Below are 115343 nucleotides of genomic sequence, written 5' to 3'. Positions count from 1 at the left end.
ATCCCCGTTCGCGAACCTGGGGGCGACCCTCGACTCGGGAGGCCACGCGCTGTTCTTCGAGCGACTGGGTGCCCACCGCACCCTCGATCTGATCTACACGGCCGAGTTGATGTCCGGAAGTGAGGCAGTAGCGCTCGGGCTGTTCAGCCGAGTGGTGCCGGAGGCGGAGGTCGTCGAGTTCGCTCGGGAGCGCGCGCACCGCGCGGCCGTCGGCGCGACCGGCGCATTCCTTGCGAGCAAGCGACTCGTTCACCGCCTGCGCGACGAACGGATCGGGCTATGGGCGTCTGTCGATGACGAAAACGCCGCCCAGGGCGAGCTGTGTGCCAGCGATGACTACCGCGAAGGCTTCGCCGCCTTCCAACAGAAACGCAAGCCCGTGTTCGGCGGCAGCAACGCCTAACCGGGCAACGCGACGCTCAGATGCGGGAAAACAGGGACGCCGGTGACTCCATGGCGTCGACGACCGACCTGAGGAAACCGGCCGCATAGCCACCATCGCAGACACGGTGGTCGAACACCATGGCCAGCTGCACGATGCGGCGCGGAACTATTGCTCCACCGACAACCCAGGGGCGCTCGATCATCCTGCCGACGCCGAGCATGGCCACTTCCGGGTAGTTGATGATCCCGGCTGAACCGTCGACCCCAAAGCCGCCGTAGTTGTTGAGGGTGAAGGTCGAGCCCGATAGCTCCGCGGGGGCAAGTCGCCCCTCGCGGGCGTCGTCGGCGAGACGGCGAATGCCCGTGTCGAGCGCAGCGATGCTGTCGCGCTCGGCGTGCCGCAGCACCGGGACCATGAGGCCGCGGGGCGTATTGACGGCAACGCCCAGATTGACGCCGTCGAACTCGACAATCTCGGAGCCGTCCGCGCTCAGCCGACCGGCGAGCACCGGGTACTCCCCCAGGGCGATGAGCACGAACTTCGAGATGATGGCGGTGAACGACGGGCGGCTGTCGCCCATCGCCTGCCGCAACTCCCACAGCGCGGTCGCGTCGACGTCGACCCAGATCGTGGCCTCGGGAATCTCGGTGCGACTGCGGGTCAGCCTCTCGCTGACGGCCTTGCGCAGCATCCCCATCGGTTCTCGGCGCACCACCTGAAGCTCGGCCGGCGCCGATTCCGGGGGGCCGGTCGTGTCAGCAGCGGCCTTCAACACGTCCGAACGGCGGATGACGCCATCCGGAGCTGTCGGCTCGATCGTGAGCAGGTCGACGCCTGAACTCCGTGCGAGCCTGCGCACGATGGGTGAGCGCACGGCTACCGGGCCGCTGCTGGCTGACATTGGCTCTGCGGATGCCGCGGCCGGCACGAGCGCGGCGCCGTTCGCCCTGCGGCGAGTGCGGCCACTCGCCTGGCGCTCTTTCGTGCCGTAGCCGATGAGCACGTTTCCGGAGCCGGTGGCGCCGTCATCCACTTCGAGAAGCGGCGCGCCCACAGCGAGCACTTCCCCTTCCTCACCATGACGTGCCGACACCGTGCCGGCGTATGGGCTCGGAACTTCGACGATGCTCTTTGCCGTCTCGACCTCGGCGATCGCCTGGTCGACGGCGACGGTATCTCCGACCTCGACGATCCAGCGCACCAGGGCAGCCTCGGTGAGGCCCTCACCAAGGTCGGGCAGACGGAACACGTTGACGCCCATCAGTCCTCCCAATAGAGCGAATCGACGGCATCCAGAACACGGTCGACGTCGGGCAGATAGAAGTGTTCGAGCTTGGGCGGCGCATAGGGGATGTCAAAGCCTGTCACCCGGCGCACCGGGGCCTCAAGCCACGAGAAGCAACGCTCCGAGATGCGGGCGGCGACTTCGGATGCCATGCTCGCGAAGCCTGGTGCCTCGGCGATCACCACGGCTCGGCCGGTGGAGCGCACGGCGGCATCGACCGTGGCATCGTCGAACGGAGACAGCGTCCGAAGGTCGACGACCTGAAGGCTGCGCCCCTCGGCCGCGGCAGCGTCGGCCGCCTCCAGCGCGATAGGCACCGAGGTGCCGTAGGCGATGAGGGTGGCATCCGTTCCCTCGCGGACCACTTGTGCCGAGCCGATGGTGGCGGTGCTGCTGACATCGACACTGCCCTTCGCCCAGTAGAGCTTTTTCGGCTCAAGGAAGATGACGGGATCGGGGAAGCGGATCGCTTCGCGGAGGAGGCTGTAGGCGTCCTGCGGATTCGAGGGCGCCACGACGGTGAGGCCGGGGGTGTGCACGTAGTAGGCCTCCGAGGAGTCGCAGTGGTGCTCCACCCCGCCGATGCCGCCCGCGTAGGGAATCCGGATGACGATGGGAAGTCGCACGGCGCCACGAGTACGGTTGCCCATCTTCGCGACGTGGCTCACGACCTGCTCGAACGCCGGGTATGCGAAGGCGTCGAACTGCATCTCGACTACGGGCCGCAGGCCGTTCATCGCCATCCCCACCGCGCTGCCCACGATCCCCGCCTCAGCGATCGGAGTGTCGAAGCAGCGCTTCTCGCCGAACCTGGCGGTGAGGCCATCCGTGATGCGGAAGACGCCACCCAGCGCCCCGATGTCTTCGCCGAACACCACGACCCGGTCGTCGGCCGCCAGTTCATCGGCGAGCGCCCGATTCAGGGCCGCAGCCATCGACAGAGTTTCCACCCCGGCGCCGACCTGCGGCTGATCCTCTCTCAGCATGGTCACGGTGTCGTCCCCTCCGCTGATCGCTCGAGTTCACCCTGAAGTGAGGCCCACTGTTCTTCAAGTTGCGGCGTGCTGGTGGCGTAGACGTGACGGAACAGCTCGGCGGCATCCGGTGCGATGTCGGCATTGAGTGCCGTTCGCAGCGTCGCAGCGACCTCGTCGGCCTCCGCGGCGAACGCGGCTTCTGTCGTGTCATCGAGCGCGTCCTTGCCGCGGAGGTACGACCGCAACCGTACGAGGGGATCGCGGGCGACCCACTCCTGAACCTCCGCGCTGTCACGGTAGCGCGTGTCGTCGTCGGCGTTGGTGTGTGCCTGCATCCGGTACGTGTGGGCCTCCACGAGGGACGGGCCGCCGCCGGCGCGGGCGCGATCCACCGCCGAACCCAACACCGCGAGCAGTGCGGCGAGGTCGTTTCCGTCGACCTGCTCACCGGGCATCCCGTACCCCACAGCTTTGTGCGCGAGCGATTCGGCGGCGCTCTGGCGGGAGAGCGGCACGGAGATGGCGAACCGGTTGTTCTGCACGAAGAAGACGACCGGCAGGTGAAAAACGGCGGCGAAGTTCATGGCCTCGTGGAAGTCACCCTCGCTTGTTGCGCCCTCGCCGCACAGGGCCACGACGACCGTGGGCTCACCCTTCAGCACGGCCGCGTGGGCGAAGCCGACCGCGTGAAGGAGCTGCGTTGCCAGCGGAGTCGATTGCGGCGCCACCCTGAACTCGTGCGGGTTGTAGCCGCAGTGCCAGTCGCCCTTCAGCAGCGTCATCGCGTCCGCCGGCGCGACCCCACGCAGCATCACCGCGACCGAATCCCGGTAGGTCGGGAACAGCCAGTCCCCGTCGTCAAGCACAGACACCGCGGCCACCTGGCAGGCTTCCTGACCCTGTGACGATGGATAGACGGCGAGTCGCCCCTGTCGCACCAGGGAATAGCACTGGTCGTTAACCCGCCTCGAGATCACAAGCGAGCGGTAACCCTCCGTGAGTACCGCCGGGCTCGCGGTGGGGTAGACCTCATCCGGGTGCTCTGTTCCAGCGGCATCGATCAACTGAACCGGAACATTTCGCGGCAGCAGTGTGCGGTCGGGCATGGCGATCTCCGTTGGTCGACACCTACGTCTTGTGGACGCTTTGAACATTAAGCATCGCCCTGCACGCCATAGCGTCGCAATGAATGCGCGTGGTATTGGACGAAAAGAGCTCCGTCGAGCTAAATTGAGCAAATAGTTCTGCGCAACCAGCCAGCGACCGAGGGGATTCACCTGTGGACTTGGACGAAGTCGATTTTCGGGTCCTTGCCGAACTGCGCAAAGACGGCCGAGCGTCGGTGAGCGCGGTTGCGCAGGCAACCCACATCTCTCGGGCGAATGCCTATGCGCGAGTCAAGCGCCTCATCGAATCCGGCGTCATTATCGGTTTTGGGGCGCGAGTCGACCCCGTTCTTGCCGGCCAACACTCCTCGGCCTATGTGACCCTGACAGTCGAACAGGCCTCATGGCAGGAGATACGAGCGCGCCTCTCCCAGATACCCGAGGTGGTGCACGTCGCGCTCGTCGGCGGCGACTACGACGTGATGATTCTCGTGCGAGCGCGCGACAACGGCGACCTGCGGCGGGTCGTCCTCGAAGAACTGCAGGCGATTCCGGCCGTGCGGGCCACGAAGACGGCCCTCATCTTCGAGGACTTCGAGACCACTCACGCGTGACGCGGGCGCGGCCCCCGGCTGATCAGGATGGACTGATCCCCCGGGATGCCAACCCGGCACTGATTCGCGCGGCAACGTCATCCACCGATCCGAGGGCATCGATCTCGATGACGATGCCCCGCTCGCGGTAGTGGTCGATCACTGCGGCCGTCTCGTGCATGAACACCTCCTGGCGATGCCGGATGGCAGTCTCTGAGTCGTCCGCCCGTCCTTGCTCACTGGACCGCTGTTGCAGGCGGCGCACGACCTCGTCGGTGTCTACGATCAGCAGGATGACCGCCTCCAGGTCCTGGCCGCGTCGCGCCAGAAGCTCATCGAGGAACGTGACCTGGTCGATGGTTCTCGGATAGCCGTCGAGCAGAAATCCGTCGAGAGCATCATCCTCGTGCAGGCGTTCATCGACGAGAGCGTTGGTCAGTTCGTCGGGGACATAGTCGCCGGCTGCCACAACCTCCTTGACCCGAAGGCCGAGATCGGTGCCCTCGCGAATGTTGGATCGGAAGATATCTCCGGTCGCGATCGCAGGCACGCCGTACTGATCCGCGATGGCAGCCGCCTGGGTGCCTTTCCCGGAGCCGGGCGGCCCAACGATGAGTAGCCGGATCACGTCACACCTTCGACAATCTGGTCCAGGTCTCCACGACCGTGTCGGGATTCAGCGACATCGATTCGATCCCCTGGCCGAGGAGCCATTCCGCGAGATCGGGATGATCCGACGGCCCCTGGCCGCAGATGCCCACATACTTACCCCGGCGCAGGCAGGCCTCGATCGCCATGGATAGCAGCTTCAATACCGCTGGGTCTCGTTCATCGAACGTCGCCGCGACGAGTGAGGAATCGCGGTCCAGACCCAGCGTCAATTGGGTCATGTCATTGGAACCGATGGAGAACCCGTCGAAGTGGTCGAGGAATTCATCGGCCAGCAGGGCGTTGGACGGGATCTCGCACATCATCACGACCTCGAGGCCGTTTTCTCCGCGTCGCAGGCCATTTTCGGCCAGCAGCTGGATGGTCGCTTCGGCCTCCGCGACGGTGCGGACGAACGGGATCATGATGCGAACGTTCGTCAGCCCCATCTCGTCGCGCACCCACTTCAACGCCTCACATTCCATGTCGAAGCATTCGCGGAAGTCCGGCGAGATGTACCTCGAGGCCCCACGCCACCCGAGCATCGGGTTCTCCTCGTGGGGCTCGTAGAGGTCGCCGCCGATGAGGTTGGCGTATTCGTTGGATTTGAAGTCGGACATCCGAACGATCACCGGCTCCGGAGCGAAGGCGGCCGCGAGCATCGAGACTCCTTCGGCGACGCGCTGCACGAAGAATTCACGCGCGGACGGGTATGCGGCGATCCGGTCGGCGATCTGCTGCTTCACGTCTCCCTCAAGCGTGTCGAAATCGAGCAGCGCGCGGGGGTGGATGCCGATCTGCCGGTTGATGATGAACTCGAGCCGGGCCAGTCCGATACCGCGGTTGGGAAGTTTCGAGAACGAGAACGCCTGGTCGGGGGTTCCGACATTCATCATGATCTTGACGGGGATGTCGGGCATCTCATCGAGCCGGGTCAGCTCCTCCCTGAACTCGAGCACGCCTTCGTACACCTGTCCGTCGTCGCCCTCCGCACACGAGACCGTGACCTCCTGACCATCGGCCAGGATCTCGGTCGCGTCGCCGGTGCCGACGACCGCGGGGATGCCCAGTTCCCTGGCGATGATCGCCGCGTGACAGGTGCGCCCTCCGCGATTGGTCACGATCGCTGAGGCGCGCTTCATGATCGGCTCCCAGTCGGGATCGGTCATGTCGGCGACGAGCACATTGCCGGGAACGAAATGCTCCATCTGGTCGATGCTGCTGAGCACGGTGACCGCGCCCGCTCCGATCTTTTGCCCGATCGCGCGCCCGGTGGCGAGGATGGATGCGCCGTTGGTGCTCAGGACGAAACGGCGAATGACGTTTCCCTCTTCGCGTGACACGACGGTCTCGGGGCGAGCCTGCAGGATGTACAACTGCCCGTCGATGCCGTCTTTACCCCACTCGATGTCCATGGGCCGGCCGTAGTGCTTCTCGATCGTGACGGCCTGCCGAGCAAGCTGCTCGACCTCATCATCGGTGATGCTCAACAGTGTGCGATCGGATACCGGTACGTCTTCAAAGACAGTGGAGCCGCCCGCGTTCTGGCCGTCGCCGTACCGCATCGCAATGGCCTTTTCGCCGACTGTGCGCTTCAGGATGGCGGGGCGTCCGGCCTCGAGGGCTGGTTTGTAGACGTAGAACTCGTCGGGGTTGACCGCGCCCTGAACCACGGCTTCGCCGAGGCCGTAGGAGCTGGTGATAAACACCGCCTTGTCGAAACCTGATTCGGTGTCGATGGTGAACATCACACCCGATGAGGCGATGTCGGAGCGAACCATCCGTTGCACGCCGGCGGAGAGTGCGACGTCGTGGTGGTCGAATCCGTGATGCACTCGGTACGAGATCGCTCGATCGTTGTAGAGCGATGAGAACACGATCTTCACAGCGTGAAGGATATTGTCGATTCCGCCGATGTTGAGGAAGGTCTCTTGCTGCCCGGCGAAGGATGCGTCGGGGAGGTCCTCGGCCGTGGCGCTGGAGCGCACAGCCCAAGTCACCGAACTCGGATCGGGATCATTCGCAATCAACTGCTCATACCCAGATCGGATGCCCGCTTCGAGATCCTCGGGGAACGGCTGGTCCTCGATCCATTGCCGTATCGTTGCGCCGACGTTGGCGAGGGTCACGACATCGTCGACGTCGAAGGAATTGACGAGCTCGCGGATCCGGTCTTCCAGTCCGTCCTTCGCGAGAAAACTTCGGTACGCATCCGACGTGGTCGCGAAGCCCCCTGGCACGTGAACTCCGGCCGACGACAGGTTCGACACCATCTCGCCGAGCGACGCGTTCTTACCTCCCACCTGGGGGAGGTCGTTCATGCCGATTTCGTTGAACCACATGATGCTCGTCATGGCGCGCCTTTCTTGATGGTTTACAGTGCGTACTCGCGAAGTTGCAGGGCCTGCATGATGACCGCCGACATCTCTTCGACGCTCTTGGTGGAGGAGTTGACGTACGGGATGTTGTTGCGGCGGTAGAGGTCTTCCGCTCGGCGCACTTCGATCGTCGATTGCGCCAGGCTGGAGTATCGGGAGTTGGGTTTGCGTTCGTGCCGCACCTGGCTCAGCCGCAGCGGGGTCGTCGTCAGCCCGAAACAGCGCGCGCCGTACAGCGCGACCTTCCCGGGGAGATTTTCCGTCGGAAAGTCGTCGTCGGTCAGCGGATAGTTGGCGACGAGGAGTCCGTGTTGCAACGCGAGGTACATGGTCGTCGGCGTTTTGCCGCACCTCGACGGCGCGATGATGATGACGTCCGCTACATCCAGCGCCCGGGAGCTCTGTCCATCGTCATGTTCGATGGCGTACTCGACCGCTCGCATGCGCTGCAGGTAATCGTTCATGTTGCCCACACCGTGGTACGGACCCAACTGGTCTGACGCGGTCGTTCCGAGTGCTTCTTCGACCTCAGGCAGGTGACCGGCCAGAAGATCGATCAGTGGCGCCTCGCAGTGCGCCAACGCCGTGCGCAACGACGGCTGTTTGACAGTGGAGAAGACCAGCGGCCCTTCGCCTGCAGCAACGGATCGACCGACCTCGGCGTTGAATTTCTCCACTTGCGCGAGGGAATCGACAAAGGGAACAGTGTGACGCTTGAAACTGATGCCGGGAAAATTCGCCAGCAGTGCGTTGCCGAGAGTTTCAGCGGTGATTCCCGTTCCCCCCGAAACGAAATACGCGGACCGGCGCGGCAACCGCATCGATCCGGTGTCTGCCATGACGCATCCCCTCTCCCTGTTCGCGCAACTTTGCGCGTGGTGAGTGCCCTCAGTCTGCTCGGTGCTCCACCGATAGGCAAGCGCGAGAGCCGCCTCAGTTCAGACCGAGGGGCCCCTCGTGCACTCGAGGATCAGCTCGGAGTTTCGGCGATGAAGTCCAATTCCTGAAACTTCACCACCTCAGTCGCCCACCTAGTGCCCACAAATTTCTGGTGGTCGGGATGCTCGTTGTAGGCCCGGTACGCATCATCGTCAACGAACTGCATCGACAATTGCCAGCGGAAATCACTCTGTGCGCTGATCTGTCGCGCGACCCTGAAGTGCTCGACCCCCTGGATTGGAGCCAGGTCGGTGACCGCCGCCTGCAAAAACTCTTTCTCTTCGGCACTCCCTGCGTCGTGCAGGAGCGAGAAGCAGACTGTGTGTTCGATCATCGGGGTCTTCTTTCTGGTGAGGATTCCAAGTGGCGAAAAAAGTTATGGGCGCGGAGCCGTCGAGCCTCTGACCACCAGATGCGTGGCGAGTTCGATCCGTCTGGTGGGCGGAGGTTGCCCCGCGGCGAGCCCCATGACCATGGCGACAGCAGCCTGCCCGATCTCACGGATGGGCTGGTGAACTGTTGTGAGAGGCGGCGGCGACATCGACGTGAAAGGGATGTCGTCGAACCCGACGATGCTCAATTGGTCTGGCACCGAGACCCCGAGCTTTCGGGCCGCATCCAAGGCGCCAAGGGCTGTCACATCGCTGGAGGTGAAGATCGCGGTAGGTGGGTTGCGCTGGGAAAGCAGGGCGGCAGTGATCGCCCCTCCCTCGTCAAAGCTCCTGGAACCGTCAACGACGAGGCTCGGGTCGTAGGGCAGACCATATTCCTCGAGCGCCGTGGCGTAACCTTGCCGGCGCGCGAGGTCACACGCCGCCCCCGTCGCACCGCCGATGAACGCAATCCTCCGGTGCCCCAACGCGGCAAGATGACGCGTCGCGTCAACGCCACCAGCCCAATTGGTGGCGCCGACGCTGTACACCGCGACCCGTGGCACATCGAGAGGATCGATGAAGACGGCGGGCAGGCCGACGGCACGCAGCGCGGCCTCCCGGGCGGTAGAAAACCTCGACGTAACCTCGACCACTCCGACCCGACCGCTTCGTGCGATGCGCTCGGCCCAACGCACGGGGTCTTCCCGAGCGGGAGTTGTCAGCCGCCCTGTGGCGATGGTCACCCCGGATGTCTCGGCAGCGGTCGTCGCCCCAGCGATGATCATCAGCGAGTATGGGTTTTCGAAGGAATCGATAATCAACTCAACGAGCGGATCCCGTTGCCTCCGGATCGGTCGTTCCGTTTCGCTTATGCCGACATATCCGAGCTCATCGACCAGCTTCTCGATAGCTTCGCGGGTTGCGGCTCCCACTCCGACCCGGCCGTTCATCACCTTCGACACCGTCGCCGGCGAAACACCGGCTCGCTCAGCCACCTGATTCAGGGTTACCCGACCGCGGACCATGATCCTCTTTCGCGAAATTATTTCGCTGGTTTGCCGTTGAACTACTGAACAACTAGGAGCATTCTATTCATGCGCGCAGGTACGGCACGAAATTATTTTGTTGGCTCGAGAACGGCGGCGAGACCGCAGGGCGGGCGATGCAGGGGGCGGACGAATGACGACGTGGTTCCGAACACCGCACCCCGTCACTACGAATGTCGATATCTCAAGCATCGATTCTGGTCGCAGCCTTTCGAAGCGAGAGTTGCCGCTTTTGCGCGGTTTCCGGTTCGCATCACCGGTGGTCAGATTCGCGCGGACCGCGACGGACGATGTCGCCCAAGTCGAGGTCAAGTCGATGCTTCGCGAGGTCTTCACCCTGCCCCTAGGCCTCACGTTCGGTGAGTCGCAGTACGGGCTCGGCGAGTCCTTCCACTCAGTAGCCAGCCTGCCGGCTCGGCACCCACGTTGATCCACTCACCCAGAAAATTCCCACCCCAACATTGGAGAACTCATGATTGACCTCGGCGACAACTGGAATCGCACCCTCGGCTCGACCGGAGTTTCCACCACGGCCGTCACCATCGGCGGCGGACCGCTTGGCAGCCAACCTCAGCTATTCGGCTACGAAACCCCGCAAGCGCAGGCGGTCGAGCTCGTCGAGGCTGTGCTCGACAGCTTGATCCGCTCCATCGACACCGCCAACGGTTATTCCGACGGCGCGAGCGAAACGCGAATTGGTCTGGGCTTGGCCGCGCACGGCGGCAAGCCCGATGACTTCCTCGTGGTTACGAAGGTCGACGCGAAAGACAACGACTACTCGGGCGAGCGCGTACGGCAGTCCGTCGCAGAGAGCAAGAAGCGTCTGGGCCTGGAAACACTGCCGGTTGTTCACCTGCACGACCCCGAGAACTTCGCTTTCGAAGAGATGAGCGCCCCCGGCGGAGCCGTTGAAGCTCTCATGGCGCTGCGCGATGAGGGTGCGATCGGTCACATTGGCCTCGCGGGTGGACCCTCGCAAGAGATGAGCCGTTACCTTGATCTCGGCATCTTCGAGGTGCTCCTCGTGCACAACCGCTGGACTCTTCTCGACCGCAGCGCGGGCGATCTGTTGAAGCAGGCGCGCGACGCAGGAATGGGCGTCTTCAACGCCGCAATCTACGGCGGAGGCATCCTCGCAGCACCCCGTTCGGGTAAGACCATGTACGGCTACGGGCAAGCATCCAAAGACACCCTGGCCGCCGTGTCCGCAATGGCTGACCTGTGCGATGAGTACGGCACCGACCTGGCCACGGCGGCCCTGCAGTTCTCGCTGCGTCAGCCCCTGGTCGACACCACCATCGTCGGTATCAGCAAGCCCGCACGCCTCGACGGCCTCCTGGCATCAGCCGGGGCAGTACTCCCCGACGAATTCTGGGATCGGATCGAGGAGCTCCTGCCGTCATCCGAGAACTGGCTCGACTCGCCTCGCTGACAGCCACCTCAAACTCGACACAACTCGAAGGATCTGTTTCATGAAACCTCTCACTATCGGCCTGCTCGGCGCATCCGGCATCGCCCAACGTTCCGTCATCGATCCGGCCCACCGTCGCGACGATGTCAGGGTCACTGCCGTCGCCGGGCGAAAAGACCCGTCCGCCTACGCCGCTGAGCACAAAATCCCGACCGCGTATACGGGCTATGACGCCCTCTTGAGCGACGACTCAATCGATCTCGTTTATGTGGCTTTGCCACCGTCGGAGCATGCGCGCTGGACCATCGCCGCGCTCGAGGCCGGTAAAGATGTGCTGTGCGAGAAGCCCATCACGATGAACGCCGCCGAGGCTATCGCGGTGCGCGATGCCGCCGAACGTACCGGGCACCGCGTCATCGAGGCCTTCCACGATTACTACCACCCTCTGCAGGGATGGCTCAGGGAGTTCGTTGAATCAGGGCAGCTCGGCACGATCACCGAGGTCACTGCCGAATTCAATGCAACCAACACGTTCGATCCCGCCTCGCTGCGTCACGACCCCGCGCTCGGTGGCGGTGCACTCATGGACTTGGGCTGCTATCCCGTGCACTGGGTAAGAAGCCTCTTCGGTGAGCCGACGAGCACCGTCGCGACCGCAGAATTGAACCCGCTCGGCGCCGACCGGTCCACTGAGGCAACGCTGACCTTCGCCGGCGGCATCACGTGTCACCTGCGAACGAACGCCGGTGAGGATGCAACATTTCAATCGTTTATTCACATCACCGGCAGCGCAGGGACCGTGCACGTCGAGAATATGGTGTTTCCCTCAGCGGGCCATTCGATCGAGATCGATCGGCAGGGACTTTCATTCGTGTCGACGGTTGCCGGAGATACAACGTACGACCACCAGCTTTCGGCAGTTATCGACTCACTGCGCGCAGGCACAACACTGCCGACAGAAGGAGGCGACTACGTGAACAATATGAAGGTCATCGACGGCATCTACACAGCAGCGGGCGTGCGATGACGGCCGCGGCATCGGGGCGTCAGCTCGAGCCGGGACAACGCTCTGAGGTCTATGTCTATTCGCGTTCCACGAGAGAATCTCGTCTCGTTTACGCGACAGATCACACCCTGCTCGAGGCACCAAACTGCCGAAGCGGCTGGCATATCCGTACCACCAGCATTTATCATGCACACAAGCTTCGATCACGACGCGGCCGAACGCGCTGCCAGTGTGCTGCTGAATCGCGAGGACCGCCCCACCGCCATCGTCGCATCGAGCGATGCGCAGGCAATGGGTGTGCTGGAAGCCGCCCGCCAACTAGGCATTCGCGTGCCTGAGCACCTGAGCCTTGTCGGATATGACGACACATACGTCGCGTCCTGGGCAAACCCCCCACTCACGAGTGTGTATCAGCCCTTGCAGGACATCGGCAGGGTCGCCCTCCGCACGATCCAGCAGCTGCATGCCGGCGATCAGCTCGACTCCCACCACATTGAACTCGCCACCCGGCTCATCGTCCGCGAATCGACGGCGCCGCCTTCAGACAGGAACCGACCGTGACCACACTTCCCCTCACCTCCATCCGCGCTGCAGCATGGCATGATGTGTCGCTATCCGACGAGCAGCGCGCAACCGCCGCGCTCTCGGAGATGACGCTGCAAGAGAAAGTCGCTCAGCTCGTCGGCTATTGGTTCGATAAGCGCGGCGCGGGCGAAGTCGTCGCGCCGATGCAGGACACACTCGGCGCCGCTCGACCGCCGTTCGATGAAGTCGCCCCCTTCGGCCTCGGCCATTTCACACGGGTAATCGGCACGGAGCCTGGGACGGTGTCCGAGGTCACGGAACGGCTGAGCGAGAAACAGCAGATGGTCGTCGATGCCTCACGACTCGGCATCCCCGCCATTGCACATGAGGAGTGTCTAACCGGCGTCAATTCGTTGGGCGCAACCGTTTATCCCGCGCCGCTCGCATGGGGCGCGACGTTTGACCCCACCCTCGCCAGGAGGGTCGGCGAGGCAATCGGGGCGGACCTTCGGGCCCTCGGTGTGCATCAAGGGCTTTCACCGGTTTTGGATGTCGTTCGGGACTACCGTTGGGGCCGCGTCGAGGAGACGATCGGCGAAGACCCTGTACTCGTCGCTGCTGTCGGTTGCGCATACACGAGCGGTCTCGAGGCCAGTGGCCTGATCGCAACGTTGAAACACTTCGTGGGGTACTCCGCATCCGTGTCTGGGCGCAACCACGCACCGGTCGCGGCGGGTCCGCGTGACATGGCGGATGTGATGTTGGTTCCGTTTGAGTTGGCTGTGCGCGAAAGCGGCGTGCGCTCGGTGATGAACTCGTACAGCGATATCGATGGCGTACCGGTTGCCGCCGACCGAGCGTTGCTCACCGAACTTCTTCGCGACGAATGGGGTTTCACCGGAACGGTCGTCTCCGACTACTGGGCTATCGCCTTCCTGGCCACAGCTCATGGTGTTGCCCCGGACGCAGCGGCGGCGGGCGCACTGTCACTCGCCGCCGGCATGGATGTTGAGCTGCCCAACGGTATGTGTTTCCCACCACTCGTCGACGCGGTGCGCGCTGGCCAGATCGATGAAGCGCTGATCGATCGCGCGGTTCATCGCGTGCTTGTGCAAAAGTCTCAGCTCGGGCTGCTGGACGAGAATCCCGGAACAGGCGGTCGCGTAGTAGACCTCGACTCGTCAGAAAACCGTTCCCTCGCTCGCGCCGTGGCCGAAGCATCCATCGTGTTGCTACGCAACGATGAAGAACTATTGCCACTCTCTCCTAACTTCTCTGGACGCGTTGCAGTGCTCGGCCCCATGGCCTCCGAACCGCGCTCGCTTCTTGGTTGCTATTCCTATCCCGTACACGTGCTACCGCGATACCCGGAATTTGGACTCGGCATTGCTGTGCCCTCGTTTCTCGAGGCGTTCCGCTCGGAGTTCCCCCACGCGATCGTGACTCACGAGACGGGGGCAAGCTTTCTGGGGGCAGAGACGGGCAACCTCGAACGAGCGGTCGAACTAGCCAGAGACGCCGATCTGGTCGTTCTGACCGTGGGCGATCTGCCCGGGATGTTCGGCCGCGGCACCTCTGGCGAGGGGTGCGACGCAGCCGACCTCACACTGCCGGGCTCCCAGTCTGAACTCGTCAATGCCGTGCTCGACACCGGAACTTCCGTCATCCTGGTGACCAACAGCGGGCGACCATACGCATTCACGTACGGCGACCGGATACTCACTGCAGTGCAGACATTCATCCCAGGCGAAGAGGGCGCGGGCGCCCTCGCCGGGGTCCTCAGTGGACGAGTCAATCCCGGCGGGAAACTTCCCGTACAGATCCCACACACCTCGGGTGGTGGACAGCATCTTTATCTCGGGGCACCTCTCACCCGCACGATCGACAAGATCTCAAACCAGTCCACGTCACCGGTGTTCGCGTTCGGCCACGGACTCAGTTACACGACGTTCACGCTTTCGCCGGCCGCCCTTGCTGACGACTCGATCGATGTCGACGGGACGACCACGCTTTCGGTCGACGTGATAAATACTGGTGCCGTCGGCGGATCTGAAACAGTGCAGGTCTATCTCTCCGATCCGGTGGCCAGCGTGGCTCGTCCCGTGCAAAAGCTCGTGGGTTTCGCACGCGTCACTCTCGAGCCAGGCGAATCGGCGCAGGTATCGTTCACGATCAGCCCCGATCTCAGCGCGTACACGGGCATCGACTTGCGGCGTATCGTCGATCCCGGCGAGCTCGTTCTTAGCGTCGGCACCTCGAGCCGCAACCTAATCTGTGCGTTACCGCTAACGGTCACCGGTGAGTCGCGGCCTTCCGGACATAATCGAATGATCATCTCGCCCGTTGCCGTAAATGGAGTGTCGCTTGCGTGAGTAATAGCCCTCCAGACTCCGCGGTCGTAGAGCTGCGCAGCGTGTCGTTCCGACGCGGCGACCGCACAATTCTCGACGCAGTCGACCTCTCTGTGCGTGCTGGCGAGCACTGGGCGCTTATCGGGCCCAACGGCGCTGGGAAGAGCACCGTTCTCGGCTTCGCCGGCGCCCTGACTCACCCGTCCTCCGGTTCCGTTCATGTCCTGGGCCAACGCCTCGGCCGGGTCGAGTTACAGGCGCTCCGCCGTTCCATCGGACACGTCAACCCCCGTCACCCGCTGGGGTCGCCTCTCACCATCCGGGAGGTGGTCCTCACCGGCTTGACTGGCTCCATCGAACTCCAACCACGCTGGGAACCCTCCTCCAAGCAAGTGCGACTCGCGCGAGAGCTCATCGACCAGATCGGGCTGACAGGCAAAGACGAGGACCGGTGGCCGACGCTTTCTCAAGGAGAGCGCGGCAGGGCCCTGATCGCGCGCGCGCTGATCGCAGAACCAGACCTTCTCCTCCTCGACGAACCCACCACCGGACTCGACGTCGCTGCACGCGAACAACTCCTGGAAACAATCGATGCGCTGGATCACGACTTCCCGCGACTTGCCTCGATCATCGTTACCCATCACCTCGAGGAGCTTCCGTCCACCACGTCTCATGCCGCGCTGATCGCGGAAGGCCGGATCGTCGAGACAGGTCTGGCGGAACAGGTCTTGACCACCGAGAACGTTTCCGCAGCGTTCAAGTACCCCATCCGCGTCGGACAGCACGATGGCCGATGGTTCGCGCTGCCAGGCCGTCAATACGCCGTCGTGCGGGGTGGCTAGGGAATCCCCTGACGCGACGGGCACGCTCAAACCCGGAAAAGCAAAAAGGCCCTGAAATTCAGGACCTTTCGCGTGTGTCACAGAGCGGAGACGGAGGGATTTGAACCCTCGGTACCCGTTAGGGTACTCCACCTTAGCAGGGTGGTGCACTAGGCCGAACTATGCGACGTCTCCAGTGTTCGTCAGCAATCATAGCCAATACCGGGCGCATGCCCGAATCGGCTCAATACGTGTTCGTGACGGTGCAGGTGTATTGGTCGGCCCGCTGCCCCGGCACATCCACCACGGGGGCTTCCTCAGTGGCCGTGCCTGGATCGACCGGCGCCTCGGTCGACACTGGCGCATTGGGGTCTACCGTCGAACCGCGATCGTCACCGACGGAGGCGAGGTTGAACGGCTGGTCGTTGCGGATGTACTCCATCATCGGATCGGCCAGGTAGTCGTTGGGCTTGACCTTGCCCGCGTAGATGCCCTCCGTGGCGCCGGTGGTTCCGGGATACTGCACGAAGGTGACCTTTTCCAGCGGCACATTCTTCAGGGCGAGAGCAATCGAAACCATGGTGTTGGCACTGTTGAGGCTCGACGAGACCGTCAGGTTGCTGAGCGCGGCGTTGGCGAGAGCGTAGACCTTAGAGAAGTCGCTGAGCGTCTCCTGGCTCTTCAACTTCCTCACGAGAGACGAGAGGTACACCTGCTGCGAGCTGATGCGTGTCAGGTCGCTGCCGTCACCCACTGACGCGCGGGAGCGCAGGAAGGCCAAGGCATCGACACCGCCGAGGTTGTAGGTTCCCGCCTCGGGGAGGTTCATGCCGGTCTCAGAGTCGATCATGGGACCGTCGACGCAGATATCCACCCCGCCGATAGCATCCGCCATATTGATGACGCCAGTGAAGGTAATAAGGCCTGCGTACTGAACGGGCAGCCCGGTCAGCTCGGTCACTGTCTGCGCCACGCAGCCAAGGCCGCCATAGGACAGTGCGACGTTGATCGGTTCGCTCGAATATGGCTTGGTGTAGCCGTCGCTGTCGGTGCAGTCGGGGATGCGCACAACCATGTCACGCGGGAAGCTGATGGCCACCGCGTTCGTCTGGTCTTGCGACACGTGAAGCAACATCGTGACGTCGTTCAGTTCACCGCTGTCGTCTTCGACTGTGCCGCCGATTCCGCCCTGACCTGCACGGGTGTCGCTTCCGGCGATCAGTACGTTGAAGCCGCCCTCGATGGCGCCCACTTCAGGAAGGGCAGCGCCGTCGCCCTGTGTGCTCGGGATATCCACCACGGTTGCCTTGGACGTGAGGCTCGTAACGGCGAGCGCTCCGATGGAGACGCCACTGACGAGAACGACCGCGAGCACGGCGGCGAGGAGCTTAAAAACCGTCGAAACCGGGCTGGACTTGGGGAGGCGCCCGTGGCGAGCGATGCCCGGGAGGGTGGCTGCGGCGCTGCGCGTGCGCAGCTCAGAGCGCGAGCGCGAGCGCACATCCGACCTCGGAGTCAATTCACTCATGACCAAACCCTTTCGTCAGCCCATGGACGGGCACGATCACGCGGCATGGAACGTAGATGGGAACCATGTGCGAACGATTCCGAAGGGACAGTCGAATCGATGCCCCCCAGCTTCGCGGCGCGATCAAAGCCGCGTGACGGGCACCACGATATCAAAAGTAACCTGTGAATAGGGTAAATCTTGCGGAGGGCGCGAGATTCGAACTCGCGAGACATTTCTGCCCACCAGTTTTCAAGACTGGCTCCATCGGCCGCTCGGACAGCCCTCCTGGTACAACTTCAGAGTTTAGCCGACAGATGGCCCGCCCTCGCCAACCACCACCATTCGGCCGGTCTAGAACGCGTCGAGGAGCGCCGCCACACCGTTGTCGATGTCGCTGGCCGTGCGTTCGTTACCGGCGATGATCACGTCGTCCGGGGCCTGGCCCATGGTGACTCCACGGCCCTCAACCGACGCCCACTCGAGCATGTCGATGTCATTACGACCGTCACCGACCGCCATCACGCGGGAGCGCGGAATATCGAGCAAGCGGCGCACGCGCTCCAAGGCCGTTGCCTTGTTGACCCCATCGGGGGCGATGTCGAGCCAAGCGGTCCAGCCGACGTTGTAGCTGACCTTGTGGAGCCCCATCTTCTCCACCACGGTGAGAAAGTCTTCGACCTTGTGACCCGGAGAGATGACGACAACCCGGGTGGCGCGCACGGTCAGCAGCTCGTCGAACGGCACCTTCTCGCTGGCGGCGCCGAGGGCCCCGTCAGGAAAATGTCCCGTGAACTTGTAGAACCCGTCCTCGTCCTCGACCGCGTAATTCGCAGCCTCGAGGTTGGAGCGGACGGTCGTCAGAACGTCGCTCGGATCGAAAGTTTCGACGTGGCACTGCGTGTATCCCGAGGGTGCGTCAGCGTCGCGGCGCAGGGTGATCGCCCCGTTGGAGCACACCACGTACTCGGGTGCAATTGACAACCTGCCCAGGATGGGCAGCGTCATGGCCACGGAGCGACCCGTCGCGAGCATGACCTCGTGGCCCGCATCCCGAACCTTTGCCACAGCATCGGTCACGGGCTCGTTGATGATGCCATCTTCGAGCAACACAGTGCCGTCGATGTCGAGGGCGATGAGCCAGCGTTCGTTGGTGGAGCTCATGCGATCGGCTCGAAGATCTCGAGGCCGCCGAGGTACCCGCGCAGGGCATCCGGAACCACCACCGAACCGTCGGCCTGCTGGTGGGTCTCGAGGATGGCGACGAGCCAGCGGGTGGTCGCAAGAGTGCCGTTGAGAGTCGCGACCGGAGCGGTCTTGCCCGATTCTGTGCGGTGACGAATGTCGAGGCGCCTCGCCTGATATGTCGTGCAGTTACTCGTGCTGGTGAGCTCACGGTACGCGCCCTGGGTCGGCACCCAGGCCTCGACATCGAACTTGCGCGCTGCGCTGGAACCGAGATCGCCAGCCGCTACGTCGATGACCCGATAGCTGAGGCCGCATGCCTGCAGCATCGACTCCTGATAGGCGAGAAGCCGCTCGTGCTCGGCCTCGGCCTCATCCGGAAGCACGTAGCTGAACATCTCCAGCTTGTTGAACTGGTGCACGCGCAGGATGCCACGGTTGTCGCGGCCAGCGGAGCCGGCCTCGCGGCGATAACAGGTCGACCAGCCCGCATAGCGGAGGGGCCCGCCCGAGAGGTCGAGGATCTCGTCCGAGTGGTAGCCGGCGAGCGCCACCTCACTCGTTCCCGTCAGGTAGAGGTCGTCGGCGGGCAGGTAGTAGATCTCGTCGGCGTGCTCGCCGAGGAATCCGGTGCCCGCCATGATCTCGGGTCGAACCAGCGTTGGCGTGATGAGAGGCACGAAGCCCTCGGTGATCGCCTTGTCGAGCGCCATGTTCATGAGCGCAAGCTCGAGTCGCGCACCGACGCCCTTGAGGAAGTAGAACCGGCTGCCAGACACCTTCACTCCGCGGGCGATGTCGATCGCTCCGAGCAGTTCGCCGAGGTCGGCATGGTCACGAGGCTCGAAGTCGAAGGTCGCGGGCGTGCCCACCTCGCGAACGAGGTTCCAATCCTCCTCGCCGCCGCCGGGAACACCGTCGATCGTGACGTTGCCGATGGCTCCGACGAATTTGACGAACTCGGCTTCGGCCTCGACCGACTTCTGCTGCGCGTCTTTCACCTGGGCGGCGAGCGCCTGAGCCTGCAGCACAAGGGCTCTCTTGGCATCCTTCGGCGCAGTCGCCACGGTGCGCCCGAACGCGTTCTGTTCCGCGCGGAGCTTCTCGAACTGCTGAATGGTGGTTCTGCGATTCGCGTCGGCCGCAATCGCATCATCGACGAGGGTCACAGATGAGCCTCGCAACTGTTGCGAGTGTCGAATGGAGTCCGGATTTTCGCGAAGAAGCTGGGGGTCAATCACCTGTATAGCCTACCCAGCCCGTGCCGTAGCGTTGCAGGAGTGAACAATGCCCTCCGCAAGCGCAAAAAGCGGGCTGCGGTGGTCTTCAATCCCATCAAGGTCGACATCAGGAAGCTGAGAGCCTCCGTCGACGCGGCCGAAGAGGCTCACGGCTGGGCGAAGACAGCGTGGTTCGAGACGTCGCTTCAGGATGCCGGCCAGGGTGCCACAGCCAGCGCCATCCGGCGGGGCGCGAGCGTTGTGCTTGCCGCCGGCGGCGACGGTACTGTCCGCGCTGTCGCCGAGGGCCTTCGCGGCTCGGGGATCGCTCTCGCGCTGCTTCCCTCCGGAACCGGCAACCTGCTGGCGCGAAACCTCGAGCTGCCCCTGTCGGATCTTGGCGCGAGTGTGGCGACTGCCTTCGGCGGCGAAGACCGCGTGATCGACGTCGGGATGGCGAGAATTGTGCGCGACGATGGCCACTCGGAGGAACACGCGTTTATGGTCATGGCGGGGCTCGGCCTCGACGCGAAGATGATCAAAAACACCAGCACCGCGCTGAAGAAGGCCGTTGGCTGGCTGGCCTACGTCGACGGAATCGCGCGCTCATTGCCCGAACTGAAGCCGGTGAAGCTCACGTATCGGATCGACGACGACCCCGAGAAATCCATCAAGGCGCACTCGATCATGATCGGCAATTGCGGCCTGCTGCCGGGCGGTCTGCTGCTCATGCCGGAGGCGAAACCCGACGACGGCATCCTCGACGTCGCCGCCCTGCGCCCCCGGGGACCTTTTGGCTGGGCGATGGTCTGGCGCAAGATCGCGTGGGAAAACGGCGTGCTGCGAAAGTCTGCCATCGGCCGAAAAATCATCGACCTGTCGGTGGACGTGCGGGATGTGACCTACGTCACGGGCAAGTCCCTGCAGATGACGGTGGAGACTCCGCAGGAGTTCCAGCTCGACGGCGACGAGTTTGGCGAGGCCAAGAGCGTGCACGCGTGGGTCGACCACCGCGCCCTCACGGTTCGCGTGCCCGCGGCCTGAGCGCCGAGACCTCCACTTCTGCTGTCTCCACGAGCGTCCAGGCCACAAAAGTGGAGGTCTCGATTGCGGTGTGGATGATTCGGCCGACAGTGTCGCTCGATGCGGGATCATCGGCCGATGCATCCTGCGCCGCTTCCTCCCCACCTCGCTGGGCGGCCGTTCGCCGTCGCCGGATCGGGACTGTCGCCGGCACGCCTCCGCGCGAGCGATCTCGACCGCACGGTGTGGGGTATTCGGCGCGGCGGCCCCTCGACCCTGCTTGACCGGTGCGCGATGTTCGCCGTCCGGCTCGCTCCCGAGCTGTATTTCAGCCATGCCACGGCTGCCCTGATCCTCGGCGCCCCGTTGCCGCTGGCGCTCGAGCACCGACCTGAGCTGGATGTCTCGGCACCACATCCGAGCCGCGCGCCCCACGCTGCGGGGATTCTCGGCCATCGGACCGTTATCGCGCCCGCCGACATCACCTCGCGGGGAGCGGTCAGGCATACGACCGCCGCGCGCACGTGGATCGACCTCAGCACCCAGCTGGCGCTCGAGGACCTCGTTGCCGTCGGCGACTATTTCATCCATTGGCGTACTCCACTGTGCTCACTGGAGGATCTGCGTGAGCGCACCCTCCAGCGGCGGGGCTGCCGCGGTTTTCGCACCGCAACCCAGGCCGTCGACCTGCTGGACGCTCGCGCCGAGTCGCGGCAGGAGTCGCACCTCCGGGTCATCCTGACGCTCGCCGGCATCCGGGATTTCGCGGTCAATTACGTCGTCGTCTCCACCGAAACCGGGCGCAATGTGCGGCTGGATCTCGCGTTCCCCGAAAAAAAGGTGGTGCTGGAGTACCAGGGCGACTACCACCGGACGGCGCGTCAATGGCGCAAGGACATGACCCGACGCTCGCAGCTCGAAGCCGCCGGTTGGTACGTGATGGAGATAAACGTGGACGACCTCCGGAACCCGACCGAGCTGGTCGCCCGCATCCAGCGGGTGCTCTCGGGGCGGTGAGCATCGAGACCTCCACTTCTGCTGCCTGCACGCTGCTGGACCCAGCAGAAGTGGAGGTCTCGGCGGAGGTGGTGGGAGCGCGGCGGCGCGGCGCGGCGGCAGGAGCGGCGGCGGCGCGGCGGGAGTGCGGCGGCGCGGCGCGGCTACTCCCCCGCGATGAGCCCGCGCAGCCAGTCCCGGGCGTCCACGAAGGCGTCGTTGTCGTAGCGCGGGCTGACCTGGATCGGCATCTTGTCTGCGCGAGGGTAGCTGCCGAGGAACGTGACACGGGGGCTGAATCGCTTGAGCCCGAGCAGGGCATCCGCGACCCTCTCATCGAGGATGTGACCGTCGAGGTCGATGACGAACCTGTAGCGGCCGAGGGCGTCGCCGATGGGGCGCGACTCCAGCAGGCTCATGTTCACGCCGCGGGTGGCGAACTGCTCGAGCATGTCGAGGAGGCGGCCGGCCGTGTCATCCGGAAGCTCCGCGATGATCGAGGTCTTGTCGCTGCCGGTCGGCTCCGGAAGCTCGGCGATGCGCGACACCAGCACGAACCGGGTGACCGCGTTCGGGTTGTCGCCGATCCCCTCGGCGAGCACGACCAGGTCGTGATGGTCGGTGATGCCGGGAGGCGCCACCGCCGCGTCGGCGAGGTCATTCTGCAGCAGGGATGCCGCGGCGGCGACGTTCGAGGTGGACGGGATGTGCCCGTGGCTCGGAAGGTTGGCATCGAGCCAGAGGTGCGTCTGGGCGTAGGCGACAGGATGCGCGTTGACCACCTTCACGTCGGCGAGCGCCGTTCCCGGCCGGGCGACGAGCACGAAATTGACGGGCACGAGATATTCGCCGATGATCCGCAGGTGCGGGATGCTCGCCAGGGCGTCCTGCGTGGCACTCACGCCACCCTCGATGGAGTTCTCCATCGCGATCATGGCGGCCACGGAACGCCCGGTGACCACGTCGTCCAGCGCCTCGCCCACGTTGTTCACGGAGTGCCACGACTTACCGACGGCGGCGGGCACCTGTTTGAGCGCCGCCTCGGTAAAGGTGCCTGCCGGGCCCAGGTAGCTGTACGTCTCCGGGGCGGCAGTCATGGGGTTGGCACTATCTGGCATGAACATGAGTGTATCGGCGGGGCGAGTGCCAGACTGAGGGCATGAATGATCGCGCAGGCACCGCCGCCCAGCCATCCGACCTCATCAACGTGCACGATCTGGTGCAGGCCTATTTCAAACTTGTTCCGGATGTCTCGATCCCCGAGCAGCGCGTCGTGTTCGGCACGAGCGGGCATCGCGGCTCGTCGCTCGACACCGCGTTCAACGAGGTGCACATCGCCGCCATCACCCAGGCGATCGTCGAGTACCGCGCGTCGCAGGGGACCACGGGGCCGCTGTTTGTCGGCCGCGACACCCACGGCCTCTCGCGACCTGCAGAGACGACGGCGCTTGAGGTGCTCGAGGCGAACGGTGTCCGGGCCCTCGTCGACGAGTTCGACGACTACGTACCCACTCCCGCCCTCAGCCACGCGATCATCAAGTACAACGCTGAGGGTCACGGCGACCTGGCCGACGGCATCATCATCACGCCGAGCCACAACCCACCCCGCGATGGCGGCTTCAAGTACAACCCCCCGCACGGCGGGCCAGCAGACAGCGACGCGACAGGCTGGATTGCCGATCGCGCGAACGCGATCATCGCCGAGGGCAGCCACGATGTGAAGCGCGCCGAGCCGAGTGCGGTGGAGACCTACGACTTCCGCGGCAACTACGTCGACGACCTCGAAAACATCATCGACGTCGACGCCATCCGTGGGGCTGGCATTCGCATCGGGGCAGACCCGCTCGGTGGCGCCAGCGTGAACTACTGGAAGGCGATCGCCGAGAAGTACGACCTGAACCTGACGGTCGTGAACCCGCTGGTCGATCCGGCCTGGTCGTTCATGACACTCGACTGGGATGGCAAGATCCGCATGGATCCGTCGTCCAAATCGGCCATGGCCTCCGTCGTCGCCCGACGCAACGAGTACGACATCCTCACCGGCAACGACGCAGACGCCGACCGCCACGGCATCGTCACCCCCGATGGCGGCCTGATGAATCCCAACCACTACCTGGCCGTGGCCATCCGGTACCTGTACACCCACCGCGACGGCTGGCGTCAGGATGCCGCGATCGGCAAGACCCTCGTCTCGAGCTCCATGATCGACAGGGTGGCCGCGTCGCTCGGCCGTGAGCTGTGGGAGGTCCCGGTCGGCTTCAAGTGGTTCGTTACCGGCCTCATCGACGGCTCGGTGGGGTTCGGCGGCGAGGAGAGCGCCGGCGCGAGCTTCCTGCGCAAAGACGGCACGGCCTGGACGACCGACAAAGACGGCATCCTGCTGGCGCTGCTCGCGAGCGAGATCCTCGCGGTGACGGGCAAGACTCCGTCGCAGCTCTACGCGGAGCTGGTCGAAGAGTTCGGCGACCCCGCCTATGAGCGAGTGGATGCCGCGGCATCCAAGGAGCAGAAGGCCAGGCTCGGCAAGCTGAGTGGTGCCGCGATCACGGCCACCGAGCTCGCTGGCGACCCGATCACGGCCAGACTTTCGGAAGCACCGGGCAACGGCGCAGCGGTCGGCGGCGTGAAGGTGACGACCGAGTTCGCCTGGTTCGCCGCCCGCCCGAGCGGCACCGAGGACGTGTACAAGATCTACGCGGAATCGTTCAAGGGCCCAGAGCACCTCCTGCAGGTGCAGGCCGAGGCGAAGTCGATCGTGGATACAGCACTCGCGGGATGAGTCGCCGCACCCTGGTGCTGCTCGTCGCACTGCCCGCGGTGGCGTGCGCCTTCGTGGGCCTCACCCACCCCGGGCACCTCACGGCGGCGAGCGCGGAACACTGGCGCAACATGCACCTCATCCTGATTCCGATCTTTCCGCTGATCGGCCTCGCGCGCTGGCTGATCGCGCGCAAGGCCGGCGTGTGGTGGGCTCGGATTGCGGCGCTGTTCGGCTACGGTTTCGCCATCTTCTACACGGCCCTCGACATCCTCGCCGGGGTCGCGGGCGGTGCGCTGGTGCTCGCCGGCCACTCCGACGTCACCGGCTCGGTTTTCGCGATCGCTCGCGCTCTGGGCAGCATCGGCGTGGTGAGCCTGGTCGCCGGATGCGTCGTCGCCGGAGCTGCGGCGTTCCGCGTCGCGGGTGTCGTGGCGCTGCCGGGCGCGATCCTCGCCTCGGTTGGGGCGATCCTCGTGCAGCAGGGCCACATCTATCCTGGTCTCGGCACGGTGGCGATGGTCCTCCTCGCGGCAGGCTTCGCGCTCATGGCCGTGGCCGTGACGCGGTCAGCGGTGCGGAGCAGTGCCGTCGCTCAGCCGGCGTAATCGGGGGCAGGCGGAAGGCCGAAGAACTCCTCGAGGGTCTGCACACCGGTGTTGCGCAGTTCGGTGGCGAGCTCGACTCCGACGTAGCGCATGTGCCACGGCTCGTATTCGTAGCCGGTGACGTCGGTCTTGGTGTTCGGGTACCGCACCACGAACCCAAATCGCCAGGCTTCGGAGGCCAGCCACTGGCCCTGCGGGGTGTCCCCAAGGCACTGCTCAAGAGTGCAATAGGCGGGCCGGGCGCTGACGTCGATTGACAGCCCGGTCTGGTGCTCCGAATGGCCGGGCCGAGCGCTGGTCAGGTCGGCGCCCGCCTGTCCGAGACTCGACACCCATCCCGCATAGACCCGCTGCTGGCTGTAGTAGCTGCGATACGCGCTCTGCGACTGCATTTGCAGCCCCCCGCTCTCGGCGGTGAAGGCCGCAAACATCGCGACCACGGCATCCGATGCAACCTGGCGCATGAACGGCTGGTTGGCGTAGGCGACGGGCACCTCGACGAGGTCTGGGGGCTCCCAGTCGACCGGGTTGAGCGGACGCAACTTGTCGGCGACCACCCAGTAGCTGTTCGGGTCGTCGATGGATTGCGCGGTCGAGTCGAACGTCGGAGTCGGAGTCGGAGTCGGGGTGGGCGTCGGAGTCGGCGTCGGCGTCGGCGTCGGCGTCGGGGTGGCGGATGCCGTGGGCCTGGCCGTCGCCACCGGGGTCGGCGGCGCGGGCTGCAGTGCCACGAAGGTGACCACGCCAACGATCACTGCGAGCAGTGCTGCAACGCCCGCGATCACCGCGCCGACGACTTTTTTGCGCCGGCGATCCATCGCTCTCGAGGAGCTTCGGCTGTCGGATTCGGTCACGAACCGATCCTAGGCGGCCACGGTCAGCTCGCTAAGGAATGCTCCAGAAGTGTCCGGTCGCGCCGGGGTGGTCAACCGTGATGGTCTCGTCAAGGTCGCGGTAGTTCGTGTCGAGGTTGTGACCGACCATCTCGATCTTGATCACTCCATCCACTGTCGTCACCGAGGAGACAACCTGAATGTGGTCGAGGTAGTCGTTGTCATTCCAGTCGAAGACGGCGAGGTCGCCGACCTTCACCTGCGACCGCTCGTCCAGGGTCAACACAGTGGCACCGAGTTGGGGGTTCGCCGTGAGCCAGTTCTCGAAGCTCGGTACGTATCCCCACGCACCGCTCCAGTCGGCTCCCGCGTCGTAGTTGTACCAGTCGTCAGTCATGGTCCAGCCGCGCTCCAGCAGGGATTGGCTCGCGAAATTGGCGCAGTCTCCGCCAACCGAGTTCAGATCGCCGAAGTCGGCAACGTTGTAGTCGTCCCAGTGCGCCATGAGGTACTGCATCTGGCGATCCACCGCGGTGGAGGCTTCGTAGGTGTACTCGAGGGTGGTCGCAGACGGTACCGCCGTGGAATCCGCGATGACTTCGACGGCAACGGTGGCCGCCTGATAGTCGGTGCTCGCCGGCACTGTCACGGTAAGGCTTCCACTGTCCAGCACGGTGACGGCGGCCGCTGGCACGCCGCCGAACGTTACATCCGATACGGCGTCCAGCGCAGTGCCGGCGATGACGATCGATTCTCCGCCGGAGAGAGATCCTGCCAAGGCACTGACCGAGCTGATTCCAGGCACCGCGGCGACTGCTGCGGAGACCTCTTCCGGCTGGTCCGATGACGGGGATGATGCCAGGGGCGACAGGATAACCACGAGCGCAGTCACGCCGGCCACGACGCCGAGCACGGCGGCAGAGAGGCCCAAACGTCGAGCGGCGTATGGGGAAGTCATGGTGCCATGGTGCCACGGTGCCGTCGGGGGCCATCCCGAAATCGGCTCTCCCGAGGGCCACTCATGGCAGATCCATAAGTTGTCGCGGTCTCGATTTCCGACTTGCGAGAATCATGCATCAGGTATAACTTTGCAGTCTGCGCAATTATTCTGGAGAGATCGTGGAGCGTGTGTGCGCCGCGGATCCTCCGTTTACTCTCCCCGCAGCTTCTGACTGTCTGCACGACTACACCTGAACGAGGATCAATGACACGCGTCGAATCAAAGGGCAAACAGCAGGCCCGAGCCATAGCGGACGCTGGCGGAGTGATGACCCACCGGCAGATCCTGTTCGTCATCTTCGGCCTCATGGCGGGGATGTTCCTGTCTGCGCTCGACCAGACAATCGTCGGCACCTCCATGCGTACCATCGCCGACGACCTCGACGGGCTGGCACTGCAGGCCTGGGTCACCACCGCGTACCTGATCACCTCGACGATCGCCACGCCGATCTACGGCAAGCTCAGCGACATCTTCGGCCGCCGGCCGCTGTTCATCATCGCCATCGTCATCTTCCTCATCGGTTCGGTTGCTGCGGGCTTTGCTGACTCGATGTACCAGCTCGCCATCTTCCGCGCCCTTCAGGGACTCGGCGCCGGTGGACTCATGGCGCTCCCGTTGGCCATCATGGGTGACATCCTCGCTCCGCGTGAACGCGCCAAATACCAGGGGTACTTCCTCGCCGTCTTCGGAATCTCCAGTGTCATCGGCCCGCTCATCGGTGGCCTGCTGGCTGGCACCCCCGAAATCCTCTTCGTCACGGGATGGCGATGGGTGTTCCTCATCAACCTTCCCATCGGGCTCGTCGCGCTGGCGATCGTCATGCGTTTCCTGCACATCCCGCACACCCGTCACGCGGTGCGCATCGACTGGTGGGGCGCCGCGACCGTCGTCATCGCGCTGGTTCCGCTGCTGCTCGTCGCCGAGAAGGGCCGCGAGTGGGGCTGGGACTCCACCCCCGCCATCCTGAGCTATGTCATCGGTGGACTCGGTATCGCCGCGTTCATCCTGAGCGAGAAACTCATGGGCGACGACGCGCTGATCCCGCTCAAACTGTTCAAGAACGCGACCTTCCGCATGGCCACCATCATCGGTGTGCTGGTCGGTTTCGGTATGTTCGGCGCGATGATGACCATCCCGCTGTATCTGCAGCTTGTCGAGGGCGCGACCCCCACCGAGAGCGGCTTCCTGATGCTGCCGATGATCCTGGGACTCATGATCTCGTCGATCGTGAGCGGCCAGCTGATCGCGCGCACCGGAAAGTACGGAATGTTCCCGAAGACCGGCACCGCGTTCATGGTGATCGGGTTCTTCTGGCTCACCTTCCTCACCGCTGACAAGCCACTCATCTGGATCATGATCGGCATGTTCTTCATCGGTCTCGGCCTCGGCCAGCTCATGCAGACGCTGACCATCGCGTCACAGAATGCCGTCGGCCCGCGCGATATCGGTGTGGCGACAAGCTCGTCGACCTTCTTCCGCCAGATCGGTGGAACGCTGGGTGTGGCCGTGCTGTTCTCGGTGCTGTTCTCACGCATCCCTGAGACGATCGCCGCCGCCTTCTCGAGCAAGTCGGTGCAGGATGGGATCGCCGCAGCGACGGCCGATCCGGAGGTGCTGAGCGACAGCTCGAACACGCAAATCCTCGGGCTGCTCCAGGATCCGAGCGGCCTCGGAAGCGCACTCGACGGTGACACGTCCTTCCTCAACGGCTCGGACCCGCGGCTCGCGGCCCCGTTCCTCGAGGGGTTCAGCAATGCGACAGTGACCATCTACTGGGTTGCGTTGATTGTGGTCGTTGTGGCGTTCATCCTGAGCTTCTTCCTCAAGGCGACCCCGCTGCGCGCGAAGTCGGCCCTGCAGGAGAACGCGGACAACGAGGCAGCCCTGCTCGCCCAGAACGCCGCGGACACGGCCGGCGCGCTGGTGACACCGGGCGCTGCTGCCGACGTGGATGCTCCCGACGCACCGGACAAGCCCGCCAACTAGAGAGTCCCGAAGCGGATCCGGCTCAGCCCCACGGGCGGGCCGGATCCGTTTTTCGTTGCCCGCCGGCCGCGCTCCGGCACTCAGCGCCGCGCTCCCTTTCCCCCCCAAATGAAGGAGATTTCGGCGGGCAGGGGCATCCTGCCGCGTAATCACCCCGCGAAACTGCATTTCTCCTTCATTTGGGCGGAGGGGACGGGCGGACGGGACGCGGTGGGCGGAGGGAGCGAGCGGATGCACCGCGCGCGGGGGTGGCTGCCGGCATCCTGCGCAGAAATCTTTTCGAGACGGATGTCGCGGAGGGAACCCGCGCAATGGCGGGCGTCCTGGGCGGCGCAAGCGCTTGCGACAGGGCCCGCCGCGTGAGAGCGCTCCCAAACAGTTCTTGACACCCGGCTTACGGCCTGTTTACTCTGAGCTTCAGCCCGTGAGAGCGCTCCCATCGCAGTCGATGAGGCGCTCGGACATCCCGGGCCCATCCAGCACATCCGTAGAACCCACCCACGCACAAAGGAGTGACCGTGAGAACATCACGACGCACAATTGCCGCAGTAGTCGCCGGCGCAGCAGCCATCACACTCGTAGCCACCGGCTGCGCATCATCCGGTGACGGCGCTGCTGCCGATCCCAACGAGAAGATCACCCTCACACTCGCGACCTTCAACGACTTCGGATATTCGGACGAGATGCTCGCCCAGTACACCGAGACTCACCCGAACATCACGATCGTTCACAACAAGGCGGCGACCTCCAACGACGCACGCGACAACTTCTTCACGAAGCTCGGCGCGGGTTCGGGTCTCGCCGACGTCGAGGCCATCGAGGTCGACTGGCTCGCCGAGATCATGCAGTACTCGGACAAGCTCACCGACCTGTCGAGCCCCGAGGTCGACGGGCGCTGGGTCGAATGGAAGACCGCCTCCGCGACTGACCCCGACGGTCGTCTTGTCGGCTACGGCACCGACATCGGCCCCGAGGCCGTGTGCTACCGCGCCGACCTGCTGAAGGCGGCCGGGCTGCCAAGCGAGCCCGCCGAGGTTGCCGCCCTTCTCGATGGCGACTGGGACAACTACTACTCGGTCGGCCAGCAGTACGTGGATGCCACGGGCAACCCGTGGTTCGACTCGGCGGGCGCCACATACCAGGGCGTCATCAACCAGGTGGAGAACGCCTACGAGGAGAATGACGGAACCGTCATCGCCACCGAAAACCCCGAGGTGGAGGAAGCCTTCACGTCGGTGCTCGAGGCGAGCAGCACCCTCTCGGCACACCTCGGCCAGTGGAGCGATGACTGGAGCGCTGGACTCGCGAACGGCTCGTTCGCCACAATGCTCTGCCCAGGTTGGATGCTCGGCGTCATCTCCGGCAACGCACCGGAGATCGCTGACTGGAACATCGCCAACGTCTTCCCCGGCGGCGGCGGAAACTGGGGCGGCTCGTACCTGACCGTTCCGGCGCAGGGCAAGCACCCCAAGGAAGCTCAGGAGTTCGCAGCATGGCTGACCGCCCCTGAGCAGCAGCTGCAGGCGTTCACGGCCGCGGGAACCTTCCCGAGCCAGGTCGCGACCTACAGCGATCCCGCCCTGCTGGAGTCCACCGACGAGTTCTTCAACAACGCACCTGTCGGCCAGATCTTCTCCGACCGTTCAGAGGCCATCACCGTCACGCCCTTCAAGAGCGTGAAGTACTTCCCCATCAACGACGCGCTGCAGAAGTCACTCACGAGGGTCGACGTAGACAAGTCCCAGTCGATCTCCGACTCGTGGGCCCAGTTCGTCGCCGATGTGAAGGCGCTCGGCTAGCCACAGGACCAGGGCCGCGCGGTTCCACCACGGCCGCGCGGCCCATCCTGAATCTGCACCACCAAGCGCAACGGAATCGACATCATGACCACCGCACTCGACGATGAGCGCCGCATCAGGCGGATCGCGTTCTCCCAGAAGCTCTCGCACTGGGACGTGAAAATCTCCCCCTACCTCTACGTCTCGCCCTTCTTCATCCTCTTCGCCATCACGGGCCTGTTCCCGCTGCTTTACACGGCGTTTGTGTCAGTGCACGAATGGCACCTGATCGGCGGCCAGGGCGACTTCGTCGGCCTCGACAATTTCGCGTTCGTGCTGCAGCAGCCCCAGTTCTGGATAGCGCTGCGCAACACCTTCAGCATCTTCCTGTTCTCGATGGTTCCGCAGGTGGCGTTCGCCCTCCTCATCGCGGCCGTGCTCAACGAGAACCTTCGCGCAAAAACCTTCTGGCGCATGGGCGTGCTACTGCCGTACATCGTCGCGCCGGTCGCCGTCACCCTCATCTTCAGCAACATGTTTGGCGACCAGTACGGCCTCGTGAACAACATGCTCGGCCAGCTGGGCATCCCGCCCGTGCAGTGGCACTCGCAGGAGCTGCCGAGTCATCTCGCCATCGCCACCATGGTCAACTTCCGCTGGACCGGCTACACCGCCCTGATCCTGCTCGCGGGGATGCAGGCGATCCCCCGCGACCTGTACGAAGCGGCATCAATCGATGGAGCCTCAAAGCCCCGCCAGTTCTTCTCCATCACGATCCCGCAGCTTCGCCCGACCCTCATCTTCGTGATCGTCACCTCGACCATCGGCGGCCTGCAGATCTTCGACGAGCCTCGCCTCTACGACCAGTACGGCCAGGGCGGCGCCAACAGCCAGTGGATGACCATCACCATCTATCTCTACAACCTCGGCTGGGGCCAGCTGAACTTCGGTCGGGCTTCCGCCGTCGCCTGGCTGCTGTTCCTGATCATCGTGCTCATCGGGCTGCTGAACCTTGCCATCACCAGGAGGATCGCGGCCTCCAGCGACATCACCGCCGCGGCGCGGACGACGAAGCCGGCACAACCTCGCAGGCAGAAGGTAACGGTATGACCGCCCAGCTCACTCCCGACCGCGTGGAGAACCACGTTGGATCCGCTCCGTTCGAACGCGACCGCGCGATTCGTCGCCGCCCGAACCGGCTCGCCAACCGCCAGCGCCCCGGCTTCCTGACCTACGGGTTTCTCGCGGCCGTCATCCTCGGATCCGTGTTCCCGCTGTACTGGTCGTTCCTGATCGGGAGCGGCGACGCCTCCACCATCACTAAGCAGGACATTGTGTGGTGGCCGGGCGGCAACTTCCTCGTCAACGCGGCCTCGGTGCTCGAGAACCAGAGCGTCAACTTCTGGCGCGCCATCGGCAACAGCATCATCGTGTCGACGGTGGTTGCGGCCAGCGTCGTGTTCTTCTCGACCCTGTCTGGCTACGCGTTCGCGAAACTGCGCTTCCGCGGCAAGACCGGCATGCTGGTGTTCGTCATCGCGACCATGGCCGTGCCGACCCAGCTGGGCATCGTCCCGCTGTTCATCGTGATGTCGCAGTTGCAGCTCGCTGGCACGCTGTCGGCGGTCATCCTGCCCGCCATCGTGTCGGCCTTCGGTGTGTTCTGGATGACGCAATACTTCAGCCAGGCGCTGCCGTACGAACTGATCGAGGCGGCACGGGTGGATGGGGCATCCATGATCCGCACCTTCTGGCACATCGCCCTGCCGGCGGCGAGGCCCGCGGCTGCGATGCTCGGGTTGTTCATCTTCATCTCGACGTGGACGAACTTCTTCTGGCCGTTCATCGTGCTCGACCGGCAGAACCCCACCCTGCCGGTGGCCCTCGCGCTGCTCCAGAGCAACTACTTCGTGGACTACTCGGTGGTGCTCGCCGGCGTGATCCTGTCGACGATCCCGCTGCTGATCCTGTTTATTGTGGCCGGCCGGCAGCTCGTCTCCGGCATTATGCAAGGCGCCGTAAAGGGCTGATGAAAGAATGAGTTTTATGCCCGACGCCACCTCCCCCCGATCGTTCCCGCCCACCTTTTTCTTCGGTGCGGCCACGGCCGCGTTCCAGATCGAGGGCGCCGCACACGAGGATGGGCGCACCGATTCCATCTGGGACGCCTTTTGTCGGGTGCCCGGCGCGGTCGTGAATGCCGACAACGGTGACGTTGCGTGCGACCACTACCATCGCTATCGCGACGATGTCTCGATGATGAAAGACCTCGGGCTCGAGGCGTACAGGTTCTCGACGTCGTGGTCGCGGGTGCAGCCAGACGGCGGTGCGTTCAACCCGAAGGGTCTCGATTTCTACTCGCGACTCGTCGACGAGCTCCTCGATAAAGGGATCGCCCCGTGGCTGACGCTGTATCACTGGGATCTTCCGCAGGCCCTTCAGGAGCTCGGAGGCTGGGCGAACCGCGATACGGCGTTCCGATTCCGGGACTACGCGCTGGGGGTGCACGACGCCCTCGGCGACCGGGTCACCTCGTGGACCACCCTCAACGAACCGTGGTGCGCGTCATTCCTGAGCTACATCGGCGGGGAGCACGCGCCCGGCATCCAGGATCCGGCGACCGGACTCGCTGCGGGCCACCACCTGCTGCTCGCGCACGGGCTGACGGTGAAAGACCTCGCCGCGCGTGACGACAGCCTGCAGCTCGGCATCACGCTGAACCTCACGGTGGCGGACGCCGTCGACCCCACCGACGCTGGCGATCTCGATGCCGCACGCCGCATCGACGGCCAGTTCAACAGGTTCTTCCTCGATCCGATCTTCCGCGGGTCGTACCCGGCCGACGTGATGCAGGATGTCGCACACCTCGGTTTCGAGCAGCACGTGCAGCCCGGCGATCTCGAGATCATCAGCTCACCCATCCACTCGCTCGGAGTGAACTACTACCACGGCGACGCCGTCAGCTCGCGGCCCACCGACGCCGCGATGACGACGGCAGCGCCCTCCGTGCGGCCGAAGCGCTCGCCGTTCCCGGCCGCCGACGACGTGTACTGGCACCTGCGTGACCTCCCGACGACCGGCATGGGCTGGGAGGTGCAGCCCGAGGGGCTCACCCGACTGCTGAAGCGGGTGCACGACGAGTACACAGGACCGGCAGGCATCGCCCTCGCCGTCACCGAAAACGGAGCGGCCTACGACGACGAGCTGGTCGACGGCGCGGTGCACGACACCGAGCGGGTCAGCTTCCTGGAAGCTCACCTGCGGGCCATTCTGGACGCGATCGACGACGGCGTGCCCGTGACCGGATACTTCTATTGGTCGCTGATGGACAACTTCGAGTGGGCGTGGGGTTACGACAAGCGGTTTGGCATCGTTCGGGTCGACTATGAGACGCAGGAGCGCACGCCGAAAGACAGCGCAATCGCTTACACCCGCGTGATCTCGGGCCGTTCACTCTGACCTAGACTTCACCCCATGACGCTCGAACAACCCGGCAGACGCAGTGCGCCAACGCTGGAGGCCGTCGCGACCGAGGCCGGGGTGTCTCGCTCGACGGTGTCGCGGGTCGTCAACGGGTCGAGCCAGGTGCGACCGGATGTGGTCACCGCCGTCAACGCGGCCATCGCCCACCTCAACTACATCCCGAACCGCGCGGCGCGATCCCTCGCGAACAGCCAAACGATGGCTATCGCGCTCGTGGTGCCGGAGGATACGACCAGATTCTTCGGCGACCCCTTCTTCGCCCAGATCGTGCAGGGAATCGCACAGGGTCTTGAGGAGAGCGACTACGTTCTCAACCTGCAGCTCGCGAGCGCCTCAAGCCCGTCTGCCAAAACCATCCGCTACCTGCTCGGCGGCAACGTCGATGGTGCGATCGTCGTGTCGCACCATTCGGGCGATGACTTCTTTACGACGCTGGATGCCACCCTCCCCGTCGTGTTCGGCGGCCGGCCCTACTATCCGGAACTGCACACCAACAACTACGTGGATGTTGACAACGCGGCCGGTGCCGCGATGGCGACGAACTACCTCGTCGGGCTGGGTCGCAAACGCATCGCGACGATCGCCGGACCGGCCAACATGCAGGCCGCGCTCGACCGGTCCGAGGGCTGGAGTCGCGCCCTGCGCGACGCCGGGATGAGCGACGATCTTCGCGCCCAGGGAGATTTCACGGTAGCGAGTGGCGCATCCGCGATGAGGGAGTTGCTCGACGAGGCACCCGACATCGACGCGGTATTCGTCGCGAGCGACCTCATGGCAACAGGGGCGATCGCGGTACTGCGCGATCGAGGGCTGGCCGTGCCCGGAGACGTGGCAATCGTCGGGTTCGACGACAGCTCGGCGGCCACCGGCGGCAACATCGGCATCACCACTGTGCATCAGCCCTCACTCGAGATGGGTGTCGAAATGGCCAGGATGATGCTGTCCCTGTTGCGCGGGGAGCCCACGGAGCGCGAGTGCATCATGCCGACGAGAATGGTCATCCGCGACAGCGCGTAGGCTTGAAGCATGACCACCGAGGTGCAGCAGGACACGAACATGAACCGTTTCGAACTGCTCCTGGACGGCGCCAGCGTGGGCGAGTCTGACTACCGGATTCAGGACAACTCGATCGTGATAACCCACACCGAGATCGATCCGTCGCAGCGCGGCAAAGGTCTCGCTGGGGAGCTGGTGCGCGGAGCACTCAACCTGATCCGGGCAGATACCGACTACCGCGTCGTTCCGAGTTGCCCGTTCACCGCTGACTGGATCTCGAAGCATCCGGAGTACGAAGACCTGCTCAGTCGCTAGCCGCGGGGCCCTCGTCGTCGTCCTTGTAGTGCTTGCCGCGCTGCGAGAGGTCGATTTTGAGCTGGCCGTCGTAGATGCCGAAATCGCCATCCCCCGGTAGCGGAGCGGGCGCTGGCAGGATCGACTGGCGATCCATCTCGATCTGGGCCTCGTGACGAGTGGGGTTGAACACCTCGTCACCGATTCCGGCGATGCCACCGCCACTGCCACCCGGCGACTTGCTTTTGTCGGTGAGATCGATGAGTCCGACATGCTGTGCGATGTAGAAAACGACACCGACGCCAACGATGATGAGTATGACGATCCAGGGCTCCACCATCACAGCTTACGGTGGAGCGGCTCGTGCCGGGTCAGTTACATAGTCGTTCGCGGAGCCAGTCGGCCGCGTCGGCCGTTGCCAGGTCACCTCTCAACAGTGCGCGCGCAAACTCCACGGCGAGGTCGGTTAACTTGCCGTCGGGCGATGACGGGGCATCGCGCCCCACCACGATCGACAGCCACCGGGTGAGCGTGGGTCCTACCCGCGCTGCCGAGGTCGCGATGCCGGCGAAATGGCGAGCCTGGCCGTCGGAGTCGTCATCGAATTCGCTGGCCATCCCTCGCCCGGGGAAGTGATTGCGGCCGCCGCGTGCGAGGTCGATGAGTGCGAGCGGTCCCGTGCGGATGCCCGCCGCGGCAGTTCCCAGCGCAACAAGTGCCCGGCGGGGGTCGCTCGTCTCGATGGCAATCAGCTCGACAACCCTCACCAGCTTCGCGCACGCATCCATCACTCCACGCTAGGCGATGCGCGGATCAGGGGCCGACGATCCGGCGTGCCGCCTGCCGCACCGATGCGCGCTGGGCCTCACGGTCTGCGTCAAAGCCTGCTGGATCGATGGTGCGCAATTCGGCTGGCGCACGATTCCAGTTCGTGGCCACGGCAAGCAGAATGGCGAGCAGCTCCTCCGGTCGCCAGCTCTGATCGGCGAGCCCGCGTTGCTGTGCATCCCGAATGACGTCGAGCTTGTGGAGGTACCCGAGCGTTCGGTCGCTCGAGAAGGCACCCGCGGTGGCCGTGTCGTGTAGCCACGCCCACGTCGCGATCCGCTGCACGCTCTCGTCGCGCGCGAAGTAGTCGTGGAGCATCACGGTGTACTCGACGAGGTCGACCTCGATGGGGACGGCGTCGGCGAGGCGGTCGAGGCCCTGCTGCATCACGTGCCCGAAGAGGGAGTCTTTGTCTCCGAACCACGCGTAGATGCGTTCCTTGCTGGCTCTCGCGGTGTCTGCGATGCGGTTGATCCGGGCGCCGGCGACACCATATTCGGCAAACTCCGCCGTCGCTGCCTCGATCACCCGCTGCTTCGTTTCGCGACCGCGAAGCTGATCGCGCGGTGCTGTGGGTTCCATGCCGCGCCACCTCCCTTACCGTACCGACTGGTTTGACTAAGGCTACAGGGAAGCATACGATCGAACCAAACGGTTTGATAAAGGAGCACAGTCTTGACCACCACAATCAGCACGAACACCAGCACCAGCACCCAATGGCAACTCGTCTCCCGCCCCAAGGGCGAGCCGACCGCCGACAACGTTGCCAAGGTCGAGGTGGAGCTGCCTGACCTCAGCGCCGGCGAGGTTCGCGTGCGCAACACCTACTTCTCGGTCGACCCATACATGCGCGGCCGCATGAACGAGGGCCGCTCGTACGTCGCGCCGTTTGCTCTCAACGAGACCATGGAGGGCGCCGCGGTCGGCGAAGTCATCGAGTCACAGGATGACTCGCTGCCCATCGGCACGCTCGTGCAGCACCAGCTCGGCTGGCGTGACATCGCACAGGGGCCAGCGGCGCAGTTCCGACCCCTGCCGAGCATCCCCGGAGTGTCACCCTCGCTGTTCCTCAGCGTATTGGGCATCACCGGAATCACGGCCTGGGTCGGACTGACCCAGATCGCCGGCATCAAGGAAGGCGACACCGTCTTCGTGTCAGGCGCGGCCGGCGGAGTCGGCACGATGGTGGGACAGATCGCGAGACTGCTGGGCGCATCCCGCGTCATCGGCAGCGCCGGAACCGCAGAAAAGGTCACGACTCTCACCGAGAAGTACGGCTACGACGCGGCCTTCAACTACCGCGACGGCGACCTCTCGGAGCAGCTGGCCTCGGCCGCCCCCGATGGCATCGATGTGTACTTCGACAACGTCGGCGGTGACCACCTCACCGCAGCTCTGGGCGCCTTCAACGACGGAGGACGCGCAGCGATCTGCGGCGCGATCTCGCTCTACAACGCCAACGGCGACATCGGGGTGCGCAACATGTCGAACATCGTCACCCGCGGCCTCACCCTCAAGGGCTTCACCATGGGCAATTACTTCCAGTTCGCCCCGCAGTTTGGCGAGGCCATGCGCGGCTGGCTCGGCGACGGCAAGATCGCCTACGACGAGACCATCTCCGAGGGAATCGACAGCGCGTTCGACGCGTTCACCGGAATGATGAACGGCGCCAACACCGGCAAGGCGATCGTTCGCCTGTAGCGCTCACGATCGCGGCCGCGGCGAGTTGCGCGGCTGCGTCATCGAGACCTCCACTTCTGCTGGGTCTGCGGCGCCAGAGGCAGCAAAAGTGGAGGTCTCGGCGCGGGGAGGTCTCGCGCGGGCGGGTCTACTCCGAGACGGGCGCGATCACGCCGATGGGCTCGCGCTTCTCGGCCTGGAAACGATCTTCGGTGCGGCCGAAGGCCCAGTATCCGGAGAGCGACAACTGGTCGCGGGTGATTCCCCGGTCGCGGAACAGATCTCGCAGTGCTTTCATGGCCGAGCGCTCACCGTGGGCGAAGATCTCCGCGCGGCCGTCGGGCCACTGGGCGGCGGCCACGGCGTCAGCGAGAGCGGTGGATGCCCCGACAACCCCGGTGCCGGATACAAGCCACCGCACGGCGACGCCGGCTGGCGCATCCAGCTCAAGAATTTCGTCGGGGCTGGCGACCTCGATGAAGGCCAGGCCAACCGCCGTGGATGCGAGCACCTCGAGTGACGCGGCGATCGCCGGCAGCGCGGACTGGTCGCCGACGAAGAGGTGCCAGTCGGCAGCGGGGTCTGGCGAGTAGCCGCCCCCGCCGGGCGTCGTGATGGTTATGAGGTCGCCGGGCCGAGCCCGGTCTGCCCATGGGCCAGCGATCCCGTAGTCGCCATGCACCACGAAGTCGATGCTCAGGGTGCGGGCGACGGGGTCGACGGCACGCACGGTATAGGTGCGGGTCACCGGCACGCCATCCGGCGCGAAGAAGATCTTCACGTATCTGTCTGAGAAGTCGTTCGGCTCGACGTCGTCGAATCCGTCACCGCCGGCAACGATTCGTACGAGATGTGGGCTCAGCTGCTCGCGGCGCAGCACGCTCAGGGTGACCTGCTTGCTTGCGGGCCTCACGGAACCCGCCGCAGCCAGTCCTCGGTGCCGAACTTCTCGGCGACCAGCTGCTCGGCTTTCGCCAGCTCGTCCGGTGTGATCTCGCTCGCGGTCGCACCGTACAGTCCGGTGAAGGTGGCCGTCATCCTGTCAATGATCTCGGCGCGACTCAGGCCGGTCTGGCTGCGCAAGGGGTCGACGCGCTTGTTGGCGCTCTTGGTGCCCTTGTCGCTCATCTTCTCGCGCCCGATGCGCAGCACCTCGACCATCTTGTCGCCGTCCATGTCGTAGCTCATGGTGACGTGGTGCAGCACTGCACCACTGCCGAGCCGCTTTTGCGCGGCTCCACCGATCTTGCCCGTGGGACTCGTGATGTCGTTGAGGGGAACGTACGACGCATCGATGCCGAGCGACTTCAGAGCGACAATGACCCACTCGTCGAGGAACGCGTACGAATCGGCGAAGCTCATGCCCTGCACCAGCTCTGAGGGAGCGTAGATCGAATAGGTGATGACCGAGCCGGCCTCCATGAACATCGCGCCTCCGCCCGAGATGCGGCGCACGATCTCGAAACCGTGCTTCGCGGCGTTGGCCTCATCGACCTCGTTCTTCACAGACTGGAAGCTGCCGAGCACCACGGCCGGCCTGTCCCATTCCCAGATACGCAGGGTGGGCTTCCGGATGCCGGCACCGACCTCCTCGGAGAGCACCTGATCGAGCGCCATCTGCAGCACCGGGGCGATGGCGGGGCCCTGGATGACCTGCCATTCGTAGTCGCGCCATCCCGTCGCCTTCTGCAGTGCCCGGCGAATGGTGGTCGCGACAGCTTCTGGCGAGAACCCGAGGAGCAGCGCCCCCTCGGGTAGCGCTGCGGCGATCGACTTCGCGAAGGCCGCGGCCTCGGCGTTTGCCGGCATGCCGTTGACGGCCGAGTTGATCGAGTCGAGCGCGCTGTCCGGCTCGAGGAAGAAGTCACCCGCGAGACGGAATTCCGCGATCTTGCCGTCGACGACCTCGAGGTCAACGACGACGAGCTTTCCCCCTGGAACCTTGAACTCACCGTGCATCAGTGACCGCCTCTCGAAACGTACCAAGCAAGGCTAACCCGCGGGCGGCGGCGGGGTTGCGGTGTGCAGGCGTGCGTCGAGCCAGACGATCAGGTCGTGGATGACCTCGTCCCGGTTGATCTCGTTGAACACCTCGTGGCGCGCATCCGGGTAGATGACAGCCATCACATCGGTGAGCTGCGAGCGGCGGTGATAGGCCTCAGCGAGCTTCTCGACGCTCCTCTCACCTCCGAGCGAGTCGTCGCTTCCGATCATGATGAGCAGCGGGATGTCGCGCTCGAGGTTCTTCGCCGGGCTGCCGTAGAGCCGCAATCCGTCGGCGACCCCGAATAACTTGAGCACCTTCGCGTCGAACGTGAGCGGGTCATCCACGAAGGCCTGCAGGATTGCAGGATCGCGCGAAAGCCAGTCGTATCCGGTCGGGCCGAGGTGACGGTGCTTCGCGGCCAGATCGCCGCCGTTCATGAACCTGGGCGAGCGGTGTGCCGTGCCGGTGAGTACCACCGCGTCGTATTCGGCCGAGTGCTCGTTGAAGATCTTCTGCACCATGAGCGAGCCCCAGGAGTGCCCGAGCAGAACCAGCGGGATGTCCGGGTTTTCGCCGCGCGCGATGCCGGAGAGCTGGCGCACGCCCTCGATCGTGGCACGGAGGCCGCCGACCCCGAGGCGCCCGAGGCGGGAGACGTCGTTGTTGTACTGCTGCATGCCGGTCGCGCCGTGGCCGCGATGGTCGTCGGCGTAGACCGTGTACCCGGCGGTGACGAGAGCCTGGGCGAGGTATTCGTAGCGCAGCGCGTGCTCGCCAATGCCGTGCGCGAGCTGCACCACTCCCTTGGGCGTGGCCGACTTCCACACGTAATAGTGGACGGTAACGCCCTGGGCATCAGTGAAGGTCTGATGATCGCGAATCACAGTGAAATTGGGCACGGAGCCTCCTCGCTCACTGTCATCGTACGGGCATCCGGCTCAGGCACTTCCGCAATGAACGGGAATGCGCGACTTTAGTACGAGGCCCGTTCGGAGCCGTCGGCTGCCGGTGACCAGCGCTGCGCGAAGGCCTCGGATCCCCGCGCCAGGAGGGATACGTCTGCTCCGACGGCGATGAAGTCGGCGTTGGCGTCGACATAGGTCTGCGCCACGGCGGGATCGAAGGCGTTCACGCCGACCGGGACGCCGGCGGCGTGCGCGGCCTCGAAGGTGCGCACAACGGCGGCGATGACATCCGGATGCGACTGCTGCCCGAGCAGGCCCATGGATGCCGCGAGGTCGGATGGTCCGACGAATATTGCGTCGATGCCGTCGACAGCCGCGATCTCGGCGGCAGCCTCCACGGCGGCCGCAGTCTCGATCTGCACGGTCAACGAGACATGAGTATCGGCGGATGCCAGGTAGTCGTCGACGCGGTTCCAGCGTGCCGACCGGGACAGCGCACTGCCCACCCCTCGCAGTCCGCGGGGCGGGTAGCGCACGGCTTCGACGACGGCGCGCGCCTGCTCGGCGGACGACACCATCGGCACGAGAAGGTTCTGGGCGCCGATATCGAGAATCTGCTTGATGATGACGACGTCTGCGGTGGGAACCCGCACGACCGGTGTGGACGGGTAGGCGGCAACCGCCTGGAGCTGAACGAGGGTCGATTCCAGCGAGTTCGCGGAGTGCTCCATGTCGATGAGGAGCCAGTCCAGTCCCCCGCCCGCACAGATCTCGGCCACGAGCGGACTGCCCGAACACACCCACATGCCCGCGAGGGGTCTGGATGCCTGCTGCAGCCGATCGCGAAAGGTGTCAGCTAGACGAAGCGGCATGTGATGGTCCCCAGCTCTCGATAGTCGGCAAACACTGTGTCGCCAGGATGCACCCACATCGGGCGCGTGAAGGAACCTGCGAGCACGATTTCGCCCGCTTCGAGTCGATCGCCGTGCTGGGCGAGCTTGTTGGCGAGCCACCCGACACCGGCCGCGGGGTGGTTGAGCACGGCGGCGGCCACCCCGGATTCCTCGATCACCTCGTTGCGGTAGAGCAAGGCCGAAACCCATCTCAGGTCGACCTCTCCCACCTTCACAGGATTTCCGCCGTAGACCATCCCACCCAGGGCAGCATTGTCGCTGATCGTGTCGACGATCGTGCGACCCTCCATCTCGATGCGCGAGCTGAGGATCTCAAGTGCCGGAACCACGTATTCCGTCGCACGCAGCACGTCGAAGATAGTGACATTCGGGCCTTCCAGCGGCTCGGCGAGCACAAAGGCGAGTTCGACCTCCACTCGCACGTTGGAAAATCGCGCATGCTCGATGACCGACCCGTTTTCGTACACCTGATCGGCGAAGATCATCCCGTAGTCGGGTTCTGAGATGCCGGTCGCGACCTGCATGACCTTGCTGGTCAGCCCGATCTTGCGGCCAACAGGCCGACGGCCTGATTCGATCGAGCGTCGGCGCCACTCGTTCTGCACCGCGTATGAGTCCTCGACGGTCATGCCTGCATGTCGCGCGGAGAGCAGCGGAACCATGGATCGGTTCTTCTCGGCCTCGGCCAGCTCGTCGGCGATGGCGGTGATGGTGCCGGTGGGTAGCATCAGAGCTGGTTTCCGAGCTTGTACTCGCCCTGCTTGTAGTCGGGCATGGGCTGGTCGTCGTCCTTGCGGGTGTACGAGAACCCGTCGGCGCCGATGGTCACATCGATCTCGGACGGATCGGTGCGCTCGATGATCGGCTGCGGGTTTCCGTCGAGGTCGAGCACGGGCGACGCGTCGCGGTACCAGCTGGGCACCACGGGGTTTCCCCACCAGTCGCGCCGCTGGTTGTCGTGCACGTCCCACGTGACCACCGGGTTGTCGGGGTCACCCGTGTAGTAGTCCTGTGTGTAGATCTCGACGCGGTGGCCGTCGGGATCCCGCAGGTAAAGGTAGAAGGCATTCGAGACACCGTGACGACCGGGGCCGCGCTCGATCGCATCCGATCGACGCAGCGCGCCGAGCTTGTCGCAGATCGCGAGGATGTTGTGCTTCTCGTGGGTGGAGAACGCGACGTGGTGCATCCGCGGGCCGGCTCCCCCGGTCATCGCGGTGTCGTGAACCGTGGACTTGCGGCGCATCCAGGCCGCGTACGTCGTGCCCGCCTCATCCTGAATGTCTTCGGTTACGCGGAATCCGAGATCCTCCATGTACTTCACCGCGCGGGGAACATCGGGGGTTACCTGGTTGAAGTGGTCGAGTCGAACCAGCGAACCTGGCGTGTAGAGGTCGTAGCGCCACGCGAGGCGCTCGACATGCTCGACATCGTGGAAGAACTCGTACGGGAAGCCGAGGGGATCTTCGACGCGCACCGAGTCGCCGATGCCTTTCGTGAAGCCGTCGGCGCGGCGCTCGACGCGGCATCCGAGTTCCTCATAGAAGGCAACAGCCTTGTCGAGATCTTCGGGGGCCCGCACGCGGTATGAGAACGCGGCGACCGCAGCAACCGGGCCCTGACGCAACACCAAGTTGTGGTGGATGAACTCCTCCATCGACCGCAGGTAGACGGTGTTCTCGTCCTCCTCGGTGACGGTCAGGTCGAGCACGTCGACGTAGAACTCGCGTGATGCGGCGAGGTCGGTGACGACCAGCTCCATGTACGCGCAGCGCAGGATGTCTGGGGCGGGTGATTGTGGCGTGGGGATGGGGGTACTCATGTCAGCGTCCTTGCGTGTTGAGAGGTGATGGCGGTTAGCGGGGGTCTGGGTTATCGAGTGAGGGCTCGACCGTCTCGGATTTGCCGAAGGTGGGGTTGTGCACAGCGCCCAAAGTGATGTGCACCGCCTGCTGGTCGGTGTAGAAGTCGATGGACCGGTAGCCGCCCTCGTGCCCGAGGCCCGAAGCCTTCACGCCGCCGAACGGGGTGCGCAGGTCGCGAACGTTGTTGGAGTTGAGCCAGACCATCCCCGCCTCGATCGCCTGCGAAAAGTTGTGCGCGCGCGTCAGGTCATTCGTCCAGAGGTAGGCAGCGAGGCCGTATTTCACGCCATTCGCGAGCGCCAAAGCTTCCTCGTCGCTGTCGAACGGTGTGATGGCGACCACCGGGCCGAAGATCTCCTCCTGGAAGATCCGGGCGTCCGGCGCGACGTCGGCGAACACCGTCGGCTGCACGAAGTTGCCGGCATCGAATCCGTCTGCGCGGCCCCCTCCGGCCACGAGTCGGCCCTCGGTTTTGCCGATCTCGATGTAGCTCATCACCTTGTCGTAATGTTCGGGATGCACGAGCGCTCCCACCTCGGTGCGAGGGTCGTGCGGGTAGCCGACGATGACGCGCTTGGCCTGCGCCGCATAGCGCTCGACGAAGTCGTCGTAGATCGACCGTTCGACGAGGATCCGGCTGCCCGCGGTGCACCGCTCGCCATTGAGCGAGAAGACGCCGAAGATCGTCGCGTCGATCGCCGCGTCGAGGTCCGCGTCGGCGAAGACGATTGCGGGCGACTTGCCGCCCAGCTCCATCGACAGTCCTTTGAGGAAGGGCGCGGCATTGCCGAAGATCAGCTGGCCGGTGCTGCTTTCTCCGGTGAACGAGATCAGCGGAACGCCGGGATGCTTCACGAGGGCGTCGCCGGCATCCTCACCGAGCCCGTTGACGAGGTTGAAGACGCCCTTGGGCAGGCCGGCCTCCTCGAAAATTCCCGCCCACAGTGAGGCTGAGAGCGGAGTGAACTCGGCTGGCTTGAGCACGACAGTGTTGCCGGTTGCGAGCGCCGGGGCCAGCTTCCACGACTCGAGCATGAAGGGGGTGTTCCAGGGAGTGATCAGCCCGGCCACGCCGATCGGCTTGCGGTTGACGTAGTTGATCTGGCGTCCGGGCACCTTATAGGTGTCGTCCGACTGGGCGACGATCAGATCAGCGAAGAAGCGAAAGTTCTCGGCGGCCCGTCGGGCCTGGCCGAGCGCCTGGGTGATCGGCAGTCCCGAATCGAAGCTCTCGAGTTCCGCGAGCCGTGCGTCTCTGGATTCGACGATGTTCGCGATGTTGTGAAGGATGCGGGATCGCTCACGCGGCAGCATCCGGGGCCATGGTCCGTCGGTGAAAGCACGGGTGGCGGCAGCAACCGCGAGGTCGATGTCGGCCTTCTTGCCGGCAGCGGCCTTCAGGTAGGTCTCGTTCGATACCGGGTCGAGCACATCGAACGTGTCGCCGTCGGTCGAGTCGACGAACTCGCCGTCGATGTAGTGCTGGATGCGGTCAGGAAGGTCGGCGGGAACGTAGCGTGCCGCGGTGCTGGTGTCGGTCATGTGAACCTCCGGGTTCGTCGGGGTCAGGTTGTGGTCGCGGGGTGACACGTCGTTCAGAACGCGGGCATGTTGAGCGCCGCATCCGGATGTTCGTGAATCATGTATGCGTCGAGGGTTGCCGCGCGGTGGCGTCGGGCGATCTGCTCGATCGCTCCGAGCGGTTCACCGGAGGCGATGCACGCGAGGATCTCCTCGTGCTCGCGCACGGATTCGGCCGCACGCCCCGGAACGAAGCTGAAGGTCGACTCACGGAGATGTCCGAGCCGGGCCCATTCCGCGTTGACGAGTTCGAGCATGCGGGGATTCGCGCAGCGGGCGAACAGAATTGCGTGGAATTGCTGGTTCAGCGTGGTGAAAGCTCGGGGATCGAAGTCGTCGAGTTGCTTGATCATCTCGTCGTTGATGTCTCGCGCTGCGCGAAGATCTTCCGTCGTCAGCGCCCGCGCTGCCAGCGCGGTTGCCGCCCCCTCGAGGATGCTGAGTGACTGCATGCTGAAGCGGTATTGAGCGTCATCCACCATCGCGACATGCGCGCCGACATTGCGCTCGAAGGTGACCAGTCCCGCCGCTTCGAGCTGACGGATCGCCTCGCGGACCGGCACGACACTCATATCGAGTTCGGCCGCAATGGAACCGAGCACCAGCCGGTGGCCGGGGGCTAAATCTCCCGCCGCAATGCGCTCTTTGATCCACTCGTGTGCGCGCTGCGACTTGCTCTGCGCAGTCTGGCCCGGCTCCGTGGGGGTGGTTACCTCGCTGGTCATCGTCCACTCCGTTCGGCGTCGAAGCGTGCTCGCCATTCGGCGTTCATGGGAAAGAGCCCCTCGATCGGATGTCCCGCTGCGACCTGCCCGGCAACCCAGGCGTCCTCGTCCTCCTGGGCGAGTGCGGCATCCACCACCTCTTCAACGAGCCCTGGCGGGATCACGATCACCCCGTCGTTGTCGCCGACGATGATGTCACCGGGCTGCACGGTGGTGCCGCCGCATCCAATGGTCACGTCGCCTTCCCAGGGCACATGCCGGCGACCCAGAACTGCAGGGTGGGCACCGTTCGAGTACACGGGGATGCCGACAGCTCCGACGGCGTCGTAGTCACGCACGCCGCCATCGGTCACGATTGCTGCCGCGTTGCGCGCATGAGCACGAATGGCGAGGATGTCGCCGAGGGTGCCGGAACTGGCATCGCCCCGAGCTTCAATGACGATGATCTCGCCGGCGCGGACCGTATCGAACACCCGCTTCTGCGCGTTGTAACCGCCGCCATGAGTGCCAAACAGGTCTTCGCGGTTGGGCACGAATCGAAGCGTCTTCGCGGTGCCGACGATCTTGACCCCGGGATGCATCGGACGCACCCCGTCGATGGTGACGTTATTGAGCCCGCGTTTGCGCAGCTGGCCGGAGAGCGCGGCCACCGGCACGGCCGCCAGCTTTCGGCGAAGTTCGTCTCCGAGCGTGCCTCCGGCCTCGGCGGAGGGCAGCCCCGCCAGCTCGGCAGAGCCCCAGGCCTCGGCGCGTTGGGTGTCGTCGACCGCCGGCATCGAGCCGAGCTGGGGATCGAATGGCGCGGTTCCCTGAGATACCGTGGTCACCAGCCGGCCAGACGTCGGGGCGCCAGGAGCATCAGGTGCGTCGACCTCCACTTCGACGACATCGCCGGGGGTCACGACGGATGATCCGGCCGGAGTTCCGGTGAGGATCACATCTCCGGTCTCGAGAGTGAAATGCTGCGAGAGGTCGGCGACCAGCCGGGGAAGCGAGAAGATGAGCCCGGCGGTGGTGTCATCCTGAACCAGTTCGCCGTTCACCCAGGTGCGGACTCTGAGGGCCGAGGGGTCGATCGAGCTCGCCTCAATGAGGGCCGGACCGATGGGCGTGAAGCCGTCTCCACCCTTCGATCGCACGTTTGACCCTTTGTCGTTGGCTCGCAGGTCGTAGAGCCCGAAGTCGTTGGACGCGGTGACCGCCGCCACGTGCGACCAGGCGTCCGCGACGGATACTCGTCTCGCCGCCGCGCCGATCACGAGTGCGATCTCGCCCTCGAAGGCGAGCAGTTCCGTGCCATGCGGGCGCTCGATTTCCGAGCCGGATGCGGCGACCGAGCTGGAGGGTTTGAAGAAGTACGACGGGTCGTTCGGGCGCCGACCACGCTGCTGTGCGCGCGAGTCGTAGCTGAGGTGGATGGCGATGATCTTGCCCGGGCGGCCAGCGAGCGCGCGGAACCGTGGGTCAGCGGCATCCGGAGTTGTCTCGGCGTCTGCGGTGATGTCGGTCATGGGCTTCCCTACCTGAGTGGTGGTGAAGATCGTATACGATCTATCCGGGGTTGCGCAATGATCGTTCAAAAACCCACTCCCCCACGCGGGACAACGCGGGACAACGCGGCGTCTCGCTAGCCGAGGGCCTGCTGAATCCGTGCCGCCGACGTGGCGAGTACGCGGGCGATCTCGTCCGGAGCGTGCTCACTTGCGACGTACACGACCGCCAGGGCCGCGGGATTGCGTCCACGCAGGGTGATCGGAACTGCTACCGACCGAAGGCTGGGGATGACCTCGTCGTGGCTCGTCGCAAAACCCTGCGCCGCAGCATCCACGAGTTCCGAATGCAGCTGAGGCGAAGCAGACTCGGGCCAGCGAGCATGGGGAAGAACGGAGAGGATCGCCTTGCCGGGGGCGCCGACGTGAACGGGATGCCGCGTGCCCGGCCGCTGCGCGACCGATGCCACGGCATGTCGAGGCTCAATGCTGGTCAGCGTCACGCACTCGTCGTGGTCGAGAACAACGACGAAACTGGTCATCCCGAGCTGGTTCGCGATGGTGGTGAGCTCCGGGAGGGCCTCGGCCTGAAGGTCGTGCGCGACACCGGCCGCGAGCGCAGCCATGCGCGCTCCGAGTGACACCAGGCCCGAGCCGTCGCGGGTGACGAGCCGGTGGACTTCGAGCGTCTGCAGAAGCCGATAGGCGATCGATCGGTGCACTGCAAGCGCGTCTGCGATCTGCGCGATCGAGAGCGGGCCGCTGGAGTCGGCAAGGATTTCGAGGATGCGGATTCCGCGGCTGAGCGTCTGCGAGGCGGGTGCCACTGGCGTGTCGGTGATTGCCCTTGCTCCTTAGTTCTTCGTCCTGCGCGGAACGCGGCCTTGTGCGCCACAATTGCTTCGTATACGATTCAGGCCAATAGTAGAACTGCCTGTTCGAATATAGAACAAGCGCGGCAATTGTGCCAAACGACATTATGACGAGGGAGTCATTCTCAATGTCCACATCTCCACTGAACCGCACGGAGCCGACGACCCCCGGACGTATCGCCACTCCGCTCGATCGACGACGGGTCGTCTTCGCGACCGTGATCGGAACTTCGGTCGAATGGTACGACTTCTTCATCTACGCCTTCGCTGCCGGCCTGGTCTTCAGCCAGCTCTTCTTCGAGCCCGCGGGGGCGCAGCTGGCGATCCTGCTGTCGTTCGCGACTGTGGGTGTCAGCTTCCTGTTCCGCCCCCTCGGCGCGTTCCTGGCCGGACACCTGGGCGACATCTTTGGACGTCGGATCATCCTCGTCAGCACCCTGGTCCTGATGGGCTCGGCTACCGCCCTCGTCGGCCTGCTGCCCACGTACTCCCAGATCGGCGTGCTTGCCCCGATCCTGCTGGTGTTCCTGCGGATCCTGCAGGGCATTTCGGCCGGCGGCGAATGGGGCGGCGCCGTTCTGATGGCCGTCGAACACGCGACGCCCGAACGCCGGGGACTTTTCGGCGCATCACCGCAGATCGGCGTGCCGATCGGACTTCTCATGGCCTCGGGCGCTCTCGCCCTCATGTCGATCATCGCTCCGGGCGATGCGTTCATCGAGTGGGGCTGGCGCGTGCCCTTCCTGCTCAGCGTGGTACTGATCGCCATCGGCTACTGGGTTCGTCGCCGGGTGGAAGAGAGCCCCGTGTTCCTGGAGATCGCAGCCCGAAAGGAAAAGACGAAGACGCCGATTGTGCAACTCTTCAAGAAGCACTCGCTTCTCGTACTCATCGCCGCCCTCGTCTTCGCCGGAAACAACGCGGTCGGCTACATGACCACCGGTGGTTACATCCAGAATTACGCCACCAACCCCGACGGCCCGGTCGGAATCGAGCGCGGACCCGTGCTGTGGGCAGTCGCCGGATCCGCCGTCGTGTGGCTGGCATCGACATGGTTCGCAGGGTGGCTGTCAGACAAATTTGGCCGACGCAACACCTACATCCTTGGCTGGATCCTGCAGCTCGGCGGCGTCTTCACCCTGTTCCCCCTCGTAAACACCGGCCAGATCGTGCCGCTGTTCCTCGCGCTGGCGATTCTCACCGTTGGGCTCGGCTTCACCTACGGCCCGCAGGCGGCTCTGTACTCGGAGCTCTTCCCGGCATCCGTGCGGTTCTCGGGGGTATCTATCTCTTACGCCCTCGGTGCGATCATCGGTGGCGCCTTCGCGCCAACGATCGCCACCGCTCTCGTGCAGGCCACGGGGACAACGTGGTCGGTCACCCTGTATCTCGCGGGAATGACGCTCATCGGTCTCATTGCCACTCTCCTGCTGCGTGATCGTACGGGCATCCCGCTCGGTCCGGACCACGAGGCCGAGCAGGCCGTGAGCCCCATCTACGGTCGAGCCACCGCCTGATTGTCCGATAGTCGACCGCGCGAAGAGCTGAGGAGCCCCCATGCAGTTTCATCATCACGGCTATGTGTCGGGCGACCCGCGCATCATCCCCGCCGCTGGCACCGGGATTGACCGGCCCCAGGAGCTTCCCGACGAGGTCGACGTGCTTATCGTCGGCAGCGGTCCCGCGGGCATGCTGCTTGCCGCACAGATGTCTCAGTTCCCGGATGTCACGACCCGCATCATCGAGCGACGCGAAGGTCGACTCGCTCTCGGTCAGGCAGACGGCATCCAACCGCGCAGCGTCGAGACGTTCCAGGCCTTCGGATTCGCGCCCCAGATCGTGGCCGAGGCCTACAACATCGCGCACATGAACTTCTGGAGCCCGGATCCGGAGAATCCCGGCAACATCGTCCGAACGTCACGCACCCAGGACTACGCGCAGTTCATCAGCGAGTTCCCGCACCTGATCGTCAACCAGGCGCGGGTGCTCGACTACTTCGCCGAGGCCGCACACCATGGCCCTGGCCGGATCGGTGTCGACTACGGCCTGGAGTTCCGCGGTCTCACCGTGAACGAGACTGGCGATCATCCCGTGACTGTGACGCTGCGTCACGCCGGTGGCGACGGGGCTGAGCGGTCTGTGCGGTCTGTGCGGGCAAAGTATGTGGTGGGATGCGACGGCGCACGCAGTCTCGTGCGTGAGTCGATCGGACGAAAGCATGTGGGTGCCGCGTCGCTGCATGCCTGGGGTGTCATGGATGTGCTGGTCAACACCGACTTCCCGGACTGGCGCATCAAATGTGCGATCAACTCCGAGGCCGGCAACATCCTTCACATTCCTCGCGAGGGCGGCTATCTGAGCCGCATGTACATCGACCTCGGTGAGGTGGCCGAGGATGACAAGCACCGCGTGCGCGAGACCTCGGTCGATGCGATCATCGCGCGGGCGAACCAGATCCTGCACCCGTACACACTGGACGTGAAGAGTGTCGCCTGGCACAGCGTGTACGAGGTCGGGCATCGAGTCACCGACAAGTTCGACGATGTACCGGCTGACTCCGATCGCACCCCGCGGGTGTTCCTGACCGGAGACGCCTGCCACACCCACAGCGCCAAAGCCGGTCAGGGCATGAACGTGTCGATGCAGGATGGCTTCAACCTCGGATGGAAGCTGGGTCACGTGCTCACCGGTCGCAGCCCCGAATCGTTGCTGTCAACGTTCTCGGCCGAGCGTCAACCGGTGGCACAACAGCTCATCGACTTCGACCGGGAGTGGTCGACCCTGATGGCTCGCAAACCGGAAGATATCTCCGACCCTGGCGAGCTGGCGGACTACTACCTGAAGACCTCGGACTTTCCGTCGGGCTTCATGACCCAGTACACGCCATCGATGATCGTGGGCAACGCGGAGCATCAGGGACTGGCGGAGGGGTTCCCGATCGGCAAGCGATTCAAGTCATCGCCGGTGACCCGGGTTTCTGACGGCAACAGCCAGCACCTCGGACACCATGCGAGGGCTGACGGCCGTTGGCGCATCTACGCGTTCGCCGACGCTCCGGCCTCGGGCGAAGACTCCGCGCTCTCCGACTGGGCTCGATGGCTGTCGACCTCACCCGATTCTCCTGTGGTGCGCCACACCCCGCACGGCACTGACGTCGACAGTGTCCTCGACGTCAAGGTGGTCTACCAGCAGAGCTTCGACAATGTCGACATTGCACGGGTGCCCGGGACGTTCCTGCCGAAGACCGGGCCGCTCGAGTTGACCGACTGGGAAAAGGCCTATGCGGTCGACCCGACCGACGACATCTTCGATGCTCGGGCGATCTCGCGAGCTGGCGCCGTCGTGGTCGTGCGCCCGGACCAATACGTTGCGCACGTCTTGCCGCTCACAGCGACCGGCGAGCTCACCGCTTTCTTTGCGCAGAACCTGACGCCGGCGAATTCACGCGAATGATCTCTTCCTGATACGGCGCGACCACGTCACCGGAGATCCGAAGATCGAGCAGGAGGAAGCGCCGCTCCGAAGCCGGGATCGTCACCCATTCTGCCAATCGATCCAGGTCGGCCAACTCCCGCACGATGACACCCTCCGCGCCGACGGCCTCGGCGAGACCGGCGAAGTTCACCTCGGGAATGAGCATCGGCGCTTCGGCCAATCCCTTGCGCCCATAGAGGTGCACCTCGGCGCTGTAGGCGGCGTCGTTCCAGACGACCGCAAGCCCTCTTCCGCCGGCAGCCCTGACCGCCGACTCGAGATCGGCGAGGGCCATGAGACCGCCGCCATCGCCGGTGGTCAGCACGACCGTCGACTCCGGCCTGGCCAGAGCCGCGCCTGGCACTGAAGCAAATCCGAGCCCGATCGACTGGAACGCGGTTCCGACCATGATCATTCGGTCGGGCGCCGCAACTGTCCAATACATGTTCGCCCAGCCGATGAAGTGCCCGCCGTCCGACACGACGACCCGGTCATCCGGCAGAAGCTCACCGATGCGGACCGCGACCGAACGGGGATCGAGTCGGCCGTCCGGGGCGCTGTCGTCTCCGCGCGGATACGACCTCGCGGCAGCTACGTTGACCGAGTCTCGCCATCCCGCCGCCGCCGTACCGATTTCGCGCAGCTCACTCAGCAGCTCCCGCGCGACCACCCTGGCGTCGCCACGAATATAGGTACCCACGTGCGGGTGCGTGGCGGCCGGCGCGGTGTCGACCTGCACCACGCGCGTACCCGGCGCGAAGAGGTCGCCGAAGCGCATGGTGAATTGATTGAGGGATGCCCCGAACACGACCGCCACGTCGGCGTCACGCACGAGTTGCATTGCGCCGTCGGCACCGAAACCACCTGTCACGCCGAGATCGTGCCCGTCGTCCGGGAAGACGCCACGACCGAGAGCCGTGCCGGCCGTCAGTGCGCCGGTTGCGTCGGCCAGCTCCCCCAGTGCGCCTCCCGCGTCGGCAAGCCACGCGCCGCGACCGGCCAGCAGAAACGGCCGTTGAGCCTGCGATAGCGCCACGGCAAGCTCACGTATGGACGCGGCGGTGAAGGGTCCATGGGGTTGAAGAGGTTCGGGCAGCCGGGGCTCGGTGGTCTCCGGCACCGGCCCGGCTTCGAGCGCAGCGACGTCGTACGGAATCGCGAGGACGGCGGGGATGCGGTACGCCAGGGCGTGCTCGATCGCGATGAGCGTGGTGGCAGCGGCATCCGCTCGCCCGACCGTGTAGGTGCGCGCACCGATCGCTGACGCCAGGGCGATCTGATCGACATCCCACGCCCGTGGGCCGGAGGTGGGCTCGTCACCCACGACGAGCACGAGGGGAATGTGCGCCTGCACCGCCTCCGCGAGCGCCGTCAGGGTGTTCGTGAAGCCGGCACCGTACGTCGAGGTCGCTGCGGCGATACCTCCACCCGCCCTGAAGTAGGCGTCGGCAGAGACGACCCCACCGGCCTCGTGGCGCACTGCGGTAAAGGTCACGGAGGACTGCTTCTCGAGCGCGTCGAGGAAGTAGGCGTTGCCGTTGCCCATCACCCCGAAGACATCACTGATGTGGCGGGCGAGGGTGGAGGCAACGTGGGCTGAGACTGTCGACATGGCAGAGGCCTTTCGAGACGACGACGGATGGATGATTCCGTGTGTGTCTCGCGCGTCCCCCGCAGTTATGACGGGGACGGCTGCGTGCTCCTTTTTCGAGCACCGACGGTATGCGTGCGCCGGACACGAGCAGTCTACGACCCAGCGGTGCAGAACGGTTCGCCCAGAGTCATCGACGGCGCGCTGTGCAACAACCCGCCCGGCGCCGTTCAACGCAGACTGGCAGCAGGCTGGCGCAAATAGTGCCTCCACAGAACCAATGAAGGAGACACTGATGTCCGATTCCACTCAGGTGCTCGACGAGACCGCGCTCCTTGACCGCATCCAGGCCGCGGAGGGCGCCGGTCGCGACATCCTCGACGCCGCCACTCGCGAGGTTATCGGGCGTGCTCCCGTGCAGGACATTTCGGATGTCGATGCTGCCGTCGCCCGCGCGAAAGCCGCGCAGCCCGGGTGGGAGGCTCGCGGGCATGACGAGCGCATTGCGCTGCTGATGAAGACGGCAGACGCCATCGACGCGAACGCTGAGGCTCTCGCGCGACTGCTTTCGCGCGAACAGGGCAAACCGCTCAACGGCCCCAACGCTCGATTCGAGGTGGGGGCGTGTTCGGGGTGGCTCCGTGCCACTGCGGCGACCGTGCTGGAACCGCAGGTGGTTGTTGACGATGGCGAGGTCCACGCCGAAATGCATTACCGCGCAGTTGGCGTCGTGGGCGCGATCGGGCCGTGGAACTGGCCGATGATGATCGGGATCTGGCAGATCGCCCCTGCCCTGCGCATGGGCAACACTGTGGTCGTCAAGCCGAGCGAAAACACTCCACTGAGCGTGCTGGCCATGCTGTCGGTCATGAACGATGTGCTTCCGGCCGATGTTCTCATCGGGGTCTCGGGTGACCGGGAAGTGGGGGCACGGCTTGCCGCCCACCCGAATATCGACAAGGTGATGTTCACGGGGTCCACTGCGACGGGCCGCAAGATCATCGAAAGTTCCGCTGGCAACCTCGCCCGCCTCACTCTCGAACTCGGCGGGAATGACGCGGGAATCGTACTGCCAGGCGCTGATCCCAAAGCCATCGCCCAGGATCTCTTCTGGGGCGCGTTTATCAACACCGGCCAGACCTGTGCGGCGCTCAAACGCCTCTATGTGCACGACTCGATCTACAACGAGGTCGTGGACGCACTGAAAGACGTCGTGGAACAGACCCCGATGGGTAACGGACTCGACGAGAAGAACGTGCTCGGGCCCCTGCAGAACAAGGCACAGTTCGACATCGTCGCGAGGCTCGTGGATGACGCCAGGGCGAACGGCGGTCGGATCGTCACCGGAGGCGCACCGGCTTCCGAGCTGGGCGAACTGTTCTACCAGCCCACCCTGGTCGCCGATGTCGCGGATGGCGTCGCACTTGTCGATGAGGAGCAGTTCGGGCCCGTGCTTCCGATCATCCGATACTCCGATGTGGAGGAGGCGATCGCCAGCGCGAACCAACTCGAGTTCGGTCTTGGCGCATCGGTGTGGGGTGACCGGGACGAAGCGCGCAAGATCGCGACGCGCATCCAATCCGGCACCGTGTGGATCAATTCGCACGGCGGAGTGCACCCGATGATCCCGTTTGGCGGGGTCAAAGGCTCCGGGTACGGGCTCGAGTTTGGTGTTGAGGGACTGAAGTCCGTCGCCGTCCCCCAGATCATCAACGGCTGAGGCACTACGCCCTCGCGATGAATCGCGAGAGCCAGAAAGACCTCCTGGGTGTGTGACAACTCACCACCCAGGAGGTCTTTTCAGTTCACGACCCAGAACGGGTCACCAACCTGTCAGCGCTCGAGCGGCCTTGAAGGGTCGTACTCGACCGGATGGACGGTGTTGGACAGCAGCCGCCCGTGGGCGCCGAAGGTGAAGTGCGTCGGAGCTGCTCCGTTCTCGCCTTCGCCGAACAGTACGCCGTGCGACCGTATCGACTTCTGGTCGCGGTGGTCGGCGATCGTCACCGAACCGCACGGGATGACCTTCTCCCGCCAGGTGAACACGTAGATGCCCGGTCGAATCATCCACACTGAGTTCTCGTCGGTGTCGGCGAGACCCTGCTCGGGGCCAGCCAGACACTGCCACGTGTACCAGTGGGGTGACAGGTACAGGTGCTCGTAGGCGTGCTCGCTTGAGTAGACCCAGAGCACGCGGCGACCCACCAGCTCCATCGTCGGCGCTGGAGCTTCGCCACTCTGACCCAGCTCTTCGAGACGACCGGGGGTGAACACGTGCTGCACAGCGACCTGCGCAGTGGTCTTCTCCCCAAGAACGCTGATGATCGAAAGGGAACGCCCACTGCGTAGGTCGAGAATCAGCGAGACGGCCTCGGTGGGTCGATATTCGTGGTGAAACTGTGCGTAGAACAGGTCGTCGTCGACCTCAATGACCTCGCACGTGTCGGTGTGCGAAGCGGCCTCGATATCGTCACCTTCACCTGGTCGGTAGTTCCACGAGACGGTGCCAGGGCCGAACGTGTGCGTTACCCGAGTACCACGGTCATCGACGGTGGTGAATGTCTTGCCCTCGAGCGCGGTACTCAACTCGGCTTTGCTCGCATCGAACCCTGGGGCCAGGCCGTCCAGCGGAAGCCAGGTTGTGGTGTCTGACAGGTTGAGACCGTTGGTCATGAAATGCTCCTTCTCTATTTTCTGGTTCACAGTGAATTAGCGCGTTCAGCTGAGTCAGCTGGAACATGCGCATTGAACTTCTCAATGTCGGTCGCTAGACCTTCGTAGACGGCCGGCTTGGACCTCTTCAGGTAGACCCCGTAGACGATGCCGCCTATTAGGGCCAGCACCAGCAACAGCGGCATGAGCAGGATGAGAGGTTCGCTGGAACCGGCGACGACATCGAAATTCAGGACAGCAAGGATGATGATCATCGAAAGCCCGAGGAAACCGATTCCCGGTGCGATGAACGTGCTCCACCAGCGCGGATCGTTCGCTCGGCGAAAGTGCACGACAATCGCGAGTGCGGCAAGACCTTGCAGGACAAGAATGGCCAGGGTTCCGAAGCCCAGCATGGCGGGAACCAGGTTGACGATCGGATCCAGCCCGGCAATGAGGAAGAAGAGGGCGACAACCGCAGCGAACGAGCCCTGAACGATGCCGGCCAGCTGCGGCGCTCCGTTGGAACGTGTCCTGGCCAACGCGTGAGGAAGCACTCGAGCGCGGCCCAATGAGTAGAGGTAGCGCGTCGCGGAGTTGTGAAACGCGAGCATTGCCGCGAAGAGGCTCACGAGGAGCAGAATTTCCATGATCGTGGTCGTCACCGGGCCGAGGTAGGTCGCGGAGAGGGTGAAGATAAGATCACCGGTGGGAAGGTGCTCGAGCGCGACATCCTGCGCCTGAGCGACTCCCGTTGCGCTGACGACAGCCCACGTGGTGACACCGAGGATGATGCCGATCGCGATGATCGCCGTATACGTGGCGCGCGGAATCGTCTTCAGCGGATTCCGCGCCTCCTCACTGAAGAGTGCTGTTGCCTCGAAACCCAGGAAGCCGGTGGCCGCGAGCAATAGACCGATCGGAAGCGACCCCGAGAAGATCGCCTCAGGGCTGAACGATGACACGTCATAACCGGTTTGCACCAGCACGGCGACATCGAAGACCACCAGAATGGCGACCTCGAGGATGAGAGAGACCCCCAGCACCTTCGAGCTGAAGTCCACCCCCGTGCGCGCCATGAGGAACGCGATGATGATGGACAACAGGCCCCAGATGTACCAGTTCATATCGAATCCGGTGAGCTCGGCGACGATGATCTGCATGAAGAAGCCGCTCGTGCCGATGGTGCCGACGACGAAGAAGTTGTAGCCGAGCGTCGCAATGAAGCCTGCGACGAGCCCCCCGGTGCGTCCCAGTCCCTTAACGACGAACGCATAGAATCCGCCGGAATTGGCCAGTTGCTTCGACATTTGCGCATAGCCGATCGCGAAGAACAGCAGAATAATCGCGACGATGAAGAACGATGCCGGCGTGCCGCCGCCGTTACCCAGTGCGATGGCTATCGAAGCCACGACGACGATGCCGGTCAGCGGTGCCACCGCTGCTAGAACAAGAAAAACGATCCCGGCGACTCCGAGGGCATTTTTCCGAAGGGTGGTGTTGACATTCGGGTTGGTCACGTCGGCTCCTTTGCGCGAGGCGTGGTGCGGCGGTCGTATGACCGTCGAATCCGATTGTGCTCGGCGGAAGGACTTAGCAGTTGATTCACAGCGCACAGCGGTGCTCCTGAAGCGCAGGGACGCCGCACGACCACAGCGGACTGTGGATGATTGCGAGGAAGCAGTCACTCACCACGAAAGCGGGACGACAATGGAACTCGGGCTAGCAGGTCGCACGGCGATCGTCACTGGCGGCGCCGGGGGCATCGGCGCAGCCGTCGTCGCAGCGCTGGTGCGGGAGGGCGTGCGGGTGGCAGTGCTCGACAGGGATTCCCGGGCGCTCACCGGCATGTGGGACACCACAGATGCCGTCTATCCCGTCGCGGCGGACGTAACCGACGAAGCCAGTGTCGCGGATGCCGTCGCTCGCGCCACGGATAACCTGGGTAGCCTCGATTTTCTGGTCGGCTGTGCCGGAATATCGGGCCCCGTCGGCAGATCGCTCATCGACACCACGCTCGCCGAGTGGAACGAGGTGTTCGCGGTCAATGTGGCGGGAAATTTTCTCGCGCTGAAGCACGCACTGCCCGCGCTCACGACTTCTTCCGCGGCATCCATTGTTCTGGTCGCCAGCGATTCGGCACTGGTCGCTGCTAGTGGGATGGTGCCGTATTGCGCCTCGAAGGCTGCCGTCGTGCAATTGGCGCGAGCGCTCGCCGTTGAGGTGGCCGACCAGGGCATCCGTGTGAACGCGCTGTGCCCCTCGATCGTGGATACCGGGATGAGCAGAGACGATCTCGATCTTCCCGAGGGATTCAGCCGCATGGGCTACCCCGTGCACACGGCGGCCGAGGTCGCCGACCAGATCCTGTTCCTGCTTTCACCGCGGTCCCGCGCGGTGAATGCGACGGCGGTCATCAGTGACTTTGGGTACAGCGCCCGATCGAATTTTCCAGCGTAGAAAGCGAGACGGATCACCATGACGACATCAGGATCGACGCTCACCGGCAAGGTAGTCGTGATCACCGGCGGTGGAACGGGAATCGGAGCGGCGATCGCCGAGCGCTTTTCCGCAGAGGGAGCGCACGTTGTGGTGATCGGGCGCCGTCGCGAACCACTGGAACGGATCGCGACGTCGCTGGGCGCGATGGCGGTCGTCGCCGACGCGGCCGACGGTGAAGCCGCACGAGGTGCGGTGCAGTCGATCCTGGCGAAGTTCGGCCGCCTCGATGTCTTCGTCGCCAACGCTGGTGGACATGGGTTCAGTCCCGTCGGTGACACCGACGACGCAGCGTGGGAGGCGGCGTTACGAGCCAATCTGACGACGGCTTTCACGATGGCACGGGAATGCCTTCCATCGCTCGTCGAAGCGAAGGGGCAGATCGTCATCATTTCGTCCCTGGCGGGACTATTCGCTGGCCCGTCGGTCGCCGGCTACACCGTAGGGAAGCACGCACTCATCGGACTCACGAAGACACTGGCCCGTGACTACGGGCGCTCAGGCGTCCGGGTCAACGCGATCTGCCCGGGCTGGGTACAAACCCCGATGGCCGACGACGAAATGGATGAGTTCGCATCGCACGCGGGCCTCGACTCGCGCGAGAAGGCCTACGAGACGGTCACCGCCGACGTTCCGCTGCGGCGCCCAGCCCAGCCCTCGGAAATCGCCTCGGTGGCCCGGTTTCTCGGATCTGCCGAATCGTCATACATGACCGGCGCAGTGCTCGTGGTGGATGGCGGGGCGCATATCGTCGATGTTCCGACCCTCGCGTTCGATCACGCCGGAATGTAGGCGCGAGCCAAGCGCAGAAAGCGTGGATCAGTGGGTTGAACGGTACTCGCTGGGCGCCACGTCATAAACCGTTTTGAAGGCACGACTGAAGTGCGCTGCGTCGACAAAGCCCCATCGTGCCGCTACCGCGGCCACAGGTCGGTCGGCGAATGCGGGATCGACGAGATCGCGTCGGCACCGTTCGAGCCGTCGTGAGCGGATCCAGGTGGAGACCGTCATCCCCTGCTCCTGAAAGAGCACGTGCAGGTGGCGCGTTGAGATGTAATGAGCGGCTGCGATGGATGAGGGGCTGAGGTCTGTCGACGCGAGATGGTTGTCGATGTAGCCCCGAATGCGGTGCACGAGTGTTCGATGGGGGTCGGCGGATGCGTCGTCAAGGCCGAGCTCGCGGGTGAACACGGCCGTGACGAGATCGAGGGCGCTGTGCGTAAGGCTTGCCCCGGTCGCACCGGAGATCTGATCCAGATTCGCCGCCAGTTGCGTGAGGTAGGGCGCGACCACGGCTCCGAGACCCTCGGATCCCGAGATGCGCACCGCGGTGAGCTCCCCCACAACCGCTGGCGGAAGGTTGATGAGGTGCTGTGGGAACATCACGACCATGGTGCGAAAGTTCTCATCGAAGACGAGTGAGTAAGGGCGGCTGGTGTCGTAGACGGCCAGATCGCCCACCTGCAGCACCGCCTCCCGATTGTCCTGGATCAGGAGTCCGGTGCCGGCAAGCATGAGGCTCACCTTAAAGAAGGCACGATCGTCACGGGCAATCAGCTCGGGGGTGCGCTCGACCGTGTGATCGGTAGCACGGACATCCGTAACGTGGATGTCATCGCTGCCCGCGCCCCTGAGCACTGCCCGAAAGTGGTCGGCGTGGTTGCTGGTGATGTGCAGAGGAACGAACGACTCGTTGACGGCTGACCGAAACTCGCTGATGCTTCGTGCGAGCGTCGTGGAGACGACATCAGGCCTGGAACTTGTCAGCACGTTCATCACCTCGATCTCAGATCGCAACAACACCGTATACGATCGTGAAGCCGATCATACGCCGCGTCGTGACGATAACAACAGGATGCTGCCGTCAGTGGTTGAGAGACCGGAACTCGGCGATCAGGCCCCGCGCCGTGGTGATGCCGCTCTCAATGGCACCATCCACTACAACGCCATTCCATCCGTTGGCCCAGTCGGCTCCGGCGAAGCGCAGCCTTGACCCAGCGCCACGAAAGAGGTTCCACCCTTCGAGGAATTGCCCGGATCGGGGCGTCGCCCACGTTTGGCCCGACCACTTGTCGGCCACCCAGTCATGACCCGTCGACTCGATGACCTCGAGGTCAGGGCGCCATCGCCGCACAATTTCCTGCACAGCATCGGCGTCATTCAGGTCGATTGTGGCGTGGTCGGGACCGAACCCGACGATGATGGTCGTGTCGTCGTCGAGGAAGTATTCCGAACGAATCAGCGCGAGCGGGTTGCCGGTCGGCGCGTAGGCAATGATCGACTGATGGCCGGCAACCTTCATCCAGATCTTGAATCCCGTGCAGTTGAAGCCTTCGTCAATAACCTTCTGCTGTTGAGCGCTGAGGGCTGGACTGAACTCGAGGTGACGCAGCGCACCGAGAGGCGAAGTGACGATCACGGCATCGCTCTCGATCGTGCGCCCGTCCTGAAGAGTGATGCTCGCTGAGCCGGCACCGTGCTCGACCGACACCACCGGACAATTCAGCTCGACTTCCGTGCGGAGGTCTGCCGCAATGCCCTCGTAGATTCCGCGCATTCCGTTGGTGAGCTTGAACCGCAGCGTCTGTTCGTCGAGCAGCGAGAGGCGATGATCGCTCAGCGCTGCCCAGTGCTTGGCCATGAGGGGCGAGGCGGTCGCGGTGTGTCCGTTGTAGCCAGCTGACCAGTAGGCGTCTGCCAGGTCGATCTGCTCCTGCGTGAAGTCGCCCCCGCGCAGCGCGTCGAGCACGCTTCCCTCATCGGCTGCACGGAACGCGTCGCGCACGCCTTCGGGGGCGTCGTGTTCGAAGATGTGCAGCGGGTCGTGCGGGTAGGGGAACATGTCGCGAGATCCCTCAAAGATCTTCGCCTGAGGCGCCACGAGCTTCTCGTCGAGCTCAGCTTCGGTGCCCTCGTGCACCTGACCGTCGCTGAGCCAGTATGCGCGGTCTGCGACGGGGCTGGGATAGATGGTTTGACCGTACCGGGCGATTTCAGTCCAGATGAAGGGCTGCATCCAGTGCACCCAGGTCGCCCCCATTTCCAGGGTGTGGCCCAGGCCCGGCGCGGTCCAGGCTCGCCCCCCGATTCGATCGCGGGCTTCGAAGATCGACACCGTGACTCCGGCCGCTTCCAGCTCTCGCGCCGCAATGAGGCCGGCAAAACCGGCGCCGACGATCGAAACTGTGGGGGAATTATCGCGAGATGCCATTCTGAACCGCCTTTGGTTGTCAGGTGCGGTCAGGCTAACACTATCCAAATGGATAGCCAAAACTTTTTTCCGGCTCAGCCTCGCGCTGGAGCCTCATCGATGATCAGTTTTCGGATGCGCGCCATGACCCGGTTGCCCTCGTCGGCGTCCGGATTGATGAGGCCCTTGAAGACCAATCCGTCGAGACAAAACCAAATCATGTCGACGACCGATTGGTCGGTCACACCAAGATCGCTGAGGCGAGCTGCCGCTGCGTCGCGGTACGCAGAGTAGTAGCGCTGAACCAGGGGCTGAAACTCGGGACGGCTACGAGACGCGAGCAGCAACTCGTATTGGAAGGCCTGCAGCGTGGCATCGCGCACCGCAAGGTCATCAATGCCCTCGCCGAAAGTCGACGCATCCGACAGCGGAGCCAACATGTTGGATTCGCTCAGGCTCTCGTTGACGGCGAACTCGAGCGCTTCGGACAGCAGCGCGTCGCGCGTGCCGAAATGATGTCTCACCAATCCGTGCGAAACGCCAGCTTCGGACGCAACGGACCGATAGGTCAGCTCCGGCAGTCCACCACGGGCGACGACGGTGATGGTCGCACGAAGGAGGGCTTCCCTTCCCGTTGGGGTCGACATTCGTCCACCCTAGCCCCGCCCCGCCGCCCCACGCTCCCGTGCATCAGGACAATCCCGCGTATGACTTCTCTTCACGGTCGTGATCGTATACGATCCAACGGAGGCGGCGTGCTGCAGTCTCGATCGCTGCCGGAGGAGACGCATGAACGAGAACCAGGAAGCCAGCCTTCTGGCACAGGTGCCACACGGTCTGTTTATCGGAGGCGAGTGGCGAGCCGCGTCCAGCGGGAGAACGCTCGACGTGACAGACCCCTCAACCGGGCGAACGATCAAGACCATTGCCGATGCCACCCCCGCCGACGGCATGGCGGCCCTCGATGCGGCGGATGCGGCCTTCCCGGCGTGGTCCCGCACTCCCGCCCGGGAGCGCGCCGAAATGCTGCGACGCACCTACGACCTCCTGATGGAGCGCGAAGAAGAATTCGCTCTTCTCATGACGATGGAGATGGGAAAACCGCTGGCAGAGGCACGCCGCGAGGTCGCGTACGGCGGGGAGTTCCTTCGCTGGTTCAGCGAAGAAACTGTGCGCGTGCAGGGGCGCTACGGATCGAACCCCGAGGGAACCGGCCGCATGATCGTCACGCAACATCCGGTCGGACCGTGCTTTCTCATCACCCCCTGGAACTTTCCCCTCGCGATGGCTACGCGCAAGGTCGGCCCCGCGCTTGCCGCCGGGTGCACTGTGGTCATCAAACCTGCGGCACTGACGCCGCTATCCACGATGTTCTTTGTGAAACTTCTCGAGGAGGCGGGCCTGCCGAAAGGTGTCGTCAACGTCGTCACCACCAGCGAGTCAGGCGCCCTGTCTGAGCCCATCATCCGCGACCCGCGCCTGAGAAAACTGTCGTTCACCGGCTCCACCCCGGTGGGGCAAAGCCTCATGGCGCAAGCCGCCCATGGAGTGCTGCGCACCTCGATGGAACTGGGTGGAAATGCACCATTCGTGGTGTTCGACGATGCCGACCTCGACCGCGCTGTGGATGGGGCCATAGCCGCAAAGTTCCGCAATATCGGTCAGGCCTGCACGGCCGGCAATCGGTTCATCGTTCAACGCGGTGTCGTCGAGGAATTCACTCGACGGGTCACGGAGCGGGTGAAGACGTTCACCATGGGACGGGGAACCGAATCCGGTGTCGACATCGGGCCGCTTATCGATGATCGAGCGGTGGCCAAGGCTGTGCAACTCGTTGACGATGCCCTCGCTCGCGGCGCCACCCTTCGAACCGGCGGACACGCGACCGCCAGGGAGGGGACGTTCTTCGAACCCACGGTGATCAGCGACGTACAGCCCGGCAGCGACATCCTGCGCGAAGAGATCTTTGGTCCCGTGCTGGCAATCGTCGCCTTCGATGACGAGCACGACGCTGTCCGCATCGCCAACGACACCGAGTATGGCCTCATTTCTTACGTCTACACCGAGAACCTCGCGAGGGGACAGCGCATGATCGAGCGGCTGGAGACCGGAATGATGGGGCTGAACACCGGGGTTGTCTCCAACGCTGCCGCACCCTTTGGCGGCTGGAAGATGTCGGGTTTGGGGCGCGAGGGTGGCGCAGAAGGCATCCACGAATACCTTCAGTCGAAATACACGCTGACGCCGGATCCGTTCGTGTAGGTCGATTTTCGTTAGCGTAACTAATTTGCTATGCTAACGAAATATGGATGAAGCACTAAACGATGATTTGCGCATCGCCCTGATGCGCCTCGTTCGCCGCATGCGGCTCGAACGCGCCGACGGCGACCTGAGCGACGGGCAGCTCTCGGTGATCTTCGTGCTGTGGAAAGAGGGCGCGCAAACCCTCACCTCGCTCAGTGAGCACGAGCGGGTGACCCCTCCATCCATGAACCGGACCGTCAACGCACTGGTCAAAGCGGGCCTCGCGACGCGGCACCCCTCCCCCGACGATGGGCGCAAGGTCGTGATCGAGGCGACGGATGCCGGGCTCGAGATCGCGAGAGAGACCAGACGGCGGCGGGCGGCCTGGTTCGCCCAGCGACTCGACTCACTGCCGCCCGAACAGCGTGACGCTCTCATCGTCGCGGCCCCGATCCTCCGGGAGCTCGCCGACTCTTGAGCGCCATGTTCCGATCTCTGAGGATCTTCAACTACCGCCTGTGGTTCGCCGGCGCCCTGGTGTCGAACACCGGATCATGGATGCAGCGCACCGCCCAGGACTGGATCGTGCTGACCGAGCTGACCGACCACGACGCTGCGGCCCTCGGCATCACGATGGCACTGCAGTTCGGGCCCGTCCTCCTCCTCATGCCCATCTCGGGCCTGATCGCCGACAGGTTCGACCGGCGCCGAGTGCTCATGTGGACGCAGGCCGCCCAGTGTGGGCTCGCACTCGGCATGGGCGTGCTCGTGATCGCCGGTCACGCGCAACTCTGGCACCTCTACGCCTTCGCACTGCTGCTCGGGGTGACCACGGCCATCGACGCTCCCGTCCGTCAGGCCTTCGTCTCAGAGCTGGTCACCGACGCCGACCTCTCCAACGCCGTCGCGCTCAACTCCACCTCGTTCCAGAGTGCGCGCCTGATCGGCCCCGCCCTCGCCGGGGTGCTCATCGCGTGGATCGGCTCCGGCCCGCTGTTCATCATCAACGGGGTGTCATTCGCGGGCGTGCTGCTGTCGCTCGTGTTCATCCGCCGCCACCAGCTCGTCGCCACCCCGAAACTGTCGAAGGCAAAAGGCCAGATTCGGGATGGCCTTAGCTACGTCATCGGCCGCAAAGACATTCTCGTGGTGCTCGTGATGGTGTCTCTCGTCGGCACCTTCGGCTTCAACTTCCCCATCTTCATCTCCACCATGTCCACTGTCGAGTTCAGCCTGGGCGCGACCGAGTTCGGGTTCCTGTCGTCGATCATGGCGGTGGGCGCCGTCGTGGGGTCGCTGCTGGCCGCCCGCCGCGAACGCGCACGCCTGGGTGTCGTGATCATCGCCGCCGCCGCGTTCGGCATGCTGTGCATCCTCGCCGCCGTCGCCCCCAGCTACGGTCTCTTCGCGGTCGTGCTGATCTTCGTCGGCGCGTCATCCCTCACCATGATGAATACGGCCAACGCCTACGTGCAAACCACAACCGCACCCATGATGCGCGGCCGGGTGATGGCTCTCTACATGGCGATCTTCGTCGGGGGAACGCCCATCGGCGCGCCGATCGTCGGCTGGGTGGCGAACGAGTTCGGCCCCCGGTGGTCGCTCGGCATCGGGGCCGCCTCCGGCATCCTCGCAGCGGCAATCGCCGGAGTGTGGATGCTGCGGTCGCATCGTCACCGTATGGCCGAGGAGAGCGTCGCCACCGATCCCGTCGAGACGCGCGAACTGGCCACCCAGGAGATCGCGATCGTCGCCGCGACGGCCCGCCGCACGAGCTAGGCCCCGCGCGCCCTCTACCCTCGCGCGGCCCAGCTCTCTAGCCCTCGCGCGGCCCGACTAGCCCCACCTTCGCGCGGCCCCTTTTCCATCGAGACCTCCACTTTTGCTGTGTCGCGCGCGGATCAGGCAGCAGAAGTGGAGGTCTCGGCGCGCAGGGGCGCGCAGAGTGCGGCGCGCAGAGTGCGGGCCGGGCCCGGGCTAGGCCTCGCGCGTGATCTCCACCTTCACGAACAGCGTCGAGCCGAACGGGCCCGCGTACACCCCGCGCAGCGGAGGCACGTCGTTGTAGTCCCGGCCACGTCCGACCAGCACGTGACGGTCGCCGATGTCGATGAGGTTGGTGGGGTCGAATCCGCGCCACTGTCCGCCGCAGAACCACTCCACCCAGGCGTGCGATTCGCCAGCAATGGTCTCACCGATGGCAGCATCCGGCTTCGGATGCAGGTAGCCGGAGACGTAGCGAGCCGGGATGCCGACCGAGCGCATCGCCCCCAGCGCGAGGTGAGCGATGTCCTGGCAGACGCCCTTGCGCACCGCCCACGCCTCCGCCGCGGTGGACGTGACAGCGGTCACGCCCTGCATGTAGTCGACAGCGTCGCCGATGGCGGTGCTGATCTCGAGCGCAGCGGCGCAGGAGTCTGTGTGACGGCCGGCGATCTCACGAGCCATCTCGACGACCTCGGCCGGAGGTTCGGTGCGCCTGGTCTGCTTCAACTGCTCCACGGTCTCGGTGAGCCGATCGGCAGCGGTGGCGAGGTCATCCCACCCGAACCCGTCCTGCTGGTGAGGCCGCGGCCGCACCTCGACCAGGCTGGTGGCCGTGAGCGACAGCTCCTTGTGCGGGGTGAGAATCTCAAACGACGACACCCGCGAACCCCAGTAGTCGACATAGCCGTGGCTGCTCGACATCGGCAGGATCTCGAGGTTCGAGTACAGCACGAGCTGGCCGTCCGAGCTGACGGGCAGCATCCTGGCCTCGTTGTAGGACGCCGTCACGTCGCCGCCGTAGTGGAAGCCCGTGATGTGTTTGATGCGCAGGCGGTTCATGAGGTCTCTCCCACCCAGCTGGGCGCGGCATTCGTCGGGAAGTAACGCTGGCGGATCGCCTCGGATGCCGCACTCGTCGCCTCCTGCACGTTATCCATATGCAGGGTCAGGTCTTCCAGAATTTCGGCGATCGGCCGGTACTCTAGCTCGCTTCGGATCTGGCCGAGCAGTCGCTGTGACGGGTCTGAAACGCCGACCCGGTCGCTGCGCGGTTCGAGCTCGCGCATGCACTCCTGAGCGCGGGTGACGGAATAGAGGATGCTGCGCGGGAACAGTCGATCGAGCAGCAGGAACTCGGCGGCGTTCCGGGCGCTCGGCACGCCGCGGTAGGTGCGCAGGTATGCCTCGTACGCGCCACAAGAGCGCAGGATCGTCGTCCACGACGGCCCGCTGGCCTCGGTCAGAGACCTGGTCGCGAGCAGTCTGGCCGTCATGTCGGCACGCTCGATGGAGCGTCCGAGCGTGAAGAACTGCCACGCCTCATCCCGGCTCGTGCCCGACTCGATGATGCCGACGGCGAGCGCCGAACGTTCCCGCACCCAGCCGAAGAACTCGTGCACCTTGTCGCTGGACACGCGCCGCGGCATCCGGGCCCTGGTGGTGTTGAGGCACTCCCACAGCTCGGTCGAGACGATCTCGCGAGCGCGGCGGGCGTTCTCTCTCGCCGCCCCGAGCGAGTAGGCGATGGATGCCGGCTCCGAACGATCGACGGCCAGAATCTCGAGCACGCTCTGCCTGTTCAGCACGCGGTCTTCGGGAACCTCGCTGCCCATGACGCTCAGGAGTGAGCGGCAGGCGAGGTCTTCTTCAATCCAGGGATCTTCGAGCAGCAACTGCAGGTGCACATCGAGGATGCGCGCGGTGCCGTCGGAGCGCTCGATGTAGCGCCCGATCCAGAACAGCGACTCAGCGATGCGGCTCAGCATTCGGTGCCTCCGGTGACAGGTTCGGTGGGATCGCCGACCGCGCCCGTTCGGCGCGAGGGCTCCCGTGCGGACGACAGCGCTCGCGCCGAGGGGGCGCGCTCGACCTCGATCGGCGCGGCAGCGACGGGGCCGCTCTGTTGTTGCTGCTCCTGCTGCCCCTGGCCCAGCGGTCGCTCATGCGGCGCGTGATCCCGTTGGGCTGCCTTCAGCATCTCGGGCGTGATGATCGTGATGGCTTCGGTCGCCGCGGCCTGGCCTGCGACGAGACCCTGGATGCTGTGGCGGGAGACCAGCAGCGGATCTTGCCCCACCACCCAGGTGTCTTTCGACCCACCACCCTGCGAGCTGTTGACAACGAGTTCGCCCTCGGGAAGCGCGACCCTGGTAAGGCCACCGGGCAGAACCCAGACGTCTTTGCCGTCGTTGACGGCGAACGGCCTGAGGTCTGCATGCCGTGGCCGCATCCCATCGTCGACGAGCGTGGGGATGGTGGAGAGCTGAACCACGGGCTGCGCGATCCACCCCCTGGGATCTTTCAGCAGCGACGCCTTCAGGGTGGCGAGTTCGTCCTTGGATGCCGCGGGGCCGATCACAAGGCCCTTGCCACCGGAGCCGTCGACCGGCTTGACCACGAGTTCGTCGAGTCGATCGAGCACCTCCTCCAACTGCCCTGGCTCCTCGAGGCGCCACGTTTGCACGTTCTGAAGCAGAGCCTCCTCGCCGAGGTAGTACTTCGTGAGCTCGGGGAGGTAGGTGTAGACGAGCTTGTCGTCGGCGACCCCGTTGCCGACCGCGTTGGCGATCGTCACGTTTCCGAGGCGAGCGGCGAGCATCAGGCCGGGGCTGCCGAGCATCGAGTCCGCCCTGAACTGCAGCGGATCGAGGAACTCGTCGTCGACCCGACGGTAGATCACGTCGACGCGGGTGGGACCGGCCGTGGTGCGCATCCAGACCCTGCCGCCCGAACAGAAGAGGTCGCGGCCCTCAACGAGCTCGACGCCCATGAGGCGCGCAAGCAGGGTGTGCTCGAAGTACGCCGAGTTGTAGACGCCGGGGGTGAGCACGACGATCGTCGGGTCTTCGACGCCGGCCGGAGCTGATGCCCTCAGCGCGCCAAGCAGCTTGTGGGGGTAGTCACCCACCGGTCGCACCCGCATGCTGACGAAGAGTTCGGGCAGGGTTTGCGCCATCACCCGACGGTTGGAGATCACGTAGCTGACGCCGGACGGTACCCGCACGTTGTCTTCGAGCACGCGCCACGTGCCCTGCTCATCCCGGATCAGGTCGATTCCGCTGACCTGGATGCGCACGCCGTTGGCGGGGTCGATGCCGGCCGCCTGGCGGTGGAAGTGGCTCGAGGAGGTGATCAGGCGGGCGGGGATCACTCCATCCTTTACGGCATTCTGCTCGCCGTAGATGTCGGCCAGGAATGCCTCGAGCGCGCGCACGCGCTGCTTGATTCCCGCCTCGACGGTGAGCCACTCGGCCTGGTCGATGACACGAGGAACCGCGTCGAGCGGAAACGGTCGCTCCTCACCGGCGAAGTCGAAGGTGACGCCCTGCGCGAGGTAGCTGGCACCGAGTGCTTCAGTTCGACCGCGGAGCTCATCCTGAGTCATCTCGGCGAGAGCAGTGTGCAGATCGCGATACGACTCCCGCGCAACGCCGGGAGTGGAGAACATCTCGTCCCAGGCGGGCGTGCCCGATTTCGTGGATCCGGACTTGGTCGCGGTGGTGGCACCATAGCCATCGAACAGATCTGCCATGTACCGACTCTAGGCCCACAGTGTTGCCGCGGTGTTTCAGCCGCGCGTCCGGCGGTTGCCGCCTGGCGGCTCCCTACGCGGTGAACGGCTCCAGCACGAAAACGGGGATCTCGCGGTCGGTCTTCTCCTGATAGTCGGCATAGTCGGGGTACGCCGCCACGGCACGCTCCCACCAGGCAGCCTTCTCGTCACCGGCGAGCTCGCGCGCAAGATAGTCACGCTTGACCGATCCGTCCTGCAACTCGACGTGCGGCTGAGCCTTGATGTTGAAATACCACACCGGATGCTTCGGCGCTCCGCCGAGCGAGGCGACTACGGCGTACTGCCCATCGTGCTCGACCCGCATGAGCGCTGTCTTTCGCAGCTTCCCGGATTTCGCCCCCACCGTCGTGAGGATGATCACGGGCATCCCCCGCAGCTCACCGCCTTCGACGCCGTGTGTTGCTTCGTAAAGTTCGGCCTGCTTGCGGGCCCAGGCTGACGTGCTCGGTTCGTACTCTCCCGTTAGTGGCATGCACATATTCTCGCAGGGGCTGGGTGCGGCCGCGTATCACCGCGAGAATGTGGCGCGTTACAGTCGATCTGTGACCGAGTCGGAACCTGTCAAGCGCGGGCCGTACCGCAAGACCGAAGCCCGCCGAAGAGAGATCATCGCAGCAGCCCTGCAGGTCTTCTCCGCGTCCGGTTATCGCGGCGGTTCGCTGAAGGACATCGGCGCTCTGATCGACATCGATCCGTCGACGATCCTGCACCACTTCCCCACCAAAGAGGCGCTGCTTGAAGCAGTGCTTGAGGATAAGGAAGCCCACGATGTGCAGGGGATGCCCGAGCTCGCGACCATCGACCCGGCGACTATTCCGGCGCAGTTCATTGCTCTGGCCGAGCTGAACAACCAGATCCCCGGAGTTATCGCGCTGTACGCGATCATGTCGGCCGAGTCGACGACCGATGGTCACCCCAGTGCCGAGTATTTCCGAGCGCGCACCGAGCACACCCGCCGCACATTCCGCACCGGGTTCCAGCGAATGGCGGATGCCGGGCTTCTCGCGCCCGGCATTACGGCCGACTACGCAGCGCTGTCGACCTTCGCCCTGTGGGATGGCGCCCAGATCCATTGGCTCATTGACCCGGAGGCGGTGAGTGTCACCGAGACCTTGCGGACGCATTTGCAGTCGATTACGATCGTGAAAATCCAATAAGCATTGGGTTTTAGTCGAGGCAAAGGCGCTCAATGAAATCCACCCCGTTCATTCATGGTTGGTCGGTCACCGCGAAGCGGGGGATCTTCGACGTCGTGGACGGCGAGGGGCCTGCGATCGAGCACGTCACTCTTCCGCATGACGCCATGCTCGCGCTGCCCAGGTCGGCCGACGCCGCCGCCGGCAACCACTCCGGCTACCACGCAGGGGGCGCGGTGGAGTACACCCGTACCCTCGAACTGACTCCCGACGACTCCGACCGCGTGCACAGCCTCGTCTTCGACGGCGTCTACCGCGACGCGATGGTCTTCGTGAACGATCACTTCGCCGGCCAGAACGCCAACGGTTACACCCGCTTCGCGGTGAACCTCGACCCGTACCTGCGTTTCGATGCGCCGAACATCATCCGGGTCGAGTCACGCGCACACCGTGACTCACGCTGGTACTCGGGCCTGGGCATCCACCGAAACGTCGCGCTCGTATCTGGCCCGCGCGTGCACATCGCCCTCGACGGCGTGCGCGTCACAACGCCGGACGTCGACGCCGCCGAGGCGATGGTCGTCGTCGAAACGACCGTCGCCAACGACGGATTGCACACCCGCACGGTCGTCGTCAGTTCCGCGCTCGAAGCGCCGGACGGCTCCGTCGTCGCCCGGGTCAGCAGCCCCCTGACATTGCTCGCCGGCGAGAGCGGCGCCGTGCGGGAGCGCTTGCTGGTCGAAGAGCCCGCGCTGTGGAGCCCGGACACCCCGTCGCTGTACACCGCGGCGGTCGCGGTGCAGGACGGTGACACCCTCGACGAGCACCGCGCGACGTTCGGGGTGCGGCGCCTGCAACTCGACGTGCGTCACGGGCTGCGCATCAACGGGAGGACGGTCAAACTTCGCGGAGCATGCATCCACCATGACAACGGCGTGATCGGGGCCCGCTCGATCGCCCGCGCCGAGGAGCGCCGCGTCGAGGGCCTCAAGCAAGCCGGCTTCAACGCGATCCGCAGTGCGCACAACCCGATCAGCCCCGAGCTTCTCGACGCCTGCGACCGGCTGGGGATGCTGGTGATGGATGAATCGTTCGACATGTGGGCCGAATCGAAGACCCAATTCGACTACTCGACCGCGTTCCCCGAGTGGTGGCAGCGCGACCTCGAGTCGATGGTCGCTCAGGACTTCAATCACCCGAGTGTCGTCTTCTATTCGATCGGCAACGAAATCCCGGAGACGGGTCGCCCGCACGGAGCCCGCCTCAGCCGCCTCCTCAGCGAGAAACTGCACGAGCTCGACCCGACCCGATTCACCACCAACAGCATCAACGGGCTCGTGTCCGTGATGCGGGAGCTTCCGCCCCTCAGCTCCGACCAGGCCCAGGACGTCAACGGCGCCATGGCCAACATGGGTGACAGGATGACCGAGCTCGTGGCATCCGACCTCGTCACCGAACGTACCGAGGAGAGCCTGGGCGCCGCGGACGCCGCAGGACTCAACTACGGAGACGGCCGCTACCTTGCCGACGCCGATCGTTTTCCCCACCGCGTCATCATCGGAACCGAGACCTTCCCCACCCGGATCGACCTCGCCTGGCCGATGGTGATGGAGAACGACCACATCGTTGGCGACTTCACCTGGACGGGCTGGGATTACCTCGGCGAGGCGGGCATCGGTCGGGTGGACTACACCGAGGGCGGTGGATTCTTGGGAACCACTGGGCCGTTCCCATGGCTGCTCGCCTGGTGCGGCGACATCGACATCACCGGCTTCCGACGCCCGGCGTCGTACTACCGTGAGATAGTTTTTGGTCTGCGCACCGCACCCTTCATCGCGGTGCAGCGCCCCCACTCCGAGAATGTGCGCCCGGGTGCCGGGCCGTGGTCGTGGTCGGATTCCGTGGCCTCATGGTCATGGGCCGTCGACGAGGGCACCCCGCTGCGCGTCGAGGTCTACAGCGACTCCGACGAGGTCGAGTTGATGCTCAACGGCCGCTCCCTCGGCACGGCCGCCACCGGCCGCAACAATCGCTACCGCACCGAGTTCACCGTCCCCCACGAGCACGGCGAACTCGTCGCGATCTCACGGTCGGGCGGAGTCGAGACCGGCCGTGAGCTAGTGCGATCCGCTGCCGCAGAGCTCGAGCTCTCCGCGGTCGCGGATCGGACCAAGATCCGCTCCACCGACGACGACCTCGCGTTCGTGACGATCACCCTCGCTGATTCCGCCGGTATCGCGCGCCTCGACTCCGACCGACCGGTCAGCGTCGAGGTTGCCGGACCCGGCATGCTGCTCGGCCTCGGCAGTGCCCGCCCCCAGACCGAGGAGTCGTACCTGACCAGCACGCATCGCACCTTCGACGGGCGGGCGCTGGCGGTCATCCGCCCCACCGGTTCCGGCACGATCACCGTGACTGTGACGAGCGAGGGGTTCGACCCGCAGGTCGTCACCGTCGTCGCGGGGTGAGCCGTTCGGCTACGGCAGCGCGGTGGCCTAGGTCGCAGCGCCGGTTCCCAGGTCAACGACCCACTGGACGAGGTAATCGACGAGTGGTGCCGCGTCGGTCGTATCCATGAGGCGTGGATCGGGACCGAATACACCAAACAAAGGGTGGTCTGCGCGGTGGCGGTCCGGGCCGAAGGGATCCTCCCCCTCCGGCGCGGGAAACTCACGGGCATCGGGAAGCTGGCCGATGTCGACGAGCTCCGGATGCAGGTCGTGAAGCACGAGCGACTCGAACGTCGCGGCATGATCCGGGGCTACGGGCGGCTGTGGCGCCTGGCCCAGCGTGCGCGCCACTGCGTGGGCCGTCGCGGCGCGAGCGTTCCAGTCGTCGGCGATCTTCGCGATGAGATCGCCCTGCTCCTCGGCGAAGTGCCCACTCAGGAGCACGATGCGCCGCACGCCGAGCTCGTCGAGCCTCGTGAGCGTCTCTGCGAGAAGTACCTGGATCGACGCCGGCGAGTGGGACATGAACGTCCACCGGTATGCCGTGTGCTCGCCGCCGATCGCCGCATACCACGGGGGCAGAACGATGCCGCCGCCCCGCTCGGCCGCGGCGAGGCAGATCCCGTGCGCCGTGAGGGCGTCGAGGCCGATGGGAAGGTGCGGGCCGTGAAACTCGAGCGACCCGAGTGCGAGGTAGGCAACGGATGCTCGTGCGAGGCGTGCCTCGATCTGGTGCGGACTCAGCTGCTCGACGGCTGCCGAAGGACCGGCGCTCATACGTAAAAGTTCTTCGACCAGTGGAAGCCGCCGAGCTTCTCCCTGAGCCCGGGCGCGAGCCCCTCGCCGTCGCCGTATGAGGCGTTGCGCTCGATCCGCTTCTGGGTCGTCATCCCGATGATGGCCGTCGACACCTCCGGGCGGTCGAGCACGAATCGAACCGCCGCCTCATCGAGCGTCTCGTAAAACGGGTCGGTCACTGTGCGCACCTCGGCAACTCGGTCGAGCGTCTCGCTGAAACGACCCCCGCGGAGCATGGTCTTCAGAACCGAACCCTCATCCCACCCCGCATAGGTTTCCGGCGTCCAGGCGCCACTGAGTGACCCCGAGTCGAGCACAACCCGGGCGATGATCGCGGTCTTCGTCGTTTCGGCTGCACGGAGCAGCGCGGTTTCCGGCGTCTGCTCAAAGATGTTGTAGATGACCTGGATCGAGTCAACGAGGCCAGACTCGGCGAGCGCGACTCCTTCGTCCGCACGGTAGTCGCGGAGGGACACCCCAATGCGGTCGATCTTCCCTTCGTCGCGCAGCGAGTGAAGGGTTTCGAGCCACTCCTGGTTGGCCATTCCCCCGGGCATCCAGCAATGCAGTTGGATGAGGTCCAGCCGTTCCACCGCGAGCCGGCGCAGAGACTGCTCGACCTGGTCTCGGAGGTACTCGGGCGGGTAGGCCTTGTCGATGTTGGGGTCGGCCTCTGAGGGGTGCGGCCATCGGGTGGGCTGCACCTTGGTCGCGACGTAGATTCGCTCACCATTCCACTCGCGTAGCGAGCGGCCAACGACTTCCTCACTGTGACCCGAGCCATACATCTCGGCTGTGTCGACGAAGTTGATTCCCAGCTCATAGGCGTTGACCAGAGCCCGAATCGACACATCGTCGTCCACCGGTCCCCACTGCCCGCCGAGTTGCCAGGCGCCGAACGCTACCTCGCTGATGTCCCAGCCGGTTCGTCCGAACGGTCGTCGATGTACCACCATCTGCGCTCCTTCGCTTGCGGTCGCAGTGACTGCGCCGTCGTCACGAATCTACCGAAATGCGAGTGGTCGGAGCGGGCACGGAGGCACCGAAACATGGATTAGACGGGCACGGGCCTGATTGGTCAGGGGCGGATCGCGGTGTGCGCGAACTGGCTGGGGGCGACCCCGTACGCGCGACGGAACGCCCGGGAAAAGTAGAGCGGATCGGCGTATCCGACGAGCTGCGCGACCTCGCTCACTCGAAGGCTCGACGTGCGCAGCAGGCTGGCCGCCTCCCTGAGCCGCACTTGGCGGATCCACGACTGCATGGACTCACCGGCGTGCCGTGCGAAGAGGCGCTGGGCCGTCGTCTCGCTGCAGCGCGCAGATTCCGCGACGCGAGCCACAGTGAGCTGCTCGGCGATGTGGTGGCGGATGAAGGTCATCATCATGTCGAGCGTGCCCGGCAGAGTGGAGTGCTGCGCCTGACCATCGGCCCACGAGTCGTTCTCGATCAGGACGAGCCGGCCGAGAGCGCGGAAATATTCCTCGTCGAAGCCGCCCTCGCCCAGCCGCTCGATGGCGATAGTGCCGAATTCGACGATGCGGCGCGCGGCACTGTTGCGGGTCGATGAGATGCCGGGCTGAAACGCTGAAGGGTCCCCGCCGCGCGCTGGGTCATTCAATAGGGGATCCCCCGGGAGGTGGGCGACCCGAGGCACCACCGGCGCGTGCCTGGAGTGTCGAGGGACGACGTGCAGCGTGCCCACGTGGAACGGCCCGCGACCACTCGCTCGATACTCCACCGCGTGGTGCCAGGGGAGCCGCAGCACGTGCTGGTTATCGACAGCGAATTGCCGTCCGCCGGCGAGAATCTCGCCAGCACCGTTGAGCACCCAGATGAAGGAGGCGCTCATGACGTGGGGGTTGACGATCCGCTCGCCCGATGAGAACCGGTAGCGATTCGCGCTTACCACGACCGGGTCATCGTCGAGCATGGGCCAATGTTATGCCGTTGTGAGCCTCACGAGCACCTCGCCGGCTTCGTAGACAGCGACCGGATGGGCGAACGGATGCGGTTCGAGCTGCTCTGCCGAGACAAGTGAGATGTCCGGGAAGCCTTCCAGGAGCGCCGTTATCGCCTCACGGATCTCAACGCGTGCCACCTGCTGCCCGATGCATCCATGGATGCCATAGCCGAAGCCGATGTGCCCGAAGGCGTCGCGCGTCACGTCGAACTGCTCGGGGTTCTCGCCCCAGTGCGCTGGGTCACGGTTTGCTGCAACGGGCGAGACCGCGACCGACGTGCCTGCCCGGATGATCGTCCCCTCGATTTCCACGTCTTCTGTGGCCGTGCGGGCAAACAGCGTGACGAACATCGAGCCCGCCCGCATGAATTCCTCCACCGCTGGACGTACCCCCTCCACGTCGCTGCGGAGCAATTCCATCTGCTCCGGGTGCGTCAGGAGGGCAACCGACGCCGTGGCAATCAGGTATGCGACCGAATCGCGGCCCGCGCCCATCAGAAGCCGGAGCAAGCCCTCGATCTCGATTTGCGTGAGCTCGGGGTTGTTCAGCAGGTCAGTGATGACGTCTTCGCCTGGGTCATTGCGACGCTCCTCGAGGAGGGCCCGGATGAAGTCATATTTCTGCTGGGCCGTGGATGGCTCAACGAAGAGTTCCACGAAGTCCTCGTACTTCTGCGGGGGAATGCCGATCACGTGACAGTGGGTCCGTGCAGAGATCGGCATTGCGTAGTCGTGCCACAGGTCGACAACGTCTTTCGAACCGCGGATGCGTGCCACCTCGCCCGCGATCATGTCGCGGATCCACGGCTCCCGCGAGCGCGCCTGGCGCACCGTGAACCTGGCGGTGACCGCACGTCGGAGTTTGGAATGCTCGGCGCCGTCGAGCGTGAGCAGGTTCAGCAGCTCGGACGCCTGCGCGGCCTCGTCGAGGTCACCGGGCAACTCGAGCGGCACCGCGGCTGCGGCACCCTCCGACTTGGGCTCGTCGAGGGTGGCGGGACCCACCGGCATCCGGGCCGGGAGCATGCTGAAGCGAGGATCCTGGAGCACGCTCACCACCGCGTCGTATCGGGTGGCGACGAGGCCCTCGTGGCCGTCCTGAAAGTCGAGGGGGACGAACGCCCCCTGTTCGCGCCACTCTGCGAACCGTGGCGACGGCGCCAGGGGGGTGCCGTCACTGGGGAGGGAGCGCGCGTGGAAGGGGCAACCTGCGGTGTTCGACATGGCGTTTTCGATTTCTGTTGAGGATGTGGTCATGGGCGTGTAATCAGAGCCGGGGCGATCGCGGCAGAGGCGGCAACCGACGCTCGAGCCGCACGGAACTCGCGAGGGGGCGCATTCCACCCGACCGCGCCGTGCACGCGGTCGGTGTCATCGCGGCTGACAAGCACGGTAGCGTGCGGGTTGCTGCCGTCGTCGATGGACACGAGCGGGAGCTCGGGATCGAACCATCCGTACGCGTTGATGCGCGTGCCGTGAAGCTCCGACCAGAAGAGCGGTATCGGTCGTGCTCCGGGCTCTCCGTGGACGAGACGCAGCGCGACGGCGATCGCCTGCTCGATCGCGTTGCTCTGGTGCTCCACGCGAACGGGCCGGGCCGTGTAGGGATCGCGCCATGCGGCGACATCTCCTACCGCCGAAATACCCGGCGCTGCATGGCCGGTTCCGTCACACACCACACCGTTGTCCACAGTGAGGGTCGACGACATCAGCCACTGGGTCCGCGGAGTTCCTCCGATCATCGCGACGACCAGGTCGGCTCGCTCTGAACGTCCGTCGGCGAACTCGATGCTCGTTCCACCCGCGTCGGCTCGGGCGCCGACGATCTCAGCGTCAAGCACGAGGTCGACACCGTTCTCCGTGTGCAGTTCGGCGAGCCGGGACGAGAGGAGAGAGCCGACACCGCCGAGGGTGAGGGCTCCGGACCGGCCGATCAGTTGCGTATCCGCGCCGTACTTGCGCGCCGCGCTCGCGATCTCTGAGCCGAGAATCCCTGGGCCAATCACGGCGACGCGTTGCGCCGTTCGCAGTCCGTCCCGGATCGCGAGGGCGTCGTCGATCGTCCGCAGCGTGAGCGCGGTAGGGACGAGGGGATGGCGGCGAGGCTCAGTTCCTGTCGCGATGATGAGCTCGTCGAATTCAATGTCGCCCTGGGACGTGTGCAGCACACGGCCCACGGCGTCCAGCGACTCTGCCGTGCACGATGTACGCAGTTGGATCCCGAGATCATCGACCTCCGCCTCGCTCCGGATTGCGGCATCCTCAGGCCCCCACTCGCCGACGACGATCTGCTTCGAGAGCGGCGGTCGGTTGTACGGCCGGTGGCGCTCGTCACCGATCAGGATGACCTCACCGTCGAAGCCCTCCTGGCGTAGCGTCTCCGCTGCAGTCAATCCGCCAATCGATGCGCCTACGATGACGATCCGCGGGCCCGCGGTCATTGTGCCGATACAGCTATCGCGCGCGCTGGGCAGAGACGCGCGGCCTTATTGGCCGCCTCGAGAAGGGCTCCCTCGACCTCGGGCTCGAGAAGCAGCACGATCCCGTCATCATCCTGATCGAAAACATCCGGCGCTACGAGGGTGCATTGACCCGCCCCTACGCACGCATCCCTTTGGACTACGACAACCATCAGCACTCCTCTGTACTCGGCAGTTACTACTCGGTCAATCCAACAGGTTCACTCCAGTGGATCCGAGCGTTCGCACCCTCAGAACATGGACTCAGCAACCACCGTGGTGCTCTGCTCACGGCTGGGTGGATTCCCGAACCACCAGCTCGGGCCGGAACACGGTCTGGCGGGGGATCATGGTCGGATCCTCAGACTCCTCCAGCAGCACCCGAAGTGCGGTCTGCCCAATCATCCGGCCGGGCTGGCGCACCGATGAAAGCGGAACAGCAGCTGCGACGGCGAACGCGATGTCGTCGAATCCGATGAGCGAGATTTCCGATGGCACGAGCAGTTTGCCGTTCACGATGAGCGACTGGAGAAGACCGAGGGCGAGCAAATCGTTTGCCGCGAAGAGCGCGTCCGGCCGGTTCGGACGGGATCGCTCCATGATTCGCCGACCAGCCTGAACGCCCTCCACCACGGTGAGAGCGTTGGTGGCGATGACCTCGATCTCAACGTTGAATTCGCTGTTGTCAACGGCCACTCGAGCTCCCGCCAACCGGTCGCGCACCTGCCGGATGTCGAACGGCCCGCCCACGAAGGCGATGCGGCGGCGTCCGGTGTCGATGAGGTGCTGTGCGGCGATCTGGCCACCCGCGACGCTGTCCACGGCCACCGAGCTGAACTTGCCGTCGACGTTGATCCGGTCGACGAGCACCGCCGGAATATCCCGGTCCTTGAGCTTTTGCAGACGGTCACCGATGTCGTCGTACGGCGAGATGAGCACGCCTCGCACGCGCTGCTCCTCGAAGAGGTCGAGGTACATTCCCTCGCGACGGGGGTCCTCATCGGTATTACCCACGAGGATGGCGATGCCATTCTTCGAGGCCTCGTCTTCTGCGCCTCGCACTACCTCGTTGAAAAACGGATTCTGGCCGTCGAGAACGACGAAGCCCACGGTGGAACTCACGCCCGCTCGCAGCTGGCGGGCCGCATCGTTGCGCACGTAGCCCAGCTCAGCGATGGCTTTCTGCACCCGGGCCAGCGATTCGGGCGAGACCTCGTCCGGCTTGTTCAGGACGTTGGAGACGGTACCGACGGAGACGCCAGCGAGTTGCGCGACGTCGCGAATCCTCGTGATTGGCATGGGTCTCCTCGGTGAGAGCAGGGGTGTAGATGACCGTACAGCCCGGTCGGCGCGAGACCGATCGGGCTGTACGGGTGTGCGGCTTCGACTTAGAAGTCGAAGTCGCCGATGTTGCCCTTGTCGAAGGTGAATGGGTCGCCCAGCAGGACGCTGCCGTTCTCGCCGACGGTGAAGCTTCCGAGCTTGCCTCCGTCGAACGTGTCGCCCTCAGCGCCGGTGATGTCGCCGTCGATGAGCGCCTTCGCAGCGTAAGCGGCGAGGTAGCCGAGGTCGGCCGGGTTCCACAGCGCGAAGGCCGTGACGGTGCCGTCGGTGACGTAGTCACGCATCTGGTTTGGCGTACCGAGGCCGGTCAGCGCGATCTTGCCCTTGAACTCCGAGGTCGAGAGGTAGCGTGCGGCGGCCGTGATGCCGACGGTCGTGGGCGAGATGATGCCCTTGAGGTCGGGGTTGGTCTGGAGCAGCGCCGCTGTCTTGTCGAAGGAGGCCTGGTCGTCGTCCGTGCCGTACACGGTGTCAACGAGCTCGATGTCCGGGTAGTCGGATGCGAGGTAGGTCTTCATGATCTCGATCCAGGCGTTCTGGTTCGTCGCGTTTGGCGTCGATGACAGGATCGCAATCTTGCCAGCTCCACCGATCTGCTCGGCGATCAGATCGACCTCGACCTTGGCGATACCCTCGGCGGTGGCCTGGTTGATGAACAGGTCGCGGCACTCGGGGTTGGTGTCTGAGTCGAAGGTCACGACCTTGGTTCCGGCATCGCGGGCCTCGTTGAGGGCGTCACAGATGGCCTGTGGGTCGTTCGCGGAGACGACGATTCCGCCGACACCCTGCTGGGTGAGGGTGTTGATGAAGCTCACCTGAGCGTCGGGACCAGACTCAGCGGGTCCGACCTCGGCGTAGGTGCCACCGAACTCCTTGATGGCGTCCGCGCCACCGGCGTCTGAGGTGTCGAAGTAGGCGTTACCGAGGTTCTTCGGCAGGAACGTGATCGCGTAGTTCGCGTCTCCGCTGCCGGCGTCGCCCGATCCGCTGTCATCGCCCGTCTCGGCACAACCCGTAGCCACGAGCGCGACGCTCACCGCGAGTGCGGCGAAGGCGCCAACGCGGGCCTTCCTGGTGTTTCCAAACATCATTGTTCTCCCTGTTGTATCGTTTCAAGTCGATGTGATTGCACCGACGGTCTGTCAGGATTCCCTAGCCCTTGGCGGCGACCAGAGTTTCCGTTTTCTTCCCTGGCCGGATCCGTTTGGTGTGGAGCCAGGCCAGGAAGCTTGTAGCCACGACGGACGCGACAAGAAGCGTTCCCGTGATGATGTTGATGACGTCCGAGGTGACGTTAGCGAGGCGCAAAGCACTCGCGAGCACCCCGATAAGCGCGGCGCCGGCGATAGGGCCGAGGGTCGACCCGCGGCCGCCAAAGATCGAGACTCCACCCAGAAGCACAGCGGCGATCACCGACAGTTCAAGGCCCGTGGCGTTGTCGCCTCGCGCGCTCGAGAATCGCAGCGTGTAGTAGATGCCGGCGAGGGCCGATACGAGGCCACTCAGCATGAAAAGGGTGAACTTCGTGCGTTCCACATGGATGCCCGAGAAGCGCGCAGCCTCAGCACTCAGCCCGATCGCGTAGACGCCGCGGCCGAACGGCGTGAGGTGCAGAAGCACCCCGAAAATCACGGCGAGGATCACGATCGGGATCACGACACTCGGAATCGCCGAGGCTCCGATTTTCGATTTCGCCAGACTCGTCCAGAACTCAGAGAACTCGGTCACGGCCTTCGTGCCGAGCAACCCCACAGCGAGGCCGCGGTACAGCGCGAGGGTGCCGATGGTCACTGCCAGGGATGGCAGCCCGACAATCGTGATCAGGAATCCGTTGAGGGCACCGGCGATGGCGCCGACGATCAGGGCGACGACTGCTGCGGCCTCGATGGGCATCCCGTTCGAGTGCAGCACGCCCAGCGTGACGCTCGACAGGCCGACAATACTCGCAACCGAGAGGTCGATCTCGCCGGTGATGATGATGAGCGTCATCGGCAGCGCGATGAGGAGGATGGGGGCGATGTCCAGCAGCAGGTAGGTAGCCGTGATCGGTTTGCCGAAGGCGCGAACGCTCACGCTCGCGACGATGATCACGAGCAGCACCGCTCCGATCACGGCGGCTTCGCGTGAGAGCAGGATGCGGCGCCACAGCGGCTGGGAGTGATCCCGGTAGGTGCGGGTAGCGGGCGCAAGGGCCTGAAGAAAGTTCGTCACTGGAGGTCGCCTCTCGCTTCCACGAGTCGTTTCGCCTGGCGCAGGGCCAGCACGCGGTCGAGCACGATCGCGCCGATGATGAGTGCGCCGACAACGGCACGCTGCCAGAAGTCCTGAACGCCGAGGATGGGAAGGGCTCGGTTGATGGTCAGCAGCAGGTAGGCGCCGATTGCGGCACCCCACACGGTGCCGCTTCCGCCGAAGATCGCGACACCGCCGATGACGGCAGCACCCACGGCATTCAGCTCGTAGCCCGCGCCCGCCTGCGAGCTGACCGTGCCATAGCGGGCCGCGTAGAGCACGCCCGCCAGACCAGCCAGCGCACCGCACAGGATGAACGCCGCGAGCAGTCGCTGCGTGACCTTCAGCCCGTAAAGGTTGGCGGCCGCCGGGTCTGACCCGATCGCGTACAGCTCGCGGCCTCCGCGCTGGTTGCGCAGATACCAGGCGGCAATGATGAGAACCACGACGGCGATGATGGTCAACACCGGGATGAACATGATCGACTGTGTGCCGAGCGCGAGGAACGATGCCGGCATGTCGCTCGAGTTGATGCGATCGCTGCCGGTCCACAGCACGTTGATGCCTCGGTAGGCGTAGAGCGTTCCGAGCGTGATCACCAGCGCGGGAACCTTCGCGAAGGCGACGAGGGCGCCGTTGATGAGCCCCAGAAATCCGCCAGCAATGATCCCGATGGCGAACACTGCGATGACCGGGATACCGGGAATGTCGATGAACAGGCGGCCCGTGAGGTACGCGGTCAATCCGAGCACCGAACCGACCGACAGGTCGACGTTTCGGGTGATGATCACGATGGCCTGGCCCACTGCAACGAGCAGCAGAATAGATGGCGTCAGCAGGAGGTCGCGGAACCCGTCGGAGCTGAACAGGAAGTTCGGGTTCTTGACGGTCGCTGCGACAATTACGAGCACCAGGGCAAGCAGGATGCCCGTCTCGCGTGCCTTGACGAACGAACCGAGTCCGCGGGTGATGCGGGATCCCACGGTCGGGGCGGGGATGAGGGCGGTCATTGTGCGATCTCCGATGCTGCGTGGGTAGCTGCGAACATGACGCTCTCCGCTGTGGCGTCGGCCCGGCTGATCTCGGCGGTGATGTGTCCCTCGCGAACCACGAGCACGCGGTCGGCCATGCCGAGCACCTCAGGCAGCTCCGACGAGATCATCAGGATCGCGAGGCCCTGGCCGGCGAGCTGCGAGAGCAGGCGGTGCACCTCAGCCTTGGTGCCGACGTCGATACCGCGGGTGGGCTCGTCGACGATGAGCACTGTCGGCTTGGTCGCAAGCCACTTCGCGAGGACGACCTTCTGCTGATTACCCCCGCTCAGGGTGCCAGCCTCGGTATCCAAAGCCGCGGCCTTCACCTCGAGGCGGCTCGCCCACTCGCGCGCGGCGGCGTTCTCGGGGCGAGTAAACAGCAACCCGGACCTGGTCAGCTGGCTGCGGATCGCCATCGTGGCATTGCGGGCGACGGATGTCTCGAGCACGAGTCCCTGCTTGCGGCGATCCTCGGGCACGAGAGCGAGACCCAGTTTCATCGCCGCGGCGGGATTCCGGTGCGGCACGGTCACTCCCCCGATCGTCACGCGCCCAGCGCTGTAAGGATCGACGCCGAATACGGCGCGCGCGATCTCGCTGCGGCCCGCACCCACGAGTCCAGCAAGCGCCACGATCTCGCCAGACTTCACGGTGAACGACACGTTCTCGAAGACCCCGTGCTCGGTAAGGCCCTCGACGACGAGAACGTCGTCGCCGATCACGGCTTCCTCCTTGGGGAACAGGGCTGAAACGTCGCGGCCAACCATCTGGCGCACGATCTGCTCGACGGTGGTCTCGGCGATAGGGCTGGTGTCGATATATGCACCGTCGCGCATGATGGTCACCGTGTCGCAGAGGTCGAACACCTCATCGAAGCGGTGCGAGATGAAGAGCAGCGCCCGGCCCTCGTCCCGAAGGCTGCGGGCGACAGCGAAGAGGCGCTCCACCTCGATGCCGGAGAGAGCGGCGGTGGGCTCATCCATCACGAGCACCTTGGCGTCAAGCGAGATGGCCTTTGCGATCTCGATGAGTTGCTGGTCGGCAATGGAGAGGCCGAGGGTGGGTCGCTCGGGGTCGAGGCGTACCCCGAGGCGGGCGAACAGGCCGAGCGCTTCCTCGTGCATCCGCTTGCGGTCGATGCGACCGAAGGAGCGCGTGGGCTGGCGTCCCATGAAGATGTTTTCGGTGACAGACAGGTCGGGGAAGAGGGTGGGCTCCTGGTAGATGACCGCGATGCCGGCGGCCTTCGACTGGGCTGTCGAGGTAAAGTCGACGCTCTTGCCGTCAAGCAGGAACTCGCCGCTGTCGCGCTGGTACAGACCCGCAATGATCTTGACGAGAGTGGACTTGCCAGCGCCGTTTTCGCCCACAAGCGCGTGGATCGAGCCGGACTGCAGGGCCAGGGTGCCGCTGGTCAGGGCGATCACCGCGCCGAATGCCTTGGCGATACGGTTGAGCTCCAGAGCGGGGGTGGGCGGCTCGGTGCTGCTCGACATCTTCGTCTACCTCGTGTTGGGTGAATCGTAAATGAATCGATTCATTGCGTGTTCAGAACCATAGGTCCAGAACCCGACGAGCGTCAAGTCCGATCGAATATCGGCCCGATATCAGCCGCCGGTGGACGCTCGGACCACCAGTGTGGGCTGAAATTCGATCTGGCGCGCGCCGATTGACGGGTCAGCGGCCTCCTCGAGAAGGATCTGCACGGCAGTTGCGCCGATGAGTGCACTGGGCTGCCGGATGGACGACAGCGGCACCACCGCCGCCGAGGCGAAGTCGATGTCGTCGTAGCCGATGATCGCTATGTCGTCGGGTACGCGCACCTCCGCGCCCTGCATCATGAGCGCCTGCAGCACCCCCATCGACACCAGGTCGTTGGCGGCGAAGACGGCATCGGGGCGGTCCTCCGGTCGGCGCGCGACGATCGCAGCGCCCGCCGCCCTGCCCTCGATCACCGTGGACGCCGCAATGTCGATGATCTCGAGCGTCAATCCCGGGTGTCCGGCTGCCGCCCGGCGAGCACCCTCGAGGCGGTCGGCGACCTGGCGGATCTCCATCGGTCCGCCCACGAAGGCGACGCGCCTCCTCCCCAGGGCCGCGAGGTGCTCGAGTGCCAGGGCTCCCCCGGAGATGTCATCGACCGAGACCGAGCTGAATGAGGCATCCGTGCTCGTGCGGTCGACGAGCACCACCGGAATGCCGCGCCGACGGAGCGCCAGCAGCCGGTCATTGATGTCCGCATACGGCGAGATGAGAATGCCGTGCACGCGCTGTTGTTCAAACAAATCGAGGTACGTCGACTCGCGCTCGGTGTTCTCGTCGCTGTTGCCGAGCGTCACGATGAGACCAGCCGCGGCCGCTTTGTCCTCAGCGCCCCGTGCCACGTCGGTGAAGAACGGGTTGCGCACGTCGAGCACAACCATGCCGATCGTCTTACTGCGGCCGTCGCGCAACTGGCGAGCCGCGTCGTTGCGAATGAAGCCCAGCTCGTCGATCGCCGCCTGCACGCGGATTACCGTCGCGGCCGCCACCTTGTCTGGGTGATTCATCACGTTGGAGACCGTGCCGACGGAGACGCCTGCGCGCCGCGCGACGTCGCGCACGCTTGTTACCGCCATGGAACCTCCGTTGGACCGTCCCATAGTGTCATGCGGCGAGGAGCTTGACCTTGCGACCCGGGCATGGCTATTCTCAGTGCGACTGTTAAAACGATTCAATGACGAAGGCGGTGAGGGATGCAGCGCGTATGCTTCCAGCTCCAGGTGAAGCCCGAACTCCTCGTGGAGTACCGCGAAAGGCATGTTGCGGTCTGGCCCGACATGCTCAAGGCGATTGCCGAATCCGGGCGGCATAACTACTCGCTCTTCCTGCGCGATGACGGCCTGCTCATCGGCTACTACGAAACCGCGGACGACGACGCCTCGCAGGCGGCCCTCGAGGCAGACCCCCGCACAGCGGCATGGGAGAAGCACATGGCTGGCTTCTTCGTCTCGCTCACGGGCCGCGCCGACCAGAACTCCCTCCGCCTGCCGGAGGTCTTCAACCTCGAGCACCAGCTGCTCACACACCAAGCAGAGTAAGGAACACCAGTGACCAGCTTCGACTCCATCGCATCCCGCCTCGCCGAGCAAGCCATCGAATTGCCGTCGTGGGCGTTCGGCAACTCGGGAACACGCTTCAAGGTCTTCGGAACGCCGGGCACCCCCCGCACTCCGCAGGAGAAGATCGCGGATGCCGCCCAGGTGAACAAGTACACGGCACTGTCGCCCTCGGTCGCCCTTCACATCCCGTGGGACAAGGTCGACGACTTCTCCGAGCTGCGCTCGTTCGCCCAAGACCTCGGAGTCGAGCTCGGAACCGTCAACTCCAACACCTTCCAGGACGACGCCTACAAGTTCGGTTCGCTCACGCACACCGACGCAGCGGTGCGCCAGAAGGCCATCGACCACCACTTCGAATGCATCGACGTGATGGATGCGACCGGGTCGCGCGACCTGAAGATCTGGCTCGCCGACGGAACCAACTACCCGGGCCAGGGTGACCTCCGCGGCCGGCAGGATCGCCTGGCCGATTCGCTCGCGAAGATCTACGCCCGAATCGGCGAAGAACAGCGTCTCGTTCTCGAGTACAAGTTCTTCGAGCCCGCTTTCTACCACACCGACATTCCCGACTGGGGAACGAGCTACGCGCAGGTGGCCGCCCTCGGCGAGCGCGCCCTGGTGTGCCTCGACACCGGCCATCACGCTCCCGGCACCAACATCGAGTTCATCGTCATGCAGCTGCTGCGTCTCGGCAAGCTCGGCTCGTTCGACTTCAACTCGCGCTTCTACGCCGACGATGACCTCATCGTCGGTGCGGCAGACCCGTTCCAGTTGTTCCGCATCCTCTTCGAGGTCGTGCGCGGCGGAGGCTACGGCGCAGACAGTGGGGTCGCCTTCATGCTCGACCAGTGCCATAACGTCGAAGACAAGATCCCCGGTCAGATCCGCTCCGTACTCAACGTGCAGGAGATGACGGCTCGAGCGCTGCTCGTCGACTCGGTTGCGCTGAAGGCCGCCCAGGACGCTGGCGACGTGCTCGGGGCCAACGGCATCCTGATGGACGCGTTCTATACGGATGTTCGCGCCGACCTCGCCGCGTGGCGTGAGTCGCGCGGGCTAAACGGTGACCCGATGGCGGCGTATGCGGCATCCGGATACCAGCAGAAGATCGCCGAAGACCGCGTCGGCGGCGTTCAGGCCGGATGGGGAGCGTAAAGACCATGACGAACACCACTGCAGCAGAGCTGATCGCACGCTCCAACCGCCTGGGCTCCGACCCGCGCGTCACCAACTACGCCGGAGGCAACACCTCCGCCAAAGGCACCGAAACCGATCCCGTAACGGGCGAACCCGTCGAACTGATGTGGGTGAAAGGCTCTGGCGGAGACCTCGGAACCCTCACCGAGTCCGGCCTCGCAGTTCTGCGACTGGACCGCATGCGTGCGCTCGTCGACGTCTACCCCGGCCTCGACCGCGAAGACGAGATGGTCGCCGCCTTCGACTACACGCTGCACGGCAAGGGTGGCGCAGCGCCATCCATCGACACCGCCATGCACGGGCTGGTGGATGCCGCCCACGTCGACCACCTGCACCCCGACTCCGGCATCGCCTTCGCCACCTCCGCCGATGGCGAGGCCCTCACCGCGAAGGCGTTCGGCGACAAGGTGGTGTGGGTGCCGTGGCGCCGCCCCGGCTTCCAGCTCGGACTCGACATCGCGGCAATCAAGACCGCCAACCCGCAGGCGATCGGCTGCATCCTCGGCGGACACGGCATCACGGCGTGGGGTGACTCCAGCGACGAGGCAGAGAAGAACAGCCAGTGGATCATCACGACCGCCGAAGACTTCATCGCGGCCAACAGCAAGGCCCAGCCGTTCGGGCCCGCGCTCGACGGCTTTGGCGCGCTGCCCGCTGAGGAGCGACTCGCGAAGGCTGCGGCCCTCGGCGCTCACATCCGCGGCCTCGCCTCCACCGACCGGCCTCAGGTAGGCCACTTCACCGACGCGTCAGTTGTGACGGACTTCCTCGCGGCAGCGGAGCACGTGCGCCTCGGTGCGCTGGGAACCAGCTGCCCCGACCACTTCCTGCGCACCAAGGTGAAGCCGCTGGTGCTGGACCTTCCCGCGAGCGCCACGGTCGAGGAATCCATCGCCAGGCTGGACGAGCTGCACACCGCATACCGTGAGGGCTACGCCGCCTACTACGACGCGCACAAGGTTGAGGGCAGCCCCGCCATGCGCGGCGCAGACCCCGCCATCGTGCTCATCCCGGGCGTCGGCATGTTCAGCTACGGGTCCAATAAGCAGACCGCCCGAGTGGCAGGCGAGTTCTACGTCAACGCCATCAACGTGATGCGCGGTGCCGAGGGCATCTCGACCTACTCCCCCATCTCAGACGCCGAGAAGTTCGCGATCGAGTACTGGTCGCTCGAGGAGGCGAAGCTGCAGCGGATGCCCAAGCCGAAGCCGCTCGCCGGCAGGATCGCACTCGTCACCGGCGCAGCATCCGGAATCGGCAAGGCCATCGCGACCCGTCTCGCCGCCGAGGGCGCGTGCGTCGTCATCGCCGACCTCGACCTCGCCAAGGCACAGGAGGCAGCGGCCGAACTCGGAACCAGCGATGTCGCCATCGGGATCGTCGCGAACGTCACCGATGAAGACGCCGTCCAGTCGGCGATCGACCAGACCGTACTCGCGTTCGGCGGACTCGACCTCGTGGTCAACAACGCTGGGCTGTCGCTGTCGAAGAGCCTGCTCGAGACCACGGTCGCCGACTGGGACCTGCAGCACAACGTGATGGCCAAGGGCTCGTTCCTGGTCTCCCGCGCCGCCGCGAAGGTGCTGATCGACCAGAAGTTGGGCGGCGACATCATCTACATCTCCTCGAAGAACTCGGTGTTCGCAGGGCCCAACAACATCGCGTACTCCGCGACGAAAGCCGACCAGGCGCACCAGGTGCGACTGCTCGCCGCCGAGTTGGGCGAGTACGGCGTGAAGGTCAACGGCATCAACCCGGACGGCGTCGTGCGCGGCTCCGGAATCTTCGCGGGTGGGTGGGGCGCCAAGCGTGCCGCCGTCTACGGCGTGGACGAAGACGACCTGGGCAAGTACTACGCGCAGCGCACGCTGCTGAAGCGCGAAGTGCTGCCGGAGAACGTCGCCAACGCCGTGTTCGTGCTGTGCACCTCGGATCTCTCTCACACGACGGGCCTGCACATCCCCGTGGATGCTGGCGTCGCCGCGGCATTCCTGCGATGAGTGCCGTCCCCCGCGCCGCCGCCGCGCTGCCTCTTCCCCAAATGAAGGAGATTTCGGGGTCGGGCCGCACATGTGTGCCGCTGCCGAGGCATCCTGCCGGAAATCTCCTTCATTTGGATGGAGTGGGCGGGGGGCTGCGGTGATCTCGGTCGCCGCCGTCGACCTCGGCGCGACCAGCGGCAGGGTTATGCTCGGTCACGTCGGCCACAACGAGCTGAGCGTGCGGCCCGTTGCGCGCTTCCCCAACGGCCCGGTTCAGCGCGACGACGGCCTGCACTGGGACATCGACACGCTGTACTCGAGCGTGCTGAAAGGGCTTGCTACGGCGGCTCGCGACGATTCGGAGATGTGCAGCATCGGCGTCGACTCCTGGGCCGTCGACTACGCGCTGATCAAGGACGGCCGGATGCTCGCCGCCCCGTTCCACTATCGCGACGCTCGAACCGAGCCCGCGATCACCCGCGTGCACGAACTCGTGCCACCGGACGAGCTGTACGCCGCGAACGGCCTGCAGTTTTTGCCCTTCAACACGCTGTACCAGCTCTCGGCCGAGCGCAATCTCCCCGAGGCCGACTCCTTCCTTCTGGTGCCAGACCTTATCAACTTCTGGCTCACCGGTCGCGAGGCTGCGGAACAGACGAATGCGTCAACGACCGGGCTGCTCGACATCGCTACAGGACGCTGGGATGACACGCTCATCGAGCGGCTCGGCCTGCCGAGGCGCATCTTCCCCGAGCTGATCACCCCCGGAACCACCGTGGGCACACCGAGACCGGAGCTGAACCTGCCGGGCATCGTCACCGCGATCGGCTCACACGACACCGCCTCGGCGGTCGTCGCCGTGCCAGCGACGGAACCCGACTTCGCCTACATCTCCTGCGGAACCTGGGGCCTGGTCGGCGTCGAGCTGGATGCGCCGGTGCTGACGGAGGCCTCCCGTGCCGCCAACTTCACCAACGAGGGCGGCGTCGATGGCCGCGTCCGGTACCTGCACAACGTGATGGGGCTCTGGCTCTTGAGCGAATGCGTCCGCGAATGGCAAAAGGATGACCCGGCCCTGCAGCTCGTCGACCTGCTGGCCGCGGCATCCGCCCTCTCCAGCGCGGTCTCCGTCTTCGACGCTGATGACCCCGGCTTTCTGGCGCCGGGCGACATGCCTGCCCGTATCGCGCGCTGGTGCGTCGAGCACGGGCTTCGGCCGCCCCAATCCCGCGCGGAGTTCGTGCGCAGCATCATCGAGAGCCTCAGCGCAGCGTTCGTGAACGCGGTACGTGCGGCGTCGGAGCTGTCGGGCAAGTCGGTCAGCGTCATCCACATCGTCGGCGGCGGTTCTCAGAACGAGTTGCTGTGTCAACTCGTCGCCGACCGCAGCGGGATGCCTGTGCTCGCCGGTCCCGTCGAGGCCACGGCCATCGGCAATGTGCTCATTCAGGCACGCGCGCAGGGCCTCGACTCGGACTCGCTCGAATCCCTGCGGGCACTCGTTGCGAACGCGTTCTCGCCGACGAGGTATCTCCCGCGCTAGCCCTCGTCGAGCATCGGGTAGGTCAGGCCGATCTGGCGGCGCACCTCGTCGAGGGTGCGCATGATCTGCACGGTCTCGCTCGGCGGCAGGATGTCGTTTGCGAGTTCACCCGCCGTGACCAACCGCTCGAGTTCCGCGGCCTGGAACTGCATGCCGCGACCGGTCACCGTGGCGTCGAACTTTTCGACGACCGCACCTGCGCCGTCGAAGCGCGTAAAGGTGGTCGGGTTGTACCAGACCTCGTCGATCTCGATCCGACCCTCGCTGCCGACAATGACCGCGCGCGTCGGGCCGTTCAGGTCGAGGGTCGTCTGAAGAACGGCTTGTGCATCCTCGCCGTAGCTCAGGATCATGGAGGTCTGGCGATCGACGCCGGTGGCCGTCATGGTCGCCACGGCGGAGACGCCCGTTGGCTCTCCGAGAATGTCGCAGGCGAATGAGACGGGGTAGATGCCGAGGTCGAGCAGGGCGCCGCCGCCCAGATCCGGGTTGTTGATTCGGTGCAGCGGGTCGCGCGGCAGATCCTGGTTGTGATCGGCGATCACGCTTCGCACGGTCCCGATTGCCCCGCTGCGCACCAGCTCGCGGATGCGAACCATGTGAGGCAGGTAGCGGGTCCACATCGCCTCGAGCACCACGAGCCCTGACTCGTTAGCCCGGGCGACCACCGTCTCGGCCTGAGCGGCATTCATCGTGAACGGCTTCTCGACGAGAACGTGCTTGCCCGCATTGAGGGCGAGCAGAGCGTGCTCCTCGTGGAACGGGTGCGGGCTGGCGACGTAGATGGCGTCAACGGCGGGGTTGGCGACGAGGTCCTCGTAGCTGCCGTGGGCATCCTGAATGCCATATTTCGTTGCGAACTGATCCGCCGACCCGGCGGTGCGTGACCCCACCGCCGCGACGTGAAAACCGTGTTCGAGCAGATCCTGGGTCTGCATGCCCGCGATCAGGCCCGTGCCCAGAATTCCCCATGCCAGTCGTCGAGTCATTACCTTCTCCTATTTCGGCGCCACAGTGCACACCGCAGAAGTTTATCGGCGCCCCACCCTTGCGTAATTGTCTAACAATCCATTAGATTGTTAGACAATTCCAGTCGGGATCCACAATGAAGCGGGAGCATGATGTCGATCGACAACACCGTGCTTCCCGGGGCCATCTACGACGAGCTCCGCGCCAGCATCATCACCCAGCAGGATGCGCCGGGCTCGACCCTCACGGAATCCGCCGTCGCCGAACGGTTTGCCGTCGCCAGGCCCACCGCCCGGCTGGCAATCGAAAGGCTCGTCGCGGATGGACTGCTGCGGCGGGAGCCGCACCACGCCGCGCGTGTGCCGCTGTTGAGCCGCGACGACATCGTCGACCTCTTCTATAACCGCGCGATCGTCGAAGCCGAGGCGGCAGCTGCCCTCGCCTCCAGCGCCACCGTGCCCCCTGCTGCGGTAGCCGCGAACAGTGCGCTTCGCACCGACCCGGATTTCGCCAGGCACGACATCGCGTTTCACAGGGCCATCGTCGCCAGCCAGCCCAGTCTTCGACTGTCCAAAATGCACGACCTGCTGATGGGCGAGATCGAGCTGTGCATCGGTCAGGTGCAGTCTGCCCACCTGATCAGCGCCAACGACATTTGCGGCCAGCACGAGGCGATCCTCGACGCGATCGGCGCGGGAGATGCCGAAGGCGCCTCCACCCTCATGCGCGAGCACATCCATGGCGCCCGCGATCGACTGCTTACCCATGGAGAGGACCAGCAATGGTAAAGCGACAGTTTCCCAACCCCGTAGAGCTCGCAAAGCTCATGAAGTTCAAGGGACCGGAGCTCGACGGCAAGAAGCGCAGGCTCCAGTCTGCGCTCACGATCTACGAGCTGCGGGACATCGCGAAGCGTCGCACCCCCAAGGCCGCCTTCGACTACACGGATGGATCCGCCGAGGGTGAACTCTCCCTCTCCCGCGCGCGTCAGGCGTTCGAGGACATCGAGTTCCACCCCTCGATCCTGCGCGACGTGTCAAAACTGGATACCACCACTCAGGTGCTCGGCGGCACGTCCGCGATGCCGTTCGGGATCGCCCCGACCGGATTCACGCGCCTCATGCAGACCGAGGGCGAGATCGCCGGGGCCGGCGCGGCCGCAGCTGCTGGCATCCCCTTTACGCTCTCAACCCTGGGCACATCGACCATCGAAGACGTGAAAGCGGCGAACCCGAACGGTCGCAACTGGTTCCAGCTGTACGTGATGCGGCAGCGAGAAATCTCGTACGGTCTCGTCGAGCGGGCAGCCGCGGCAGGCTTCGACACCCTCATGTTCACCGTCGACACCCCCGTCGCCGGCGCGAGACTGCGCGACAAGCGCAACGGTTTCTCCATCCCTCCACAGCTCACCCTCGGCACGATCGTCAACGCGATCCCGCGACCGTGGTGGTGGATCGACTTCCTCACCACTCCCCCGCTCGAATTCGCGTCGCTCTCGAACACGGGCGGCACCGTGGGCGAGCTGCTGGACTCGGCGATGGACCCGTCGATCGACTTTGAGGACCTCGAGATCATCCGCGCCATGTGGCCGGGCAAGCTCGTCATCAAGGGCGTTCAGAACCTCGAGGACTCCAAGCGCCTTGCCGATCTGGGCGTGGACGGCATCCTGCTGTCCAACCACGGCGGGCGCCAGCTCGACCGCGCCCCCATCCCGTTCCACCTGCTGCCGGAGGTCGTGCGCGAGGTCGGCAACGACACCGAGGTCATGGTCGACACCGGCATCATGAACGGCGCGGATGTCGTGGCATCCATTGCTCTGGGCGCGAAGTTCACCCTCATCGGCCGCGCCTACCTGTACGGGCTGATGGCGGGTGGGCGTGCCGGTGTCGACCGCACGATCGAGATCCTGTCTGACCAGGTTGTGCGCACGATGAAACTGCTTGAGGTCGCGAGCATCGAAGAACTCGCCCCGAAGCACGTCACGCAGCTGCAGCGCCTGGCGCCGCGTGCTGTGCATTCGGCCGCGGCGGATGCCGTGGCATCCGCCCGCCCGACCGTGCGCAAGCCCGCCGCGCGCAAGGCTCCCGCAAAGGGCTAACGACTACCGGCGCGGCGCTCGTGGTGGGGCGCCGCGCTGGTTCACCTCTCAGCACCCTGCGGCAGCGTCTAGCGAACCAGCCAACCGCCATCGACGGGCAGCACGACGCCGTGCACATAGTCGGATGCCGCGGAAGACAGAAACACCGCCGCACCTCCGAGATCGGCGGGAGTTCCCCAGCGGCCCGCGGGAATCCGCTGACGAAACGTCTCCCGGCGCTCCGGGTCGGTGTGCGCGCCTGATGTCAGGTCGGTCTCGATATAGCCAGGGGCGAGCGCGTTGACGTTGACCCCGCGATCCGCCCACTCGTTGGCGAGGGCATGCACAACGCCGGCGACGCCCGACTTGGCCGCGGCGTAGCTGACCACATTCCTGCCACCCTGCCAGGTCATCATCGACCCGAGAAAGATGATCTTGCCGGAACCGCGCTCGAGCATCCGACCGCCCAGCTCGCGGGCGAGCAGGAACGGGGCGGTGAGGTCGACGGCAAGCGTGACGTCCCACTGCTGAATCGTGTGGTGCTCGGCAGGATTGCGTTCGGCGATTCCGGCGTTGTTGATGAGGATGTCGATGGGGCGCCCGAGCGCATCCAGCTGTGCCACCAGGTCGAGTGCACCATCGGCCGTGGCGAGGTCGGCGGAGATGTCCGCACCCGAGCGCGCCACACGCACGACGTCGGCACCCGCCTCGGCGAGCGCGGTCGCGATCCCCGCACCGATGCCCCGCGAAGCGCCAGTCACCACGGCGGTGCGACCCGTCAGGTCGAAGGGTGAGGTCATGCTGTCAGGCTAAACGACACCGAGGTACTTGTTCTGCACCTCGGGGTTGTTGGCGATCTCGGAGGCCGCCATGTCTGCGGCGATCCGCCCGTTGACCATGACGAGGATACGGTCGCACAACTCCGTGGCGAAGCGCAGGTTCTGCTCGATTAGCAGCACGGCCTGGCCTTCCCGCACCACGCCGCGAAGCACCTCGGCGAGATGATCGACGACCGCGGGGGCGAGACCTTCGCTGGGTTCGTCCATCACGACTAGTCGCGGATTGGAGAGAAGCGCCCGTCCGATGGCGAGCATCTGCTGTTCTCCACCCGACAGGGCAGCTCCGCTGTTCTTGCGGCGTTCGGCCAGACGGGGAAAGAGGTCGTAGATCGCCGGAACGTTCCACCGGGCGCTCTTCTTCGCGCCGACCATGGTCAGGTGCTCGTGCACACTCAACGACGGGAAGATGCGGCGGCCCTGGGGCACGTAGGCGATGCCGGCGTGATTGATTTGGTACGGCTGCTTGCCCGCAACATCCTTGCCCTCGAACTCGATCGAGCCGCTGCGAGCCGGAACAAACCCGGCGATCGCCTTCACGAGTGTGGTCTTTCCCATGCCGTTGCGGCCGATGACCCCGAGGGGCTCGGTGCCCATGGAGAACGAGACGTCCTGCAGCACGTGCACGCGCCCGTAGTAAACGTTGAGGTCGGTGACCCGAAATTCGTGGGTGGCGTCAGGCTGCGTGGTCAATGGAACCTCCCAGATAGATCTCGCGAACGCGCGCGCTGTTGCGAATCTCTGCTGGCGTGCCCTCGAGAATCTTCTCGCCGTCGTGCATGACGACGACTCTGGATGCCACGGCCAGCGCGATGTCCATGTCGTGCTCGATGAGCAGCAGCGTGATCTCCTGCGGGAGCTCGCGCAGGAGTGTGATGAGGTGGCCCCGCTCGGCCGGGGAGAAGCCCGCCGCGGGTTCGTCGAGCATCAGCAATTTCGGCTGCAGCGCCAGCGCCATGGCCAGTTCGAGCTGCCGCTGCTCGCCGTGCGAGAGGTCAGCGACGAGCTGCTCACCCCGGCCGGGGAGGCCGACACGTTCGAGCAGTCGCTCGACCCGTTCCCAGCGCTTGGGGTTCGAGCGAGCCGGTCGCAGCAGCCCTCCGCGGAACTCGTTGCCGCCGAGGGCGATGAAGACGTTGTCTGCGGCACTGAGCTGCTCGAAGAGTCGGGACGTCTGGAACGTTCTGGCGAGTCCGCGCTGGGCGCGGGTAGCCGTGGGAAGTCTAGTGACATCCTCACCGAACAGATGGATGGAACCCGTCGTCGGGGGAAACACACCGGCGATTGCGTTGAACAGGGTCGACTTGCCTGCACCATTGGTGCCGATGACGCTGATGCGCTCACCGGCGGCGATTTCGAGACTCACGTCGCGGATCGCCTTGACGCCGCCGAAGCTCTTCGACACGTCACGCACCACGAGGGCGGGGTCGGCCATGATCGGTCCTTTCAGAAGAATGGGTGGGCCGGCGCACTCGCGTACGCCGGCCCGGTACTGCTGTTTACGGGCAACCCTCGAAACGGTCGTAGACCGTGGTGCCCTGCGTGACGCCGGATGCCTCGCTGATGTTCTTCTGAACCAGCGTGCCCCCCTCGTCAAGAACTTCGATCAGGAAGTTGTCGACGATCGCCTGGCGGTTCTCGTCCATCGAGATCTGCCCGGTGGGCGAGTTCCAGTCGAGGCTGCCGAGAGCATCGCGCAGACCGGCGTGGCCGTCGCTCAGGTCGCCATCGACCTCCTGCAACCCGAGAACCAGCGACTGGAACGAGTTGTAGTAGAGGATGGAGAAGATGCTCGGGCTCGGGAAGGCATCGGGCTGCGTGACGTACGCATCCACGAACGGCTGCCACTCCGGGTTGTCGTACCCGGCACCGGGCACCGGTCCACCCGTGATGGTGCCGACAGCAGCAGACGCGATGTTCGCGTCACCGGAGAGGGCGGTCGTGTCTACCGCGATTGACCCGCCGACGAGCGGAAGGTCTACGCCGTTGGTGACGGCCTGCGACAGGAACGACGCAGCGTCAGCGCCGCCGAGTCCCACATAGACGGCGTCCGTGTCTGCAGGAATCTGAGCGATGATCGTGGCGTAGTCGGTGGTGCCGACGGGCACCCATGAGTTGCCGTTCACTTCGCCACCGGCCGCGCAGAACTCGGAGAAGAATCCTCCGGCGTTGTCGTAGGGGAACGAGTAGTCTTCGGCGATCGAGTAGATCTTCTTGTAACCCTTTTCGTCGTAGGCGTAGTCGCCGAGGCCACCCATCCACATCGCCGAGTCGCCGTGGAAGCGGAAGAAGTTCTCTGCGCCCTCGAGCGTCATTCCGACGGGGCTGGCTGAACCGTTGACGAAGGTCACTTCGGGAACCGTCAGTGCGTACTGCACGACAGCCTCACCCTCGTCACCGGAGACCGGGCCGAACACGATGTCGACGTCGTCGTTCTCGACGAGCTTCTTTACCTGGGTCTGCGCCGATCCCGAGGTTCCGTCGGTGCCTGCGTAGATGATCTCGATGGACTTGCCGCCGATCTCACCGCCGTCGACGGTTCCCCCGATTGCCTCCATCGCGACAGCGATTGCGGCCTTGGCCTCGCCCATACCGAATGCGAGGTTTCCCTCAGAGGTCGCGAGCACGCCGATCTTGATCGTGTCGCCGCCGGCATCGCCGCCACCGTCGCCACCACTGCCGCCAGTGCTACAGCCGGTTACGCCGAGGACCACGACTGCTCCGACGGCGAGCGTCGGGACCAGCCCTTTCCAGTTGTTCAGCATCATTGCTGCTTTCCTTTCGTGATTGCCTCACCCGTCGGCTGGGTCGCCGTCGGTTCTTGCTGCGGGTCATCGCCTGGGTCGGAAGCGTTCTTCCGCCTGCGATCGAAGGCCCGTTTTACCTGCGCCCCGATGCCGGCGATGCCCGCCGGCGCGAAGAGCAGGACGAGGATGAACACGATCCCGGTGAGGGTCATGTACCTGTCTGTGAAGTCCTGAGCAAAGTTGTCGAGCAGGGTCAGGATGATCGCGCCGATGAACACGCCACCGAGTGAGCCGATCCCGCCGATGACCGCCACGACCAGCACGTCGAGGGTGGAACCGAGGCTGACGACATCCGGATCGATCTGTGCGCGGTCGAAGACGAGCACAACCCCGCCGATCGACGCGATGAACGCAGAGAAGGTGATCGCGGCGATCCGGTACCTGTTGACCTTGTAGCCGAGGGCCGCCATGCGCTCCGGGCTGTCCCTGATGCCCTGCAGCGCCATCCCGAATGTGGATGCCGCGACATACCGGCAGAGCAGGAAGCAGATCACCGCGGCGAGCAGCGCGGCGAAGTAGAACGTCGTGATGTCGTTGAGGTTGATGATCTCGAGGTCTGGCTTCTTGATCGGTGCAAGCCCTCGACGGGCGTTCGTGACTTCGATGGCCTGTGAGGCGTACGAGTAGAACACCTGGCCAAGCGCGAGCGTGATCATGAGGAAGTAGATGGCCTTGGTGCGGGCCGCGATAAGCGCCACGAGGAATCCCGCGACCGTGCCGGCGGTGATACCCACGGGGATGGCGATGAAGAACGGCTGATCCAGCGTCACCATCACGTAGCCGACGCCGTACGCCGAAATGCCGGCGATGGTGACCTGCGCGAGCGAGAGCAGACCAACATACCTGTTCAGGAATACAAGGCTCATGGCGATGATGCCGAGCCACAGGCTGCGCACACCGATGTTGGGCAGCCAGAACCGCGGGCGATCCACGACGTAGGGGAACAGCAGCGCCAGCCCCAGCACCACCACCCATCCGATCCAGCTGTAGCGGGCCCAGAGGGACCGGGATCGTCCGGTCGCAGTTGGGGTTACGAGAGTCTCTGGCGCGGTCATGTTGCCGACCTCCTGCCCAGGATGCCCTGGGGTCTGATGGCAAGCACCACGACCATGAGTGCGAAGGTCAGCACGAGCGAGTACGTCGGCGCATAGACGAGTGCGAACTGCGACACGATGCCGACGAGCGCTGCGCCGATAGCAGCTCCCGGCACACTGCCCATGCCGCCCACGATCACGACCACAAGCGAGAAGAGAAGGTAGCTGCCGTCCTGTCCGGGCAGGAGCGGGAACAGGGTTCCGCCCACGACTCCGGCGAATCCGGCGAGCGCCGAGCCGAGGAAGAAGATCGATGCGAAGACCACTCGCACGTTCACGCCGGTCGCCGAGGTCATCTGGGAGTCGTCCACACCGGCCCTGACGATCGATCCGTACCGGGTCTTGTTGATGAAGAGAGTCAGACCGACGCCGACCAGCACGGCCACGAGGAGGATCAGCAGGCGGATGAGCGGGTAGCTCCCCAGACCGGGTAGCGGCAGTCCGACCTGGAAGGCTGCCGGGATCGCGACCTGGGTGGCGGTACCGCCGAACACCGCGAGCATGAGGTCGGTGCCGATCAGCGAGACGCCGAGGGTGACGAGCGCGACGCGCATGTCGTCATCCTGGAATCGACGGATGAGCACCTGATGGATGATGAGGCCGAGGACACCGACCGCAATAGCGGCTCCGAGCGCTCCCAGAAGCCAGTTTCCGGTCTCGCGGGCAATGACGTACCCGATGTATCCGCCGAGGAGGTAGCTGGTGCCGTGGGCCATGGTGATGACGCGCATGAGTCCGAAGATCAGGGTCAGCCCGCTGGCCACCAGGAAATAAACGGCGGCAAGGGTCAACCCATTCAACGCGATGAGTAAAAATTGATCCATGTCACCTGTCTCACAACTCTGTGAATCACCATTCAATCCGGGACACGAAAATGTATCCCGCCTTGTATACAAGTAGTTGTACACTAGAGCCAGCAGGTATCCGTGTCAATCGGCAGCCGGATTCCCCAACACAATCGCAACGAAGCGAAAGGGCACACCATGGCCAATTCCCCACTTCGAGTCGCCTCGATCGGATACGCGTTTATGGGCAAGGCCCACTCGCAGGCGTGGCGAAACGTCGCATCCTATTTCGACGTGCCGCCTGTCGAACAAGCAGTACTTGTTGGGCGGCAACCAGACGCGGTGAAGGCAGCCGCGCAGAAGCTTGGCTGGTTGTCGACGGCGAGCGACTGGCGTGAGGTGATCGCCAGGGACGACATCGACATCGTCGACATTTGCGCCCCCGGCCGCATGCACGCCGAGGTGGCCATCGCGGCACTCGAGGCCGGCAAGCACGTCATCGTCGAGAAGCCCCTGGCCAACAGCGTGGAGGAGGCCCAGCGGATGGCGGCGGCGTTCGAGGCCGCCGAGGCCCGCGGCCAGCATGCGATCGTCAACTTCAACTATCGGCGGGTGCCAGCGCTCGTTGTTGCTCAACGGCTCATCGCAGACGGACGGATCGGGACCATCCGGCACGTGCGCGCCGCCTACCTGCAGGACTGGCTGACAGACTCATCTGGCCCCATGAGCTGGAGATTGCGCAAAGAGGATGCCGGCAGCGGCGCCCTCGGCGATCTCGGCTCCCATGTCGCCGACATCGTGCAGCATGTTACCGGGCAGAACATTCTGGCGATCTCTGGCGGCCTGCGTACCTTTGTCACCGAACGACCGGCCGGTGACAGCGGAGGCGGAGGAATCCTGGGCTCAGGTGGCGGCGGTCCGCTGGAGCCGGTGACGGTGGATGACGCGGCATGGGGCACCGGGGAACTCTCCGGAGGTGCTGTGGTTCAGATGGAGGTGACCCGCATGGCCCTCGGCAGGAAGAACGGGCTCACCCTCGAGATCTACGGAGACCGGGGGGCGATCACCTTCGACCTCGAAAATCTCAACGAGTTGCAGTTCTTCGATGGACGCGACGCCGCCGGTGAGCAGGGCTTCCGGCGCATCCTCGTGACCGAAGCCGACCACCCCTACGTGGGAGCATGGTGGCCGGATGGTCACATCATCGGATGGGAGCACAGTTTCACCCACCAGTTCGCGGAGTTCCTGTGGAGCATCCGCGACTCCACCCCATCAACTCCCTCGTTCGCGGAAGGCTTGCGCGTGCAGCGCGTGCTGGCCGCGATCGAGGAAAGCGCCAGCAACAGCGGTTCGTATATCCGGCTCGACTGACACCGTCACCACCCCGCAAAGGAGCAAAGAATGAGTAGTCACCCCGTTACCCTGTTCACCGGCCAGTGGGCCGACCTGCCTCTGGAGGAGGTTGCGAAGCTCGCGAGCGGATGGGGTTACGACGGCCTCGAGCTCGCGTGTTGGGGTGACCACCTCGACCCGTGGCGCGCCGCCGAAGACGACGCCTACGTGCAGTCGCGCCTCGACATCCTCGACAAGTACAACCTCAAGCTCTTCGCCATCTCGAACCACCTCAAGGGACAGGCCGTCTGCGACAACCCGATCGACTTCCGGCACAAGGCCATCGTCGGCGCGAAAGTCTGGGGCGACGGTGATGGCGAGGGGGTGCGCCAGCGCGCGGCAGAAGAGATGAAGATGACCGCGATCGCCGCCCGCAAGCTCGGCGTCGACACGGTCGTCGGGTTCACCGGCTCAAGCATCTGGCAGTACGTCGCGATGTTCCCGCCCGTCGGGCAGGACGTCATCGACGCCGGCTATGAAGACTTCGCCACCCGGTGGAATCCCATCCTCGACGTCTTCGACTCGGAAGGGGTTCGTTTCGCGCACGAGGTTCACCCCTCTGAGATCGCCTACGACTACTGGACGACGGTCAAGACCCTCGAGGCGATCGGTCACCGCGAGGCCTTCGGGCTGAACTGGGACCCCTCACACATGGTGTGGCAGGGGCTCGACCCCGTGGGGTTCATCCTCGACTTCGCTGACCGGATCTACCACGTCGACTGCAAAGACACCCGGATGCGCATGGGCAACGGCCGCAACGGGGTTCTTGGATCGCACGGCGCCTGGGCCGACCCGCGGCGCGGCTGGGACTTTGTGTCGACCGGCCGCGGCGACGTGCCGTGGGAGGACGCGTTCCGCGCACTCAACTCGATCGGCTACAACGGGCCGATCTCGGTGGAGTGGGAGGATGCCGGCATGGATCGGCTTGAGGGCGCACCCGCCGGCCTCGCCTACGTTCGCTCGCTGCTCTGGAATGTGCCGACCGGATCGTTCGACGACGCCTTCGCCGCGAAAGACTAACTCCAGCAACGACTCCGGGCTCACACCAGGGACAGCCGCCCAGCGGATGTCCCGGGTGTGAGCCCGAGGTGGTTAATCTCCGAGGATGGCGGCAGCCGACTCGAGCATTTCGATCATCCGGCGACGCATGTGCCCGATGTGCTCTTTGACCGCAGGCTCGATCGCCTCGTAGTCGTGGGAAATGATCGCGTTGGCCAGCACCAGGTGCTCGCTGGAGCACGCCTCGAGTCGGGACTGCAGCGACGTTGCGCGCATCCAGAACCGCTGCACGCGCCGACGGGTCTCTTTGACCGTCTCGGCGACGAGCTGATTGCCCGCAATCGAGTTGACGGTGCGGTGGAAGGCAAGATCGGCCGCAGACCAGGACTCGCGGTCATCCTCTTTCGCGGCCCGCTGCATCTCGGCGACGCTCTGCTTCAGGAGCTCGGTTTCGTCGTCGGTCAGCTTGCTCGAAGCCTTGCGGCAGATGTAGGTATCGAGCACCTCGAGCAGGTCGCAGGCATCGTTGACTTCGGCGATCGTCAGCTGCGAGACGGCGAAGCGCGCGTTGTCTGTGCGCTTGACGAGCCCCTCTTTCTCGAGGCGCTGCAACGCTTCGCGCACCGGTGTGCGGCTGATCCCGAGCTGGGTCGCAATACGGTTCTCCGACAGCGGCGCCCCCGACCGGATCTTGAAACCGGTGATTTCACCGAGCAGCCACTCGTAGGCGCTATCTACCCGCGAACCCGCATCGTCAAGAGTCATGCCGTACCCATTTCGTAATCAGGCAACTATAGCCAGAGGAAACACTCACATTGTGCGCTCAATGAATTCGCGGGTGTGCACGTTGACGGGCACCTTCTGCAACTCAAGGATGCCGCGCGCAACGTGCTCGCTGAGCCGACGGAACGACTCCTCGCCCTTCTCGGCGGTGGCCCGCATCGGGTTGCCGATGATGCCGTTCTCGACGAACTCGTGGTGGTCCATCGGAAAGCTGAAGTACTGGTACCCCTCGAACTCTGCGTCCGGCATCCCATCGTCCTTGCTGAACGACTTGGGCAGGAACTCGGGGATGTGCGCCCGCGTGTCGACCGCGCGCTCCATGCGCACCAGGTCGGGGTTCCACGCCATGTCCTGCGAGGTCTCGAGCTCGCTCGAGTGCCAGCCTGGGGTTTCCTCCGGCGGGTTCTCCATGAGCCCCTCGAGGATGCCCTCGTAGCGTTCCATGTACGGCTTGACGAAGGAGATGAGCGCTCCGGTCTCGTAGCGCAGCTTGCGCAGCACCGGGTCGACGACCTTGATGTTGGAACCGTGGCCGTTGATGAAGATGATGCGGTTGAACCCGTGGTGGATGAGGCTGCGTGCGACATCGTTCATGAGGTTCAGGAGGGTGGATGCCCGCAGGGTGACGGTTCCGCGACCCTGGCCCACCCCGTACATGTGCTGGGGCGAGTAGCCGGCCCAGATGGGCGGGGTGTGCAGCACACCAATCGCCTCCGAGACGCGCTCAGAAACCTCGACCGCCGTGATGGTGTCTGTGTAGAGCGGGAGGTGCGGGCCGTGCTGCTCGGTGCTCGCCATCGGAACGAGGATCGTGTCTTTGGTCTTGAGGTACTCCTCGATGTCTACGTAGGAGAGGTAGGCGTGGTTCCAGGAGCGGAACTTAGCGCGGAAGTCTTCGTCGCCCTCGGTGAGGCGGGCGATGGTGCGCTCGGGACGGGGGTTCATGGCTTCTCCTTGTTGATGAGTGACAGAAAGCGGTCGGCGGCAAGCCGGCCGAGGTCGGGGTCGTTGATGTGAAGGTCGACGGTTTCGATCGGGATGTCCGGCCGAAGGTTCTCGCGGAGTGCCGCGAGAAAGAGCGCATCACCCTCGGGATCCCAGAAGGGTCCGTCGGGGGTGGCGGGAATAGAGAGCCCGAGCATCGGCATGATTACCGCCGCCGGGGCGGTCGTCTCATTGACGCGCTCGGCAAAGATCCGGCCGAGCTGCGCCTTCTCGTCGTGGGTCGCACGCACCAGGGTGTACTCGGGGTTGTGGTCGTAGACGGGGCGAGCGCGCATCGAGGCCGGAATCGAGCCGGCCGCCCACACGGAGAAGTCCATGCAGCCGGGTACGAGCACCTGGGGCAGGCCGAGACGGCCCACCGTCGCGAGCCTGTCTGGTCCTCCATTGTGGATGCCGCCCACGAGTGGGTCGTTAATCTCGTTGGTCGTGTAGTCGATCACACCCACGAACTGGCCCTCGCCCGCCAGCTCTTCCATGGCGCGACCGCCCACACCGTTGGAGTGGAAGACGACAGTCTCGATTCCGTTCTCGGCGAGACGATCCTTGAGCGCTCCGACCGCGGCGGTGGTGTTGCCGAGCATCGTTGTCGCGACGAACTTCTGCCCCTGCGCGGGGCGGGTCAGTGGATGCCCGTGCGCGAGCATCCCGAACATCGCAGCGGCGACGTTGTCGAACACGGTGGTCGAGACGGGGTTGAGGCCGAGGATGTCGACGACTGAGTGAACCACCATGACGTCTTTTGTGCCGACATAGGGGCCGAACTCGTGGTGTCCGGATGCCGTGGGCGCGACGACGATCTTGGGCACGCCGACGGGCAACTCCTGGATGGCGGCCGCACCCATCACGGAGCCGACGCCACCCACACTGATGCCGCCGATGATCTCGCCGGCCGCGAACCGCTCCCGCACCAGGTCACGCACCAGCTCACGCATGGTCTCTACCGCACGACCGCGCGTTCCGGAGCCCTGCAGCTGGGCGAGGGTGATGCCACCTCGCCCAGCCAACTCGGAGTGGCTCACATCCGGCACGATGCCCACAGGTTCGCCGAGGATTCCGGAGTCAACGACGAGCGTCTCGAGGCCGAGGATGTTCAGCCTGTCGCGCAGGTACGCAACCTCCGGCCCCTTGGTGTCGAGCGTTGCGACGATGACTACTTTGCCCATGAGTTCAGTCGGCTACCAGGTGTCGTTGATGAGCGGCAGCAGCGTTTCGCTGTTGACCTTCACCAGCCAGTCGTAGAACTCCTCGGTGAGGATCGACGAACCGTGGTCGATGATGAACTTGAGCTGGTCCGCGGGAATGTCGAGCCCCTCGAGGTTGGTCTCGAGCGCGTTCGGGTACTTGTTGGCCGGGGTGCGGTCAACCGGTGCCACGAACTCGGCGGTGAGCGCACCGTCGTAGCCGACCTCCTTCAAGGTGGCGATGACCTTGTTCCAGTCGTAATCTCCGTAGCCGGCGGGCATGCGGTTGTTGTCGGCGACGTGGAAGTCGACGAGCTTGTCGCCCACCAGACGGATCGACTCGAAGAGGTCCTTCTCCTCGATGTTGATGTGGAACGCATCGAGAACGACACCCAGGTTCGGGCCGACCGCGTCACACAGCGCCAGTGCCTGCTCTGCGCGGGTGATGAGGTAAGACTCGAAGCGGTTGAGTGGCTCGATTCCGACGCGCACTCCCTTCGCCTCGGCCACTTCATAGATCTCGGAGACACCCTCGACGAGCCACTTCCACTCGTTCTCGGGGGTCGAATCTGGCGTGATCTTGCCAACCTCGCCGGGAACGAGGGTGAGGATCTTGCCGTCGAGGTCGGAGACCAACCCGATGCAGTCCTTCACGTACTGAACGCTCTTGGCGCGGGTTGCCTCGTCGCCCGACTGCATGTTGCGGCCGCCGACCATGAGGGTCACCGAGCCCCAGCAGTTGAGTCCGTAGTGGTCGAGCAGGCCGCGTACGTGCTTGGCATCGTACTTCTCGGCCTCACCCGAGATCTCGATCGACTTGTAGCCGTACTTCGCGAGTCGCGCGATCGTGGTCTCGATCGGCTCAGCGCGCATCCAGTTATGCATTGACAGGTGCATCACACACTCCTCTTTGAGTTGGGTTTTGTTGCTTCTACCACTTGCTGTTGCGAGGGGGGCCGAACCCGAGCTTGCCCGGGTTCATGATCCCATCCGGATCCCACGCATCCTTGAGTTGGCGCATCAGTTCGAAACCGTGGCCATACTGCGGACGCATGAAGCGCCCCAGTTTGATTCCGACACCGTGGTGGTCGTTGAGAACGCCACCATTCTCCATGCCGGTCAGGATGCCTGCATCCCAAAGTCGGTCATGAAGATCCATCGCTTCGGCCGGATCGGTCGGTGGCTCATCGACATAGAAGCGGTCGTAGAGCATGGCGCCCCAGTCGTACCAGTGCGACAGATGGGCGGTGTAGCGCGCACCGTACTCGCTGAACTTCTCTTCGATGACCTGCTTCTTTGCGCGATAGATGTTCGGGATGTCCACGAACCGAGCGACCTGGTCGAAGGTGCCGTACATCAGTGGAGGCTGCGGCAGCTTGCCCTTCGCGTACGGCTCGTACTTGCCGTCCCACCAGGTCTGGCCGACGTCGGGCCCGAGGCTCGACCCGCCGGCCTTCTCGACGAGGGCCGTGATGGCCTTTGTCTCGTAGTCGACGAGTTCTTTGCTGCCGTCGCACATGATGACCATCAGGGTTCCGGTGAACGGGGTGCCCACCCAGTCCTGCAGCTTCTTGCTGTCGGCTTCGTCGTAGAGACGGATGACCGCAGGGCGGAGCCGGTTCGTCATGATGAGCCGGCCGGCCTCGATACCCGCAAAAATGTCGGGGAAGCTGAACGACAGGAAGCCCCTCGACTCGGGCAGCGGGTCGACGCGCAGGCTGGCCTGGGTGATGACTCCGAGGGTGCCCTCCGAGCCGACGAACGACTGGAGCAGGTCGGATCCCGCGGCGTGACTCGGCACGGCCAGAGTCTTGACGGTCTTGCCGGGAGGTACGACGACTTCGAGCTGAAGAACCTGGTCTTCGGCCTTGCCGTACTTCGTGCTTACGACGCCGGAGCCACGCGCGGCGATGAAGCCGCCGATGGTGGCACCCAGGTGATACGAGCCGGGGTAGTGGGCGAGCGTGAGGCCCTTCTCATTGAGCTCAGCCTCGAGAGTGGGCCCATCGATGCCGGCGCCGACCGTGACGACGAGGCTCTTTTCGTCGATGTCCACGATGTCGGTGAGTCTGGTCAGGTCTAGCGAGATTCCGCCGTACGGAGCGAAGGTGCCACCCTGGGTGCCGCTGCCGCCGCCCCGGGTCGTGACAGGGATGCGGTAGTCCGAGGCGATCTGAATGACGCGCTCGACCTCGGCGGTGTTCGCCGGCGTGACCGCGATGTCGGCGGAGGGCTGCTCGAGGTTCTTGAAGGCGAGGTACTTGGAGTACCACGACCAGTCTGCGGCCTGGGCCTGAAGTTCTGTCGCCTCCGTGCTGACGTTCGCCGCACCGATGGCCGCGGAAAGTTCTCGGACGATCTGGCCCCGAAGGTAGCTGGTGCCGCTCACCCCGTCGGACTCTGGTGTCTGGCTCACAGGACTCCTTAGGTTCTGGAGGCACCGTGGCGCAGGCAGTGAGCCGGTCAACGGTGACCTTGTATCCGTATCTGTATACAAGTCAGAACACTATGGGGTGTTCGTGGGTCTGTCAACAGGACGCCCGCCGGGTCGTGGCGACCAAACCCGTGCTACTCGCGCATTGACGACCTAGCATGGAGAGGGCACGCGCCGCCGGATTCCCCACAAAGCCCTCACCACGGGGGCGGTGGTGGGCGGCAACAATTGCCGGGAGGCGACCATGCAGGTCATCGTCAACACCGATAGCAACATCACTCTCAATCAGCAGAAGCTCGACGAGTTGGCGTCGGTGGTGGAAACCTCTCTCGGGCATTTCGGCGCCCACCTGACCAGGGTCGAGGTGCACCTGACCGACGAGAGCGCCGGCCGCAGCACAGGCGACGACATCAGTTGCCGACTCGAAGCTCGGCCCGAGGGCCGAAATCCGGAATATGTCACTGACAACGCCTCAGCGGTCGATGATGCCGTCAGGGGTGCCCTCAAGAAGATGCGGAGCGTGCTGGATTCCACCTTCGGCCGTCGTGACCAACACAAGGGCAGCACGCCGATGGGTGGTCCCGAACCTCGCTAGGGCGCCTGGCTCGGGCCGGCACGTGGGCCGCTCTCCTTCCGAAATGACGGAGACACGCCGCATCGCGCCCGAGCACACCCCCGGAACTCCGCGCCGGAGCAATCCGATCTCCGTCATTTCGGAAGGGGCCGGAGCGGGGGCGGGAGGGGCGGGCAGGAATGGGTCGCGCCGCGCCGCTAGGGCGCGAGCAGCGACACCCCCGGCGCGAACAGCAACGCCGTGGGCACCAGCAGGAGCGCGACCGCGGCGGCCATGACCGCAACCCTGGCGACAGTCGACAGGGGGCGGGAGTCGAGCCGCGCGATGCGGTTGCGAAGTTCATCGGTGGATGCCGCATCCCCCCAGTCACCCGGCGACGCAGCCAGCGGAGCCCCGCCTCGCTCCGCGCCGACGAGCACGATGGCCCGCGCCAGCACGGAGTCTGGCACGACCTGGCGTGCACGATCGTCGGCGAGCATCTCGATGAGCAGCCCGACCTCGCGCTGGGCGCGGAACGCGATCGGAAACCAGGGAAGGGAGGCGTACCAGGCTCGGAAAGCAACGAGTACGACATCGTGCCGCTGGCTCACGTGTGCCTTCTCGTGTTCGATTACCGCTGTCATTTCGTCGCCGTCCAGCAGCGCGACCAGTCCGGCAGACACGACGGTGACCGAGGTAACCGCGCCGGGCAGGCAGTATGCGACGGGAGCTGGGCTGTCGAGCAGCCTCGCTCCGGGAACGAGCTCGAGGGGCGAACTGAGCAGGTGCACAAGCTGGGCGTGACGGCGGCGCTGGCGCTCCGACCTGACGACGGTGAGCGCGAGGTTCAGCAGCAGGTGAAAGGCGAGAAGCGCGGCGCCGGCGAGCGCGAGGGCGTTGGTCAGCGGAACCGCCAGAAAGCCTCGGGCGGCAAACCCGGCGGCTCCCGAGAGCAGATCGTCACCGAACGGCGCGAGTCCGAAGGCGAGGAGGGCACCGATCATCGACAGCCCGCCGGCGATGGCGATGGACTGCCACAGCAGCAGGGCGGCGGCGGGGGCACGTGCGGGCCACGACGCGCGAGCCAGCAGCAGCGGTACCGGCACCGCAAGGGCTATCGCGAGCGCTGCGAGCGCCAGCGGCGCGACCATCGCGCTTAGTGCCCGTCGAGAATGCGGCGGAGAGTGTCGGCTTCTTCGGCGCTGACCTGACCAACGAACCTCTCGAGCACGGCCGTTCGATTCGACGCTCCCCCGAGCACCTCATGCATAAGCTCGGCCATGTGTTCTTCGCGGTCGGCCGCCGCGCTGTACCGGTGGGGGCGGGAGGCGCGATCCCTTGCCACGAAGCCCTTCTTCTCAAGCCGCGACAGCACGGTGAGAATCGTCGTCGGTGCAAGCTTCCGCTCGGGCATGGCGTCTTGAAGGTCGTAGGCCGACAGAGTTTCGTCTGCCGCCCAGAGCACATCCATGATCGATCGCTCAAGCTCGCCCAGTGTTGCCATACCTGAAATTCTACCCCACGTAGAAATATGTGCTGCGCCGTGTCAAAATAGTTCTACGGCTCGTAGAAATGGAAACGGGGACCAAAGGCCCTGTCGAGCGGTTCACCCCGTCGACATGATGGGACGCGGTCGCCGAGAATACGGCCCGGAAACCACGGAGGCATTGCGGATGGATCCACTCGAAATCGCACGATGGCAATTCGGTATTACCACCGTGTACCACTTCGTCATGGTTCCCCTCACCCTCGGCCTCGGCCCTTTGGTCGCCATCATGCAGACCATGTGGGTGCGCACGGCCAACGAGAAGTACCTTCGCATGACGAAGTTCTGGGGCAAGCTCTACCTGATCAACTTCATCATCGGCGTCGCCACCGGTCTCGTGCAGGAGTTCCAGTTCGGCATGGCGTGGAGCGAATACTCCAGGTTCGTCGGCGACGTCTTCGGCGCACCGCTGGCGATGGAAGGGCTGCTCGCCTTCTTCTTCGAGTCGACCTTCCTCGGCCTGTGGATCTTCGGCTGGGGTCGGCTCCCCAAGAAGGTGCACCTCGCTGCCCTGTGGATCGCGGTGGCGGGTTCCATCGCATCCGCCTTCTTCATCATCGTCGCGAACTCCTGGATGCAGCACCCCGTCGGCGTCGAACTCATCGACGGCCGACCCGTCATGACCGACATCTGGGCAGTGCTGACCAACAACACCGCCCTCACCGCCTACAGCCACACGATCATGGGCGCCCTCGCCGTCGGCGCCGGCTTCCTGGTCGGCATTTCCTGGTACCAGCTCTGGCAGCGTCGGCGTGACGGAATCGACACAGTGGATGCCCGCGGCCGGGTCGTCGTCGGTGAACGGCTCGACATCCCGGGCCGCGACCGCGTCGACCACTCGGTGTGGATCAGAAGCCTCCGGATCGGTGCCGTCGTCGCGATCATCGGCTTCGGCGGAGTGGCGCTGACCGGCGACCTGCAGGCCAAGCTCATGTTCGAACAGCAACCGCTCAAGATGGCCGCAGCCGAGGCCGCCTGCCAAGACGGCACGAGCTTCTCGGTGCTGTCGATCGGCAACCTCGGGGCGCAGAACTGCAACGAGGTCGCGGGGATCATCGAGATCCCCGGCATCCTGTCGTTCCTCGCCCACGGCGATTTCACGACCGAGATCAAGGGCGTGAACACCCTCATCCCCGAATATCAGGCCCTGTATGGCACCAACCTGCCCGACAACCCCCTCTACGGCGAGCGTGCCGGCCAGGAGATCAACTACCTCCCGATCATGGAGGTCACCTATTGGGGCTTCAGGCTGATGATCGGTTTCGGGATGCTCGCTGCCGGGTTCGCCGTGCTCACCCTGTGGCTGACCCGCAAGGGCACCGTGCCGCGATCGAAGCTGATGATGTGGACCGCGCTTACGAGCATTATGGCTCCCTTCGCCGCGAACATCGCGGGCTGGGTCTTCACCGAAATGGGCCGACAGCCGTTCGTGGTCGCCCCCAACCCGACGCCGGGCGGTGTCGATGGCGTGTTCATGTTCACCGCTGCCGCCGTCTCGCCGGGGGTCACGGGTGAGGAGATCGTGTTCTCGCTGGCTGCCTTCGCCGTGGTGTACGCCGTGATCCTCGTGTTCGAGCTGAAGCTGCTCGTGAAGTATGTGCGTGGCGGGGTGGCGTCCGCGATGCCCGAGCTGGCGCATCCGGGGCACGACGACGACCCGGACAAACCCGACGATCCCGACAAGCGCGACGTTCTCGCGTTTGCGTACTAGGAGGCTGACATGGAATTCCTGCCAACACTGTGGTTCGTCGCCATCGCGGCTCTCTGGATCGGCTACCTCCTGCTCGAAGGCTTCGACCTCGGGGTCGGGATGCACATGCTCGTGTCTGCGCGCACCGAGAAGCAGCGCAGGCTCATGTTGAACAGCATCGGGCCGGTGTGGGACGGCAACGAGGTCTGGCTGATCACCGCGGGGGCGGCAACCTTCGCAGCATTCCCGCTCTGGTACGCCTCCCTGTTTTCCACCCTCTACATCCCGCTGACGCTCACCCTGCTCGCGCTCATCTTTCGCGCCGTCGCCATCGAATACCGCGGCAAGGGTGACAGCGATCGCTGGCGCGCCTGGTGGGATCGTGCGCTCGGCATCGGCTCGTTCGTCACCGCCTTTGGGGTGGGCGCCATGCTCACCCTCACCACGACGGGCCTGCCGATCGACGCGAATGGTGACCGCGTCGGCGGGCCGTTCGCCTGGCTCAACGGGTACGCCATCCTGGGCGGGCTGGCCGTGATCGGCTTCTGCCTCGTGCACGGCGCCGTGTTCCTCAGCCTCAAGACGCTCGGCCCCGTGCGCGACCGCTCGCGTGCCTTCGTGGTGCGCTGGGCACCCGTCGCGCTGCTGCCGATCGTCGGCTGGGTGCTCGCGGTGCAACTCGCGTCGGGAACCGTCATCACCTGGGGGCTCGTCGTGCTGGCCGTGGCTGCTGTCGTCTACGGATGGGTAGCCGCCAGGGCCGGGCGGGAAGGCCGGGCGTTCGCCGGGATTGCCGCGTTCCTGGTGCTGGGCGCTGCATCCATCTTCGCCGCAGCCTTCCCCGTGGTGATTCCGTCGACGATCGACAGCGCGTTCGACCTGACCGTCACCAACGCTTCGAGCGGCGAATACACCCTCGGCGTGATGAGCGTCGTGACGGCGATCGGGCTGCCCCTCGTGTTGCTCTATCAGGGCTACACCTACTGGGTGTTCCGCCGCCGCCTCGCAGAAACACACCTCCCCGACGCGCATACCGTGCTTCCGGCGGTGGCATCGCGATGACCCTCGACCGGCGTCGCACCTTCGTCTTCGGCGTGCTGGCCGCGCTGAAGGCGGCGGCGCTCGTCGGTATGGCCGAGGCACTCGCCCGCGGAATTGTCTCGGTCATCGCCCGTGATGACGCTTGGCGGGATGCCATCACCCTCGGCCTCGCTGCGGCGCTGCTGCGCGCGCTCGTCACTTGGGCCGCGCAGTCGTACGCCACCCGTGCGGCCATCGGCGCCAAGGAGGAGCTGCGTCGGGAACTCGCCGGCAGGATGCTCGCCGGCAGCGACGTGGGCACGGGTTCGGCGACAGCGGTGGGCACGGTCGGACTCGACCAACTCGACAACTACTACCGCCTGGCGCTGCCCGCGGTCGTGACAGCGGCGACCATCCCGCTGCTCATCGGTGCGCGCATCCTCTTCGCAGACTGGGTGAGCGCGGTGATCATCGTGGTCACGGTTCCGCTCGTGCCGATCTTCATGGCGCTGGTCGGCATGCACACCCGCGACCGTGCGGATGCGGCATCCGCGACCCTGCAGCGACTCTCGGATCATCTGGTGGAGCTCGCGCGCGGCCTCCCCGTGCTCGTTGGACTCGGTCGGGTCGACGAGCAGTCCGAGGCCCTCCGGCAGGTGTCGACCGAGCATCGCGCGACGACCATGCTGACGCTGCGCACCGCGTTTCTCTCATCGCTGGTGCTCGAGCTCATCTCCACGATCTCCGTGGCCATCGTCGCCGTGTTCGTCGGGTTGCGGCTCGTCAACGGTGACATGCCCCTCGCGATCGGGCTGGTCGCACTTATTCTCGCTCCGGAATGTTTCGCACCGTTCCGCGAACTGGGCTCGGCATTCCATGCCTCGCAGGACGGTCTGGCCGCGCAACGTCGCGCCCGGTCGATCGCGGATGAGCCTCTTCCGACCGATGTGCGTGTTGCCGGAGAGCGGCTGCGGGTCGATGGCCTCGTCGTTCGCTACGCAGACCGCACCTCACCGATCATCGACGGTCTATCGCTCGCCTTCGAGCGCGGCTCGGTCACATCGATCGAGGGGCCGAGCGGTGCGGGCAAGTCGACGGTCCTCGGTGTGCTGGCCGGCATCGTCCCCGCAAATGACGGCGTGGTGACGGGCGTCGACCCGCTCACTGTCGCGTGGGCTCCCCAGCATCCGCGCACCGTCGCGGCGACCGTGCGCGACGAGATCGCCCTCTACTCCAGCGACAACGCCGACGTCACACGCGTCATCGCGCAGCTCGGTCTCTCCGCCGTTGCCAACGACGATCCCGAACGACTAAGCCCTGGTGAACTGCGTAGGGTAGGCGTCGCGCGCGCCCTCGTCCGGGTCGCTGGTGGCGCAGACATCCTGTTGCTGGATGAGCCCACCGCGCACCTGGACCCCGCCCACGCGCTGCTGGTCGAGCGCGCCATCGACGAGCTGCGCACGACCGTGACCATCGTTTTCGCGTCGCACGAAGCAGGCATGACCCGGCTGGCCGACCACCGGGTGCGGCTCGGCGCCCAGGGCGGATCGCGTGACGCGGCCTCGGCCGACCCGGCGACCATCACCCTTCCGGCTGAACCCGAAACGGCAAATGCCTCAACGGGCATATTCGCCGAGCTGGTCGCATTCGTGCGCCCGTCATTCGGCCGCATGCTCGCCGCCATCGCCCTCGGAACCGGCGCAGCGCTCTTCGCCGTCGCCCTCACCGCGCTGTCGGGATGGTTGATCGTGCGAGCGAGCGAGCAGCCACCGATCATGTACCTCACGGTGGCTATCGTGGGCGTCAGATTTTTCGGGATCGGCCGGGCCGTGCTCCGGTACAGCGAGCGACTGGTCACCCACGACGCCGTGCTCGGCTCCGTCACCACCCTCCGGCAGCGGCTGTGGACGGGGATCGCCACCACCGGCATCGCCTCGCGTTCGGCAGCCACCGGCGCCAACGCGCTCGATCATCTCGTCGCCGCAGCCGACAGGGTTCGTGACCTCGTTCCCCGCGTCGTGCTGCCCGCCAGCGTCGCAGCTATGACGGCGGTCGTTGCCATCGTCGCCACGGCCGCCCTGCACCAGGACGCCGTTCCCATCGTGGTCGGGGTCATCCTCGTCAGCCTCATCGTCGCTCCCGCCGTCGCCGTCGTCGCAGACCGCTCGGCCGCGCGAGGAACAGCCACCGCGCAAACTGCCGTCGTGCGCCACTTCAGCGCCATGGTCGGTGCGGCACCCGACCTTCGCGCCAATGGAATCGCCGAGCGGGTGCTCGCGCGGCTGGACTCGCTCGACGCCGCGGCCGGCGCGCACGCCCGGCGGGGAGCGGCAGCCCTCGGTCTGGGCAACGGCATGGTCGTGCTGGCCTGCGGGGCGGCATCCATGCTGATGCTGCCCGCCACAGCGCAGGCCACAGCCGCCGGAACGTTGCCTGGCGCCATCGTGGCCGTGCTTGTACTGCTGCCGATCGCCCTCATCGAACCGCTCACCGGCATGGTCGAGGCCGTGCAACAGTGGCCAGCCCTGGCCGGGGCGCTCGCCAAAGTGCGCGCCATCACGAGCGCCCGCGCCGCGGCCGCCGGAACACTCCCGCTCGGCCCCATCGACACACTCGAGCTGCGCGGCCTCGCCGTGGGCTGGAACAACTCCACGAGCTTCGGTCCGATCACCGCAACGGCGCGCCGCGGTGACTGGATCGTTGCCGAGGGCCCGTCGGGCTCCGGCAAGTCGACCATGCTCGCGACGCTCATGGGCTTTCTGCCGGCGGCATCCGGAACCATCGTCGTCAACGGCATGGATGCCACCACCCTCGACCCGGCGTCGCTGCGGTCGCGCATCTCGTGGTGCCCGCAGGAGGCTCACCTGTTCGACTCCACCATCCGCGGAAACCTCCTGCTCGCCCGCGCGCGGGACGACCGCGCCAGCGATGCCGAGATGGTCGCGGCGCTGGCCACTGCCGGCCTCGGCGATCTCATGCGCTCACTGCCGCTCGGCCTCGACACCCGCACCGGCTCGCTGGGCGGCAGGCTCTCCGGTGGCGAGCGCCAGCGCCTCGCGGTCGCCCGAATGCTGCTCACCCGCTCCGACCTGGTGCTGCTGGATGAACCGACCGCCCACCTCGACGCTGCCAACGCCGAGCGGCTGATGTCGAACCTCCGCGCCGCCCTCGCCGACCGCATCGTCGTGCTGGTCAGCCACCACCCCGACGAGCGGCTGCCCGGGGACATCCCCGCCGCCCTCGGGCGCCCCGGCATCCCCGTCCCCGCCGCCCTCGGCCGCCCCGGCATCCCCGTCCCCGCCGCGCCCGCACCCCACATCCCCGCCGCCCTTGCGCAAACTGTCGCTACGTAGACGGCAAAACG

104 protein-coding genes and 2 tRNA genes (1 of these 106 running past the window's edge) are annotated in these 115343 nt (G+C 65.1%); 41 read left to right on the top strand and 65 right to left on the bottom strand.

Annotated features, from left to right (window positions below):
* Positions 1 to 403, top strand: the 3' portion of a protein-coding gene (locus QMG83_RS13925; RefSeq protein ID WP_283506014.1) for an enoyl-CoA hydratase/isomerase family protein. 377 nt of this gene lie to the left of the window's left edge; 403 of the gene's 780 nt are visible here — the last part of the coding sequence; its start codon lies beyond the left edge, outside the window; the stop codon is at positions 401 to 403.
* 16 nt (positions 404 to 419) lie between these two features.
* Here the strand turns inward: QMG83_RS13925 and QMG83_RS13920 are convergent, their stop codons facing one another.
* From QMG83_RS13920 to pdhA, 3 genes are read right to left on the bottom strand one after another with little or no spacing between them, the layout of a single operon-like run.
* Positions 420 to 1646: a dihydrolipoamide acetyltransferase family protein gene (locus tag QMG83_RS13920; protein ID WP_283506013.1), complete on the bottom strand. Its 1227-nt coding sequence runs from the start codon at positions 1644 to 1646 to the stop codon at positions 420 to 422.
* The gene (locus tag QMG83_RS13915; protein WP_283506231.1) at positions 1646 to 2656 is read right to left on the bottom strand and encodes an alpha-ketoacid dehydrogenase subunit beta; all 1011 of its coding nucleotides are present in this window, start codon (positions 2654 to 2656) and stop codon (positions 1646 to 1648) included. Before QMG83_RS13915 ends, QMG83_RS13920 begins: the two co-directional genes overlap by 1 nt.
* Before the next feature lie 2 nt (positions 2657 to 2658).
* On the bottom strand, positions 2659 to 3753 hold the full coding sequence (pdhA, locus tag QMG83_RS13910; RefSeq protein ID WP_283506012.1) for a pyruvate dehydrogenase (acetyl-transferring) E1 component subunit alpha: 1095 nt from the start codon (positions 3751 to 3753) through the stop codon (positions 2659 to 2661).
* A 179-nt stretch (positions 3754 to 3932) separates the two neighbouring features.
* On the opposite strand from pdhA, the gene QMG83_RS13905 reads away from it, so the two are divergent.
* Positions 3933 to 4367 (top strand): Lrp/AsnC family transcriptional regulator, encoded by a 435-nt coding sequence (locus QMG83_RS13905; protein ID WP_283506230.1) that lies wholly within the window; start codon positions 3933 to 3935, stop codon positions 4365 to 4367.
* Between the two features lie 22 nt (positions 4368 to 4389).
* Here the strand turns inward: QMG83_RS13905 and QMG83_RS13900 are convergent, their stop codons facing one another.
* The 5 genes from QMG83_RS13900 to QMG83_RS13880 form a co-directional block, all read right to left on the bottom strand.
* Positions 4390 to 4974 carry an adenylate kinase gene (locus QMG83_RS13900; protein ID WP_283506011.1) on the bottom strand — a complete coding sequence of 195 codons (585 nt, stop codon included), beginning with the start codon at positions 4972 to 4974 and terminating at the stop codon, positions 4390 to 4392.
* A gap of 1 nt (position 4975) precedes the next feature.
* The gene (gene ppsA, locus QMG83_RS13895) at positions 4976 to 7348 is read right to left on the bottom strand and encodes a phosphoenolpyruvate synthase (protein ID WP_283506010.1); all 2373 of its coding nucleotides are present in this window, start codon (positions 7346 to 7348) and stop codon (positions 4976 to 4978) included.
* A 20-nt stretch (positions 7349 to 7368) separates the two neighbouring features.
* On the bottom strand, positions 7369 to 8211 hold the full coding sequence (locus tag QMG83_RS13890) for a pyruvate, water dikinase regulatory protein (protein WP_283506009.1): 843 nt from the start codon (positions 8209 to 8211) through the stop codon (positions 7369 to 7371).
* A gap of 131 nt (positions 8212 to 8342) precedes the next feature.
* Positions 8343 to 8645 (bottom strand): Dabb family protein, encoded by a 303-nt coding sequence (locus tag QMG83_RS13885; RefSeq protein ID WP_283506008.1) that lies wholly within the window; start codon positions 8643 to 8645, stop codon positions 8343 to 8345.
* Between the two features lie 42 nt (positions 8646 to 8687).
* Entirely contained in the window at positions 8688 to 9710 is a 1023-nt protein-coding gene (locus QMG83_RS13880) for a LacI family DNA-binding transcriptional regulator (RefSeq protein WP_283506007.1), read from the bottom strand.
* Between the two features lie 493 nt (positions 9711 to 10203).
* Here QMG83_RS13880 and QMG83_RS13875 point away from each other — a divergent pair, with 493 nt between their 5' ends.
* The 5 genes from QMG83_RS13875 to QMG83_RS13855 are packed head-to-tail and all read left to right on the top strand — an operon-like array spanning position 10204 to position 15866.
* Positions 10204 to 11163 carry an aldo/keto reductase gene (locus tag QMG83_RS13875; protein ID WP_283506006.1) on the top strand — a complete coding sequence of 320 codons (960 nt, stop codon included), beginning with the start codon at positions 10204 to 10206 and terminating at the stop codon, positions 11161 to 11163.
* Between the two features lie 40 nt (positions 11164 to 11203).
* A complete protein-coding gene (locus QMG83_RS13870; RefSeq protein WP_283506005.1) occupies positions 11204 to 12169 on the top strand; it encodes a Gfo/Idh/MocA family protein in 966 nt (321 codons plus the stop codon).
* 51 nt (positions 12170 to 12220) lie between these two features.
* Positions 12221 to 12709: a substrate-binding domain-containing protein gene (locus tag QMG83_RS13865; RefSeq protein ID WP_283506004.1), complete on the top strand. Its 489-nt coding sequence runs from the start codon at positions 12221 to 12223 to the stop codon at positions 12707 to 12709.
* Entirely contained in the window at positions 12706 to 15045 is a 2340-nt protein-coding gene (locus QMG83_RS13860; protein ID WP_283506003.1) for a beta-glucosidase, read from the top strand. The genes QMG83_RS13865 and QMG83_RS13860 overlap by 4 nt, the downstream gene beginning before the upstream one ends.
* Entirely contained in the window at positions 15042 to 15866 is an 825-nt protein-coding gene (locus QMG83_RS13855) for an ABC transporter ATP-binding protein (RefSeq protein ID WP_283506002.1), read from the top strand. The genes QMG83_RS13860 and QMG83_RS13855 overlap by 4 nt, the downstream gene beginning before the upstream one ends.
* Before the next feature lie 85 nt (positions 15867 to 15951).
* On the opposite strand, the gene QMG83_RS13850 is transcribed toward QMG83_RS13855, so the two are convergent.
* The 5 genes from QMG83_RS13850 to serS form a co-directional block, all read right to left on the bottom strand.
* Positions 15952 to 16040 (bottom strand) — tRNA-Ser (locus QMG83_RS13850).
* Between the two features lie 49 nt (positions 16041 to 16089).
* Positions 16090 to 17373 (bottom strand): LCP family protein, encoded by a 1284-nt coding sequence (locus QMG83_RS13845; protein WP_283506001.1) that lies wholly within the window; start codon positions 17371 to 17373, stop codon positions 16090 to 16092.
* Between the two features lie 183 nt (positions 17374 to 17556).
* Positions 17557 to 17641, bottom strand: a tRNA-Ser gene (locus QMG83_RS13840).
* Positions 17642 to 17706: 65 nt separating this feature from the next.
* A complete protein-coding gene (locus tag QMG83_RS13835) occupies positions 17707 to 18516 on the bottom strand; it encodes an HAD family hydrolase (RefSeq protein WP_283506000.1) in 810 nt (269 codons plus the stop codon).
* On the bottom strand, positions 18513 to 19778 hold the full coding sequence (gene serS / locus QMG83_RS13830) for a serine--tRNA ligase (RefSeq protein WP_283505999.1): 1266 nt from the start codon (positions 19776 to 19778) through the stop codon (positions 18513 to 18515). The genes QMG83_RS13835 and serS overlap by 4 nt, the downstream gene beginning before the upstream one ends.
* A gap of 39 nt (positions 19779 to 19817) precedes the next feature.
* Here serS and QMG83_RS13825 point away from each other — a divergent pair, with 39 nt between their 5' ends.
* A complete protein-coding gene (locus QMG83_RS13825; protein WP_283505998.1) occupies positions 19818 to 20801 on the top strand; it encodes a diacylglycerol/lipid kinase family protein in 984 nt (327 codons plus the stop codon).
* A gap of 117 nt (positions 20802 to 20918) precedes the next feature.
* Entirely contained in the window at positions 20919 to 21797 is an 879-nt protein-coding gene (locus tag QMG83_RS13820; protein WP_283505997.1) for a DUF559 domain-containing protein, read from the top strand.
* A 143-nt stretch (positions 21798 to 21940) separates the two neighbouring features.
* Here the strand turns inward: QMG83_RS13820 and pheA are convergent, their stop codons facing one another.
* Positions 21941 to 22894: a prephenate dehydratase gene (gene pheA / locus QMG83_RS13815; RefSeq protein WP_283505996.1), complete on the bottom strand. Its 954-nt coding sequence runs from the start codon at positions 22892 to 22894 to the stop codon at positions 21941 to 21943.
* 41 nt (positions 22895 to 22935) lie between these two features.
* On the opposite strand from pheA, the gene pgm reads away from it, so the two are divergent.
* Complete coding sequence (pgm, locus tag QMG83_RS13810; protein WP_283505995.1) at positions 22936 to 24555, top strand: phosphoglucomutase (alpha-D-glucose-1,6-bisphosphate-dependent); 1620 nt, start codon at positions 22936 to 22938, stop codon at positions 24553 to 24555.
* Positions 24552 to 25142 (top strand): hypothetical protein, encoded by a 591-nt coding sequence (locus tag QMG83_RS13805; protein ID WP_283505994.1) that lies wholly within the window; start codon positions 24552 to 24554, stop codon positions 25140 to 25142. Before pgm ends, QMG83_RS13805 begins: the two co-directional genes overlap by 4 nt.
* Here QMG83_RS13805 and QMG83_RS13800 read toward each other — a convergent pair.
* Both QMG83_RS13800 and QMG83_RS13795 read right to left on the bottom strand, forming a co-directional pair.
* Positions 25130 to 25996 (bottom strand): M15 family metallopeptidase, encoded by an 867-nt coding sequence (locus tag QMG83_RS13800; RefSeq protein WP_283505993.1) that lies wholly within the window; start codon positions 25994 to 25996, stop codon positions 25130 to 25132. The two genes, QMG83_RS13805 and QMG83_RS13800, sit on opposite strands and share 13 nt — an antisense overlap.
* A gap of 31 nt (positions 25997 to 26027) precedes the next feature.
* Positions 26028 to 26933: an amidase domain-containing protein gene (locus QMG83_RS13795; protein ID WP_283505992.1), complete on the bottom strand. Its 906-nt coding sequence runs from the start codon at positions 26931 to 26933 to the stop codon at positions 26028 to 26030.
* A 309-nt stretch (positions 26934 to 27242) separates the two neighbouring features.
* On the opposite strand from QMG83_RS13795, the gene QMG83_RS13790 reads away from it, so the two are divergent.
* The 7 genes from QMG83_RS13790 (at position 27243) to QMG83_RS13760 (ending at position 35533) form a co-directional block, all read left to right on the top strand.
* Positions 27243 to 28961: an MDR family MFS transporter gene (locus QMG83_RS13790; RefSeq protein WP_283506229.1), complete on the top strand. Its 1719-nt coding sequence runs from the start codon at positions 27243 to 27245 to the stop codon at positions 28959 to 28961.
* 512 nt (positions 28962 to 29473) lie between these two features.
* On the top strand, positions 29474 to 30760 hold the full coding sequence (locus QMG83_RS13785) for an ABC transporter substrate-binding protein (RefSeq protein ID WP_502949039.1): 1287 nt from the start codon (positions 29474 to 29476) through the stop codon (positions 30758 to 30760).
* 84 nt (positions 30761 to 30844) lie between these two features.
* Positions 30845 to 31849: a carbohydrate ABC transporter permease gene (locus QMG83_RS13780; RefSeq protein WP_283505990.1), complete on the top strand. Its 1005-nt coding sequence runs from the start codon at positions 30845 to 30847 to the stop codon at positions 31847 to 31849.
* Positions 31846 to 32769, top strand: a complete 924-nt coding sequence (locus QMG83_RS13775) for a carbohydrate ABC transporter permease (RefSeq protein ID WP_283505989.1) — start codon at positions 31846 to 31848, stop codon at positions 32767 to 32769. The genes QMG83_RS13780 and QMG83_RS13775 overlap by 4 nt, the downstream gene beginning before the upstream one ends.
* Before the next feature lie 16 nt (positions 32770 to 32785).
* Complete coding sequence (locus QMG83_RS13770; RefSeq protein WP_283505988.1) at positions 32786 to 34198, top strand: GH1 family beta-glucosidase; 1413 nt, start codon at positions 32786 to 32788, stop codon at positions 34196 to 34198.
* A 15-nt stretch (positions 34199 to 34213) separates the two neighbouring features.
* Positions 34214 to 35239 (top strand): LacI family DNA-binding transcriptional regulator, encoded by a 1026-nt coding sequence (locus QMG83_RS13765; protein WP_283505987.1) that lies wholly within the window; start codon positions 34214 to 34216, stop codon positions 35237 to 35239.
* A gap of 9 nt (positions 35240 to 35248) precedes the next feature.
* Positions 35249 to 35533 (top strand): GNAT family N-acetyltransferase, encoded by a 285-nt coding sequence (locus QMG83_RS13760; RefSeq protein WP_283505986.1) that lies wholly within the window; start codon positions 35249 to 35251, stop codon positions 35531 to 35533.
* On the opposite strand, the gene QMG83_RS13755 is transcribed toward QMG83_RS13760, so the two are convergent.
* Genes QMG83_RS13755 through QMG83_RS13745 form a run of 3 tightly spaced genes read right to left on the bottom strand, consistent with a single transcriptional unit; the run spans position 35523 to position 36922 of the window.
* Positions 35523 to 35852: a hypothetical protein gene (locus QMG83_RS13755; protein ID WP_283505985.1), complete on the bottom strand. Its 330-nt coding sequence runs from the start codon at positions 35850 to 35852 to the stop codon at positions 35523 to 35525. The two genes, QMG83_RS13760 and QMG83_RS13755, sit on opposite strands and share 11 nt — an antisense overlap.
* 31 nt (positions 35853 to 35883) lie before the next feature.
* The gene (locus QMG83_RS13750) at positions 35884 to 36300 is read right to left on the bottom strand and encodes a hypothetical protein (RefSeq protein ID WP_283505984.1); all 417 of its coding nucleotides are present in this window, start codon (positions 36298 to 36300) and stop codon (positions 35884 to 35886) included.
* Between the two features lie 25 nt (positions 36301 to 36325).
* Positions 36326 to 36922: a TetR family transcriptional regulator gene (locus QMG83_RS13745; RefSeq protein ID WP_283505983.1), complete on the bottom strand. Its 597-nt coding sequence runs from the start codon at positions 36920 to 36922 to the stop codon at positions 36326 to 36328.
* Between the two features lie 93 nt (positions 36923 to 37015).
* Here QMG83_RS13745 and QMG83_RS13740 point away from each other — a divergent pair, with 93 nt between their 5' ends.
* Positions 37016 to 38041: an NADP-dependent oxidoreductase gene (locus QMG83_RS13740; RefSeq protein ID WP_283505982.1), complete on the top strand. Its 1026-nt coding sequence runs from the start codon at positions 37016 to 37018 to the stop codon at positions 38039 to 38041.
* A gap of 127 nt (positions 38042 to 38168) precedes the next feature.
* Here the strand turns inward: QMG83_RS13740 and QMG83_RS13735 are convergent, their stop codons facing one another.
* The 10 genes from QMG83_RS13735 to QMG83_RS13690 all read right to left on the bottom strand — a co-directional run bounded on the left by QMG83_RS13735 (position 38169) and on the right by QMG83_RS13690 (position 48314).
* Complete coding sequence (locus QMG83_RS13735; protein ID WP_283505981.1) at positions 38169 to 38933, bottom strand: siderophore-interacting protein; 765 nt, start codon at positions 38931 to 38933, stop codon at positions 38169 to 38171.
* A complete protein-coding gene (lplAB, locus tag QMG83_RS13730; protein ID WP_283505980.1) occupies positions 38930 to 39979 on the bottom strand; it encodes a lipoate-protein ligase LplAB in 1050 nt (349 codons plus the stop codon). Before lplAB ends, QMG83_RS13735 begins: the two co-directional genes overlap by 4 nt.
* Positions 39980 to 40012: 33 nt before the next feature.
* Positions 40013 to 40906, bottom strand: coding sequence for an alpha/beta hydrolase (locus QMG83_RS13725; protein WP_283505979.1), 894 nt, complete (start codon positions 40904 to 40906; stop codon positions 40013 to 40015).
* Between the two features lie 74 nt (positions 40907 to 40980).
* Positions 40981 to 41784, bottom strand: a complete 804-nt coding sequence (locus QMG83_RS13720; protein ID WP_283505978.1) for an HpcH/HpaI aldolase family protein — start codon at positions 41782 to 41784, stop codon at positions 40981 to 40983.
* A complete protein-coding gene (locus tag QMG83_RS13715; RefSeq protein ID WP_283505977.1) occupies positions 41769 to 42554 on the bottom strand; it encodes a fumarylacetoacetate hydrolase family protein in 786 nt (261 codons plus the stop codon). The genes QMG83_RS13720 and QMG83_RS13715 overlap by 16 nt, the downstream gene beginning before the upstream one ends.
* Positions 42554 to 43648, bottom strand: a complete 1095-nt coding sequence (gene hpaD / locus QMG83_RS13710) for a 3,4-dihydroxyphenylacetate 2,3-dioxygenase (RefSeq protein WP_283505976.1) — start codon at positions 43646 to 43648, stop codon at positions 42554 to 42556. The genes QMG83_RS13715 and hpaD overlap by 1 nt, the downstream gene beginning before the upstream one ends.
* 34 nt (positions 43649 to 43682) lie before the next feature.
* Positions 43683 to 45233 (bottom strand): 5-carboxymethyl-2-hydroxymuconate semialdehyde dehydrogenase, encoded by a 1551-nt coding sequence (hpaE, locus tag QMG83_RS13705; protein ID WP_283505975.1) that lies wholly within the window; start codon positions 45231 to 45233, stop codon positions 43683 to 43685.
* A gap of 53 nt (positions 45234 to 45286) precedes the next feature.
* Complete coding sequence (locus tag QMG83_RS13700) at positions 45287 to 45997, bottom strand: GntR family transcriptional regulator (RefSeq protein WP_283505974.1); 711 nt, start codon at positions 45995 to 45997, stop codon at positions 45287 to 45289.
* Complete coding sequence (locus tag QMG83_RS13695; protein ID WP_283505973.1) at positions 45994 to 47508, bottom strand: fumarylacetoacetate hydrolase family protein; 1515 nt, start codon at positions 47506 to 47508, stop codon at positions 45994 to 45996. Before QMG83_RS13695 ends, QMG83_RS13700 begins: the two co-directional genes overlap by 4 nt.
* A gap of 116 nt (positions 47509 to 47624) precedes the next feature.
* Positions 47625 to 48314, bottom strand: a complete 690-nt coding sequence (locus QMG83_RS13690; RefSeq protein ID WP_283505972.1) for an IclR family transcriptional regulator — start codon at positions 48312 to 48314, stop codon at positions 47625 to 47627.
* A gap of 173 nt (positions 48315 to 48487) precedes the next feature.
* Here QMG83_RS13690 and QMG83_RS13685 point away from each other — a divergent pair, with 173 nt between their 5' ends.
* Positions 48488 to 49876: an MFS transporter gene (locus QMG83_RS13685; protein WP_283505971.1), complete on the top strand. Its 1389-nt coding sequence runs from the start codon at positions 48488 to 48490 to the stop codon at positions 49874 to 49876.
* A gap of 40 nt (positions 49877 to 49916) precedes the next feature.
* Entirely contained in the window at positions 49917 to 51812 is a 1896-nt protein-coding gene (locus QMG83_RS13680) for an FAD-binding monooxygenase (protein ID WP_283505970.1), read from the top strand.
* On the opposite strand, the gene QMG83_RS13675 is transcribed toward QMG83_RS13680, so the two are convergent.
* A complete protein-coding gene (locus QMG83_RS13675; protein WP_283505969.1) occupies positions 51763 to 53445 on the bottom strand; it encodes a thiamine pyrophosphate-binding protein in 1683 nt (560 codons plus the stop codon). The genes QMG83_RS13680 and QMG83_RS13675 overlap by 50 nt on opposite strands.
* 274 nt (positions 53446 to 53719) lie before the next feature.
* Here QMG83_RS13675 and QMG83_RS13670 point away from each other — a divergent pair, with 274 nt between their 5' ends.
* Positions 53720 to 55144, top strand: a complete 1425-nt coding sequence (locus QMG83_RS13670) for an aldehyde dehydrogenase family protein (RefSeq protein ID WP_283505968.1) — start codon at positions 53720 to 53722, stop codon at positions 55142 to 55144.
* 113 nt (positions 55145 to 55257) lie between these two features.
* Here QMG83_RS13670 and QMG83_RS13665 read toward each other — a convergent pair whose 3' ends face one another.
* Both QMG83_RS13665 and QMG83_RS13660 read right to left on the bottom strand, forming a co-directional pair.
* Positions 55258 to 56097: a molybdenum cofactor biosynthesis F family protein gene (locus tag QMG83_RS13665; protein ID WP_283505967.1), complete on the bottom strand. Its 840-nt coding sequence runs from the start codon at positions 56095 to 56097 to the stop codon at positions 55258 to 55260.
* 26 nt (positions 56098 to 56123) lie between these two features.
* Positions 56124 to 57596 (bottom strand): APC family permease, encoded by a 1473-nt coding sequence (locus QMG83_RS13660; protein ID WP_283505966.1) that lies wholly within the window; start codon positions 57594 to 57596, stop codon positions 56124 to 56126.
* Between the two features lie 190 nt (positions 57597 to 57786).
* On the opposite strand from QMG83_RS13660, the gene QMG83_RS13655 reads away from it, so the two are divergent.
* Positions 57787 to 58536 carry an SDR family NAD(P)-dependent oxidoreductase gene (locus QMG83_RS13655; RefSeq protein WP_283505965.1) on the top strand — a complete coding sequence of 250 codons (750 nt, stop codon included), beginning with the start codon at positions 57787 to 57789 and terminating at the stop codon, positions 58534 to 58536.
* An 18-nt stretch (positions 58537 to 58554) separates the two neighbouring features.
* Positions 58555 to 59367 carry an SDR family NAD(P)-dependent oxidoreductase gene (locus tag QMG83_RS13650; RefSeq protein ID WP_283505964.1) on the top strand — a complete coding sequence of 271 codons (813 nt, stop codon included), beginning with the start codon at positions 58555 to 58557 and terminating at the stop codon, positions 59365 to 59367.
* Positions 59368 to 59394: 27 nt separating this feature from the next.
* On the opposite strand, the gene QMG83_RS13645 is transcribed toward QMG83_RS13650, so the two are convergent.
* From QMG83_RS13645 to QMG83_RS13635, 3 genes are all read right to left on the bottom strand, one after another.
* Positions 59395 to 60351 (bottom strand): AraC-like ligand-binding domain-containing protein, encoded by a 957-nt coding sequence (locus QMG83_RS13645; RefSeq protein ID WP_283506228.1) that lies wholly within the window; start codon positions 60349 to 60351, stop codon positions 59395 to 59397.
* Positions 60352 to 60439: 88 nt separating this feature from the next.
* Positions 60440 to 61786: a flavin monoamine oxidase family protein gene (locus tag QMG83_RS13640; RefSeq protein ID WP_283505963.1), complete on the bottom strand. Its 1347-nt coding sequence runs from the start codon at positions 61784 to 61786 to the stop codon at positions 60440 to 60442.
* A 74-nt stretch (positions 61787 to 61860) separates the two neighbouring features.
* On the bottom strand, positions 61861 to 62412 hold the full coding sequence (locus tag QMG83_RS13635; protein ID WP_283505962.1) for a TetR/AcrR family transcriptional regulator: 552 nt from the start codon (positions 62410 to 62412) through the stop codon (positions 61861 to 61863).
* 142 nt (positions 62413 to 62554) lie between these two features.
* On the opposite strand from QMG83_RS13635, the gene QMG83_RS13630 reads away from it, so the two are divergent.
* The 3 genes from QMG83_RS13630 to QMG83_RS13620 are packed head-to-tail and all read left to right on the top strand — an operon-like array spanning position 62555 to position 65788.
* Positions 62555 to 64027: an NAD-dependent succinate-semialdehyde dehydrogenase gene (locus QMG83_RS13630; RefSeq protein WP_283505961.1), complete on the top strand. Its 1473-nt coding sequence runs from the start codon at positions 62555 to 62557 to the stop codon at positions 64025 to 64027.
* 43 nt (positions 64028 to 64070) lie between these two features.
* The gene (locus tag QMG83_RS13625; RefSeq protein ID WP_283505960.1) at positions 64071 to 64487 is read left to right on the top strand and encodes a MarR family winged helix-turn-helix transcriptional regulator; all 417 of its coding nucleotides are present in this window, start codon (positions 64071 to 64073) and stop codon (positions 64485 to 64487) included.
* Entirely contained in the window at positions 64484 to 65788 is a 1305-nt protein-coding gene (locus tag QMG83_RS13620; RefSeq protein WP_502949038.1) for an MFS transporter, read from the top strand. The genes QMG83_RS13625 and QMG83_RS13620 overlap by 4 nt, the downstream gene beginning before the upstream one ends.
* 198 nt (positions 65789 to 65986) lie before the next feature.
* On the opposite strand, the gene QMG83_RS13615 is transcribed toward QMG83_RS13620, so the two are convergent.
* From QMG83_RS13615 to QMG83_RS13600, 4 genes are all read right to left on the bottom strand, one after another.
* Positions 65987 to 66835, bottom strand: coding sequence for a transglutaminase family protein (locus QMG83_RS13615; protein ID WP_283505958.1), 849 nt, complete (start codon positions 66833 to 66835; stop codon positions 65987 to 65989).
* Positions 66832 to 67761 (bottom strand): alpha-E domain-containing protein, encoded by a 930-nt coding sequence (locus QMG83_RS13610; protein ID WP_283505957.1) that lies wholly within the window; start codon positions 67759 to 67761, stop codon positions 66832 to 66834. The genes QMG83_RS13615 and QMG83_RS13610 overlap by 4 nt, the downstream gene beginning before the upstream one ends.
* A complete protein-coding gene (locus QMG83_RS13605) occupies positions 67755 to 69527 on the bottom strand; it encodes a circularly permuted type 2 ATP-grasp protein (RefSeq protein ID WP_283505956.1) in 1773 nt (590 codons plus the stop codon). Before QMG83_RS13605 ends, QMG83_RS13610 begins: the two co-directional genes overlap by 7 nt.
* 73 nt (positions 69528 to 69600) lie before the next feature.
* Positions 69601 to 70041, bottom strand: coding sequence for a nitroreductase family deazaflavin-dependent oxidoreductase (locus QMG83_RS13600; RefSeq protein WP_283505955.1), 441 nt, complete (start codon positions 70039 to 70041; stop codon positions 69601 to 69603).
* A gap of 70 nt (positions 70042 to 70111) precedes the next feature.
* On the opposite strand from QMG83_RS13600, the gene QMG83_RS13595 reads away from it, so the two are divergent.
* A complete protein-coding gene (locus tag QMG83_RS13595; protein ID WP_283505954.1) occupies positions 70112 to 70726 on the top strand; it encodes a TetR/AcrR family transcriptional regulator in 615 nt (204 codons plus the stop codon).
* A gap of 32 nt (positions 70727 to 70758) precedes the next feature.
* Positions 70759 to 73173: a glycoside hydrolase family 2 TIM barrel-domain containing protein gene (locus QMG83_RS13590; RefSeq protein WP_283505953.1), complete on the top strand. Its 2415-nt coding sequence runs from the start codon at positions 70759 to 70761 to the stop codon at positions 73171 to 73173.
* 27 nt (positions 73174 to 73200) lie between these two features.
* Here QMG83_RS13590 and QMG83_RS13585 read toward each other — a convergent pair whose 3' ends face one another.
* From QMG83_RS13585 to QMG83_RS13530, 12 genes are all read right to left on the bottom strand, one after another.
* Positions 73201 to 73932: a creatininase family protein gene (locus QMG83_RS13585; protein ID WP_283505952.1), complete on the bottom strand. Its 732-nt coding sequence runs from the start codon at positions 73930 to 73932 to the stop codon at positions 73201 to 73203.
* Positions 73929 to 74909, bottom strand: coding sequence for an aldo/keto reductase (locus QMG83_RS13580; RefSeq protein WP_283505951.1), 981 nt, complete (start codon positions 74907 to 74909; stop codon positions 73929 to 73931). The genes QMG83_RS13585 and QMG83_RS13580 overlap by 4 nt, the downstream gene beginning before the upstream one ends.
* A gap of 122 nt (positions 74910 to 75031) precedes the next feature.
* Positions 75032 to 75886 (bottom strand): helix-turn-helix transcriptional regulator, encoded by an 855-nt coding sequence (locus QMG83_RS13575; RefSeq protein WP_283505950.1) that lies wholly within the window; start codon positions 75884 to 75886, stop codon positions 75032 to 75034.
* Between the two features lie 9 nt (positions 75887 to 75895).
* Positions 75896 to 77173, bottom strand: coding sequence for a cytochrome P450 (locus QMG83_RS13570; protein ID WP_283505949.1), 1278 nt, complete (start codon positions 77171 to 77173; stop codon positions 75896 to 75898).
* The gene (locus QMG83_RS13565) at positions 77170 to 78357 is read right to left on the bottom strand and encodes an NAD(P)/FAD-dependent oxidoreductase (RefSeq protein WP_283505948.1); all 1188 of its coding nucleotides are present in this window, start codon (positions 78355 to 78357) and stop codon (positions 77170 to 77172) included. The genes QMG83_RS13570 and QMG83_RS13565 overlap by 4 nt, the downstream gene beginning before the upstream one ends.
* Positions 78354 to 78554 carry a ferredoxin gene (locus QMG83_RS13560; protein WP_283505947.1) on the bottom strand — a complete coding sequence of 67 codons (201 nt, stop codon included), beginning with the start codon at positions 78552 to 78554 and terminating at the stop codon, positions 78354 to 78356. The genes QMG83_RS13565 and QMG83_RS13560 overlap by 4 nt, the downstream gene beginning before the upstream one ends.
* A 109-nt stretch (positions 78555 to 78663) precedes the next feature.
* Positions 78664 to 79674, bottom strand: a complete 1011-nt coding sequence (locus QMG83_RS13555; RefSeq protein ID WP_283505946.1) for a LacI family DNA-binding transcriptional regulator — start codon at positions 79672 to 79674, stop codon at positions 78664 to 78666.
* A gap of 89 nt (positions 79675 to 79763) precedes the next feature.
* On the bottom strand, positions 79764 to 80807 hold the full coding sequence (gene rhaS, locus QMG83_RS13550) for a rhamnose ABC transporter substrate-binding protein (RefSeq protein WP_283506227.1): 1044 nt from the start codon (positions 80805 to 80807) through the stop codon (positions 79764 to 79766).
* Between the two features lie 64 nt (positions 80808 to 80871).
* On the bottom strand, positions 80872 to 81930 hold the full coding sequence (locus tag QMG83_RS13545) for an ABC transporter permease (protein ID WP_283505945.1): 1059 nt from the start codon (positions 81928 to 81930) through the stop codon (positions 80872 to 80874).
* Complete coding sequence (locus QMG83_RS13540) at positions 81927 to 82961, bottom strand: ABC transporter permease (protein ID WP_283505944.1); 1035 nt, start codon at positions 82959 to 82961, stop codon at positions 81927 to 81929. Before QMG83_RS13540 ends, QMG83_RS13545 begins: the two co-directional genes overlap by 4 nt.
* Entirely contained in the window at positions 82958 to 84481 is a 1524-nt protein-coding gene (locus QMG83_RS13535) for a sugar ABC transporter ATP-binding protein (protein WP_283505943.1), read from the bottom strand. Before QMG83_RS13535 ends, QMG83_RS13540 begins: the two co-directional genes overlap by 4 nt.
* A gap of 111 nt (positions 84482 to 84592) precedes the next feature.
* Positions 84593 to 85603: a LacI family DNA-binding transcriptional regulator gene (locus QMG83_RS13530; RefSeq protein WP_283505942.1), complete on the bottom strand. Its 1011-nt coding sequence runs from the start codon at positions 85601 to 85603 to the stop codon at positions 84593 to 84595.
* 117 nt (positions 85604 to 85720) lie between these two features.
* Between QMG83_RS13530 and QMG83_RS13525 the strand changes: the two genes are divergently transcribed.
* From QMG83_RS13525 to QMG83_RS13510, 4 genes are all read left to right on the top strand, one after another.
* A complete protein-coding gene (locus QMG83_RS13525) occupies positions 85721 to 86065 on the top strand; it encodes an L-rhamnose mutarotase (protein WP_283505941.1) in 345 nt (114 codons plus the stop codon).
* Between the two features lie 9 nt (positions 86066 to 86074).
* Positions 86075 to 87241, top strand: a complete 1167-nt coding sequence (gene rhaI, locus QMG83_RS13520; RefSeq protein ID WP_283505940.1) for an L-rhamnose isomerase — start codon at positions 86075 to 86077, stop codon at positions 87239 to 87241.
* A 5-nt stretch (positions 87242 to 87246) separates the two neighbouring features.
* Positions 87247 to 89283, top strand: a complete 2037-nt coding sequence (locus QMG83_RS13515; protein ID WP_283505939.1) for a bifunctional aldolase/short-chain dehydrogenase — start codon at positions 87247 to 87249, stop codon at positions 89281 to 89283.
* Between the two features lie 139 nt (positions 89284 to 89422).
* Positions 89423 to 90808, top strand: coding sequence for a rhamnulokinase (locus tag QMG83_RS13510; RefSeq protein WP_283505938.1), 1386 nt, complete (start codon positions 89423 to 89425; stop codon positions 90806 to 90808).
* Here the strand turns inward: QMG83_RS13510 and QMG83_RS13505 are convergent.
* Positions 90805 to 91797, bottom strand: coding sequence for a Gfo/Idh/MocA family protein (locus tag QMG83_RS13505; protein WP_283505937.1), 993 nt, complete (start codon positions 91795 to 91797; stop codon positions 90805 to 90807). The two genes, QMG83_RS13510 and QMG83_RS13505, sit on opposite strands and share 4 nt — an antisense overlap.
* 129 nt (positions 91798 to 91926) lie before the next feature.
* Between QMG83_RS13505 and QMG83_RS13500 the strand changes: the two genes are divergently transcribed.
* Both QMG83_RS13500 and QMG83_RS13495 read left to right on the top strand, forming a co-directional pair.
* Positions 91927 to 92565, top strand: coding sequence for a GntR family transcriptional regulator (locus tag QMG83_RS13500; protein WP_283505936.1), 639 nt, complete (start codon positions 91927 to 91929; stop codon positions 92563 to 92565).
* Positions 92559 to 93875 (top strand): alpha-hydroxy acid oxidase, encoded by a 1317-nt coding sequence (locus tag QMG83_RS13495; protein ID WP_283505935.1) that lies wholly within the window; start codon positions 92559 to 92561, stop codon positions 93873 to 93875. The genes QMG83_RS13500 and QMG83_RS13495 overlap by 7 nt, the downstream gene beginning before the upstream one ends.
* A gap of 68 nt (positions 93876 to 93943) precedes the next feature.
* Here QMG83_RS13495 and QMG83_RS13490 read toward each other — a convergent pair whose 3' ends face one another.
* The 6 genes from QMG83_RS13490 to QMG83_RS13465 form a co-directional block, all read right to left on the bottom strand.
* Positions 93944 to 94654 carry an SDR family oxidoreductase gene (locus QMG83_RS13490; protein ID WP_283505934.1) on the bottom strand — a complete coding sequence of 237 codons (711 nt, stop codon included), beginning with the start codon at positions 94652 to 94654 and terminating at the stop codon, positions 93944 to 93946.
* Between the two features lie 9 nt (positions 94655 to 94663).
* On the bottom strand, positions 94664 to 95383 hold the full coding sequence (locus tag QMG83_RS13485) for an ABC transporter ATP-binding protein (RefSeq protein ID WP_283505933.1): 720 nt from the start codon (positions 95381 to 95383) through the stop codon (positions 94664 to 94666).
* Positions 95367 to 96125: an ABC transporter ATP-binding protein gene (locus QMG83_RS13480; protein WP_283505932.1), complete on the bottom strand. Its 759-nt coding sequence runs from the start codon at positions 96123 to 96125 to the stop codon at positions 95367 to 95369. The genes QMG83_RS13485 and QMG83_RS13480 overlap by 17 nt, the downstream gene beginning before the upstream one ends.
* 64 nt (positions 96126 to 96189) lie before the next feature.
* On the bottom strand, positions 96190 to 97458 hold the full coding sequence (locus tag QMG83_RS13475; protein WP_283505931.1) for an ABC transporter substrate-binding protein: 1269 nt from the start codon (positions 97456 to 97458) through the stop codon (positions 96190 to 96192).
* Positions 97455 to 98552 carry a branched-chain amino acid ABC transporter permease gene (locus QMG83_RS13470; RefSeq protein WP_283505930.1) on the bottom strand — a complete coding sequence of 366 codons (1098 nt, stop codon included), beginning with the start codon at positions 98550 to 98552 and terminating at the stop codon, positions 97455 to 97457. The genes QMG83_RS13475 and QMG83_RS13470 overlap by 4 nt, the downstream gene beginning before the upstream one ends.
* Positions 98549 to 99415, bottom strand: coding sequence for a branched-chain amino acid ABC transporter permease (locus QMG83_RS13465; protein WP_283505929.1), 867 nt, complete (start codon positions 99413 to 99415; stop codon positions 98549 to 98551). Before QMG83_RS13465 ends, QMG83_RS13470 begins: the two co-directional genes overlap by 4 nt.
* A gap of 159 nt (positions 99416 to 99574) precedes the next feature.
* On the opposite strand from QMG83_RS13465, the gene QMG83_RS13460 reads away from it, so the two are divergent.
* Complete coding sequence (locus QMG83_RS13460; RefSeq protein ID WP_283505928.1) at positions 99575 to 100747, top strand: Gfo/Idh/MocA family protein; 1173 nt, start codon at positions 99575 to 99577, stop codon at positions 100745 to 100747.
* A gap of 30 nt (positions 100748 to 100777) precedes the next feature.
* Positions 100778 to 101788 (top strand): sugar phosphate isomerase/epimerase family protein, encoded by a 1011-nt coding sequence (locus QMG83_RS13455; RefSeq protein ID WP_283505927.1) that lies wholly within the window; start codon positions 100778 to 100780, stop codon positions 101786 to 101788.
* Positions 101789 to 101860: 72 nt separating this feature from the next.
* Here the strand turns inward: QMG83_RS13455 and QMG83_RS13450 are convergent, their stop codons facing one another.
* Genes QMG83_RS13450 through QMG83_RS13430 form a run of 5 tightly spaced genes read right to left on the bottom strand, consistent with a single transcriptional unit; the run spans position 101861 to position 107152 of the window.
* The gene (locus tag QMG83_RS13450) at positions 101861 to 102532 is read right to left on the bottom strand and encodes a GntR family transcriptional regulator (RefSeq protein ID WP_283505926.1); all 672 of its coding nucleotides are present in this window, start codon (positions 102530 to 102532) and stop codon (positions 101861 to 101863) included.
* A gap of 45 nt (positions 102533 to 102577) precedes the next feature.
* Positions 102578 to 103495 carry a creatininase family protein gene (locus QMG83_RS13445; RefSeq protein WP_283505925.1) on the bottom strand — a complete coding sequence of 306 codons (918 nt, stop codon included), beginning with the start codon at positions 103493 to 103495 and terminating at the stop codon, positions 102578 to 102580.
* Positions 103492 to 104718 carry a Tm-1-like ATP-binding domain-containing protein gene (locus tag QMG83_RS13440; protein WP_283505924.1) on the bottom strand — a complete coding sequence of 409 codons (1227 nt, stop codon included), beginning with the start codon at positions 104716 to 104718 and terminating at the stop codon, positions 103492 to 103494. The genes QMG83_RS13445 and QMG83_RS13440 overlap by 4 nt, the downstream gene beginning before the upstream one ends.
* 12 nt (positions 104719 to 104730) lie before the next feature.
* Positions 104731 to 105633 (bottom strand): sugar phosphate isomerase/epimerase family protein, encoded by a 903-nt coding sequence (locus QMG83_RS13435; protein ID WP_283505923.1) that lies wholly within the window; start codon positions 105631 to 105633, stop codon positions 104731 to 104733.
* 34 nt (positions 105634 to 105667) lie between these two features.
* Entirely contained in the window at positions 105668 to 107152 is a 1485-nt protein-coding gene (locus tag QMG83_RS13430) for an FAD-binding oxidoreductase (RefSeq protein WP_283505922.1), read from the bottom strand.
* A 262-nt stretch (positions 107153 to 107414) separates the two neighbouring features.
* Between QMG83_RS13430 and QMG83_RS13425 the strand changes: the two genes are divergently transcribed.
* Complete coding sequence (locus tag QMG83_RS13425; RefSeq protein ID WP_283505921.1) at positions 107415 to 107765, top strand: hypothetical protein; 351 nt, start codon at positions 107415 to 107417, stop codon at positions 107763 to 107765.
* A 176-nt stretch (positions 107766 to 107941) separates the two neighbouring features.
* On the opposite strand, the gene QMG83_RS13420 is transcribed toward QMG83_RS13425, so the two are convergent.
* On the bottom strand, positions 107942 to 108874 hold the full coding sequence (locus tag QMG83_RS13420) for a M56 family metallopeptidase (RefSeq protein WP_283505920.1): 933 nt from the start codon (positions 108872 to 108874) through the stop codon (positions 107942 to 107944).
* A 5-nt stretch (positions 108875 to 108879) separates the two neighbouring features.
* Positions 108880 to 109227 carry a BlaI/MecI/CopY family transcriptional regulator gene (locus tag QMG83_RS13415; RefSeq protein WP_283505919.1) on the bottom strand — a complete coding sequence of 116 codons (348 nt, stop codon included), beginning with the start codon at positions 109225 to 109227 and terminating at the stop codon, positions 108880 to 108882.
* A 169-nt stretch (positions 109228 to 109396) separates the two neighbouring features.
* Here QMG83_RS13415 and QMG83_RS13410 point away from each other — a divergent pair, with 169 nt between their 5' ends.
* Genes QMG83_RS13410 through cydD form a run of 3 tightly spaced genes read left to right on the top strand, consistent with a single transcriptional unit; the run spans position 109397 to position 115332 of the window.
* The gene (locus QMG83_RS13410; RefSeq protein ID WP_283505918.1) at positions 109397 to 110980 is read left to right on the top strand and encodes a cytochrome ubiquinol oxidase subunit I; all 1584 of its coding nucleotides are present in this window, start codon (positions 109397 to 109399) and stop codon (positions 110978 to 110980) included.
* Positions 110981 to 110989: 9 nt separating this feature from the next.
* A complete protein-coding gene (cydB, locus tag QMG83_RS13405; RefSeq protein WP_283505917.1) occupies positions 110990 to 112021 on the top strand; it encodes a cytochrome d ubiquinol oxidase subunit II in 1032 nt (343 codons plus the stop codon).
* Complete coding sequence (cydD, locus tag QMG83_RS13400; protein ID WP_283505916.1) at positions 112018 to 115332, top strand: thiol reductant ABC exporter subunit CydD; 3315 nt, start codon at positions 112018 to 112020, stop codon at positions 115330 to 115332. The genes cydB and cydD overlap by 4 nt, the downstream gene beginning before the upstream one ends.
* Positions 115333 to 115343: the final 11 nt, after the last annotated feature.

Origin of the sequence: Salinibacterium sp. G-O1, from assembly GCF_030063305.1 — a bacterium.
Classification (GTDB): domain Bacteria; phylum Actinomycetota; class Actinomycetes; order Actinomycetales; family Microbacteriaceae; genus Rhodoglobus.
The sequence above is the reverse complement of the archived record's forward strand: the minus strand, read 5'-3'. Positions and strand labels throughout refer to the sequence as shown.

Bases quoted from the DNA above. Each gene is read 5' to 3' on its own strand.
- QMG83_RS13650 (WP_283505964.1), top strand. From the start codon at position 58,555: ATGACGACATCAGGATCGACGCTCACCGGCAAGGTAGTCGTGATCACC.
- QMG83_RS13425 (WP_283505921.1), top strand. From the start codon at position 107,415: ATGCAGGTCATCGTCAACACCGATAGCAACATCACTCTCAATCAGCAG.
- QMG83_RS13770 (WP_283505988.1), top strand. From the start codon at position 32,786: ATGCCCGACGCCACCTCCCCCCGATCGTTCCCGCCCACCTTTTTCTTC.
- QMG83_RS13455 (WP_283505927.1), top strand. From the start codon at position 100,778: ATGAGTAGTCACCCCGTTACCCTGTTCACCGGCCAGTGGGCCGACCTG.
- QMG83_RS13795 (WP_283505992.1), bottom strand. From the start codon at position 26,933: ATGACTTCCCCATACGCCGCTCGACGTTTGGGCCTCTCTGCCGCCGTG.
- QMG83_RS13635 (WP_283505962.1), bottom strand. From the start codon at position 62,412: ATGTCGACCCCAACGGGAAGGGAAGCCCTCCTTCGTGCGACCATCACC.
- cydB (WP_283505917.1), top strand. From the start codon at position 110,990: ATGGAATTCCTGCCAACACTGTGGTTCGTCGCCATCGCGGCTCTCTGG.
- QMG83_RS13415 (WP_283505919.1), bottom strand. From the start codon at position 109,227: ATGGCAACACTGGGCGAGCTTGAGCGATCGATCATGGATGTGCTCTGG.
- QMG83_RS13655 (WP_283505965.1), top strand. From the start codon at position 57,787: ATGGAACTCGGGCTAGCAGGTCGCACGGCGATCGTCACTGGCGGCGCC.
- QMG83_RS13765 (WP_283505987.1), top strand. From the start codon at position 34,214: ATGACGCTCGAACAACCCGGCAGACGCAGTGCGCCAACGCTGGAGGCC.
- pdhA (WP_283506012.1), bottom strand. From the start codon at position 3,753: ATGCCCGACCGCACACTGCTGCCGCGAAATGTTCCGGTTCAGTTGATC.
- QMG83_RS13805 (WP_283505994.1), top strand. From the start codon at position 24,552: ATGAGTCGCCGCACCCTGGTGCTGCTCGTCGCACTGCCCGCGGTGGCG.
- pgm (WP_283505995.1), top strand. From the start codon at position 22,936: ATGAATGATCGCGCAGGCACCGCCGCCCAGCCATCCGACCTCATCAAC.
- lplAB (WP_283505980.1), bottom strand. From the start codon at position 39,979: ATGCACGGTGAGTTCAAGGTTCCAGGGGGAAAGCTCGTCGTCGTTGAC.
- QMG83_RS13445 (WP_283505925.1), bottom strand. From the start codon at position 103,495: ATGAACCCCCGTCCCGAGCGCACCATCGCCCGCCTCACCGAGGGCGAC.
- QMG83_RS13885 (WP_283506008.1), bottom strand. From the start codon at position 8,645: ATGATCGAACACACAGTCTGCTTCTCGCTCCTGCACGACGCAGGGAGT.
- QMG83_RS13790 (WP_283506229.1), top strand. From the start codon at position 27,243: ATGACCCACCGGCAGATCCTGTTCGTCATCTTCGGCCTCATGGCGGGG.
- QMG83_RS13575 (WP_283505950.1), bottom strand. From the start codon at position 75,886: ATGCTCGACGATGACCCGGTCGTGGTAAGCGCGAATCGCTACCGGTTC.
- QMG83_RS13870 (WP_283506005.1), top strand. From the start codon at position 11,204: ATGAAACCTCTCACTATCGGCCTGCTCGGCGCATCCGGCATCGCCCAA.
- QMG83_RS13625 (WP_283505960.1), top strand. From the start codon at position 64,071: ATGGATGAAGCACTAAACGATGATTTGCGCATCGCCCTGATGCGCCTC.
- QMG83_RS13515 (WP_283505939.1), top strand. From the start codon at position 87,247: ATGACGAACACCACTGCAGCAGAGCTGATCGCACGCTCCAACCGCCTG.
- QMG83_RS13525 (WP_283505941.1), top strand. From the start codon at position 85,721: ATGCAGCGCGTATGCTTCCAGCTCCAGGTGAAGCCCGAACTCCTCGTG.
- QMG83_RS13460 (WP_283505928.1), top strand. From the start codon at position 99,575: ATGGCCAATTCCCCACTTCGAGTCGCCTCGATCGGATACGCGTTTATG.
- QMG83_RS13700 (WP_283505974.1), bottom strand. From the start codon at position 45,997: ATGACCAGCGAGGTAACCACCCCCACGGAGCCGGGCCAGACTGCGCAG.
- QMG83_RS13695 (WP_283505973.1), bottom strand. From the start codon at position 47,508: ATGACCGACATCACCGCAGACGCCGAGACAACTCCGGATGCCGCTGAC.
- QMG83_RS13750 (WP_283505984.1), bottom strand. From the start codon at position 36,300: ATGGATGCGTGCGCGAAGCTGGTGAGGGTTGTCGAGCTGATTGCCATC.
- QMG83_RS13465 (WP_283505929.1), bottom strand. From the start codon at position 99,415: ATGGATCAATTTTTACTCATCGCGTTGAATGGGTTGACCCTTGCCGCC.
- QMG83_RS13680 (WP_283505970.1), top strand. From the start codon at position 49,917: ATGCAGTTTCATCATCACGGCTATGTGTCGGGCGACCCGCGCATCATC.
- QMG83_RS13500 (WP_283505936.1), top strand. From the start codon at position 91,927: ATGATGTCGATCGACAACACCGTGCTTCCCGGGGCCATCTACGACGAG.
- QMG83_RS13630 (WP_283505961.1), top strand. From the start codon at position 62,555: ATGAACGAGAACCAGGAAGCCAGCCTTCTGGCACAGGTGCCACACGGT.
- QMG83_RS13585 (WP_283505952.1), bottom strand. From the start codon at position 73,932: ATGAGCGCCGGTCCTTCGGCAGCCGTCGAGCAGCTGAGTCCGCACCAG.
- QMG83_RS13590 (WP_283505953.1), top strand. From the start codon at position 70,759: ATGAAATCCACCCCGTTCATTCATGGTTGGTCGGTCACCGCGAAGCGG.
- QMG83_RS13670 (WP_283505968.1), top strand. From the start codon at position 53,720: ATGTCCGATTCCACTCAGGTGCTCGACGAGACCGCGCTCCTTGACCGC.
- hpaE (WP_283505975.1), bottom strand. From the start codon at position 45,233: ATGACCGACACCAGCACCGCGGCACGCTACGTTCCCGCCGACCTTCCT.
- QMG83_RS13565 (WP_283505948.1), bottom strand. From the start codon at position 78,357: ATGACCGCGGGCCCGCGGATCGTCATCGTAGGCGCATCGATTGGCGGA.
- QMG83_RS13685 (WP_283505971.1), top strand. From the start codon at position 48,488: ATGTCCACATCTCCACTGAACCGCACGGAGCCGACGACCCCCGGACGT.
- QMG83_RS13440 (WP_283505924.1), bottom strand. From the start codon at position 104,718: ATGGGCAAAGTAGTCATCGTCGCAACGCTCGACACCAAGGGGCCGGAG.
- QMG83_RS13745 (WP_283505983.1), bottom strand. From the start codon at position 36,922: ATGGAACCCACAGCACCGCGCGATCAGCTTCGCGGTCGCGAAACGAAG.
- hpaD (WP_283505976.1), bottom strand. From the start codon at position 43,648: ATGAGTACCCCCATCCCCACGCCACAATCACCCGCCCCAGACATCCTG.
- QMG83_RS13615 (WP_283505958.1), bottom strand. From the start codon at position 66,835: ATGAACCGCCTGCGCATCAAACACATCACGGGCTTCCACTACGGCGGC.
- cydD (WP_283505916.1), top strand. From the start codon at position 112,018: ATGACCCTCGACCGGCGTCGCACCTTCGTCTTCGGCGTGCTGGCCGCG.
- QMG83_RS13915 (WP_283506231.1), bottom strand. From the start codon at position 2,656: ATGCTGAGAGAGGATCAGCCGCAGGTCGGCGCCGGGGTGGAAACTCTG.
- QMG83_RS13435 (WP_283505923.1), bottom strand. From the start codon at position 105,633: ATGCACCTGTCAATGCATAACTGGATGCGCGCTGAGCCGATCGAGACC.
- QMG83_RS13410 (WP_283505918.1), top strand. From the start codon at position 109,397: ATGGATCCACTCGAAATCGCACGATGGCAATTCGGTATTACCACCGTG.
- QMG83_RS13535 (WP_283505943.1), bottom strand. From the start codon at position 84,481: ATGTCGAGCAGCACCGAGCCGCCCACCCCCGCTCTGGAGCTCAACCGT.
- QMG83_RS13480 (WP_283505932.1), bottom strand. From the start codon at position 96,125: ATGGCCGACCCCGCCCTCGTGGTGCGTGACGTGTCGAAGAGCTTCGGC.
- QMG83_RS13920 (WP_283506013.1), bottom strand. From the start codon at position 1,646: ATGGGCGTCAACGTGTTCCGTCTGCCCGACCTTGGTGAGGGCCTCACC.
- QMG83_RS13760 (WP_283505986.1), top strand. From the start codon at position 35,249: ATGACCACCGAGGTGCAGCAGGACACGAACATGAACCGTTTCGAACTG.
- QMG83_RS13610 (WP_283505957.1), bottom strand. From the start codon at position 67,761: ATGCTGAGCCGCATCGCTGAGTCGCTGTTCTGGATCGGGCGCTACATC.
- QMG83_RS13450 (WP_283505926.1), bottom strand. From the start codon at position 102,532: ATGACTCTTGACGATGCGGGTTCGCGGGTAGATAGCGCCTACGAGTGG.
- QMG83_RS13570 (WP_283505949.1), bottom strand. From the start codon at position 77,173: ATGACCACATCCTCAACAGAAATCGAAAACGCCATGTCGAACACCGCA.
- QMG83_RS13605 (WP_283505956.1), bottom strand. From the start codon at position 69,527: ATGGCAGATCTGTTCGATGGCTATGGTGCCACCACCGCGACCAAGTCC.
- QMG83_RS13665 (WP_283505967.1), bottom strand. From the start codon at position 56,097: ATGACCAACGGTCTCAACCTGTCAGACACCACAACCTGGCTTCCGCTG.
- pheA (WP_283505996.1), bottom strand. From the start codon at position 22,894: ATGCCAGATAGTGCCAACCCCATGACTGCCGCCCCGGAGACGTACAGC.
- QMG83_RS13420 (WP_283505920.1), bottom strand. From the start codon at position 108,874: ATGGTCGCGCCGCTGGCGCTCGCAGCGCTCGCGATAGCCCTTGCGGTG.
- QMG83_RS13475 (WP_283505931.1), bottom strand. From the start codon at position 97,458: ATGATGCTGAACAACTGGAAAGGGCTGGTCCCGACGCTCGCCGTCGGA.
- QMG83_RS13580 (WP_283505951.1), bottom strand. From the start codon at position 74,909: ATGGTGGTACATCGACGACCGTTCGGACGAACCGGCTGGGACATCAGC.
- QMG83_RS13875 (WP_283506006.1), top strand. From the start codon at position 10,204: ATGATTGACCTCGGCGACAACTGGAATCGCACCCTCGGCTCGACCGGA.
- ppsA (WP_283506010.1), bottom strand. From the start codon at position 7,348: ATGACGAGCATCATGTGGTTCAACGAAATCGGCATGAACGACCTCCCC.
- QMG83_RS13530 (WP_283505942.1), bottom strand. From the start codon at position 85,603: ATGGCGGTAACAAGCGTGCGCGACGTCGCGCGGCGCGCAGGCGTCTCC.
- QMG83_RS13555 (WP_283505946.1), bottom strand. From the start codon at position 79,674: ATGCCAATCACGAGGATTCGCGACGTCGCGCAACTCGCTGGCGTCTCC.
- QMG83_RS13865 (WP_283506004.1), top strand. From the start codon at position 12,221: ATGTCTATTCGCGTTCCACGAGAGAATCTCGTCTCGTTTACGCGACAG.
- QMG83_RS13675 (WP_283505969.1), bottom strand. From the start codon at position 53,445: ATGTCGACAGTCTCAGCCCACGTTGCCTCCACCCTCGCCCGCCACATC.
- QMG83_RS13505 (WP_283505937.1), bottom strand. From the start codon at position 91,797: ATGACTCGACGACTGGCATGGGGAATTCTGGGCACGGGCCTGATCGCG.
- QMG83_RS13600 (WP_283505955.1), bottom strand. From the start codon at position 70,041: ATGCCACTAACGGGAGAGTACGAACCGAGCACGTCAGCCTGGGCCCGC.
- QMG83_RS13880 (WP_283506007.1), bottom strand. From the start codon at position 9,710: ATGGTCCGCGGTCGGGTAACCCTGAATCAGGTGGCTGAGCGAGCCGGT.
- QMG83_RS13845 (WP_283506001.1), bottom strand. From the start codon at position 17,373: ATGAGTGAATTGACTCCGAGGTCGGATGTGCGCTCGCGCTCGCGCTCT.
- QMG83_RS13715 (WP_283505977.1), bottom strand. From the start codon at position 42,554: ATGCTACCCACCGGCACCATCACCGCCATCGCCGACGAGCTGGCCGAG.
- QMG83_RS13495 (WP_283505935.1), top strand. From the start codon at position 92,559: ATGGTAAAGCGACAGTTTCCCAACCCCGTAGAGCTCGCAAAGCTCATG.
- QMG83_RS13640 (WP_283505963.1), bottom strand. From the start codon at position 61,786: ATGGCATCTCGCGATAATTCCCCCACAGTTTCGATCGTCGGCGCCGGT.
- rhaS (WP_283506227.1), bottom strand. From the start codon at position 80,807: ATGTTTGGAAACACCAGGAAGGCCCGCGTTGGCGCCTTCGCCGCACTC.
- QMG83_RS13540 (WP_283505944.1), bottom strand. From the start codon at position 82,961: ATGACCGCCCTCATCCCCGCCCCGACCGTGGGATCCCGCATCACCCGC.
- QMG83_RS13490 (WP_283505934.1), bottom strand. From the start codon at position 94,654: ATGACCTCACCCTTCGACCTGACGGGTCGCACCGCCGTGGTGACTGGC.
- QMG83_RS13755 (WP_283505985.1), bottom strand. From the start codon at position 35,852: ATGGTGGAGCCCTGGATCGTCATACTCATCATCGTTGGCGTCGGTGTC.
- QMG83_RS13720 (WP_283505978.1), bottom strand. From the start codon at position 41,784: ATGCCGCTTCGTCTAGCTGACACCTTTCGCGATCGGCTGCAGCAGGCA.
- QMG83_RS13775 (WP_283505989.1), top strand. From the start codon at position 31,846: ATGACCGCCCAGCTCACTCCCGACCGCGTGGAGAACCACGTTGGATCC.
- QMG83_RS13820 (WP_283505997.1), top strand. From the start codon at position 20,919: ATGCATCCTGCGCCGCTTCCTCCCCACCTCGCTGGGCGGCCGTTCGCC.
- QMG83_RS13835 (WP_283506000.1), bottom strand. From the start codon at position 18,516: ATGAGCTCCACCAACGAACGCTGGCTCATCGCCCTCGACATCGACGGC.
- QMG83_RS13470 (WP_283505930.1), bottom strand. From the start codon at position 98,552: ATGACCGCGCCAGAGACTCTCGTAACCCCAACTGCGACCGGACGATCC.
- QMG83_RS13890 (WP_283506009.1), bottom strand. From the start codon at position 8,211: ATGGCAGACACCGGATCGATGCGGTTGCCGCGCCGGTCCGCGTATTTC.
- QMG83_RS13645 (WP_283506228.1), bottom strand. From the start codon at position 60,351: ATGAACGTGCTGACAAGTTCCAGGCCTGATGTCGTCTCCACGACGCTC.
- QMG83_RS13780 (WP_283505990.1), top strand. From the start codon at position 30,845: ATGACCACCGCACTCGACGATGAGCGCCGCATCAGGCGGATCGCGTTC.